Origin of the sequence: Cutibacterium granulosum (assembly GCF_900186975.1) — a bacterium.
GTDB classification, from domain to species: domain Bacteria; phylum Actinomycetota; class Actinomycetes; order Propionibacteriales; family Propionibacteriaceae; genus Cutibacterium; species Cutibacterium granulosum.
In genome coordinates this window covers 1,786,479-1,901,821 of sequence record NZ_LT906441.1, presented here as the reverse complement: position 1 = coordinate 1,901,821, position 115,343 = coordinate 1,786,479, and the positions used below count along the sequence as shown (strand labels likewise).

Sequence of the window (115,343 nt, the reverse complement as noted above, 5' to 3'; positions counted from 1 at the left end):
GGTCATCCCCGTGTGCGGGAGATGGGGGCGAGCCGGGGGAATGCTCCCTGCATCAAGGTCATCCCCGTGTGCGGGCGAGGGGAGTGAGATCAGTGGCCTAACATGTGCACGGCTGGCATACTTGCCAGCGGTTGTGCAGGCCGTTGCGCGACCTTGTCCATCCTGAAGGAGAGTGTCAATGGCGGAGTTCATCTACACCATGCACAATGTGCGCAAGGCGGTGGGCGACAAGGTCATTCTCGACAATGTCACCCTGTCGTTCTTCCCCGGCGCCAAGATCGGCGTCGTGGGCCCCAATGGTGCGGGTAAGTCCACCATGCTCAAGCTCATGGCCGGCCTCGACAAGCCAAACAATGGTGACGCGGCACTGGCCAAGGGTGCCACGGTGGGCATCCTGTTGCAGGAGCCCCCGCTCACCGAGGACACCACGGTGCGCGAGAACGTCGAGGAGGCAGTGAGCGACGTCAAGCAGAAGCTTGATCGCTTCAACGCAGTCTCGGCTGCCATGGCCGATCCGGACGCCGACTTCGATGCGCTCATGGCTGAGATGGGCGAACTGCAGACTGAACTCGACAACACGAATGCCTGGGATCTGGACACTCGTCTCGAGCAGGCGATGGATGCCCTGCAGTGCCCGCCCGGTGACACTCCGGTCAACGTGCTCTCCGGTGGAGAGCGGCGTCGCGTGGCCCTGTGCAAGCTCCTGTTGGAGCAGCCGGACCTGCTGCTGCTCGACGAGCCCACCAACCACCTTGATGCCGAGTCGGTGAACTGGCTCGAGGGGCACCTCAAGACCTATCCGGGTGCCGTGCTCGCCGTCACCCACGATCGCTACTTCCTCGACAATGTCGCGGAGTGGATCTGCGAGGTCGACCGCGGTCAACTGCACCCCTATGAGGGCAACTACTCCACGTACCTGGACACCAAACGTCAGCGACTGCAGATCGAGGGCAAGAAGGACGCCAAACGCGCTAGGATCCTCGAGAAGGAGCTGGAGTGGGTACGTTCCTCGCCCAAGGCACGGCAGGCCAAGAACAAGGCTCGCTTGGCTCGTTACGAGGAGCTGGCTGCCGAGGCCGAGCGCAACCGCAAGATCGACACCGCCGAGATCAACATTCCACCGGGTCCGCGTCTGGGCAATGTCGTGCTGGAGGCCGACAAGCTGTGCAAGGGATTCGGTGACCGAGTCCTCATCAAGGATCTCTCGTTCACCTTGCCGCGCGCTGGGATCGTTGGTGTCATTGGCCCCAACGGCGTCGGCAAGACGACCTTGTTCAAGACGATCGTCGGTCTGGAGGAGCTCGACTCGGGCAGCCTCAAGGTGGGCGAGACCGTCCAGTTCTCCTACGTCGACCAGAATCGTGCCGGCATCGACCCCGGCAAGAATCTGTGGGAGGTCGTCTCGGACGGTCTGGACTACATCAAGGTCGGCAACTTCGAGGAGCCGTCGCGCGCCTACGTGGCCAGTTTCGGGTTCAGGGGCCCCGATCAGCAGAAGCTCGCCAAGGTACTCTCCGGTGGTGAGCGCAACCGGCTGAACCTGGCCCTGACCCTCAAGCAGGGCGGCAACGTCCTCCTGCTTGACGAGCCCACCAACGACCTCGACGTCGAGACCCTGTCCAGCCTCGAGGACGCCCTGCTCGATTTCCCCGGCTGCGCCGTGGCCATCAGCCACGATCGTTGGTTCCTCGACCGCGTCGCCACCCACATCCTCGCCTGGGAGGGTGAGGACGAGGACGGGACCCCGCGCTGGTTCTGGTTCGAGGGCAACTTCGCCGACTACGAGGCCAACAAGATCGAACGCCTCGGACCGGAGGCAGCCCGTCCACATGCCTCGCGACACCGTCGTCTCATGCGTGACTGAGGATTCCACGCCTGGACGCGTGGTGCGCTCGAGGGCGGGGCGGCGAGCTCCTCGACCTGGGCACCATGCCAGCTTGGACGCGTGGCCCGTTCGGGACGGATGGTGCTTCCCGGGGTGGGACGACATGTCGGCCCACCCCGGACTCGTCCCTTCCCGGATCGGCTGGTGTGATCTCTCCTCGGTGTGACCCATCGGATCGTAGGGCGGACGCCGCCCCGTCCCGGTCTCCTGCCACAGCGGAATCTCGCACTGACCACGATGCGCAATTTGTGTGCCGAAGACGTCGATCCAGCTCAGCGGGATTCTCGGACTGATCCACCGCTGGGACACGTCGGAAAAGGGCCCCGTCCCCCGTGGTGCCCCGACCTGCGTGGAGCCCAGTCCCGCATGGAACCATCAGATCCTTGCACCGGGCATGGAGGATGTCGTGGGTGGAGTCCCCGTCCCGCGTGGAACCGTCACTGTGGCAGGTGTGAGGCCAACAGCTCCGCCAGGGTGAGGGCACGTCGCCCGGCCAGCTCCGAGGTCTGACGTCGGCACGAGAAACCGTCGGCCAGGATGATCGCCTCGGGGCCAGCCTCCTCGATCGCTGGTAGCAGGTCGTGTTTCGCCACGGCCACCGAGAACTCGTAATGGCCCTTCTCGACACCGAAGTTGCCGGCGTAGCCGCAGCATCCACCGACGACTCGCAGCTCGGCACCGGCAGCTCGCAGCAGCTCGGCGTCCGGGCCGAAGCCCAGCACCGAGGCGTGATGACAGTGTGGCTGGGCCACGACGACATGTCCGGCCAACGACGGCGGTGTCCACCGGGCGGCCTGCAACATCTCCGCCAAGGTGTGAACATTGCGTGCGACCGCCTCGGTGCGAGGATCGTCACCCACCAGGTCCAGGGCGTCCGAACGCCACACCGCAGTGCACGACGGCTCCACACCAACCACCGGGATCCCGGCCTCGGCCAGCGGACCCAGCACGTCCAGCGCCGCGCGCAACCGGCGCCGAGCCGTGTCCAGCTGGCCGGTCGTGATCCACGTCAACCCGCAGCACGCCTCGTCGGTGAGCACCTCGGGGGCATAGCCGGCGTTCGCCAGCACCGCCACCATCGCTGCGAGGTCGCACCCCTCCAGACGATCGGAGAACGAATCCACCCAGATGACGACTCGTCCGTGCGGGGCCTGTCGTCCGTGCGGGGCCTGGGAGACGTCCCGTCCGGAACGGACCGCCTGGGCAGAGCTCGTGCGATGCTCAGGGGGCATCTCGCGGCGTACCGAGCGTCGGAACCGGGGGAGTGGCCGTCGCTGGTCCACCCCGGCCACCCACCGCGCCAGGCGAGTGATCGGCGGCACTGAGAGCACGGCATTGGCCGTGCGTGCCAGTCCGGGGATGGCATCCATCATGCGTTCCCACCGTGGCAGCTGCCCCATCGTCCAGTGCGAACGAGGACGCAGGCGGTGCCGATACTTCTCGTACAACACCCGCGAGCGGTACCTGGCCATGTCTGTCCCGGTGGGGCAGTCGCGGGAACATCCCTTGCACGCCATGCACAGATCCAGGGCCTCGGCCACCTCAGGTGAGTTCCACCCGTGCACCAAGGTGCCGTTGACCATCTCCTGGAGCACCTTTGCCCGGCCACGGGTGGAGTCCTTCTCCAGGCCGGACGCCTGGTGGGACGGGCACATCACCCCGCCAGCCCCGGAATTGTCGGCGATGCACTTGCCCACGCCGGTGCACTGGTGCACGGCTGCGGCGAAGTCGGGATGGCTCAGGGTCAGCGGTGAGGTGCGGGCCTGGTGCACCCGGATGTTCTCCTCCACGGGATGCGGATCCACCAGCACACCCGGATTCATGATGTTGTGCGGGTCGAAGATGTGCTTGATACCGGCGAACAGGTCCAATGCCTCGGGGGAGTACATCGTCGGCAGCAGGGCGGAGCGGGCCCGCCCGTCACCATGCTCACCAGACATCGAACCGCCGTGACTGGCCACCAGCTCGGCTGCTGCCGTGACGAACTGCTTGTAGCGTGCCGGGCCGTCCGGCTCGTCCAACGGGTAGTCGATGCGACAGTGCACGCACCCTTCACCAAAGTGGCCGTAGGGCAGTCCGTGCAGGTCGTACTCGGCGAGCAGGCGGTCGAAGTCGCGCAGATAGGCTCCGAGCCTCTCCGGTGGGACGGCGGCATCCTCCCAGCCGGCCCAAGCCGGTTTCTCCAGTGAGACGCCTGCCAATCCGGCTCCGTCGGCCCGGATCCGCCACAGTGCGGCAGCCTCGCGTTCGTCGGTGACCACCCGCCCGTCAAGCGCGTTCGATGCCGAGACCAGGGCGTTGGCGTCCCGGCGAGCCTGGGCATTCGAGTCAGCCCGCAGTTCCACGAAGATCCAACCGTCCCCGCGGGGCAGATCGGGGACGGGCTTGCCGGATCGGGCGACGACCTCGACGATCCGGCGACCGAATCCCTCACAGGCCACCGGGCGGAACGGCAGCAGGGTGGTGATGGCGTCGGCAGCCTCGGCCATCGAGGCGTATCCCAGGGCCACCGTGATGCTGCACGGACGCTCCGCCACCAGGGACACGCATGCCTCGGTGACGATACCCAGGGTCCCCTCGGTGCCTGCAATGAACTTGGCCATGTCGCGGTGGTTCTCCGGCAGCAGGTGTTCCATGGAGTAGCCGGACAGTTGCCTGGAGAAGGAACCGAACTGGGTGCGAATCGTGCCCAGATTCCTCTCGACGAGGGCGCTGACGCGTTCACTGGCCCAGTCACTCGACGCTGCGGCGGCCAGATGCTCGACCTCACCGCCGGCGATGACCAGACGGGCACTCTCGATCGTGTCCGCGGTACGACCGTATGCCAGGGCACGCGGTCCACAGGCGTTGTTGCCGATCATGCCACCGATCGTGCACCTGCTCGAGGTGGAGGGATCCGGCCCGTAACGCAGGCCAAGCGGTCGCAGCACTCGTTGCAGCTGTTCCTGGACCACTCCGGGCTGCATCCGGACACATCTGTGCTCGACGTCGACGTCGGTGATCTCGTCCATTCCCGACAGGTCGACGATGATCCCCGGGCCCACGGCGTTGCCGGCGCAACTGGTACCTGCTCCGCGTGAGGTGATTGGCAGACCCACCGCTGAAGCAGTTTGGCACAGGGCACGCACCTGAGCCTCGTCATGCGGATGCACCACCGCTGCAGGTACGACGCGGTAGATCGACGCATCCGAGGAGTACAGGGCACGTGCCAGACGTGAGTCGTCAACCTGGATGTCGGGATCTAGGTGGCGCAACTCTGCGCGAAAATCAGCCAACTGTTCGGTGTGGGATGCGGTTGCTGTCATGACGGAAGTCTGGCACGACGGTGGCAGGGGGCGTCCGTCCGACCGTCATGAGACCGTTGCCTCAGGTCGGCATGGCTGTGGTGTACGGTACCTTGTTCTGGACACGTCACGGCCGAGGTCGACGATGGAATTCCCGTCCGGCCTGGGCGTCGAACAGGTCACGACACGATTTCAGACACGTCGGCACGTTGCACGCCGTGACGTCGACCCCAGCCCTCGGCTGGGTCTCACCCAGCTGTCAGATCTCGGCTGTGAGGATGGCCTGCATGACCCGCCCGACGGCATTGAGGTCCTCGGGATCGACGATGTCGATGAGGATTCTGCGCATGGCGCGGATGTGATGAGGTGTTGCCTGTTCCACCACGGCCTGGCCGCGCTCGGTGATGCTCGCCGCGACACCACGGCGATCGTGTGGATCGGCGGTGCGGCTCACCAGACCGTCGACCTCCATGCGCGAGATCGTCTGGACGAGGCAGGATCGGTCCTGCCGCACCAGATCTGCCAGGGTGGTCATGCTCAATCGTCCCTCGGGAGCCGTGGAAAGATTCGCGAGGATCTCGTACTGGGTGAAGTCCAGCCCGTCGAGGCGTAGCTGCTCGTTGAGGTAGGAGGCCAGGCGGTGGGTGCCGGCCAGCCAGCTGCGCCAGATGAGTTCTTCCTCGGCACTCAGCGCCGGTACCGTGTCGGTCGTCCCCTGCCCGGGTGAGGACATGCTCTGTGCCGAGTCGGTCTCGGCCGCCTCGGCGCCGAGATTTCCCCGTGACTCAGGTGTCGATTGCATACCACCCAGCGTATTGGATGTGGATTGCGCAGGGTATATCCTTCGGTGAACTTTGGAGGAAAATTATTCTCACATCGGCAGAACCGAGTCGTGTTCTGTAGGTATTCTGCAAGCAGGATTGGAGCCGTTGTCGGAAGTCTCCAGCCGTGGATGCCCTATCGTGAAGGCTCGTTGGCATCCCACGTCCGGGAAGGATATCGCAGGGTATGAGTCTGCAAGAGGAGCTGTCCGCTGCTGCTGCCCAGAATTTCGGGGCCATCCTGGATCGCCAGGCCGACGCGCACCCCGATCACGTGGCATTCCTCACTCCGGTCGGGGGGTCCGATGAGCCCAACGAGTGGGTTCCGCTGACCTTTGCCCAGTTTCGCCGGCAGGCCCATGACGTCGCCGCCGGCCTGCTGAGCCTGGGGCTGGGACGCCAGGACCGAGCAGCGATCATGTCGGGGACTCGCATTGAGTGGATCCTGGCCGACATGGGCATTTCATGTGCCGGTGGTGCCACGACGACGATCTACCCCAATTCCGGGCCGCAGGAGGCCTGCTACATCCTCGCCGACTCCGAGTCCAGCGTGCTCTTCGTCGACTCCTCGGCCAACCTTGCCAAGGCGTTGGGCAATGATGACGTCGACGAGCACCTGCGTCACATCGTCATCTTCGATGATGATCGCCAGTTGAACCACGTCGACGACGACCGCGTCATCACCATGGATGAGCTTGTCGCCATGGGGCGGCGTGCCCTGGCCCAGGACCCGGATCTGGTACGTCGCACCATCGACGCGATCCAGCCCAGTGACCTAGCCACGATCATGTACACCTCCGGGACCACCGGGACCCCCAAGGGAGTGGAGATCGAACATCGCTCCTGGACGTACATGGGCGCCGCATGGAAGCACGGCGACTTCCTGCACCTGGGAGACACCCACCTGCTGTGGCTGCCGCTCTCCCATGCCTTTGGGAAGTGCCTGTTGGCCATCTGCTTCGAGATCGGGATCTGCCAGGCGGTCGAACCGAGGATTTCGCGTCTTTCCCGCAGCCTCAAAGAGGTCAAACCATTTGTTCTGTGCGGTGTTCCGAGAATCTTCGAGAAGATCCGCTCGGGCGTCATGACGCAGTTCCCGGCTGGACGATTGAAATCCATGATTTCCCGTTGGGCCTTCGCCGTGGGAAAGGAAACCACTGCCTATCGGTTGGGCAGGAGAAGAATGCCACCCCATCTTGCGATCAAGCACCGCATTGCGGATCGGCTCGTCTTCTCCCGGTTGCGAGCCGGGCTGGGCGATGTCAAGTTCATGATCTCCGGTGGCGCCAAGCTGTCTCCCCAGGTGCAGGAATGGTTCTACTCGGCTGGAATCCCCATCGTCGAGGGATACGGTGCCACCGAGATGTGCGCCGTGGCGTTCTTCACCCCTCCCGAGAACGTACAGTTCGGCACGGCCGGCCCGGTCTGCCCCGGCAATGAGACGAGAATCGCCGAGGACGGCGAACTGCTCGTCAGAGGGCCCATCGTCGCACGCGGCTACCACCACCTGCCGGAACTCACCGCCGAGGCATTCGAGAATGGCTGGTTCCACACGGGTGACATCGGCGAGTTCGACGAGCAGAACAATCTGTACATCACCGACCGCAAGAAGGACCTCATCAAGACCTCTGGGGGAAAGTATGTTGCCCCCCAGAAGGTGGAGGCTTCGCTGGCGGCGAACATCCCATTGCTCTCCCAGGCTGTCGTCCTGGGAGAGGGGCACAAGTACATCGTCGCCCTGCTGGCCCTGGAGGAGAGGGCGGTTCTGCGGTGGGGACGTCGGCACGGAAAGTCCCGGGCCACCTATGCCGACCTCATTCGTGACCCGGAGCTCATCGCCGCCATGCAGGCTGGCGTCGATCGTGCCAATACCCGCCTGGAGCGCTGGGAGACCGTCAAGAGGTTCGCCATCCTCGACTACGACATGTCCAACAACAAGGATCTGGTGACGACGAGCCTCAAGGTGCGCCGTTCCGTCGTCGCCCAGCAGTTCCGTGACCTGTACGAGTCGCTCTACGAGACCGACGAGACCACTGCCTGAGCACACGCGTATCCTCAACCTCGCCAGCAGAACCGACGAGAAGGAGTCAAGGTGTCGTCAACTGGGCCGGTGAGAGTCGAGATTCCGCTGCGATGGTCCGACATGGATGCCCAGGGACACGTCAACAATGTGCGTATCTGGGAGCTGGTGCAGGAGGCCCGCAACCAGGCATTCATCCCCACCGAGGCTGCCCCGATGCTCGACAGTGGCATGGTGGTGGCCAGTCAGCGCGTCGAATTCGTGCAGTCCTTCGTCGTCGACGAGGAGCCGCTGCTGGTGGACGTGTGGTGCTCGACGGTGGGTGCGGCTCGAATCATCATGGAGTATGCGGCCCATCATCGCGGCACCAAGGTGGCGCGGGCCCTCACCGAGTTGTGCCCGTTCGACTTCGTTGCCGGCCGGTTGCGTCGCATGTACTCCCAGGAGAAGTCGGCGATGCTGGCCATGTCGGCCCCGGCCACGTCATGGCCGGCCCTGCCCGTGGTCGACGTGGCCGGGCGGACCGATGCGAATGACGTCGTCACCGTGCCGATTCGCTGGTCGGACGTCGACCGGTACGGGCACGTCAACAATGTGTCCCTGGCGGGGTACCTGCAGGAGGCGCGCATCCTGGCCACCACGGCGTGGTCACCGGCGATGAGGCGTGCAGGGGAGAATCTGTGGGTGGTGGCCCGGCAGGACGTTCGCTACGTCCGCCAGCTGCATCCCAGCACACAGCAGTGTCGAGTGCACACCGGGCTTGTCAGGTTGGGAACCTCCTCGATCACCCTGGCTGCCTCGGTGGAGGCACACGGTGACACCATCCTCAACTCGGCGGCAGTGCTGGTGTGCGTTGATCGTGCCACCGGCCGGGCAACCCCCATCGCGGAGGAGACGAGGCAGGTACTGGCGGCACACCTCGTCGCCCGGCCCTGAGCCCCCAGTCCGTCAGGACCCGGTGGACCCGCCGTCACGACCCGATGGACTCGCCGTCACGACCCGGTGGCCCGGCAGTTCTGGGAGTCTCAGGTACGCCCCCTGAACCCTCCAGAGGCACTGCACGGCCTGGATCGGCACGGCACCGTCCAGAAGCAGCACTGTGTCGTCCAGGATTCGCACCGTGCGGGACCAGCATGTGCGTCGCCCGTGGCGGATGCGCAAGGCAAGGGACCTCAGAGTCGCACCCAGGCGGCAGCGTCGCGGGGCAGCAGGCCGTCGGTCAGGGGGATCGACGAGATGATGATCGTGTCGGTGTCCAACGGTACTGGGGCGGTACCGAAATTCACGACGCACCGCAGCCCGGCCCCACCTCGTGAGTCCGCACCACGCTGGGACCCCGACGCGGGCTCCGGGAGCGTTGGCTCGCGTCGGAACGCGATGACGTGCCCGGCGACCCCGGCCAGGGCAGGCCAACTCGTCTCGTCCTCCCAGACCATTCGGCCTGCTCCCAGGGCCGGGTTCTCCCGTCGCTCGGCGAGGACGGCACGGTAGAGGCTCAGGGTTGAGTTCGCGTCCTGGTCCTGGGCCGCCACGGTGAGCTCGGCCCAGTGATCTGGCATTGGCAACCAGGTGCCGGAGGTCGTGGACCACCCATAGGGGGCCTGCCGATCGCCCCAGGGGATCGGCACCCGGCAGCCGTCCCGGCCGCGATCGACATGCCCGGAACGCTGCCAGGTGGGGTCCTCGATACGGTCGGTGGGTACCTGCACCTCGTCAAGGCCAAGTTCCTCGCCCTGGTACACGTAGGCGCCGCCGGGCAGGGCCATCTCCAGCAGCAGGGCTGCCCGTGCTCGACGCCGTCCCAGATCGACGTCGGAGGGCATCGCCTTGGTGGCGATGTCGTCGAAATCCTCCGGATGTCGGAAGTCGATTCCGGTGACGGGTTTGCCATATCTGGTGGCAGGGCGAATGACGTCGTGGTTGCCGATGACCCAGGTGGCCGTGCTCGCATCGACGTGATCGCCCCCGCGAGGCCGAGCCACGTCGTCCATGCTGCCGAGCCCGGCAGCCTGCTCGTCGTTGCTGGAACCGGTGCGGGCGTGAGCCGCCAGACAACCGTCGATGACCCACCGCAGGGAGTCTGCGTCCCAGGCGGACTGCAGGAACTCGAAGTCGAAGCTCATCTGGAACCGGTCCGGGGCGAGGAACTGCACGAGCCGGTCATGGGGCAGGTACGCCTCGGCGACGAAGACTCGCTCCCCGCCGGGGGTGTCGGCGTATTCCCGGGCGATGGCACGCCAACGACGCTGGACCTCTGCCAGACCAGGCTGGTCCCACATTGGATTGTCGATCGACTTGTCGAGGGTGCCACGACCGGTTCTCGGATCGATCGGCACGTCCGGCAGGCTCATGTCCTTGACGAGGGCGTCCGCCACGTCGACACGGAATCCGTCCACCCCACGATCGAACCAGAACCGCAGGATCCGGTCGAACTCGGCACGTACCTCCTCGTTGTCCCAGTTCCAGTCCGGCTGGCCGGGATCGAAGAAGTGCAGGTACCACTGGCCGGGTCTCCCGTCCGGCTCGACGACGCGCTGCCAGGCCGCACCGCCGAAGACCGACGGCCAGTTGTTGGGTGGCAGCTCACCGTGTGCACCGGTGCCGTCACGGAAGACGAACCGGTCGCGCATGGGGTGGCCCGGCCCACCGGACACGGCCTCGCGGAACCACGGGTGCTGTGACGAGCAGTGGTTGGGCACCAGGTCGATGAGCACCCGCAGTCCCTTGGCGTGCGCAGTGCTGATGAGGGTGTCGGCATCGTCCAGGGTGCCGAAGTCGGGGTGGATGTCGCAGTAGTCCGCGACATCGTAGCCACCGTCGACCATGGGGGAGGGGTACCACGGGCTGATCCAGATGGCATCTGCTCCGAGGCTCACGACGTGGTCCAGATGACTGGTGATGCCGCGCAGATCACCGGTGCCGTCACCATCGGCGTCGAAGAAACTACGCGGGTAGATCTGGTAGACGACGGCCGAACGCCACCACGGCTCGGCGTCGGTGCCCGTGGGGCCAGGACGTTCTCCTGGCTCGGGGGTGATGCCGATCTGGCTGGCACGCGACGAGGTCGGGGTGGACATGTGACTCCTCATGGGTTCGATGGTGGATGCTGCGAGCTGGTCGGTGGTGCTGTGCAGTTGGCCAGCACGGAGCAGCCGGACCGGCCAGGCGTCAGCCGCGTGCGCCGCTGGCGTTCTGGCAGTGCAGGGCACGCTCTGCCATGTCGGCCCGTTCCAGCAGCACGCGCAGCACCGTGCTGTTCAGCTCGGCATCACGCATCCATGAGTACAGCCCGTCCAGCCAGGCCCGGTCGGCCAGCGTCGCCGGGAAGAGGAAGGTCAGCGCATTCTGCACCTGGGCGTGACCGGCGTTGGCCCACTGCCCCTGCCCGGTGCTGATCTGCTCACACAGTTGCAGGTACTTGGCGGCGTAGGGCTCCAGCAGGTCCTCTTGGCCAGGTTGGATGAAGCTGCGAGTGATGTGCCGGTAGGTCTCGTTGGGCACCGTCGGGTCCTCGGTGGCGAGGTGCCACGCGGCGGCCTTGAGGTCGGCGTCCGCAGCGGCCGAACGAGCCGAGGCGGCCTCCTCGGCTCCCGCACTGGTGCCATCACGCTGCTGCTCGGCAGCGATGAGGGCCTCGTCGGCCGCACCGAGGCGGGCCAGCGCGATGAGGACACGCCAGCGCACACCTTGGTCCACGGTGAGCCCTTCGGGCACCTCCTCGTCAGCCAGCCAGCCCTGCAACACCTCGACAGCCTCGGGACCGGCAGCGTCGATGAGACCATTGGCCAGCGCCACCTGACGGTCTGATCCGGGCTCGGCACCCTTGAGCTGTGCGGCGAGGCTCGACACCAGGGCCATGCGGGTGTCCTTGCGCACCGACGCGGCGGCAAACCGCTCGGTGGCCATGGTCGCCTGGGCGGCGAGGGCCTGCATCGCAGTGAGGTCGGTCTCCGAACCCAGGCCAGTGGTCACGAGACGTACGTAGTCCTGGGCCGTCATCTCACCGTCCCGGCACATGTCCCATGCCGAGGCCCAGCACAGGGCGCGGGCCAGCGGGTCGGTGATGGCGTCGATGTGTGCCTCCAAGGTTGCCAGGGAGACGTCGTCCAGCCGCACCTTGGCATAGGTGAGGTCACCGTCGTTGAGCAGGACGAGGTCGCCACGGTGGTGGCCGACCAGGGCCGCGATGGGGGTGCGCTCGCCGTGGACGTCCACTTCCAGACCGTCGGTACGCACCAGGGCACCATCGCGCAGGGAGTAGATGCCGATCCCCATTCGGTGGGTGCGCAGCACGGGGAACCGTTCGGAGGCACTCTGCACCACGTCGAACCGAGTGAAATTGCCCTGGGCGTCGACGTCGAAGTCAGCCTGCATGACGTTCACGCCCGGGGTCTTGAGCCAGGTGTCGGTGAAGTCGGAGAGGTCTCGTCCGGAGGCGTCGTGCAGCTTGGTGAGCAGGTCGGCGAGCTCGGTGTTGCCGAATTCGTGTGCGACGAAGTACTCGTGCACCCCGGCAAGGAAGTTCTCCTGGCCGACGAAGGCCACCAGCTGCTTGAGGGTCGATGCGCCCTTGGCATAGGTGATGCCGTCGAAGTTCTGCTCCACGGCGTCCAGATCGACCATGTCGGCTGCGATCGGGTGCGTGGTGGGCAGCTGATCCTGGGTGTAGCCCCACGTCTTGCGCTGGTTGGCGAACGACACCCACGGGTCCTCCCCACCGTCCTGGGCGCTGATGACGGCGCGGCAGTGGTAGGAGCACCACTCGGCGAAGGACTCGTTGAGCCACAGGTCGTCCCACCACTTCATGGTGACGAGGTCGCCGAACCACATGTGTGCCAGCTCGTGCAGGATCGTCACGTCGCGGTTGAGGTGGGCTGCCGACGTCACCCGGGAACGGAACAGGTACTCGTCGCGGTGGGTGACGCACCCAGCGTTCTCCATGGCACCGGCATTGAACTCGGGCACGAACGACTGGTCGTACTTCTCGAAGGGGTAGGCATAGTCGAACTCGGACTCGTAGACGTCGAACCCGCGCTGGGTGATGTGACGAATGCGATCGGCGTCCAGATGCTCCTTGAGCGACTGACGGCACAGGATGTCGGCCCCCAGCTCACCCTTGGTGGAGGTGATGGTGCCGTGGTCGACGTGGTACTCACCGGCGACCAGGGCGGTGAGGTAGGTGGCGATCGGCACGGTGGGGGCGAAGCTCCACCTGCTCATGCCGTCGTACGGGCCATCCTCGGGTTCGGGGGTGGGGGAGTTCGACACGACGACCCAGTGACTCGGCGCGATGACCTGTAGTGCGAAAGTTGCCTTCTGGTCCGGCTGCTCGAAGGTGGCGAACATGCGACGGGCGTCGGCGGTCTCGAACTGACTGTAGAGGTACACCCGCTCGTCGGCGGGGTCGACGAAGCGGTGCAGCCCCTCGCCGGTGTGGGAGTAGCGGCACAGCGCGATGATCGTCAGGCAGTGCTCGCCGGCCTCGACGCTGATGGGGTAGCGGTTGCCCTGGTGCGCGGCCGGGTCCAGTGGTACCCCGTCCAGGACGACGGCGTACACCCCGTCCGCGACGAGGTCGACATGGGTCTGGCCCCCGGTGCTGGAGAATGAGATCGTGGAGGACGACACGAAGGTGCCGGTCGGATCGGCCAAGGCCTCTCCTCGAGGGTCCCGGCCAGACAGATCCACGACGACGCGGTAGCTGTGTGCAGTGACGATCGTTGAGCGGCGATGCGCCTCGTCGCGGGTGATGTTGAGCGAGTTCATCGTGCCTTCCTGTCATCCATGAGCCGGAGCACATGGGCATCCGGTGTTGAGTCTCAATACTGCTCACTGTATCGGGGCGCGGTGGCGCACCATGTGTCGGATGGGGCGATTGGTCACGAACAGCAGACGATTCAGCAACTGCCGAACGTACGAAGTGTGGATGTCAGGGTGGCGCCTGACGACCACCTTGACGAAGTGCACCGGACGGTCGGGGAACGACTGATGATTCTGCGCGGCTGTCTGGCTCTCGCCGGGCTGACCATGTCCCCCGCTGCAGTGCGCAAGAATGGAGGCATGACTGATCCCACCGAGCATGTGGACACCGAGCTGGCGGACGAAAGAGCTGCCGACGAGGGAGTTGCGGACGCGATGACGAAGGCCACCGGGTCTGGGAGCACTGGACCTGACGGCACCGAGCCGGACGCCGCTGGCCTGGAGCACACCGACGAACAGGCCGATCTGCGCCACCGCTGGGGGCAACTCGTCCGCCAGATCCTCGACGCCCAGGACGCCTACTACGGTTCCGACGCTCCGACGATCTCCGACGCCGCCTACGACGAGCTCATGGCCAGCCTCAAGTCATTGGAGGATGACCATCCCGAGCTGCGAGTGCCCGACTCGCCCACTCAGCGGGTCGGGGCACCTCAGCGGGTCACCGAGTTCGCCCCGGTGCAGCACCTGGAGCGGTTGCTCAGTCTGGACAACGTCTTCAATCGCGACGAGATGGCGACCTGGCTGTCTCGCACCACCGAAGCTGCCGACGCACCGGTGCGACTTCTCTGCGAACTCAAGATCGATGGGCTCGCCGTCGATCTGGTGTACCGACGAGGACGTCTGGTGAGCGGTGCCACTCGTGGCGACGGCCGGGTCGGGGAGGACGTCACCGCCAATGTACGAGCCATCAAGGCCATCCCCACGCGACTTCGCGGTGTGGATGTGCCCGATCTGCTCGAGGTGCGCGGCGAGGTGTTCTTCCCCGTGGCCGACTTCGAGAGTCTCAACGCCGCCCTGGTGGAGCAGGGGCGCAACCCGTTCGCCAATCCACGCAATGCTGCTGCCGGGTCGCTGCGTCAGAAGGATTCCTCGGTCACCGCAACCCGTCCACTGTCGATGATCGTGCACGGCCTGGGGGCCGTGGAGGGACTCGACGTCACGAGTCAGGCGCAGATGTACGAGAAACTCTCTGCCTGGGGGCTGCCCGTCTCGCCGTACTACCAGCTCGTCGACACTCCTGACGAGGTCTTCGACTTCATCGCACACTGGGGCGAACACCGACACGACGCGAGTCACCAGATCGACGGGGTCGTCGTGAAGATCGACGAGGTGGCCACCCAGAAACGGCTGGGAGCCACCTCACGGGCACCGCGCTGGGCCATCGCCTACAAGTACCCACCCGAGGAGGTCAACACCAGGCTGCTCGACATCCAGGTGAACGTGGGGCGCACCGGCCGGGTGACGCCCTTCGGGGTGATGGAACCCGTGACGGTCGCCGGATCCACCGTGGAGATGGCCACCCTGCACAACGGCTTCGAGGTCAAACGCAAGGGGGTGCTCATCGGTGACACCGTCGTACTGCGCAAGGCCGGCGACGTCATCCCCGAGATCCTGGGCCCAGTCGTCGAACTGCGTGACGGCACCGAGCGAGAGTTCGTCATGCCGACCCATTGCCCAGCCTGCGGCACCGAGCTGCGCTACGAGAAGGACGGCGACAAGGATTTGCGCTGCCCCAATGCGCGCAGCTGCCCCTCACAGTTGCGCGAACGAGTGTTCGCCCTGGGATCCCGACAGGCCTTGGACGTCGAGTCGCTCGGGTGGGAGGCGGCGATCGCCCTCACCAACCCCGAGGAGTCCCGGCCCGCCCCCGATGGCCACGGTGCAGGAGACCCAGCCCGGGGCAGCTGCAGTTCAGCTGGTGACGAGACGGTTGGCGCCGCCAATGATGGTGCCGGGGCGAGCGGGGACAGCACCGATGGTGCCGACTCGGCCGACCGCACCGGCGAGCTGCCCGCCCCGCAGACCCCGCTGCTCGCCAGTGAGGCAGGTCTGTTCGACCTCACCGTCGACGACCTCATGGACGTCAAGGTCTGGCGGCAGCGCAAGACCAAGGCCGGTCCCGGTCCTTGGCAGCTCGAACCGTTCTTCGCCACCCGGGCCACGGCCACCAGGCCGGCCGCCCCCAATGCCACCGCCCGCAAGCTCGTCGCGGAACTGGACAAGGCCAAGTCCCAGCCGCTGTGGCGGGTGCTGGTGGCCCTGTCGATCCGGCACATGGGCCCCACCGCAGCCCGCAGCGTTGCCGCACGATTCGGCTCCATCGACGCCCTGGCACGGGCCAGCGTCGACGAACTCTCCGAGGTGGACGGGGTGGGCCCGGTGCTGGCGGCCTCCATCGTCGCCTGGTTCGAGGTGGACTGGCACCGCGAGATCATCGAGCGGTGGCGTGCAGCCGGGGTGCGCATGGCCGACGACACCGACGACACCGCGCCACAGACCTTGGAGGGTCTCACGGTCGTCGTCACCGGGTCGTTGGAGGGATTCACCCGTGACGAGGCCAAGGAGGCGATCGTCAGTCGCGGTGGCAAGGCAGCCGGATCGGTCTCACGCAAGACCGACTACGTCGTCGTCGGGGAGAATGCCGGTTCCAAGGAGACCAAGGCCCGCGAACTCGGCAGGCCGATCCTTGACGAGTCCGGGTTCCGACACCTGCTCGAACACGGTCCCCGGGCAGTGCCGACGATCGCCTGAGACTGGCTCGGCACGACAATTCCCACCCGCTCCAGCCCCGCACGGCGTCCAGCGTTTCGGGGGGCGACCCAGCCGTTCCGAGGGCGACTCACCTGGTGCTGGGGCGGGTCATTGCCCACCACGCCTCACGTGCCGTGGGACCCAGGCGTGTGGCACCCCCGGGGAATGGGGTCAGAATCCGGTGATGTTGTACGCCTGATCGAAGGTGTCGAAGAACCGGTCAAGCTCCAGGAGCTGCTCCGGGGTGCAGTTCACGCGTCCGGCCGCGGCCAGGGAATGGGCGTGCGCCAGGCCGAAGTACATCGATCCCAGTGCCCGGATGCCGAAGCTCGCCACGTCGTCGCGGTCGTCGATCCGAGTGACGACGGCCTGCGCACCGGGCTCGGAGACCTCGACCTGCCAGGTGCCGTCGCACCAGCCCAGCGGATCCTCGATGCGGAACTGCACGGTGCCGGCGTGATCCCAGCCACGCACCTCCAGGGCACGCTGCACATCGAGCACGCGCAGCCAGGTGAAGTTCTTCATGCCGGTGATCCGCATCTGGTAGGGATCCTTGATCGCCCACTGCAGCGGGGTCGAGCGGCCGACGATCGGTGCCTCGACCTTCGTCACCAGATCCACCGAGGTGAGGAACTTCCACAGCGCCAACTCGGCATCCGGGTTGACGGTGACGAAGTCGTGCACCTTGAGCAGCTTGCCGAAGTCCTCGGTCACCTCGTAGGAGACGACGCCGTCCGGCCGGCCGGAGTCGTCACGGTGCACGGCCGAACGCATTCGCGGATTCGGTGTGGAGAGGTGGTCGGCGGTGCAGCGACCTGCCGCGTAGTTCAGCTGCAGACGCTGTCGGCCGTGGGAACCACGGTGGCTGGCGTGGAAGTCGGCGAACACCGCCTCACGCACGTCGTCGATCGCTCCGGGATGGACGATCTCGATGGTTCCGGCCGGCTCGTGAGGCAGGGAGAAGTTGCGTCCCTTCGTCACCTCGACGCTCATCGCCTGGGTGGCGATGCCGAACCCGTAGCGTCCGTAGATGCTTCCCTCGGTGGCGGTGAGGGCGGCAAAGGTCTTGCCGGCCTGGCGTGCCTGGTCGAGTTCGTACGTCATGAGGGAGCGCAGCAGCCCGCGTCTGCGATGAGTGGCACGCACCGTGACGTCGGTGATGAACTCTGCCGATTCCAGGTGTCCGTGGCCGGTGTTGACGGTCTGGTCGTAGCCGGTGAGGGTCGCAATCGGTAGCCCGGGAAGTTCCCCGCTGGGTTCCACCTCGCGGACCTCGCGCAGCCGTGCCCCAGTCGAATCCTTGGCATACTGGGCATACCCATCCTCGTCGGGCGCGGCGTAGTGAAATCCCATGGAGATGGCGCGCAGGTGGTTCCGGCACTGCTCGGTGGGCTCACCATTGGCGTCGACGAGGGCGAATCGATACTGCTCGGGAAGCTGGTGGAAGTGACCTGTTTCAGCAGTTGTCATGATCACAAAAGTAGTCTCTCGGCGTCACCCCCACACATGAATTGAGGTGAATTGCCTGCTGGAGGACGCATTCCACCGGGGCACGAGTCCCGATCCTCCCGCCCCACGCCAGCAGCGTCCGGACCAGAAATGGCCGTCCCGCGCCGCCGCGGATGTGGTGCAGGTGACAGTATGGCATCATGGTTTTCCATCCCACACGAGTCCACATCGGCACCGATCACGCTGCGTACGAGCTCAAGGAGTACCTCGTCACCCGTCTGCAGGACGCTGGGTACGAGGTTGCCGACCACGGAGCCCACGAGTACGACTCCCAGGACGACTACCCACGGTTCTGCATCCCTGCTGCCCAGGCCGTCGTCGATGACGCCGGATCACTGGGGCTGGTACTCGGCGGGTCGGGCAATGGTGAGCAGATCGCCGCGAACAAGGTCACGGGAATTCGTGCCGCGCTGGCCTACAACACCGAGATCGCCCGGCTGGCCCGCGAGCACAACGACGCCAATGTGTTGAGCCTCGGGGGACGCATGCAGTCCCACGAGGAGGCCTGGCAGATGGTCGAGGTGTTCCTCACCACCGAGTTCACCGGTGAGGAGCGTCACCAGCGTCGGATCGATGAGTTGACGACCTGGGAGCAGACGGGTCGGCTGTGACCGCACTTCCCTCGGCACGGCGGCGCAGGTCTGCCAGGATGTGGTCCCACTCCTTGCCCTTGGCCGGCATGGCCGATCCTGACGTCCTCTCGCGCCGGGACCAGGGTTTGAGCTCTCGGCTGCGCAGCGCCCGCAGACCGTTGACCACTGGGCCGTGGCGTCGCCGGCCGGGGGAGGTGGGGTTCTCACGTCGTGCCGCGCGGGAATCCCCGGCATGGTTGGGGGCTGCTGTGCCGCGCCCGTGCTTCTGACGAGGACTTCCAGGTCGGGAGTGTCCCTCCTGCTGCTGTCGGACCGTGTCGGGATTCGTCTTCTGGCCTTGGGGACGGGAGGTCTTGCCGCGGTTCTTCTTGCTCACCGTGCCATTTCACCACGACGGGGGCGGCAGTCAGTTTCCGACCACGTCTTTTTCCCATGGGTCATACTGGAACCTCAGCTCAACCATCGGGGAGGGTCTCGTGCCGGAGGGTCACGTCATTCATCGTCTTGCCGGTGCGCTCAACGACGCCTTTGCCGGTCGGCCCGTCCAGGTGAGCTCCCCACAGGGCAGGTTCGCTGCCGAGGCAGCCGTGCTGGACGGTGAGGTCCTGCGCGCAGCGCACGCCTGGGGAAAGCATCTCGTCATCGACATCGACCGTCCGGCAGAACACCTCATCCACATCCATCTGGGGCTCATCGGCAAGTTCTCCCTGGCCCCGCACGCCCCGGTACGAGGTCAGGTGCGACTGCGCATCGGTGATGGTGCCACGGATGCAGATCTGCGTGGCCCCCAGACCTGTGAACTGCTCGACGAAGCAGCCTGGCGCCGGGTGCGGGAACGTCTGGGTGCCGACCCCATCCGAGACGACGCGGACTGGAAGGTCCCGTGGCGTCGGGTACGAGCCAGTGGTAGGTCCATCGCCGAACTGCTCATGGACCAGTCGATCACCGCAGGGGTGGGCAACATCTACCGCGCCGAGGTGCTCTTTCGGCATCGAATCGACCCTGCCACGCCTGGCCGTGATCTCAGAGCAGCCACGTTTCACGCCATCTGGGACGATCTCGTCGTGCTCATGCGCGCCGGGGTGGCCAGCGGACGTATCGACACGGTGCGCCCCGAGCACACCCCGCAGGCCATGGGACGCCCTGCACGGGTCGACCGACACGGCGGGGAGGTCTACGTGTACCGACGAGTTGGGCAACGCTGCCTGGTCTGTGACACCCCGATCGAGCAACGTACCGTGGCCGGACGCCACCTGTTCTGGTGCCCGCGCTGCCAGCGCAGACATCACTGAACCCCGGGGAGGAGCCGATGAGTCAGTCCGAGAGTCCGCAGCTTCCGCCCTGGGATGAACGCACCAGTCGGGTCGTCGCACCAGGATGGGAACTGGTGAGCGACGAGACCGAGTTCGCAGAACGGGTGTGTCGCTGGCACCATCCAGCCGGCGCGAGCCTCGTCTCACGTGTCGGCGTGGATCCCGGCCTCACCCTGCGCGTCGTGCTCAAGGCCGATGGACCCGGCCCAGTACGGGTTCCCGGTCCCCGGTGGTGCTTCGACGTCGATGAACCCGTGCAGGTGTGGCCAGCCGGATCACGTGGCTGTGTCGTTGCTCGCGTGGGCAGTGAACTCCTCGTGTGGACCGAGCAGGCCGGCCGGGCGGGCCTGGCCAATGGAGGAGTGTCGCTGTGGGGCCCAACGGTGCAGGTGAGCCCCGATCGCCCGCTGCTCGCATCCTGGCGCGGTGAGGTGGTGCCGGACGTGGCACGGGTGCGAGCCATGCTGCCCGGCTGGTTGCCTGCGAGCCTGGTCGTCGAGATGGGCAGTGTCATCGATCTCTGCGACCCGGATTCGGCGATCCTGCTGGACGGTGACGAGATGGCCTCGGAGCAGGTCACCGTTCCGTTGGGCATGCACCGGCTCGAAATGCGTCGTGCCAGCGGCGACGTCCTGCTCGACGTGGGGTCGGCCCCGAGCCTGGCCGCCAGGGTGACGGCCCGGGCCCACGAGCTCCTCACATCTGCTGATCCGCGTCGTGCCAGCGGCGGCGCGGCGTGGCTTCTCACCTGGGCCAGCCTGCAGGGACTCGTCGATCATGACGGCCTGTTGCTCGCACGCGAGATCGTGGAGAACGTGCTGGCGAGACGAGATGACCACAGCGGCACTGCCAGCCTTCGGGGCGATCATGTCCTGGCCACCTGCGCAGGATGCCAGGCCTCCTGGTCCCTCGCTGACGACGAGCTGTGGGACACGGCAGAACGTGCCTGTCAACACCTTGATCGGGGTTCGCCGGGGGCACTCATGTCCCAGGCGCTGATGGCCAGTGTCAGGGCGGCGACCGGCCGCCCCGGTCCGGACGATGCGATGGACACCGCCGCCTCGGTGAGTGGCCCGGGTCGAGATCCGGCACATCTGGCCGAACCGATCAGCGACCGTCCCCGGCGCTCGGGTGCCGGCGATGCCGAGAACTGCGACCCACGGATCCCACGCGATCCGTCCACCGACCATGTGGACACTCCTGACTGGGCGGCCGTGCTGGCAGCGGCGGAACGTGACCTGTGGCTCACGCCACCTGCCACCGTCGGCCCACGTGCCAACCATGCCGCATGGTTGTTGGGGGAGGTCGTACCGGCCGTCAACCCGGGGCCGCTGATGGCCAGGGATGGTCAGGTGCCCCTCGAGGTGACGGCCTGGGCGCTGGCGGTGACCTCGGTGTGGCCCGGCCTGCATCAACCCTTCGGTGAACCGATCGGCGTCATGCGGGATCGAGCGAGACGTCGCCTACTGGCTGCCGAACATCTCGACGACGCCGTCCTGGCCCTGCTCACGTGGTGAACCGGATCGATCCTCCTGCCCGGTGATCCAGATGGAGGAGATCGGTTCTCCCAGCCAGTCCTCGGTGTGGAATTACCGGTATTTGCTGGCAAAGTATGCATCGTGCCATTCACTCGTCACAGCAGACCCCATGCGGCTTCCCTGGTGCCCAGACTCATGGGTGTCGGGGCTGCACTGTTGATCCTCGCGTTGCTCTTCCGCCGAACCTGGTGGCTTGACGGGCTCGTTCGGGCATTCACGATTCTCGTGTTCCCCATCGAAGGATCGGGCTGGTTGACGGCTGTTCTGCTCGTCATCTTCTCGTTCTCCCTCAAGCAACGCAGGAGAATCGCCTGGTGGGTGTGCGTGGTGGGTTTCTTGGTGCGCTGGCTCATCACCTGGGGTTACGTCGCTGCCCTCGTCATCGAGGTGACCTCCGGACGGCCCACGGACTACGTGTCCGACTACTGTCTCGCCGAGTACCTGTTCAATGTGGTGAGCATTGGCGCCATACTCTGCCTGCTCATCGCCGACCGACGTGATTTCGTGGCCCGGGTGGCCAGGCGAAACTTCAACCGGGCGGTACTCGTCGCCCTCGTCGGTGTCCTCGTCTCGCTCGCAGCCGGGTGGGCCATGAGCTCGGCAGCAGGTGTCACCGACAGTCCCGCGTCCCGGCTGCTCACCCTGCTCGAACATCTCACCAACATTCCCGGCATTGTCCCAGTGGACGCGACGATGCCCGGATGGCTGTTCCGCATCGTGAGCTTCCTCATGGCCGTGGCAGTGGTTGCGGCGCTCATCGTCCTCATGCGGTCCCAGCACGACATCAGATTCATCGACATCGACGAGGAACTGGAGCTGCGTCGTCTGCTGGCACAGAACCCGGCAGACTCGCTGGGGTACTTCTCGTTGCGGCGTGACAAGGCGGCCATCTTCTCCGAGAATCACCGGGCAGCGATCTGCTACCGTGCCGAGCTGGGCGTGGCCTTGGCCTCCGGGGACCCCATCGGACCGCGAGAACAGTGGTCTGGGGCAATTTCGGCCTTCATGGACATGGCTCATTCCAACGGATGGACGCCTGCCGTGCTGGGTACCTCCGAACAGGGCACCCTTGCATGGCAGCGGGCGGGCCTGCGGGCAGTGCGCATCGGCGACGAGGCCATCTTGTCGCCACAGAGTTTCACCCTGGAAGCTCCGGAGATGAAATCGGTGCGCACCAGCGTCAACCGGTTGCGCCGAGCTGGCTACACGACTCGGGTGCGACGTCATGACGAGATCGACCCGCAGGAACTCGCCCACCTCATCGCCCTGGCCGACCTGTGGCGTCGCAACGGCGATGAACGTGGATTCTCCATGGCCCTGTCCCGACTGGGGGACCCGTTGGACGGACGTTCGGTGATGGTCGAGGCGTTGTACCCGGTGGACGGCCCGATGGCAGGACGCACTGCAGCGCTGCTCTCCTTCGTGCCCTGGGGCCCCGACGGGCTCAGTCTCGACGTCATGCGACGTGATCTGCAGAAGGCCGACAATGGCGTCACCGAACTCATGGTCGCCGGTCTCATGGCTGCTGGGCGTGAGATGGGCATTCACCGAGTCTCACTCAACTTCGCCGTGCTGCGCGAGATGATCGAACAGGGTGACCAGGTCGGCGCCCTCATGGTGCATCGTCTCAATCGCCGGCTGGTCGGTACGGCGTCACGGTGGTTCCAGATCGAACAGCTCTACCACTCCAACGTCAAGTACCTGCCCAGTTGGCAGCCTCGGTACCTCGTCTTCCCGGTGACGGCAGATCTGGCACAGGTGGGGCTGGCCATGGGCATTGCCGAGGGACAACTCGACATTCCGCGCTGGCTCTACCGGGGTGTCTCGCCCGAACAACCCATCCACCGTGCCGAGGAACATCCCGAGATTGCTGCCTTCCTGAGCTCCCGAGCCGAGGCGCCATCACTGCCGCAGCGTCGGCTGCCCGAGCAGATGCGGGTACGGATGGCGACTCGCCAGCACATGCTTGATGCCGGCGTCCAGCCCTATCCTCCCGACTGCACCCCCGACCATGCCCCGGGCGATGTGGTGCATGCGGCGATGGGTGAGCAGATGAGCCTCAGTGGCCGAGTCGTGGCGACGCGCGACCACGGAGGAGTGGTCTTCTGCGACATGGCCGACTGGTCGGGGCAGTGTCAGGTGTTGCTTGAGGAAAGGGCCCTGGGCGCTCGATCCATGCGACGACTGCGCAACCAGCTCTCCTTGGGAGACCATCTCGTCGTCTCCGGGACGATCGGCAGGTCACGCAATGGCACGACGAGCCTGTTGGCCGAGCACTGGCAGGTCTCGGCCAAGTCGCTGCGTCCACTGCCCAACCGGCGTGACGGTCTCACGGACCCCGAGTCCAAGGTACGACGCCGCTACCTCGACCTCATCGTCAACCCGAGCTCTCGCGATCAGCTCGTGGCACGGTCCCGGGCGATTCGGGCAGTACGGGAGACCTTGCTCTCCCATGACTTCCTCGAGGTCGAGACCCCGATTCTGCAAACCATTCACGGCGGGGCGAATGCCCGGCCGTTCCGCACCCACATCAATGCCTACGACACCGATCTGTACCTGCGTATTGCCCCGGAGCTGTACCTCAAGCGACTCATGGTCGGCGGTGTGGGCAGGGTGTTCGAGATCGGACGCAATTTCCGCAACGAAGGGGCCGACGCCACCCACAACCCGGAGTTCACCATGCTCGAGGCATACCAGGCATATGGTGATTATGTCCAGATGCGTGAACTCACTGCCCAGATGATTCGTCGTGCTGCCACCGCAGCACTGGGCACGACGATGGTCCGCGGGGTTGATCGGCAGGCAAAGCGTCACGAGTTCGACCTGGCCGCACCGTGGCGAGTCGTCACCGTCAACGAGGCACTGTCGCAGGCGCTGGGTGAGGAGGTGAGTGCCGACACGTCCCGGGAGCAACTCGTCGCCCACGCCAAGAAGCTCGGCATTCCCGTCAAGCCGTCCGCCTCCCGCGGTGACGTCGTACTGGAGCTGCACGAGCACCTCAGCGAACGCACCACCGTCGAGCCGACGTTCTACTGTGACTTTCCCACCGAGGTCTCTCCGCTGACTCGTCAGCACCGTGACGATCCACGGCTTGCCGAGAAGTGGGACCTCATCGTCCTGGGCTCGGAGGTGGCCACGGCCTACACCGAGCTCGTCGACCCGGTGATCCAGCGGGAACGATTCACTGCCCAGTCGTTGCGAGCCGCTGGTGGTGATCCCGAGGCGATGGAACTCGACGAGGACTTCCTGGAGGCACTGGAATATGCGATGCCCCCGTCGGGGGGCATGGGCATGGGACTGGACCGGCTCGTCATGATGCTCACCGGGGCATCCATCCGTGAGACGATTGCCTTCCCGCTGGTCAGGCCTCGCAGGGTGTGAGAGACCACGTTCGGGACGGACCCGGCTGGACTGTCCGGAAACCATGAGCTGTGGGCTGTCTGGGAGCTTGGGCTCTTGGCAATTCGCGCTACGGCGTCCAATCCAGTAAGCTGGGCAGGTCAACGGGGCGTAGCGTAGTGGCTAGCGCGCCTGCTTTGGGAGCAGGAGACCGCAGGTTCGAGTCCTGTCGCCCCGACCACCTTGTCAGGGCTGTTTCGGTGGGTGTTGCACCTAGTGGGGCGGCTCTTTTCATGCCCGCATGATGTGGAATGGGTCGGAGTCAAGCGTCCCCTGGTGGGAGATTGCGAGCGTACGACGTACGCCTGTGACTAGGGGTGATGCATCTGCTCCTGTATGCGACCGTACGAGAACCGTACGAAACGCTCAATGCGAGTGAGCGAATTGCTACGGTGGGTAGCATTCTGCCTCGGAGTGCGAGGTGATCATTCTGTCAGCAAGAAAGAAGCCCCCGGCAGGCGGTTGACGACCCGTCATGTGGTGCGGGGACACTGGACACACCAATCCTACGGCCCCAAGCGCAGCCGCCGCCTGCAGTGGGTCGGCCCGTTCATTCGCGGCCCCGAGGGAGCATCATTCGTTGGCACCGGCACCGTCACCGTGTGGCGGAGATAGCAAAAAAGCCGCCCCCGGCCACGCAATGTGGTCGAGGGCGGCTTGTGTGACTGTTCCTCAGACGGTGATGTCGGCGAGGCGGGCGACACATTCGCCAAGGATGGCCCCACCTGCCCCGGAGACATAGTCGAGGTCGTCAGGCGTCAGGTTGGGCCAGGTAAGGAATGCGGGTATATCGTCAGTCATGGGTTCTCCTGTCATGTGGGGGCGTTTGGATTGGTCAGGGATGTTGGCCATGTCATGCTCTCGTCCATCTCAAGAAATACTCGCGACATCTTGACGTGGCCAGTATCCCATATGCGGACATAAATGCCATTGGCCCAATGAATTCTTGCGGTTGAAAAATCAATGAGAACGCCATTGGCATTGTTAATGTTCATGCTCTTCCATATCCACCCGTACCCTATAGCGCTTTTAATGTCCAGATTTTCGCCCCTATCGGGTTTGGATTTAATGTCGATACCAATATCCAGCATGATGAGGTTATTATGTCGCACGACACCATTTCTCATGCCGGGAATCGGGTCTACTGTAAAACCGAAGTTGCGGAGGAGTGCTAGCAGGGTGTCCTGGAAGCTGATAAACGGGGTCATGCCGTATGTGACGCGCCAGCTTTTCGGTGTCCGCTGCCACTGCCACGCCCCAACCTCCGCGCCGTCAGTTGAGGCCCACAGCGCACCGACAGGGGCTGATTGCACCCACGCCCGGCCCGAAGCGTCCAGTGTCGAGATGATGTCGGGACGGCCCGGGCCTGTCCCGGTGAGAGTGGATGGCTGCCCCGTCGCGCCGATGGGTCCGGGAGGGCCAGGTGGGCCCTGGAAAGTTTCCTGTGGGATACCGGTGACCTCGTTGCCGCTGCGTATGAGCACGTCGCCGTCGTGGACGGTAGCCGGGACAAGGATGGTGACTGTTGGTGTGGTGGGTGAGGGTGGCTGCCACCCGGCGGCGGTCCACAGGTCCAGCGGATGATCCACTGTGTGATCCGTGGTGACCGTGATCTGATACGGGGTCCAGCCCAGATCGGCGGCAAACGACACCTGCCACGTCCCCGTCCAGAGCCACAGGCCCCGCTGGCCGTTGAGCGATAGGTATCCGTCCGCGTCCAGATCGGCAGTGATTGTCTCGTGCTGCGACCGCACCGACGGCTCAGGGGTGCCCCCTTGATGATGCGCCCCGTCTCCAGCGGACGGAAAATCACCGCCCGGTTGAGGGAGACGGGAGGGCCATCGGGGTAGGGGTCATCGGCTGCCGTGGAGTCCGCGACAGCCCGAATGGCCCGAGCAATCACATATCCGTATGCATACTCGGCGGGGAGCTTCGGTTCGGGCATAATCACACCTCTGCATGGCGTGCGACAGAGACAGAGCCGGACTTGCTGTCCGTCGGGGCGGTGTCGTCGGTGGGCTCAATCATGCCGGGGTCATCGGCGGGGACGTCCAGGGCGGGCTCGGCGGGAGGTTCGATGAGTCCTGCATCCTCACTCGCGATGGCCGGGGCGTCAGGGTGATTGCCAGCCACGAAGCCCGGCGATCCCAGTGACGTGGCGACCGACAGAATAGCCGCTACTGCTGCCGTGATGAGAGCCGACAGCCACGGGAGACCGCGAACGCTATCTACCGTGTATACAACACCAACGCCGACACCGAGCGTGGCGATGAACGTTTGAATAAAAGTCTTGAGGGCGCGCTCAAAACACCCGCGCCAGAAATGCTTGCCCATTCACTTCACCTTCTTCTCAAGGTCGTAAATACGGTTCTCGATAGCCTGGATGCGGTTGCGGCATTCCAGCACGTAATACCAGACGGACCACAGGGCATCCTTAGTGGACCACTTCTTGCCGGTGACGGGGTTCTTCACCCACGACAGATTGTCGATCTTCTTCTTGATGTTCCCGTTTTGCGTCTGGACGACGCCAATGTCGTAGTGAAGCTGGTCGTTGCTGGCCTTGATGAGCTTGGTCAGGGTGTTTACGTCTGACATGCTGAGTTCTCCCTCTGGTGTGGTGGTTTTTCCTTGGACGGCGGCAATAAATTCATTCCACGGGAAATAGGGGCCGGGGTCGTCGTGGTCGGATTGGTGGAACGCCTCGCTCACCTCGTTGTGGCCGCAGATTCCGCGCTCACCTGCCCGCACCTGCGCGACGGAGAGGCGGCGGATGGGGATGTGGTGTCGGTGGCAGATGTCGCGGGCGAGAATCGCGGCGCGCTCCACGGCGGGCCATACCTGCGGGCTGAGCCATTGCTCGCGGGTGTATGCGTGAGAAGCCTTCTCAAATGAAGCGCGCGAGCCTCCGGCGGCGCAGATTTCAATGCCGATGGAGTGGGCGTTTGGTGGCGCGTGATAGCCGATCGTTGCCTCGGACAGGCACTGCACCGTGGTAGAGATGTCGCATACGTAGTGCGCCGAGGCTGACCTCGACGTGGACGCGAAATATTCCGCTGTGGATACTGCTCGTCCTGCCCGCGATGCCGACGGGAAGCCGACATCGGGGCAGGTGGCGTGGATGACCAGCCGGGTGATCGGCGTGTTGGAAGTGCCGCCACGGTGGGCGGCCTGGATGAATGTCATGGCGTCCTCTCAGGGGGTCGGTGTGGCTGTCGGTGTGGCTGTCGGGGTAGGGGAGGGGTCTGGGGTAGCGCATACGGTGGCCCCAGTGACGGTCGAGGTGGTGCCGTCGGTGAGGGTGGCGACGAGGTGTCCGTCATGGCAGGCGAGAGAGGCGAGGCCGCGACCGTCCTTGCCGTCGGCTCCATCCTTGCCGTCATGTCCGGGTGCTCCCGCTAGTCCAGCTGGCCCAGCCTGCCCATCGCTTCCAGGCGCTCCGGGGGCACCATCCTTGCCTGGCTGGCCGTTGTCTCCGTTAGCCCCGTCGTCTCCGGGGTCGCCCTTCGAGCCAGGTGCACCCGTGGCGTCCTTGCCGGGCTGGCCATCTCTGCCAGGGAACCCCGGTGCCCCTGTCGCGTCGCGGCCAGGCCTACCGCCTCGGCCCTGCCGCCCGTCCTGGCCCGGCGACCCTGGCCTCCCGGCTGGCCCTATAGGTCCCGCCGGTCCGGGGGCTCCGACGGTTGGCGCGGGGGCGTCACGGACCCGAGATTCGACGCGGCTGGCCTCATCACACAGACCCGCCTGCCGTAGCGACCGGCCCTCATCGATGCTGGTCGCGCACGCAGCTTTGACGCGCCCGGCCAGCGTTTTCGCGGCGTCGGCGTTGCTGGCGGCCTGCGATCCGGCGGCGTCACGCTGGCCCTGGATGTGCCCAGCCCAGCCCGTCAGCGCGGCCACCACGATCACGAGGAGCGCCAGCATGACGGCCTGCCACACGTTGAGACGCTCCGATGATTGACGTTGGCGGCGCTCCGTTTCGAGCTCATTCGTCGGCGGCATTGGTCATCCAATCTGGCAGGTTAGGCAGGGATATCGGCGCCACTGCGCCGGGTAGGGATGCGTTGTAGCGGCGTGCCGCGCGGCGGGCCTCGTAGGCCCATTCCTCGAGCGCGTCGATCTGGGCGGCCTGGTGGCGCTGGATTTTGCGGGACCTGTGCGTCAGAGCTGGCAGTGCTGTGAGTAGGGCTGCCAGGACTGTCGCGATCCCGGTGACGATCGTGGAGGCCAGCCCTCCCATGGCGGCCTCCTTAGGTTAGGTCGTGCTCGCTCCATGCGGCGGCGGTCAGCAGGGCCAGCGGGGTACACACGAGCAGGCCGAGGATGGGGGCGACGAGCGAGGAGGGCGGTCGCGTGTCGACCGACCATGCCAGGTCGAGGGCCGACCACACCGCCCACGCGGCGGCGCTGAGGCTGGCTCCGGCGATGCCCCACAGATGCGACGGGCGGACAGCCGCGATGGCGAGGATGACGGCTGCGGCCCCGTGGACGCTCACCCACCACCAGTCGTCGACCAGGGCGACTGGCTGCGACAGCCCGTGGCTTCCGGCCACTGGTCGCCTGCGATGAGCTCCCGGAGATCGTCGACGGTGCCATCCCAGCAGCCGATCGTGGCCGTCCAGCCATGGGGGGTGGGGGTGAGCATGCATCGGTAGGGGTGGAGTCCGTCGATGATGAACCCGTCCCAGCGGGCCCCGCGAAGGTTGGCTCCGTGCAGGTTGGCCCCGTGCAGGCTGGCCCCGCGCCCATGCTCCTGCGCGACAGCGATGATGGACTCTACTTTGACGGTGGTCATGCGTGACTCCTCGGCTCGACCCCAGTGCCATGACAGCGGGGGCAGGGATGATGGGTGGTGGATGTGTCGCCGTCGATGGTGAGGTTGGTGCTCATCGGTGGTCCTCCTCCCACCACACGGCTGCGGTAGCGACGAGGACGGCGAGGATGAGCAGGCCGCCGAGCGACGCGGCGTTGATGCAGAAGGCCTCGAAGGGCGTGTAGGTGATCATCGTTCTGCTTTCGGTTCGACGTGGTGGGTGTACTTCCAGGCGGCGATGTCGCCCGGTTACAGGTGGTATCTGGCCTGTCCTTTGGGGCCGTAGGTGACGGTGTGGCCGATGCGGCGCGTGGCGCACATCTGGCGGACGGTTTTTCGTGCAGGCCCAGCTCCTCGGCGGCCTGCCTGGGTGTCATCGGGGTGCCGGTCATGATGCCGCCTCCCCTCGGTTGCGCCATGCGTCGACGGCCTCACCCAGGCGGGCGAGGAGCTTGACGTCAGTGGCGAACTCATTGACCTTGTCCCAGGGGTGGCCGTAGATGACGACCTGCTGGGTTTTGGCGTCGATGGTCATTGGTGATTCCTTTCGGGAACAATGGGATGTGTGACGGATGCAGGTGTGGTGGCAGCGGCAGTCAGTGCCGCATGTGCTGCGGTGTCGCTTGTCGGCGGCGGCGTGGCCTGGTGGCGTGCCAACGTCTCACGGGCCGCCAAACAGGAGGCGGAACGAATCCGCGACGAGGCACAACGGTCACTGGAGGCAGCCGAGGCGCAGGCGTGGGCGGCACGCGAGCAGGCAGCACAGGTTCGCGCCATAGCCGAGCGGCTGTCACGGCCAGAACTGGAGGTGCACCTGGTCTCGCGCGGCAACGGATCGGACACGTGGACCCTGGTGAACACGACCGGTTCCCCGGTGGTTGTCGCAGACATCGCCAACTCCGACGCGTGGTTCCGTGTCTCGATAGACGGTGAGACGCTGCCGGTCACGATTGACCCCTCTGGGGCGTGGCGGGTCGTGCTGCATCGGGGTCTTGGTCGAGCCGGGGCTGGCCATCTGGAGTTGCGTCTGTCGGATGGTCGGCCTCTTCGTGTTCCGCTCGTCGATCGTCGCGAACAACTTTGACGATCGCGGCGATGGCCAGCCCGGCACCAACCCTGGACACCAGGGCGCACACGACGGCGATAACGGTGAAGACTGTGCTCATGCGGCTGCCTCCTGGTCGTCAATGAGTTGGAGACCGAGCTTGCGGCAGATGAACTGGATGCCAGATGGCTGCACTCGAGTGGTGTAGCTGGTGCCTTTGGTCCCGTCGGAGCGCTCGAAGTCGTAAGGGCGGACGGAGAAGTGGTGCATGTAACGCTGGTAAGGGGTGTTGCGCATGGCCCCTTTGGCGATGAGGACGCCCGAGTTCCGAAGCCGGTCGAACAATTTGTTCTGGCTGAGCCCGACCATCTTGGTGACGTTGCCTATCGAGTAGGTGCCGTCGGCATCGAGGAAGCGGTCGTACATGTCAGCCTTGGGCTCGAGCTCATGGACGAGGGATTCCATGGCAATACGGGCTGACTTTTCGCGTTTGACGGCCTGGGCCAGCTCGATGATGACGTCCGGGTCGGAGATGATCTCCTCGGCCTTCTCAGGTGTCAGGTAGCCGCCGTGTTTGCGGATCGAGGGGAGGACTTCGCTGGTGATCCAGCGGCGGAACGCTGCGGCCTCGGGTTTGTCGGATCGGATGACGACCTCGTACATGCCAGCCTCGTAGACGATAGTCATCCGTTGGCGACCGCCTGCCGTCTCAAGGGTGTGCGTCTGACGCATACCCTCGTCGAGTCGTGCGGCAAGGCGGCCCGAAGCGGCGATGTCGAGCACCTTGCACAGATCGGCAAGGACGAACCACGGCTCTCCATCGATGGTGACGACGCGCACTGGCTGGTCTTGATAGGTGAATGGGATAATGCTGGGCATCACTCGACCTCCCCGGTGGAGGTACGTGCTGTCACACAACGATGGGAATCACCATGCGCAATAGTATTGGCATCGGCGGCGAGCTGGCCTACACCGCTGCCTCGGCGGCTGAGGTACTCAAGGTTGAGGAGGCACTGACGAGATTCGACCGTCTCCATGCCCCACTGATTCGAATGATCTTCACTGACGGGGTTGTCAGAAGCGTGCGACTTGATGAGGCGGATCAAGTCGCCCTTTGGCGGGAGGCTGTAGACGAGGACACCATCGTCGCTGTCCGCAAGGAACTCGACGATCTCGGCGAGGGTGGCGTTCTCGACGTCGCAATGGGCCAAGAGGGCGACATCGTCCGTTCTTGGACTGTTGATGGTGAGTGACACTGCAGTCTCTTCTCTCTGGTTCTCAGCCGCCCCTGCTGCCTCGGGGGCGGCTTTCTTTTTGTCTGGCGTGGTGGTCATGCTGCAACATCTCGCGAGACGATAGACGACGTTGGAACAAAGAGAGCCTCCTTCGGGCGCCCCAGGGCCTTCGCGATCTTGTTCGCCAGTTCTGGTCGGCACGTCTTCCTTGCCCCCGGCCTCAGGTGTCCGATGGTGGAGTGCGAGCAGCCGACCTTGAAGGCCAGTTCTCTGACTGACAGCTCGCGGTACGCCATCCAGAACTTGAGCTGCTCGGCGCTGATGAGCCTCACCTCGAACCTCCTCTCCAGTTGTCTCATTGGGGTGCTCCTGACTGTAGACGATCACCGAACATTGTGCAAGATGATAGACGATATAGACGTAACTGTCTACTCTGACGAAACGCTGTAGACGCCTAAACGGGTGGGCTAGAGAGTTCCTTATGTGTATTTTGTAGACAGATCGTCTACATGTCGGCTAGACGATCCTCGAACATCGCTGGACAGTAGGTAGACGTGAGCACACCGAACGGATGGGACGAAGCTCTAGTGGCGGCTGGATTCACCGACCGGCGCTCCGGCAAGGGTCCCTCGTGGACTGCACTTGCCGAAGCGATAGATAGGCATCCGTCGACGCTCACGGCCATGAAGGACGGCTCCAGAAGGACAGACCAAGCCACCATCGATGCGGTAGCCAAGGCTCTCCATCTGGATCCACGCCTTATCGCCGAATGGGCTGGACGCAGGCGGGCGGAAACAGAACCATACCGTCCTCCTCCTGAGGCGAACCTATTGGACAAGGACGAGCGAGACGCGATCGATCGCGTGATCGCGTTGCTTGCTCGCCCGAAGATGCAAGGAAGTAGCAGTGATGACCAGCCGTCTGAGGATCAGAAGAGCCCGCTAGAAGTGGCAGGGCGTGGCGAGATGACGCTTGCCGCCCGTCGTACTCGACAGCCCAAGGGCATTCGGCTCGTTGAGCAGGATCAGGCAGGCGAGGAAAACCAGGACCCCGGAGGCTGGGACGAGGCATGAACAAGGAGAGCCGTGACGACGTACACTCGACCCATGGGAAAGGCGACGATCACACTGGGGTCGATCAGGAACGGCTTCGCGACGTTCCGGCTGTTCCGTCCGGGCAGGGCCGACCAGTTGATGATCGAGTCGATTCAGCGGCAGGCGCAGGCGTTGAAGCATCTCAGCAGCCTCTTCCCGACATCGACGCCCTGGCAGGGACCGGGGAGGTCCAGAACGTCGTCGCGGGACTGATCACCACCAGATCAGGGCCGCTGCCGGACCCGCAGACACTGGAGAGCTACGACCGGGTGCTACCCGGCGCGGCAGAGCGCATCATGGCCGGATACGAGGCGTCCACCGTCGACGTGTCACGCCGCGAGGACCGCATCGTCGACGCCGCCATCGAACGCGACTCCGATGGTCAAAGTTTCGCCCTGCTCCTGTCGCTGGTCTGCATCGTCCTTGCCGCCATATTCGGGTTCATGGGGAAGACCGCCATGGCAGGAATCATGCTCGGGCCACCGGTGGTCATGCTCATCGGGTCGTTCATTCCTGAGCGGCGCCACACCCAGCACAAAGACCAAGGGACAAAACCATGACCACACAAGGTCACCAGGACCCCGGAGGTTGGGACGAGGCATGAACATGCGGGTGTACGTCGACGATTCCGGTGACGGCGGATTCAAGTTCGACAAGGGTTCATCCAGGCATCTCGTGATGGCTGCCTGCGTGTTCTACGACACCGAGCAGATAGAGCTGCTTGATACGTGCATGCAGCAGGCTCGCGATGACTGGTACGCCGAACAGTGCAAGCACGCCAAACCAGGCCGCATCCCCAAGCGGGTTGGTGAGTTCAAGCACTCCAAGTCGAGCAAGGCCTTCAGGGAGAGATTCTTCAGGTACATCGACCCGGTGGACTATGCGATCAGAGCAATCATCATTGACAAGCCGCAGATCTACAGTCGACACCTGCGCCAGAGCCCATCGGCACTGAAAGCCTTCGCCATACGCATGCTGCTGACGAAGAACTACGATCAGATCAAGGACGCGAAGGTGTTCATCGACGGACAGGACACCAACGCGTTCGGTGTCTCTGACTCGGCGTACCTGATGCGCATGGTCAACCGCGAATCCCCGGGAACGATCTCCAAGGTCTCTCTGGTCGACTCGCGGAGATCAGTCGGCATTCAGCTCGCTGACATGGTTGCCGGGGCCATCCGCTCGGCCGAGGACAACCCCGATAGCAAGAACATGTGCGCAAACCGTGACAGGCTGCGGCCCAAGACGTACCAGCCGAGAGGGACGTACTGGAAGTTCAAGTAGACATGGTACGACCCTCGGCCCTATCCGCCCGTTGCGGACGGAGCGCCACCTCTGGTAACTCTTCGGACCGAGGGTCTCGGCTCTTCCAGTATGAGTCATTGCGCGCACACACGCAACACCCAGACGAATCCGTGCTGTACTTGGGGAGGCAGCGCCAATGGTGGCGTGACAGGAGCAAGGACATCATCATGAGCACACCCAACGAGCCTGAGCAGAGCAACGACAAGAAGCCGAGCATGTGGGCGCGGGCGCGGGCGCGGGAGCGCTCCCGCGCCGAGTCGGCAGCCACCAGGGCAAGGATGGAGGAACTCAGGACCACCTACGACACCGAAACAGCATCGGTCGCCGACATCCGCCTCTCGAACGGTGTCGTCAGGCACCGCCTGAAGTTCTACCCGCTGGACAAGCTGGTCATCGAGTACGCCGACAGCCCGGACAAGGTCCGCATGACAGCAACCCGGATCGCAGCTGGCACGTTGCTCGCAGGGCCTGTCGGGACAGCCGTCGGTGCCATGTCGAAGAAGCACAAGAAGGTCGGGTACGTCACCCTCATGAACACCGACACTGGCGACGTCGAGATTCTCGAGATGGAGAAGGGCGACACGGACAAGGCCAGGAAGTTCGTCATGAAGGTGCAACTCGTCCAGGAGCGCGGGAATCAGAGGGCCGCCGCAAAGGACTGAGCCCCTGACAAGCCTGTTCGGCAATCACACCGCTGTCATTTCCCGGTGATGGTCGGTCGGCCCGGTCATGATGTGGGCCATGAGCGACGATCATCCGTGGCGGCGGCTGCGCGACCTGACGGACTGGACACTGCTGTGGGAGCGACTACCCGAGGCCACTGCCGCCCTCATCGACTGGTCGGCGTGCACCATCACCGTCGACATCAACCTGTCGCAGGCGGGTAGGCGCTGCGCCATCGCCCACGAGCTGGAGCACGTCGCCCGGGGGCCGTCTGCTGATCCGCGGGAGGAGACGCTGGTGGAGCAGGCTGCCGCGTGCCGCCTGGTCGGCATCGATGAGCTGGCCGATGCCGTCCGCTGGACTGGCGATGCCGCCGAGATGGCCGATGAGCTGTGGGTGGACGCCGACATGCTGGCAGCGCGGCTGGCCGGTTTGACACCAGCTCAGCGGAGGGTGCTGGATGCTGTGGCCGATGACGTGAGGGGAGGGGGAGGAAAAGAATGTGGTTACCGGGACTAGGCATGGAGCGTTTAGGTGGGCTATGCATGACTCATGGTCAAGCCGATGAAGTACCGCGACGTCGCCAAACTCCTGTCCAAAGCCGGCTTCACCAAATCCCGGGTCAGGGGCGACCACGAGCGGTGGGACAACGGCCCACACCACATCACCATCACCCACAGCCGCGAAGTGTCAGCAGGAGTCGTCCGGCAGGTATCAAGGAGGCCACCAAATGAGCAAGACCATGACAGTGAAAGCCATCCGCTGGCGCGGCGGATGGGAACTCCACATCGACGACCACCACTGCACCCAGTCCAAGACACTCGACCAAGCCGAGAGGCAGATCCGCGACTACCTCTACCTCGACGATCCGGACACCAATTACGACGACTGGACCATTACTGTCATCCCCCAAATCGACAGTTACGCGGAGGCCGTGGACGCACGCCGTCGCACCACCGAGGCTGCCGCCGCCCAGAAAGAGGCCGCCGCAGCCTCCAGGGCAGCCGTGCGCCATCTGCGCGCCGAGGGATTGACCATGGCCGAGTGCGCCACCGTGCTCGGTGTCACACGCGGGCGAGTGGCTCAGCTCGCCCATGGATGATGGCTGTCATTGATCTGTGGCGTCACAGGGACGGCACACCGACCAAGCGTGACGGGCGTGGCCTGCGCTGGCGGGTCGTGGTGGCGGGGTGGCCGTCGACGGCCTGCCGCACCCGCGCCGAGGCCGACTACATCAACGCGGCTCGCATCGCGCAGGGGCGGCCCAGGCCGTCGGACGGGCGGACGGTCGGTGAGCGTGTGGACGTGTGGCTGGCCGGGAAGGCCGGCCTGTCGCCCAAGGGGCGGGAGGCGGCGCGTGTGGCCGCGTCGTGGGTCAAGGGAGAATGGGCTGGCATGCCTGCCGACGAGGTTGACCCCGCGCAGGTGCAGGTGTGGCTGGCAGGTTTGCGCACCGACCACGGCCCGGCTTCACCCTCGCTCAAGCACAAGATCCTGCAATGCCTGCGCGGATCAATCGGCGACGTGGCCGATCTGTCCGGGGTGCGGGTGCCCAGTGAGCGTCCACGCGAGCCGCGCTTCCTGTCAGCCGAGGATCTGGTCCGTCTGGCCGACGAGTGCCACGGCTGGGAGGCGATGGTGATGCTGCTGGGCACCACCGGTATCAGGGTGGGGGAGTGCTGCGCCCTCGACGTCGCCGACGTCAGCCCGGCCACCCGATGACTGCGGGTGTGCCACGCCAAATCCGGGCGCGGCAGGGATGTGCCAGTCCCGGCCTCGGTGTTGGCGATGCTGGACCTGGGCAGGCCGGCCGATCAGCCGCTGTTCGTCACGCGGCTGGGGACAAGGGTGCACAAGGACTCATGGAGGTCGCGGCATTTCACCCCGGCTACCGTCCGGGCTGGCATGGCGGGGCTGCACGTCCATGATCTGCGGCACACGGCGGCGTCGCTGGCGATAGCGTCGGGGGCGGACGTCAAGGCGGTGCAGAGGATGCTCGGCCATGCGTCGGCGGCGATGACGCTGGACGTGTACGCCGCGCTGTGGGACAAGGGTCTGGACGATGTGGCGGCGAGGATGGATTCGCAGCTGGCGGGCGCCGGTTCCGAGCAGGCTTTTACCGATTCCTTACCGTCGTCGCCGGGCTAGGTGGTGCCGCCTGCTTTGGGAGCAGGAGACCGCAGGTTCGAGCCCTGTCGCCCCGACCATGTGCACATCAGGTGCCACCGTCCCACGCACGATGCGAGCAGTACCAGGACATCCAATCAGCAGTGGGACGCTGGCCTCTTGTCCGCTTGTCACTTCTGGTGTCGATGACGAGGATGGTTCCATGACCCACGATGCACGCCCCACCACGTCGCGACTCGGCCTCGCCCTGCCCGAGACACCCTTGGCCGAACCAGGAAAACAGCGGCCGGTCGTCGTCAAGTCGCCAGCACGTCGGATGCCGCGCAAGCACTGGATCGACCTCACCGACGACCAACGGGTCCAAGCCGTCAAGGACCTTGGCCTGCCGGCCTTCCGTGCCAAGCAGATCAACTCCCACGTCTTCGAACGATGGGAGATCGACCCCACCGAGTGGACGGACCTTCCCAAGGACGCTCGGGCCCGGATCGCCGAGGCCTGGTTCCCCACCATGATCACCCAGGTCTCCCAGCAGAGCGCCGATCGCGGTACGACCGTCAAGACCTTGTGGCGTCTCATCGGTGGGGCGCTGGTCGAATCGGTGCTCATGCACTACCCGGCCACTCGGCACTCTGCGGCACGCACCACGCTGTGCATCTCCTCCCAGGCCGGGTGCGGCATGGCCTGCCCGTTCTGTGCGACGGGCCAGGGCGGTATCCAGCGCAACATGCTGGCCTCCGAGATCGTCACCCAGGTGCTTGCAGCCAACCGTCTCATCGCGGCCGGGGGAGTGCGGGGTGCACGTGAGCGGGTGCACAACATCGTCTTCATGGGCATGGGCGAACCGATGGCCAACTACAAATCGGTGCTGCACGCAGTGCGAACCCTCACCACCCCCACCCCAGGAGGTGTCGGGATGAGCGCCCGGGCCCTGACGATCTCGACGGTCGGACTGGTGCCGCGCATTCGGGCGCTCACCGAGGAAGGCCTGCCGGTCACCCTCGCCGTGTCGCTGCACGCCCCCGACGACGAACTTCGTGACGAGCTCATTCCCGCCAACAAGCGCTGGAAGGTCGACGACCTGCTCGATGCGGCGTTCCAGTATGCCGAGACCACGAAACGACGAGTGTCGATCGAGTATGCACTGATGCGTGACATCAACGACCAGGCCGATCGCGCTGCCGTGCTGGCCAGACAGCTGCGGCGTCGGGGCGACTGGAACTGGGCGCACGTCAATCTCATCCCCCTCAACCCGACGCCCGGGTCGCGGTGGACGGCTTCGCGTCAGGAGGACCAGGACGCCTTCGTCGCCACCCTGGAACGGTGGAAGATTCCAGTGACGGTGCGCGACACCCGTGGCTCCGACATCGACGGGGCGTGTGGCCAGCTGGCAGCCAAGGGGCGCGTCGACGAACTCGGGGTGTGAGTGACTCGCGTGGCGGCCTTGGCCCGGAAAACCCGCAGAAGGTGTTCTGTCGCTCCTGGCATGGCTGTGCTCCGTGCGATCCCGGGCGACCGGTGCACGTGACTGGCGGTTCCCGACTCCTGCACGATGCGGCCGTCACACGGGGCATGTTCACACGGGGCGTACCAGGGACCACAACGTCTGGTCACCCAGCGGCTCTGAGTCCCATGTGGCGCACGGCTCGTCACCCAGTACCAGACGCAGGGTGTGCGGGCTGGAGACCACGGCAAGATCGATGACGAGTCCCGCTGCAGTCCATCCCCCGCAGCAGGCCACGTCCAGCAGACCCTCGGCGCCACCGGTCGACGACTGGGGCGGCAGCGCGCAGCGGGTGTGTTCCCAACGCTGGTGTCCCACCCGCACCCGCAGGGTTCTGTCGTCGGGAAACGTCCAGGTGAGGTTCCACCCGTTCTGTCCGGGGGCCACGACAAGATGACCACCCTCCAGCATGGTCTGCACCGAGCGGACTGGGTCGAAATCCCCGTCGATGGTGGGGATCGTGCGTGTCACCTCTGTGACGTCGTCGTCCGCCAGGGTGTGATCCGCATCGTCTGGTTCGGGGTCGCTGTGTGCCGTCCTGTCCAGGGCTGGGACGAGGCGTTGCCACATCGTGCTCAACACGGTCTGGATCGCTCCCGGGCCTGCTGCCGGACAGTTGTTCGTCGAGACGATGACGGCGTCCTGCTCGGGGAGCACCAGGACGTACTGGCCGAAGGCCCCGTCCAGTCGGTAGCCATGCTGTGAGGTCCACACCTGCCAGCCATAGCCCAGTGCCCAGTCCGGGCCAGCGTTGCCGTCCGTCCTCACCTGGGTGCGTCGGTGCATGTCGATCCACTCAGCCGGGAGCAGCCGCGCGCCGTGGTGAATGCCGTCGTCAAGCAGCAGTTGCCCCACCTTGAGCAGGTCCGAGGCGTCGATGTGGAGACCGCTGTAGCCCAGCACTTGGCCGTCCAGATCACGCTGCCAGGAGTATTCGGTGATCTCCAGGGGAGCGAGGACGTGCTGGTCCACCAGGTCGACGACGGTGCGTCCGGTGTGTCGGGCGACGAGGCGTCCCAGGATCCAACTTGCCAGATTGTTGTAGGCGAAGTCGGTGCCTGGACGGCTGAGCGGCTCGGTGGCCAGGAAGTCCGCCACCGACGACTCCGCGGGTGGGTGGTTGCGTGCCAGTAGTTGCTCGGTCTGTTCCGGGCTGTGCCCGGAAGACATGGTGAGCAGGTCGCGTACCCGGATCTGGCTGGCCACCTTCCCCAGCTGTTCGGGCAGGATCTCCGGCCACAGGTCGACCAGACGGTCGAGATATTCGAAATGCCCCTCGTCGACCGCGATGCCCACGGCCATGGAGGTGAACGTCTTGGACACCGAGTACACCAGTGACGGCTGGTGCTTCTGCCACGGGGCGTTCCGGCATGCTGCGAGCAGACGTCCGTGCTGGCAGACCAGGAGCCGGTGGGGACGGCATCCCGCTGCTGCCAGTTCGTCGAAAACCTCGGTCGTCACCTCAACCACTTCTGCACTGCTCATGACCACCACGGTAGTGCGCTCACACTGACACGCGGACGAGGTCGGACCACCGGGGTTGAGTGGTTGGAAGCGATGCTCGAGTGCTGCTGGCCAGTGACCCGGGCACGGATCTGGCCGCAGAGCGCAAGACGTGGCTGGTCATGCCCGGCACGACACGGCCCGATCGGTGGGGCAGCCCGGTTGGTCGGGCAGTGCGAGTCGGTGGGGAGGGCGGAAGCGGGCTGGCGATCTCACAGGGCCACAGTGTGTGCCCCGGTGTCATCCCGACCCGAAATGCGGACGTCCAGCGGTTGTTTTGCCTACGGTGGAAAAATGGTGGTATAGATCATCAATTCTCAGGAGGCCCGATGGATTCCCAGCTGGAGAACGTTTACCAGAACGTTTTACGACGCAACCCCGGAGAGGCTGAGTTCCACCAGGCCGTCTTCGAGGTCTTCGAGTCGCTTGGCCCTGTGCTTCGCAAGAACCCGCAGTACGTCGAGGGGGCAGTGCTCTCACGCATCTGTGAACCGGAACGGCAGATCATCTTCCGAGTCCCTTGGGTGGACGATTCGGGTCGGGTTCGTATCAATCGCGGTTTCCGCGTGGAGTACTCCTCGGTGCTCGGCCCGTACAAGGGTGGTCTGAGGTTCCGGGAGTCGGTGAACCTAGGAATCATCAAGTTCCTCGGATTCGAGCAGATCTTCAAGAACTCCCTCACCGGACTTCCCATCGGCGGCGCGAAGGGCGGTTCGGACTTCGATCCGCACCAGGCCTCCGAGGGTGAGATCATGAGGTTCTGCCAGTCGTTCATGACCGAGCTGTACCGTCACGTCGGCGAGTGCACCGACGTTCCCGCCGGCGACATCGGTGTGGGCATGCGTGAGATCGGCTACCTGTTCGGTCAGTACAAGCGCATCACCAATCGCCACGAGTCCGGTGTGCTCACCGGCAAGGGCCTCACCTGGGGCGGTTCCCTGGTGCGTACCGAGGCCACCGGCTACGGCGTGGTGTTCTTCACCCAGAGAATGTTGCAGCAGGCTGGCAAGGATCTTGACGGCATGCGGGTCACCGTCTCCGGATCGGGAAATGTCGCCATCCATGCTGTGGAGAAGGCGCAGGCCCTCGGCGCCACCGTCGTGGCCTGCTCGGACTCCAGCGGTTATGTCATTGACGAGAAGGGTGTTGACGTCGCCCTGCTCAAGCAGGTCAAGGAAGTGGAGCGGGCACGCATCAGCGAGTACGCGGCACGTCGCGATGGCGCCACCTTCCACACCTCTGGATCCATCTGGGACGTGCCGGTGGACATCGCCCTGCCCTGTGCCACCCAGAACGAGCTCGACGGGGATGCAGCTGCGACCCTCATCCGCAATGGTGTGATCGCCGTCGCCGAGGGGGCGAACATGCCGTCCACCCCCGAGGCGGCGCGAGCCTTCCAGAAGGCCTCGGTGCTGTTCGCACCGGGCAAGGCGGCCAATGCCGGTGGTGTGGCGACCTCGGCCCTGGAGATGCAGCAGAACGCCGCTCGGGACTCGTGGAGCTTCGAGGACACCGAGGCTCGACTGCAGCAGATCATGGACGACATCCACGACAACTGCATCCAGACGGCTGATCTCTACGGGCATCCGGGGGACTACGTCGTGGGTGCCAACATCGCCGGTTTCATCAAGGTGGCGGACGCCGTCATCGCCCAGGGCATCGTCTGATCGACGAGGGGCGAGGAGCGCCGTATGGGCTACTTCCCGCCCGGCTGGTGTTGGTCTGGTGACGATTCATGGAAAACTGGATGGGTGAAGAAGGTCATCATCCTGGGGCCAACCGGATCGATCGGCACCCAGACACTCGACGTCATCAGTTCGCGTACCGATCAGTTCCGGGTGGTTGGTCTGGCAGCCGGTGGCTCCCAGTTGGAGTTGCTGGCCCGGCAGACGGTGGACTTTCACGTCCCCGTCGTCGCCCTGCCACGTGAGGAACTGGCTGAGGAGTTCCGTGCCGCGTTGCACCGTCATGCCAACAGCTGCGGTGTCAGACTCCATGAGGTGGAGGTGCTGGCCGGCCCGGGGGCGTCCGCCGAACTTGCCGGCCGTCCGGCCGACACCGTCTGCAATGCCATCACCGGCGCTGCCGGCCTACTCGCGACGATGGCCACCCTCGAGGCAGGGACCACCCTGGCCCTGGCCAACAAGGAGTCCTTGGTCATCGGCGGACGGCTCGTCACCCAGGCGGCCGCACCGGGACAGATGGTTGCCGTCGACTCCGAGCACTCGGCCTTCGCCCAGTGCCTGCGTGGTGGACGGCGCAGCGAGGTGCGTCGTCTCATCCTCACTGCCTCTGGCGGACCGTTCCGTGGGCGTACCCGTGCCGAGTTGGCCCACGTCACCGCTGCCGATGCCCTCAAGCACCCCACCTGGAACATGGGACGGGTCATCACCATCAACTCCGCAACCTTGGTGAACAAGGGGCTGGAGTTGCTCGAGGCCGCCCTGCTCTACGACGTCGACCTCGACGACATCACCGTGGTGGTCCATCCGCAGTCGGTGGTGCACTCCATGGTCGAGTTCTGCGACGGAGCGACGATTGCCCAGGCCTCCCCGCCGGACATGCGGCTGCCCATCGCCCTGGGACTCACCTGGCCGAATCGTCTCCCAGACGCCGCCGCCGGCTGCGACTGGTCCCAGGCCGCCTCATGGACCTTTGAACCACTGGATTCCGAGACCTTCGGCGCGGTGGAGCTGGCCCGACGGGCCGGCAAGGCCGCCGGGACGGCACCAGCCGTCTTCAATGCCGCCAACGAGTCCTGCGTCGACGCCTTCTGCCGTGGCGAGATCGGGTTCACCGACATCACCGACATCATCACCGAGGCGGTCGACGAGCACCTTGCCCAGGGCCACGTCGACGATGCCCATGTGAGTCTCGACGACGTCCTGGCTGCCGACACGTGGGGTCGCGAACGTGCCGCAGAACTCTGCGTGCAGCACAGGACCCACTCGTGAACGTCCTCGTCTCGATCCTGGGCGGAGTCGTCTTCTTCGGTCTCATCATCGTCTCAGTGCTGCTGCACGAGGCGGGCCACTTCATCCCGGCGAAACTGTTCGGGATGAAGGCCACCGAGTTCTTCGCCGGTTTCGGGCCGACCATCTGGTCGACGCGGCGGGGTGAGACCACCTACGGTTTCAAGTGGCTGCCGTTCGGGGGCTACACTAGGATCATCGGCATGTACCCGGTCGACGTCACCCATCGGCGCAGCACGTGGTTGACGAGGGTTGCCGACCAGGCCCGGCAGGCCGAGAGCGAGGAGATCACCCCGCAGGACCGCGGACGTCTGTTCTGTGACAAACCGGTGTGGCAGCGCCTGGTCGTCATGAGCGGGGGAATCCTCACCAATCTACTGCTGGCGTTCCTGTTGTTCTGGGGTGTGTTCGGCATCGCCGGACGTCCCGCTCAGACGACGAATGTGGCGGCAGTCAACGAGTGCGTGCTGAGCACCAGCGACCCGTCGCGGTCGTGCACCGCGAATGATCCCGAGACGCCGGCCCACCGGATGGGTCTGCAGCCAGGTGACGAGGTCGTCTCGTTCAACGGTGTCGAGGTGACGTCGTGGGAACAGCTCTCCGATCTCATCCGGGCCAACACCGACCAGCCGGCCACCCTCGTCATCGTCCGGGACGGCCAGCGACGTACCCTGCCCACCGTCAACACCGTCACCAACACCGTGCGCGACCGTTTGGACCCGACCCGCACCGTCGAGGCCGGGTTCATGGGATTCATGCCGCAGGCCGTCGTCGTGCACTCCGGGCCGGGCGACACCGTCTCCGAGATGTGGCAGATGTCCAAGCAGTCCCTGCTCGCGCTGGTACGTCTGCCGGTACTCACGTGGAACGTCGCCTCCGACGTCGTCACCGGGAAGGCACGGGATGTCAACAGCCCGATGAGCATCGTCGGGGCCTCCGTGGTGGCAGGTGACGTTGCTGCCAACGACCAGCTCACGACGGGGGACAAGGTGGCGTTCGGGGCGAGCCTGCTGGGTGGTCTCAACCTCTTCCTGTTCTGGCTCAACGTCATCCCGCTGCCCCCGATGGACGGTGGACACATTGCCGGGGCGATCTACGAGTGGATCAAGCGCGGTGTCTTCCGGGTGCTGGGCAGGCCCGATCCCGGTCCAGCCGACACCGCCATGATGCTTCCGGTGGCGTGGGTGATCGGCGGAGCACTGTTGGTCATGGGCATCATCCTCATCATTGCCGACCTCGTCAGCCCGGTACGGCTGTTCTGAGGTGGCGTCGTTCGTCCGGTCGTGCTCCGGAACGCGTGCGGTTGCGGATCCACTGCGTGACGTTTCGGGGTCCTTCGGGTGTATGACAGGTGAAAGGCCGGTAATCATTGGATGGACTGGCATGTGAAGGGGCAAAGTGTGCTGTGGCCGCGCCTCTGCGGCTGAAAAGCTCTACCCCTGGAGTACCCGATGATGAACACCTCTGGCCGTATGCGCCGGGTGCTGACCGGTATCGCCGCGGTGACGACCTCGGCCCTCGCATGTGCCGGTCTGCTCGTGCCAAGTGCCAATGCCGGCCCAGCTCCCCACCCACTCATCAATGAGGTCTACGGTGGCGGTGGCAACAGTGGAGCCACCCTCACCCACGACTTCGTCGAGCTCGTCAATCCCACCTCCGAGACGATCTCGCTGGACGGGTACGTCGTGGAGTACTACGGAGCCACCGGCAATCGCGGAAACAGGTGCACGTTGAGCGGGTCGGTCGGTCCCGGCGGTCACTTCCTCGTCCAGCAGGCCAAGGGAGCCGGTGGTACCCAGGCACTGCCCACCCCGGATGCCACCTGCGGTGCCAACATGAGTGGCACCAAGGGATCGGTGCAGCTGGTCGGCCCGGACGGCACGGTCGTCGACCTCGTCGGCTACGGTGCCGCCGCCAAGGCCGAGGGAAAACCGACCAAGGCACTGTCGAACACCACCTCGGCCCAGCGGGGTGGCCTCGAGGACACCGACGACAACTCCGCGGACTTCGTCATCGGCACTCCCAGCCCGATGAACTCCGCCAGCACACCGGCTCCCAGCACGCCAGGCACTCCTGACCAGACGGCCAGCCCCACTCCGAGCGGTTCTGCGACCCCCACTGCCTCCGAGACCCCGACTGGCCAGACGAGCATCGCCGACATCCAGGGCACCACCGACACCAGCCCGATGGTCGGCAAGGTCGTGACCACCACGGGCGTCGTCACCGCCGTCTACCCCAAGGGCGGGTTCAATGGCCTCTACATCCAGACTCCCGGCTCTGGTGGTGTGGCCAAGACCCCGACCGATGCCTCCGACGGCATCTTCGTCCACTCCGCCAAGGCCGCCAGCGCCTACACCGCAGGTCAGTGCGTCGTCGTCTCCGGTGAGGTCTCGGAGTTCAACGGTCTCACCGAGATCAATGGGACGAGCGTCACCGAGACCAAGGGCTGTGCCGACGTCAAGCCGGTGAAACTCGCAACCCTGCCGCGCACCGATGCGCAGCGTGAGGCGTATGAGTCCATGCTCGTGGAACCACAGGGCACCTACACCATCTCTAACAATTACCAGCTCAACCAGTTCGGCACCGTTGGCCTCGCCTTCGGCACCGAGCCGCTGTACCAAGGTACCGAGGTGGCCCGTCCCGGTGAGGATGCCAAGAAGGTCGAGGACGAGAACCGTGCCCGATCCATCAATCTGGACGACGGTGCGAGCTGGAACTATCAGACCAACGACGAGGCCAAGAACTCCCCGCTGCCGTACCTGTCCCAGGACACACCGATGCGTACCGGCTCCCACGTGGGCTTCACCAGACCGGTGATCATGGACTACCGGTTCGGGTGGAACTTCCAGCCCACTGGCATGGTCTCGGGCGCCCAGTCGCCCCACAGTCCGATCACCACCACCAACGATCGTCCGGCCAAGGCCCCGAGTTTCGACTCCGATCTCAAGCTCGCCAGCTTCAACGTGCTCAACTACTTCACCGACCTGGGCAAGGACGAGGACGGCTGCAAGGCCTACACGGATCGCACCGGCACGCCGGTCACCGCCAATTTCTGCACGGTGCGTGGCGCCTACACCCGAGAGGCATTCCACGACCAGCAGGCCAAGATCGTCACGGCCATCAACGGTTTGGACGCCGACGTCGTCGCGCTCATGGAGGTGGAGAACTCCGCGTCCATCACCTACCTGCCCGGTCAGCCTCGTGACAAGGCCCTGGCCCATCTGGTGGACGAACTCAACAAGGCTGCTGGTTCCCAGGTCTGGGGATACGTCGCCTCGCCGACCGTCGTGCCGCCCCATGAGGACGTCATCCGTACCGCGTTCATCTACCGACTCGACTCGGTGCGCCCGGAGGGACCATCGCTCATCCTCATGGATGATGCCTACGCCAATGCCCGTCAGCCACTGGCCCAGAAGTTCGTGGCCAAGGACGTCAGGGGCTCCTTCGTCGCCGTCGCCAATCACTTCAAGTCGAAGGGTTCCGGGGAGGACGACGGCACCGGTCAGGGCAAGTCGAACCCCTCACGTACTGTCCAGGCCCAGGCACTGATCGACTGGAGCGCCAAGGAGTTCGCCGGCGAGCCGGTGTTCCTGCTCGGTGACTTCAACGCCTACGGCATGGAGGATCCGGTCATGAAGATCAAGGACGCCGGCTACACCGAGGTCGTCGAGCAGCTCGCTCCTGGCGCGTCGACCTTCCAGTACGGTGGACGGCTGGGTTCCCTGGACCACATCTTCGCCAACGCGGCGGCCATGAGGATGGTCAGTGGTGCCGGGGTGTGGGACATCAATGCCGACGAGTCCATCGCCATGCAGTACTCCCGTCGCAACTACAATGTGACGGATTTCCACACGAGCGGACCATGGGCTGCCTCCGACCACGATCCCGCCCTGGTGGGGATCACGTTCCCGGGCGCGTCGACCCCGCAGCCCAGTGAAACCTCGTCCGTCGAGCCGAGCGCGTCGGTGTCGACACCGCCCAGTGGTGAGCCGTCTGTTTCGCCCACTGCGTCGCCTGCCACGCCGAGTGGCGCTGTGAGTGACGAGCCCAGTGCTGCTGCGAGTGTGACGCCTGGTACCCCGGCTCCGTCGCTGACTCCGGTTCCGTCACTGCCTGGTGGGACGCCCGGCACTCCGAGCGCCACACCGGCGGGGGCTTCGGCATCCGCACATGGAACCGGTACTGACGACGTGTCGGGGGATGCCGCTCAGGCTGCCGTCGTACCTGGAGGGTCTGCCGATCTACCGGCCCTGCCGGCCACCGGCATCTGATGGCGTCATCATCTGATCACGCCATCGGCTGATTCGTCGCGGAGCCGCTCCTGCCACTCGTGGTGGGGGCGGCTCTGGTGCTCCAGACGTGTTGCGCCTGCGGGTTACCATGAGTTCGGCATCTGATACCACCACGGCTGCACGCCACGGCGACAGACCATCACGGGGCCCACGCTTCGGCTCCCAACGCCTGGGTCTGCACCACTGCCGTGGAGAAGGTACTAGGCTCGCCATGTTGGATCGCACCCGCTTGCGAGGAGAACGTCATGACCGTCAATCTGGGCATGCCCACGCCCCCCATCCCGACCTTGGCACCGCGTCGCAAGACCCGCCAGATCAAAGTCGGTGACGTGCTGGTCGGTGGTGACGCTCCCATCAGTGTGCAGTCCATGACGACGACCAAGACGCACGATGTCGGGGCCACCCTGCAGCAGATCGCTGCCCTCACCGCCGCTGGTTGCGACATCGTACGGGTGGCCTGCCCGACCGACAAGGACGCAGCAGCCCTGCCTGCCATCGTGGCGAAGTCACCGATCCCGGTCATCGCAGACATTCACTTCCAGCCCAAGTACGTCTTTGCCGCCATCGAAGCCGGTTGCGGGGCAGTGCGCGTCAACCCCGGCAACATTCGCAAGTTCGACGACCAGGTCGAGACAATCTGCCAGTCGGCCCACGAGCACGGCACCAGCCTGCGCATCGGTGTCAACGCCGGCTCCCTGGACCCGCGACTGCTCGCCAAGCACGGCTCGGCCACTGCCGAGGCCATGGTCGAGTCCGCCCTGTGGGAGGCGAGCCTCTTCGAGCAGGTTGGATTCCACGACTTCAAGATTTCGGTGAAGCACCATGATCCGGTCGTCATGATCAAGGCGTACGAGCTGCTCTCCCAGGAGTGCGACTACCCCCTGCACCTGGGTGTCACCGAGGCCGGCCCGGCGTTCCAGGGCACGATCAAGTCGGCAGTCGCCTTCGGGCACCTGCTCGCCGAGGGTATCGGCGACACCATCCGGGTCTCGCTGTCCGACGACCCTGTCGAGGAGGTCAAGGTCGGCGTCAAGATCCTCGAGTCGCTCAACCTGCGTCCCCGCGGCCTGGAGATCGTCTCGTGCCCGATGTGCGGTCGCTGCCAGGTTGACGTCCTCAAGCTCGCCAACGACGTCACCGACGCATTGGCCGATGTCGACGCTCCATTGCGCGTGGCCGTCATGGGATGCGTCGTCAATGGCATCGGGGAGGGTCGCGAGGCCGATCTGGGGGTGGCAGCCGGAAATGGCAAGGGCAAGATCTTCCAGCACGGCGAGGTCATCACCACCGTGTCTGAGGACCAGATCGTTGACACGTTGGTCTCCGAGGCCCATCGCATGGCGGCAGAGCTCGACGAGGGCGGCGCCCCCGAGGTGACGGTTTCCTGAGGTGAGGACTCGAGTCCGTCCACTTGACGACGACGACCTCCCCGACGCCCTGGCACTGCTTGGTGCCCGCCCGGTGGAGAACCTCTTCCTCCTGGATCGAATCCAGCAAGGCGGGCTGAAACGATCGCGGCTGGGCTGCCCGGTGTACGGGGCATTTCGTCATGGCGACCTCGTCGGCCTGGTGCACGTCGGGTCCAACCTGGTTCCGGTTGCCGACGACGAGGAGGTACTCGCCGCCCTGGCAGCCCGGGTGGGGCCGTGGCGCACGTCAACGTCGATCATGGGTACCCAACGAGCCGTGCTGCCGTTCCACGAGCACCTCACCCATCTGTCGGAACGAGCATGGGGACACCCCCGTGCCAAACGCACGGACCAGCCCCTGCTCGTCATCGACTCCCCACCGGCGATCACGCCGGATCCGCGAGTTCGGGTCGTGGGATTCGAGGACTTCGAGTCGTACTTCCGTGCTGCCGTCGACATGTACACCGAGGAGGTTGGCGTCAGCCCGCTGGATCCGTCCAACGGATATCGGCGTCACATGCTCGCCATGATGCAGCGGGGGGACACCTTCGGCATTCTCGACGAGCACCGCACCGTGCGATGGAAGTCCGACGTTGCCCTGTCCTGGGGTGGGGCCTGTCAGATCCAGGGGGTGTGGCTCGATCCCACCTTGCGTGGCCAACGTCTGTCCGCCCCCGCCATGGCTGGTGTGGTTCAGCTCGCCAGGCTTCGCCACCACACCGTCACGTTGTACGTCAACGACTTCAATGTCGCTGCGCGGGGCACCTATGATGCGGTTGGTTTTCGTCGGATCGGCACGATGACGACCATCCTGTACTGAAGCGTTCTCGGCTGAGCGTCCCGCGCCGAGGGCTGCGCACCGGATGACCGGTTCGGAGGCGATAGGATCACCCCGGTTGGTGACAGTCACGCCGAAGGGCGGCGGAGGGCCGAGCACCACCGGAAAGGCAGACATGTTGACGCGCATGAGCGAGTTCTTCGTCCGAACGCTGCGGGAGGACCCGGCCGATGCCGAGGTGCCCAGCCACCGTTGGCTGGTACGGGCGGGATACATCCGTAGGACGGCACCGGGCATCTACACCTGGCTGCCGTTGGGGCTGCGGGTGCTGCGCCGGATCGAGGCCATCGCTCGTGAGGAAATGGCGGCCATCGGCTCCCAGGAGGTGCACTTCCCGGCGCTGCTGCCATCGGAGCCCTACAAGCAGACCAATCGGTGGGTCGAGTACGGCGACAACCTGTTCCGCCTCAAGGACCGCAAGGGGGCCGACCTGCTGCTCGGGCCCACCCACGAGGAAATGTTCACCCTGCTCGTCAAGGACATGTACTCCTCGTACAAGGACCTCCCACTGTCGATCTACCAGATCCAGAACAAGTACCGCGACGAGGCGCGACCACGTGCCGGAATCCTGCGTGGCCGCGAATTCGTCATGAAGGACTCCTACTCCTTCGACATCGACGACGAGGGTCTTGCCGCCTCCTACGAGAAGCATCGTGCGGCCTACATCAGGATCTTCGACCGGTTGGGATTCGACTATGCCATCGTGCGAGCCATGTCCGGTCCGATGGGTGGGTCACGCTCCGAGGAGTTCCTGGCAGTTGCCGAGAACGGTGAGGACACCTTCGTGCGCTCTCCGGGTGGGTACGCCGCCAATGTCGAGGCCGTGCGCGTCGCTGCCCCTGAGCCGCTCGACTTCTCGGACGTTCCGCAGGCGCAGGTGCGTGAGACCCCAGATGTGCCGAGCATCGATGCTCTGGTCCAGCTGTCCAACGAGCGCTATCCGCGTGAGGACCGAGCCTGGCAGGGCGACGACACCTTGAAGAACATCCTCTTCAAGGTCATCGAGCCCGACGGCACGACCCACCCGCTGGCCATCGGTCTGCCCGGGGACCGTGAGATCGACGAGAAGCGTCTCGAGGCAGCCCTGGAACCAGCTGAGGCCGTCCCGTTCACCGACGAGGACTTTGCCGCCCATCCACACCTGGTCAAGGGCTACATCGGTCCGCGGGCACTGGGGGAGACGAGTGAGTCGAAGGTGAGGTACCTCGTCGATCCGCGGGTGGTCACCGGTACGGTGTGGATCAGCGGTGCCGACGAGGCCGGACGACACGTCTACGATCTTGTTGCCGGGCGTGACTTCACCCCCGATGGCGTCATCGACGTCGCCGAGGTGCGCGAGGGTGATCCGGCTCCGGATGGCTCGGGGCCGCTCACCCTGGCCCGTGGCATCGAGATGGGCCACATCTTCATGCTCGGCCGCAAATATGCCGAATCGCTGGGGCTCAAGGTGCTTGATCAGAACGGCAAGCTCGTGACCGTGACGATGGGCTCCTATGGTGTGGGAATCTCGCGTGCCGTGGCCGCCGTGGCCGAGTACACCTGTGACGACAAGGGCCTGGCCTGGCCGCGCAGCGTCGCCCCGTTCGACGTGCACGTGCTGGCCACCGGCAAGGGTGACGACATCCGCACCGAGGCCACCCGGATCGCCACCGAGCTCTCGGAGGCCGGCCTGGAGGTGCTGTTCGACGATCGCAAGGCATCCCCGGGAGTCAAGTTCGCCGATGCGGAGATCCTCGGCATGCCGACCAGCGTCGTCGTCGGGCGTGGCCTCAAGGACGGGTTGGTCGAGATTCGTGATCGCAGGAGCTCCGAGCGTCGTGACGTGGCCGTGGCCGACGTCGTCGCCCAGGTTCTCGACGAGGTTCGGGGTTGACGCAATTCGTGGTCGGCGATGGATTCACCGACGGGGTGTTCCGGCCCCCTCGGAATTGTTTGCCAGAACGTAACCTGAACTTCAATTTCTCGATGACTCGGTGACGCCTCGGGGTCGGTCCATCTGCCTAGTATGCAGAAAAGACCGACCCCGTTCGTCAAGCTGGGTCGCGATGCCGATGGTGCCTCTCATGGGCACCGTGACGTGTCGAGTCGCTTGACGGATGCGGTTTTCCGCGTATGGAAGGACAGTCAGAGCCTTGACGAACATGCCCGAGAATCGTCCCGACACCCACCTGACCAACACCACCATCGGCCGACGTGGTTTCCTCGGCGGTGCCACCCTGGTTTCTGCTGCAGCTCTCCTGGGCACCGATGTGGTCCCCGGTCATGCCGCAGAGCGTACTCACAGCATTGCCGGCACCACCCTCGAGCAGGTTGGCCTGCCTGCGAGCAATGACGGCTACCAGCGCATTGTCGCCCACAAGGGTTTCCCGCTGCGCGTGCGTGAGGACATGATCTCGGCCAAGGGCGGACGCGACGATCGTCGTACCGCACTGGCCAGCTTCGTGCAGGTCACCGACCTGCACGTCACCGACGTCCAGTCGCCGATGCGAGTGGAGTTCATGCATCCCCTTGCCGGACCGGCATTCCGCCCCCAGGAGCCCCTCGGCCCGTTGGGCACCGCCTCCCTGGTGCGTCGCATCAACTCCCTGCCCGGTGGACCGTTCACCGGTCGCAAGTTCGACATGGTCGTGAGCACCGGTGACAACACCGACAACCACGAGACCATTGAGCTCGAGTGGTACCTCACCATTCTCTCCGGCGGCACCCTGACCGCCAACAGTGGCTCCAAGGAGCGCTGGGAGTCCGTCCAGACCTCCGGCGACAAGCTGTACTACAACCCCGAGTCCAGCATCAACGACATGTACAAGAAGGCCGGCTACCCCAAGGTGGACCGCTACTTCGAGCGCATCATGAAGCCGTTCAGCTCCCCGGGCCTCCAGATTCCGTGGTACGCCGTCTTCGGCAACCACGACGACTCGGTCCAAGGCACCCTGCCCTCCGACTGGAGCCTGTTGGAGGCCATGTACACCGGTGACCAGAAGCTCATGGGCTTCGCCGACGAGCGCGACAAGCAAGCCTTCCTCACGGCCACCAAGGGTGGTCAGAAGGTTGACCTCACCAACCGTGCCGTCTCGCTCACCCAGCACGTCACCCCGGATGCCAAGCGCCGCCCCTTCACCCCGGCGCAGTTCATCAAGGCGCACCTCGACAACGCCCCCGCCGGATCCCCAGCCCCCGGTCACGGCTTCACCCAGAACGACCTCGACGCCGTGCGCGGCTACTACACCTTCCAGATCGCTTCGGGCGTCACCGGCATTTCGATGGACTCCACGAACCGGGCTGGCTACACCAACGGTTCGCTCGACGACGTGCAGTGGAAGTGGCTCAAGCAGGTGCTGCGGGCTGGCAGCTCCACCTACTACGACGACTTCGGTGTGCGCCGTCACCACCAGGTCTCCGACCAGATGTTCATCCTGTTCAGCCACCACACCTCGTGGACGATGAACAACCTCATCCCGCCGATGGATGGCACCGGCAAGCGGCACGGTGGCAATCAGCTCGTCAACCTGCTGGGGCACTACCCGAACGTCCTGGCCTGGGTCAACGGTCACACCCACAACAACAACATCGTTGCGCACCGCAACTTCAGCGATGCGCGTCGTTGCTGGTGGGAGATCAACACCGCTTCCCACGTCGACTTCCCGCAGATGGGACGCATCCTCGAGGTCACCGACAACCACGACGGCACGATCAGTCTGTTCGCCACCCTGATCGAGTCCGATGCCCCCTACCAGGTGGACTACGACACCACCACCCCTGAGGGTCTGGCCAGCCTCTACCGTGAGTTCGCTGCCAACGACCGTCATCTGGGCGTCATCGACCACCACGGCAACCGTCGTATGGGCAAGAGCACGGATCAGAACACCGAGCTTCTGCTGGCACACCCTTGGGCCTGATCTCCTGCTCCATTTCCCGGCATTCACCCAAGTACTCGGTCAGTCACGGGGGATGCCTGACCGACCCAGAGCGCCCGTCCAAGGACATCTTGGACGGGCGCTCTGGGTCGTCATCCGAGGATTGAGGATTGTCGCGCACAACCTTTCCGGCTGGACGGATCGGACGCCGCGCCGTGCCCACCACGGCACGGGCCGATCCCCACCGGAGTCCTGTACGGCAGGATGCCCGACGTCAGGTCCATCACGGCATGGGAGCCGATCACCTTCCGGTGGGGGATCGGACTGCCGCTGCACCGTGGCCAGTTGCGGTTCGGTGGTCGTGAGTGGTTGCCTGTGAGGTGGTGTCAGGTTCCGCGACGCTGGGCTCCAGAGTGCCGGGTTCTCAAAAAGCCAGGTCCAGGAGCGTCAGCCGAATGCATGGCGCCGACGTCATGTCTGGGGAGAGGAATTCATGGTCTCGACCGCTGTCCTGATCGGGTTGATCGCAGCTGCCTTTGGAGCGGGGTGGGTCAATGCCGTGGTTGGTGGTGGTGGATTGATCATGCTGCCCTCGCTGCTGGTGAGTCTGCCCCGGGAGGTTCCAGTGGCAAGCGTCGTCGGTACCAACAAGACAGCTCAAGTGGTGGGAAACATCACTGCCGGGGCATCGTACCTTCGCAGGCAACGCCCGACTTGGCGAATCTTCCTGTGGGCGGCGTTCACCGCGTTGCTGGGCGCGCTGGCCGGGGTGCGCGTGCTTCGTCTCATGTCTCGCGACGTCTACACCCCCATTCTCCTGGTGGTACTCGTCGTCATCGGTGTCTTCACCTGGCGGCGCCCCACGATGGGGGTCAAGGTCAACGAGGCCGACCAGGGCGGGCACCCATTGCTCATGGCGATCATCGGATTCTTTCTGGGGTTCTACGATGCTGCGATCGGTCCAGGGGTGGGGACGTTCTGGGTGCTCGCCTTCGTTGCCGTGGGCGGTTACAGCTTCCTGCGCGCCTCGGGTATGGCCAAGATGTGCAATTCGGTGACGAACCTCGTGACGATCGTCACGCTGGCACTTCATGGGGCCGTGTTGTGGCACGTGGTCTGGCCACTCGTCATTGCCAATGTCACCGGCGGACTCGTGGGAGCCAGAACCGCGCAGAAACATGGTGACAGCTTCGTGCGCAAGGCATTCCTCGTCGTCATTGCCGTGCTGGGGGTCAAGCTGCTCGTCGAGATGATCTGGGGCGGGTGAATTCACGCTGAGCGCCAGCCGCTGATCCGCGGTCGGTGTTCACTGATGCCAGTCACTCACTTCATGATCGCGCAGGAGGCGTGCCGGCGACGGCCTACGAGGGGCCTGCCCGTACGGTATGTCAGCCAGTACGGCACGTCGGGGCTCACACCCAGCCGGGCCAGGTCGGGGTCGCCGCACCCAGCTCACCCAGATGGGTGAGCTCGTCCGCCATGAGTTTCACGGCATCGGCGCGCTTCCGACTCTGCGTCGCAGCGGTGACGCGTCCAGCCGCCGAGATGACGTTCTCCTGGAGCTGTGCCCACATGGCTCGCGTCGCAGCGGGGTTGGCCGGTCGTCCGGGCATGGAGTAGGCCGGGTTGAACGGTGTGGGCGTGGCCGATGCGTCGCGCACCTGCTCATGGATGCTCGTGCGCAAGGTGCGCAGCTGCTCGCGGCGTTGCGAGCCCCACTCGTGCAGGGTGGCATCGGTGGTCTGGCCGAGTCCCCACTCCAGCCCGCCCAGCATCGCGTTGATGTGACTGAGCAGCACCTGCTGGGCATCGACCACGGGTTCCTCGTCGATCTGTACCAGCCAGATGTCGTCGAGACGAGCCGCCGGAGCCGTTGAGGAGTTGCCGGCGAAGACGCTCAGCGATGCCCACAGCAGTGCCAGGGAGGGATCATCTGCACTGACGGCGTGGGTGCGATACCACGCGGCCGTCTCCCGGCGTGTCCTGCGCAGCGAGTCAAGGGTGGGCGACTCGTCCGGGGTGGGGGAGGAACTGGCTTTCGCAGGGGTGCTCGAAGCCTTGGTCGCGGCCTGGGCATCGAATGGGTCGTCGGCGCCCAGCACGGCTGCGTGGCGGCGATGGGCTGCTGCCAGGGCGTTGAGTTTGGCACGGTTGGCGGCGTCCGCACCAGCCACGGCGGTGGCAAGGTCTGCGAGCTGGTTCTCCTTGTGTGCCCCGGCAGACAGGTCGTTGCGCACCTGGGGAGTGAGCTGTCTGCCCCCCGGTGCTTCCTTCTCACCGCGATGTTTTCTCGCTTTCGGATCGGGTGCACACCCCGCCAGTGCGAGTGCTGACATTCCCAGGGCCGTCCCGATGACCTGACGGCGTGACCACAATCCCATGACTGGCATTTTATCGCCGTTGGGCCACGGCCCGGCACTGGTGGAGTGCGCGTCATGAGTGTTCTCACGAAGTTCGTTAAGATGGCGTGGACAATCATGACGACAACAGGACAGGCTTGAGGCTATGAGCAGTGACAGGGTGAGGGCCGTGGTGGCCCCGATTCTCGATCAGTTGGGGTTGGAGCTGGACCGCATCGATGTCGTTCCTGCGGGTCGACGCCGTGTCGTCAAGGTGACTGTCGATGGAGACGGCAAGGACGGTCACGGCCCCGATCTGGACGAGATCGCCAAGGCCACCAATGCGATCTCCCATGGCCTGGACGACGCCGATGCGATGGGGGAGTCCCCCTACACCCTCGAGGTGACGAGCCGTGGGGTGTCGACCCCACTCACCGAACCCAGGCATTTCCGCCGCAATGTCACCCGGTTGGTCAAACTGACCCTCGCGGGCGAACCAACCGAACAGCTGCTCGGTCGCATCCTCAGTGCCGACGACGAGAAGATTGTCGTGCAGGTCGAGGCTGCCAATTCCAAACCCCACAAACGCGTGTACGACGAGCGCATGATCGACCTGACGCAGATTCAGCATGCTGTGGTTCAGGTCGAACTCAATCGCCCCACCGACACTCAGGAGAACTGAACATGGACATCGATCTGGCCGCACTGCGAATGATTGAACGTGAGAAGGAGATCTCGCTCGACTTCCTCGTCAAGACCCTTGAGGACGCGCTGCTCAACGCCTACGGCAAGACCGAGCATCCCGTCAAGGACGCTCGAGTCGACATCGACCGCAAGTCGGGCAATGTCGCCGTCATGGCCCCGGAGAAGGACGACGAGGGCGAGGTCGTTGGATGGTACGACGCCACCCCGGACGATTTCGGCCGGGTTGCTGCCTCCACGGCTCGCCAGGTGATCTTCCAGCGGCTGCGTGAGGCCGAGGACGAGCACAAGTACGGTCGGTTCTCCGCCGTGGAGGGCGACATCGTCACCGGTGTGGTCCAGCAGTCCTACCGTGACACCCGCACCGTCCGAGTGGATCTGGGAGGGCTCGAGGCCATCATGCCGCCCGATGAGCAGGTGCCGGGCGAGGACTACCGCCACGGGCGTCGGCTGCGAGTCTTCGTCGTGGCGGTGCGCAAGGAGATGCGTGGTCCCCAGGTGGTCGTCTCGCGTACCCACCCGGATCTGGTGCGTCGGCTCTTCACCATGGAGGTGCCCGAGATCGAACAGGGTGTGGTGGAGATCAAGGCCGTCGCCCGTGAGGCGGGACACCGCACCAAGATCGCCGTCGTGTCCCACAACGAGAATGTCTCGGCCAAGGGCGCGTGCATCGGCCCGATGGGCCAGCGAGTACGCGCCGTCATGCACGAACTGGGCGAGGAGAAGATCGACATCATCGACTGGTCGGAGGATCCGGCCCGATTCGTCGGGGAGGCTCTGAGCCCGGCCAAGGTCAAGCAGGTGACGATCGTCGATCCCAAGGTACGCGCTGCTCGTGTCGTGGTGCCGGACTACCAGCTCTCTCTTGCCATTGGCCGTGAGGGGCAGAACGCACGACTGGCAGCTCGCCTCACCGGGTGGCGGATCGACATTCGTCCAGACACCCCGGTCGCCCCGGGCACCCCGGTCGATGGAGCACAGCCGGGAATGCGACGTCCAGCTCAGGGCTGAATCACGGCCAGGTGCGAGCAGAGCCAGTCAGGGGATGCAGGGTGACTGAACCAGTACGCACGTGCGTCGGGTGTCGTCAACAGGACGCCCCCGGCGCCATGGTGCGCTGCGTGCTGGACGGATCCCTCGTGATACCCGACGTCTCGCGCACGACTCCGGGACGTGGGGCCTGGCTGCATCCCCGGCAGACGTGCCTGACTGCTGCACGACGTGGGGGATTCGCTCGATCGTTCCGCCGCGCCGTCCACGTGAGTGACGATCTTGCCGCGGTGATCGAGTCCTGCTGAATTGAGCTGGCAGGGGCCGATTGACTACACTGGGCCGTACATGTCTGTCGGAGAGTCCGGCAGCCTCACCGAACGTGCCCGGATCATCTGCTGGGCTTGAGAGAAAGTGGGCACACGCTCATGACCACTCGATGAGTTCGCGACAATGAGTATCCACGTCAAGCAGTTGGCCTGAGTCCTGACCGGACCAGGCCCGAAGGAGAGTAGTGGCCAAGGTCCGCGTTTATGAGCTCGCCAAGGAGCTCGGACTGACAAGCAAGCAGCTTCTGGGGAAGCTGAACGACATGGGAGAGTACGTCAAGTCTGCGTCCTCCACCTTGGAGACTCCGGTGGTGCGCCGGGTCTCCGACTACGTGACCAAGAATTCCGACGCCCCGGCGGCGAAAACACCCAAGCCCGGCAAACCGGCCCCCAAACCCGGTGCGTCGGTCAAGAAGGATGCCAAGCCGAGCCGTCCCCATTCCGACAAGGGCGGTGCGAAGTCCGCAACCGGGAAACAGGATGCTGGCAAGTCCGGTGCTGCCAAACCAGTTCCGCACCCGACTCCACGCAGTGTGCGTCCCGGGGCACGTACTGCCCCTTCGACGGCATCGTCGGCGGCGGCCCGGACGTCTGCGACACCACGTCCCGGCCTCATGAAGGCCAAGCCCACCACGTCGCAGGACAAACCTGCTGCTGAGCCCAGGCCCAGTGCAAGGCCGGGGCCCAAGCCGACTCCGAAACCCGGTAAGGCATCGCAGACCGGCAAGGCCTCCCGCGGCGAGAACACGAAGTCCGATGGCAGGAGGCCCACGTCGGAGGGTGCTGGAAGGCCAACTCTGTCGTCGGTCAAGCCCGGGCCACGTCCGGTTCCCGGTCCGCGGCCATCATCGGCAGGACGCTCCGGGCCCAAGCCCGGTCCTCGTCCCTCCAACGGACGCCCCGGCCCCGGTGGACACGCCAAGGGCGGTCGGCGCTCCGGTGCTCCCCGCCCGGGCAACAATCCGTTCGCCTCCAGCCAGGGAATGGGTCAGCAGCGTCATCGTTCCGACGGTGGTCAAGGTCGTTCCGGATCCGGCCGCGGTGGATCGCGGTCGGGCGGCGATCGGATGCCACGCCCGGGCGGCGGCTCTGGCATGCCGCGCCCCAACCCGGCCATGATGCCCAAGCATCAGTCCAAACAGCTCGGCCAGAATGCCCCGAGCCGTGGCGGTGGTCGCGGTCGTGGTCGTGGTGGCTCTCGCCCAGGTGGCTTCGGCGGCGGTTTCGGTGGCCGTCCCATGGGTGGCCGCGGTGGTCGTCGTGGTACCCAGGGCGCCTTCGGACGCGGCAATTCGCGTCGCGGTCGCAAGTCTCGCAAGCAGCGCAGGCAGGAGTTCGACGAGATCAAGGCACCGCTGGTTGGCGGTGTGCGTATCCGCAAGGGTGATGGCCAGACGGTGCGCCTGCGTCGTGGTGCCTCGCTGTCCGACCTTGCCGAGAAGATCAACACCGATGCCGCACAGCTGGTGCAGGTGCTGTTCAACCTCGGCGAGATGGTGACGGCCACTCAGTCGGTGCCCGATGAGACCCTTGAGGTCCTGGGCGCCGAGCTCGACTACAACATCGTCGTCGTCTCCCCGGAGGACGAGGATCGTGAGCTGCTCGAGTCCTTCGACCTCGAGTTCGGTGAGAACATCGGCAGCGAGGAGGACCTTGCAGCACGTCCGCCGGTCGTCACCGTCATGGGCCACGTCGACCACGGCAAGACCAAGCTGCTCGATGCCTTCCGCGACACCCATGTGGTGGAGCGTGAGGCTGGCGGTATCACCCAGACCATTGGTGCCTACCAGGTGGACACCGAGGTGGACGGTCAGACCCGTGCCATCACCTTCATCGACACCCCTGGTCACGAGGCGTTCACGGCCATGCGTGCCCGCGGTGCCAAGTCCACCGACATCGCGGTGCTGGTGGTCGCGGCCGATGACGGCGTCATGCCCCAGACGATCGAGGCACTCAACCATGCCAAGGCGGCCGATGTGCCGATCGTGGTGGCCGTCAACAAGATCGACAAGCCCGAGGCCGATCCGAACCGGGTGCGTGGTCAGCTCACCGAGTACGGTCTGGTGCCTGAGGAGTACGGCGGCGAGACCATGTTCGTCGACGTCTCCGCCAAGCAGGGCACCGGTCTCGACGAGTTGTTGGAGGCCATCGTCCTCACGGCCGATGCTGCTCTCGATCTGCGTGCCAATCCGGACATGCCGGCCCAGGGCGTGGCCATCGAGGCTCACCTGGACAAGGGCCGTGGCCCGGTGGCGACGGCACTCATCCAGCGCGGAACCTTGCGGATCGGTGACTCGATCGTGGCCGGTTCGTCCTATGGACGTGTGCGTGCCCTCATCGACGACCAGGGCAGCAACGTGGACGAGGCCGCTCCCTCCACCCCGGTGCAGGTGCTCGGTCTCACCTCGGTGCCCGGTGCCGGCGACAACTTCCTCGTCGTCGACGACGACCGGATGGCTCGTCAGATCGCCGAGAAACGTGCTGGCCGAATGCGTGCCGCCCAGCAGGCCCGTATGTCGCGCCCGAAGACCTTGGACGACCTGTTCAACCAGCTCAAGAAGGGCGAGACCGAGGAACTGTTGCTCATCCTCAAGGGTGACGGTGCCGGTTCCGTCGAGGCGCTGGAGGACGCACTGGTCAAGATCGACGTCGGCGACGAGGTCAGCCTGCGTGTCATCGACCGCGGTGTGGGTGCCATCACCGAGACGAACGTCTCCTTGGCATCGGCCTCCAACGCCGTCATCATCGGCTTCAACGTGCGCCCGACGGCCCATGCCCAGCGCATGGCCGATGAGGAGAACGTCGACATCCGGTACTACTCGGTCATCTACGACGCGATCAACGAGATCGAGGCGGCCCTCAAGGGCATGCTCAAGCCGATCTACGAGGAGAAGGCGATGGGTACGGCCGAGATTCGCCAGATCTTCAAGTCGTCGAAGGTCGGGACGATCGCCGGTTGTATGGTCTCCGACGGTGTCATCAAGCGCCACGCCAAGGCACGTCTGGTGCGCGACGGCACGGTGGTCAAGGAGACGGAGATCAACACCTTGCAGCGTGAGAAGGATGCCGTCACGGAGGTCCGCGAGGGGTACGAGTGTGGTGCCACACTGACGAACTTCTCCGACCTGCACGTGGGTGACGAGATCCAGTGCTACGAGATGGTCGAGATCGCTCGCGACTGAGTCCAGTGATCATGACGGGGCCGTCCGATCCGAGGATTGGGCGGCCTCTCGCCACATCACCATGCCTTCACCGTCCATGCACCATGGCGGTTCCTCGACTGTCTTGGCATTTCCACGACTACCAAGAAGGGACGCCCGCCGGGAAACCTGCGTGGTGTATGGAGCCTGAGCACCATGGGACTGGGAGCCTCGACATCGCGGCGAGCTGCTCCTGATATGAGGGTCGGTGTGGTGGTCGATCGCGCTGAATGATCGGGACATGCCGCGGGTGTGGCAAGATGGACAAGCCGTTCACCCCCCCCGTTGCGGTCAATGAGGAGAGATCATGAACACACCGAATCCACGTGTCGCCAAGTTGGCCGATCAGATCCGGGTTGTGGTTGCCGCGACCCTGGAGCGCCGCGTCAAGGATCCCCGGCTCGGCTTCGTGACGATCACCGATGTGCGTCTGACCGGGGATTCCCGTGACGCCACCCTGTTCTGGACTGCCATGGGCAGCGACAAGGAGATCGCCGACACGGCTGTCGCCCTGGAATCGGCCAAGGGAATGCTGCGCTCCACCGTCGGCAAGCGGCTCGGCCTGCGCTATGCCCCCACCCTGACCTTCGTGCGTGACGCCACCCCGGAGACCGTCAAGTCCATCGAGGACGCTCTGGCCCGGGCTGCTGCCTCTGATGCCGAGATCGCACGCCGCTCAGCGGGGGCCACGCCTGCCGGCGAGACCGATCCCTACCGTCACCGTGACGAGGAGGAGTGACGCGCCAGCTGCCGACATGACGTCGGTGGCCCCGGGGCAATCAGCCCGAGATCACCGCGTGACTTGAGACAGGCCAGCTTGTTGAAGCCCCTCCCGAACCGGGATACTGGCTTCGATGAATACTCTCCAGTCTGGCATCCTCGTCGTCGACAAACCTGCCGGTGTCACCTCCCACCAGGTGGTGGGGCGAGTGCGTCGCCTCATGGGCACCCGCAAGGTCGGACATGCCGGAACCCTGGACCCGATGGCCACCGGGGTTCTGGTCATCGGGGTCAATCGCGCCACCCGAATCCTTGGCCATCTGTCCCTGCGCGACAAGGACTACACCGCCACGATGAGGCTGGGGGAGAGCACCGTCACCGACGACGCCGAGGGGGATGTCACCGGCACCACCGACGCATCCGGGATCGACGACGCGGCGATCCTCGCTGCGATGGCACGCCAGACCGGTGAGATCCAGCAGGTTCCGACCGCCGTCAGCGCAATCAAGATCAACGGTCAACGTGCCTACGCCAAGGTGCGAGCCGGGGAGGACGTCGTCCTGCAACCCCGCGCGGTGACCGTCTCCCGCTTCGATGCCACCGAGACACGACGCCATGACGAGATGATCGACGTCGACGTCGAGGTCACCTGTTCCTCCGGCACCTATGTGCGGGCCCTGGCCCGTGACGTGGGCGCCGATCTGGGAGTCGGAGGTCACCTCACGGCGCTGCGGCGCACCCGGATCGGACCTTTCGACCTCTCTGCGGCGTGTCCCGACATCTTTGCCGATGATGCCGACGCCCCGGCCCCAATGACGATGGCCGAGGCTGCCAGGCTGAGTTTCCCGGTCGTCGAGGTCACCGATGACCAGGAGGCTGCCATCCGAGTCGGACGGCGTGTGGACATGATCGTCCCCGCCGACGTCACTGCGATGATCGCCGGAACCGGAGAGATGCTGGCTCTCTACCGACCAGATGGCGAGAGAAGGGGGCAGAGCCGCGCGATCTGCGTGCTGGTCTGACCGCACGCACGCAAGTGCGTTTGGGGCCGTCAGGATGCAATCCGGCTGCCATCGGCAGGTGAGGCGTCCCACACGGCTTTGTACCATTCGGCACCTGTGCAGCTGACGCAGAGCAATTTCTGAGTATTCGCCGAAATTGATTCAGATCGGCGACAATTCCTTCTGGTTGCAGGTGCAAATACATCATGATACCTTCAAAAGGTACTTTGCTCTGGGCTTGGCGTGATTTTTTGCGGCCCACCGCCCGTGACGCGAAGTCGTGGTGTCCTCGTGATCCGCATGAGTTGCTTCCAACTGCCCCTCCTTGACCCCATAGCCCATGTGAAAGGTTGCCGTACGACGTGGATTTGGTTCGAGCTTCCCATCTGTACAAGGTTTTCGGTAAACACGAACGAGAAGTGATCGAAAGACTCAAGGCAGGGGAGTCTCGGGAAGATCTGGCCCCTCTTGGCACGGCGGCTGTCATCGACGTCAGCTTCGAGGTCGCCAAGGCAGAGACCTTCGTCGTCATGGGCCTGTCAGGTTCCGGGAAGTCCACCCTCATCCGGATGATCAATGGGCTGTGGGCCCCCTCCGAGGGCACCGTCGAGGTCGCCGGCAAGGTCGTCTCCGACATGAATGACGCCCAGTTGCGCGAGTTGCGCCGGGACCATGTGTCCATGGTCTTCCAGCACTTCGCACTGCTTCCTCACCTCACCGTGCGTGAGAATGCGGCCTACGGTCTGAAGCTGCAGGGCAAGCTCAAGTCGAAGGACCGACTCGAGAAGGCCAATGAATGGCTGCACACCGTGGGCCTCAAGGGATGGGGTGACAAGTACCCCCATCAGCTGTCCGGCGGTATGCAACAGCGAGTCGGTCTGGCCCGTGCCCTCGCCGCGGAGACCGACATCCTGCTCATGGACGAGGCCTTCTCGGCCCTTGACCCGCTCATCCGCCGCGAGATGCAGGACCAGCTCCTCGAGCTGCAGAGCACCCTCAACAAGACGATCATCTTCATCACCCACGACCTCAACGAGGCCATGTACCTGGGCGATCACATCGCGGTCATGCGCAACGGTCGAATCGCCCAGATCGGCACCTCCGACGAGATCCTCACCCAGCCGGCCGACGACTACGTTGCGGATTTCGTCCAGGACGTCGACCGTAGCCGAGTGCTCACGGCATCGGCGGTCATGCGCCCCACCGAGGCTGTCGTCTCCGGGTCGGCGGACCCCCGACGTGTCCAGCGCATCATGGATCAACACGACTGGGTGGGCGTCTTCGTCGTCGACGAGCACCGTCGTCTGCTCGGCATGGTCGGTGACCAGGAAGTCACCGAGGTGGCCCGTCGTGGGGATCGCAGCATTGCGGCGGCCGTCGAGACCGGCGGCATCCTCACCGTGCGCACGGACACCCCGCTGTCGGAGTTGTTCGCCCCGTCGAAGGACGCACGAGTGCCCTTGGCCGTCGTCGACGAGGACTTCCACCTCATGGGAGTCATTTCCCGAATCGCCCTGCTCGACTCCATGTCAAGGTCCCAGGACAACGCGTCCGACGGATCGGTGAGGTCCTTGGAGGACACCGGGAAGTTGCCCGTCATCAAGGACGCCGGAGACCCCGTCGGTCTCTCGCCAGTTGACCAGACGACGACCGCTGCCACCCCGACCATCGAGAAGGAGGCCTGATCGAGATGAGCTTCAATTTCGCCAACCCCCGTATTCCGTTGGGAAGCTGGATCGAAACCTTCTTCGACTGGTTCCAGCACGCCTTCGACTGGCTCATCACCTTCACCAATGTCGTCATCGGTGGCATGTACGACGGGCTCAACCTCGTCCTGTCCAAGCCGCTGTACCTGGTCATGATGGTGATCCTCGCCGCCATCGGCTGGGCCTGCGCCAACTGGAAGGTGGGCCTTTTCGCGCTCATCGGCTTCTACCTGGTCCGGGCCATGGATCAGTGGAACAACACCATGCACACCCTGTCCCTGGTCGTGGTGGCCGTGATCCTGGCCCTCATCCTGGCGATTCCGCTGGGGATCTGGGCTGCCAAGTCGAAACGGTTCTCGGCCATCATCAAGCCGATTCTCGACTTCATGCAGACGATGCCCTCGCTGGCGTACCTGGTCCCGGTCATCGTCCTCTTCGGCATCGGCCAGGTTCCCGGTGCCATTGCGACGATCATCTTCGCCCTGCCGCCTGGCGTGCGATTCACCGAGTTGGGCATCCGCGGCGTCGACACCGAGACGGTGGAGGCCGGCGCAGCCTTCGGTGCCAGTCCGCATCACATCCTGTGGCGCATCCAGATGCCGTTGGCCATGCCGACGGTGATGGCCGGCGTCAACCAGGTCATCATGCTGGCCCTGTCCATGGTCGTGCTGTCGGGCATGGTCGGCGCCGGTGGTCTCGGTGGTGATGTCGTCGCGGCCCTGTCCCAGGTCGACATCGGTCTGGGCATGGAGGCTGGACTGGCAGTGGTGATCGTGGCCGTCTACCTGGACCGCATCACCAACGGACTGGCCAATCGCACCTCGCTCGCCCGGGCGCAGCGTGCCAACTGATGACAAACAGCTGAACGCAGGAGGACGACCGAGTCCCATGCAGAACACGAACACGAGGTAACAATGATGAGCACAGGTATGATTCGACGCAAGGTCATCGCCGTGACCTCCATCCTGGCGATGGGGGCCCTGGCCCTGTCCGGTTGCGATGCCTCCAACAGTGGAAACGGAGAGTCCGGCAGCTCTGACACGAGTCCCAACAACGTCAACACGAAGTGGGCCGACTGCACCCCGGGCGAGGGGTCGAAGGACACGACGTCCATGAAGGCCGATGGCAAGAAGAACATCACGATTGGCGCCTTCAACGGCTGGGATGAGTCCTTCGCCACCGCCGGGATCATGAAGAACGTCCTGGAGAAGGACGGTTACAAGGTGACGATCAAGGGCTTCGACGCCGGCCCAGGCTATGCTGGACTTGTCGCCGGGGACATCGACCTCATCACCGACGGTTGGCTTCCCCTGACCCACGCCGACTACGTCAAGCGCTACGGCGACAAGATGGAGAACCTTGGCTGTTGGTACGACAACGCCAAACTCACCATCGCCGTCAACAAGGACTCCAAGGCGAAGACCATCGGCGACCTGAAGTCGATGGGCGACGACTATGGCAACACCCTCTATGGCATTGAGGCGGGTGCTGGACTGACCAAGGTGACCCAGCAGTCTGCAATTCCGAAGTACGGTTTGAAGAACCTCAACTTCAAGATCTCGTCGACACCGGCGATGTTGTCCCAGCTGAAGAAGGCCACTGCCGCCAACCGTGACATCGCGGTGACGCTGTGGCGTCCGCACTGGGCCTACGGCGCCTTCCCGGTCCGCGACCTCGAGGACCCCAAGAACGCCATGGGTGACGCCGAGGTGATCTACAGCTTCGCTCGTCCGGGCTTCGAGAAGGACTTCCCGAAGGCCGCTCAGCTGATGCGCAACATGGCTTTCGACGACAAGACGCTTTCCGATCTTGAGGACACCATGTTCTCCGCGGACAAGTACGGTGGCAAGAACCAGGAGAAGGCCGTGGCGGAGTGGACCTCGCACAACGAGGCGTGGGTCGACAAGCTCAAGTCCGGTGAACTCACCGAGAAATGATCGACAGGACGGGCCGCCCCAAGGTGGGCGGCCCGGTTCGCGTCCGACGCGGTGAGGTGCCTGCCAATTTCACGGGGGACGACGTTCAGTGATGATCGTCGAATTCGGGTCATGGGCGGTTGTCACCATAGAATGACGGGCGTGTCTGTTCCCGAAGAATCGCCAACCGTCGTCATCGGAAACTTTGATGGTGTGCACCGTGGCCACCAGGCCCTCGTCCAGCAAGCCAAGAAGCTTGATCCGGACGGTCATGTCGTCGTCGTCACCTTCTGGCCCCATCCACTGACCGTCCTGGCCCCTGACCAGGCCCCAGCCCTGCTGTGCCCGTTGGAACGACGCATTGACTGGCTGACGGAGGCCGGTGCCAGCGAGGTGCGCGTGGTCAATTTCACCCCGGAGATCGCGAAGTGGTCCCCGGCGGACTTCGTCGAGCGGATGATCACCCCTCTGCAGCCCGAGCACGTCCTGGTGGGCCAGAACTTCCGCTTCGGGCGTCACGCCGTGGGCACCCCGCAGGCCCTATCCGAGATTGGCCATGGCCGCTTCGAGGTTCATGCCATGGATCTCGTCGCCATGTCCGGTGTCACGGTGTCGTCGACCCGGGTTCGCGAGATGGTGGCAGCCGGTGATGTCGCTGAGGCCGCCAAGCTGCTCGGGCGCTCCTTCGAGGTCGGCGGTGTCGTCGTCATGGGGGACCAGCGCGGACGCGAACTGGGATTTCCGACGGCCAACCTCGTCCTGCCGGAAGGACGTGCCGTTCCTGCCGACGGGGTGTACGCCGGATGGTTGGAACCCAGTAGTGGTCCGGACGCCGGTCGCCGACTTCCCGCTGCGATATCGGTGGGGACCAACCCGACCTTCGACGGTCTCGAGCGCCGAGTCGAGACCTACGTCATCGATCGCGATGATCTCGAACTCTACGGGGTCGACGTCACGGTCACCTTTGCCGAGCACCTGCGTGGGCAGGTCAAGTTCGACGGCGTCGAGCCGCTGATCGCGCAGATGACCGACGACGTCGACGCGGCCCGCAAGATCCTGGCCTGAGGCGGGCATCACGCCGGCAGCCAATGGACCGGTACGGGGTGCGAACGCCGCGCGGCTACCCAGTAGGCCATGTTGCCGCTGGCCACGTGCCGAACGGCCATTCATTCGCGGTTCGTTTCCGATCCGTGGTGCGGCCCAGGTGATCTGGCCGGAACCTTCGTCGGACCGGATACACCAGGCTGGGCACACTCTCTGCATGAGGCGCTTGGCTGCTGCTCGGCACACGCGAATTCGCGCTTGGTGAGCAAGAGCTGATACTCTTATTCAGTTGCCGTCAGAACGGCCGCGGTCTCACAAGAGTTCCCTGCACACCGAGCATCGGGAACGCCGCGCAACGGATGGAAAGGGAGTATCAGACATGGATGCTGCCACGAAGAAGCACATCATCGAGGAATACGCGACTCACCCCGGCGACACTGGTTCCCCGGACGTCCAGATCGCGCTGCTGACGCGCCGCATCGCCGAGCTCACCGAGCACCTCAAGTCGCACAAGCAGGACCACCACTCCCGTCGTGGCCTCATGCTCATGGTCGGCCAGCGTCGCCGCCTGCTCAACTACGTCGCCAAGAACGATATCGAGCACTACCGTGAACTCATCGCCCGTCTGGGCCTGCGCCGCTGAGCTAACATGCATCCTGCTTCGGCCCTGCCGGTCGAGCCGGGATCGGATTCTTTGCTCGCAGGGGCCGCTCCTTCATGGAGCGGCCCCTGCGGCGTTTCTCGGGGGAACTGCGGCTTTTCTCGGGGAAGTACTGGAATGTATTGCCCCCGAGGAACACGAAGAAGACATGGGGAACGAGAAAAACGGTGAATCCCTCGGCGAGAATCAAGGCCCCGAGAATCCCGATGCCCGGGTGGGGTCCTTGCTGCCTCGCAGAGCATTGCTGCGCGCCCCGTAGCCGTTTCGCTATTCACGCTCGGTACCGTAGGCTTGAATCACAACTGGTGTGCACATGCACACTGCTCATTGACCGCTCACCCGCCGGACGCACGTCTCGGTCCTCGGTAGTGGTCACCGGGCTCAGGCCCCGATGACTTCGATCGAAGACCGGCGCGAGTGCCGGGCGGTGCACAAGGCGCCGCAGGGTGGCGGTTTCATCCCACCTGAAAGGAACACCCCATGGAGGGACCCGGTCTCGAGTTCTCCGAGGCAATCATCGACAACGGTGCTTTCGGCAAGCACGTCGTCCGTTTCGAAGCCGGTCTGCTCGCTCAGCAGGCCGATGGTTCGGCTGCCGTCTACCTGGACGGCGACACCATGTTGCTGTCCACGACGACGGCTGCCAAGACCCCACGCGACTCCATCGACTTCTTCCCGCTGACGGTTGACGTCGAGGAGCGCATGTACGCCGCCGGGCGCATTCCCGGCTCGTTCTTCCGCCGTGAGGGACGCCCATCGGAGAACGCCATCCTGGCCTGCCGTCTCATCGACCGGCCGATTCGCCCGTCGTTCGTCAAGGGGCTGCGCAACGAGGTGCAGGTCGTCGTCACCGTCCTGGCCCTCAACCCCGAGGTCTACTACGACGTCGTCGCCATCAATGCCGCGTCGATGTCCACCCAGATCGCCGGTCTGCCGTTCTCCGGCCCGATCGGTGGCGTGCGCATGGCCCTCATCGGCGACCAGTGGGTCTGCTTCCCCAACGTCGAGCAGCGCAAGGAGTCCACCTTCGACATGGTGGTCGCCGGGCGTGTGCTGGCCGACGGTGACGTCGCCATCATGATGGTCGAGGCCGAGTCCACCCCCGCCACCTGGGATCTGGTGCGCGGTGGACGTACCGCCCCCACCGAGGAGGTCGTCGCCACCGGCCTGGAGGCCGCCAAGCCGTTCATCAAGGTGCTCTGCGATGCCCAGCTGGCCCTGGCAGCCAAGCTGCCCAAGGAGACCTACGACTTCCCGATCTTCAAGGACTACGAGGACGACGTCTACGCTGCCGTCGAGAAGCTCGGTGCCGACGAGCTGGCCCGCATCGAGCAGATCGCTGCCAAGCTGGAGCGCCAGGACGCCGAGTCCGCCCTCAAGGCTCGCATCAAGGCCGAGCTGGCCGAGAAGTTCCCCGAGCGTGAGAACGAGATCTCCGGTGCCTTCAAGGCCCTCATGAAGAAGATCGTGCGCAAGCGCGTCCTTGACGAAGGGGTGCGCATCGACGGTCGCGGCCCCCGTGACATCCGTACCCTGTCCGCCGACGCCGGAATCATCCCCCGGGTGCACGGATCGGCCCTGTTCCAGCGTGGTGAGACCCAGATTCTGGGCGTCAGCACGCTCAACATGCTCGACATGGAGCAGAAGCTCGACACCCTCTCGCCGCAGACCACCCGGCGCTACATGCACAACTACAACATGCCGCCGTACTCCACTGGTGAGACGGGCCGCGTCGGCTCCCCGAAGCGTCGCGAGGTGGGTCACGGGAACCTCGCCGAGCGTGCCCTCATCCCGGTGCTGCCCACTCGTGAGGAGTTCCCCTACGCAATCCGTCAGGTCTCGGAGGCCATCGGTTCCAATGGCTCCACCTCGATGGGTTCGGTGTGTGCCTCCACCCTGGCCCTGCTCAACGCCGGTGTGCCGCTGCGTGCCTCGGTGGCCGGTATCGCCATGGGACTCATGAGCGAGACCGACGAGAACGGCGAGACCAAGTACCTGGCCCTCACCGACATCCTCGGCGCCGAGGACGCCCTGGGTGACATGGACTTCAAGGTGGCCGGCACCAGCGAGTTCGTCACCGCCCTGCAGCTGGACACCAAGCTCGACGGCATCCCTGCCGACGTGCTGGCCGGGGCGCTGCGCCAGGCCAAGGAGGCTCGTACCACGATCCTCGGTGTGATGAACGAGGTCATTGACGTGCCCGACGAGATGGCCCCGACCGCCCCGCGTATCATCACCGTGCACATCCCGGTCGCCAAGATCGGCGAGGTCATTGGCCCCAAGGGCAAGATGATCAACCAGATCCAGGAGGACACCGGCGCCAACATCTCCATCGAGGACGACGGCACGATCTTCATCGGGGCCGACAACGGTGATGCCGCCGAGGCAGCCCGTTCGACGATCAATGCCATCGCCAACCCGCAGATGCCCGAGGTGGGGGAGCGCTACCTGGGCACGGTCGTCAAGACGACGAGCTTCGGCGCCTTCATCTCGTTGCTGCCCGGCAAGGACGGTCTGCTGCACATCTCGAAGATGCGCGAGCTCAACGATGGCAAGCGTGTCGAGGCCGTCGATGACGTCGTCTCGGTGGGGCAGAAGCTGCAGGTCGAGATCGCCGAGATCGACGATCGTGGCAAGCTCTCCCTCGTCGTCGCCTCCGATGACGACGAGGATGACGAGGACTGACGTCTGAGCCGATTGTTCAGCCGGAGTCTGTTGCCCCTCAGAGCACGGATGCGCTCCGGGTGCCGGATGTGATGGATCCAGTGATCTGCCGCATTCGACCATGACTCATGGCGGGCCAGATCGGAGTGGCTGTGGTTGGGGCCTGCGCAGTGGCGCAGGCCCCTTCGCCATCCCTGGCCCCCGTGTGTGGGGACCTGCGGCCGTGTGGGGGACCGGCGACACGGGATGCCTTCGCTCGAGTGCCCCGCGGCAGTTCCGCTCGAGAGCCTCGGTGCGGTTTCCGGGCCCCGCTGCCATGGGTGCCAGAGGCTGGTGGTGGGGCAGGAACGAGGAAGGTGCATCGAAAGTGTCTCACCAGCTGGGTAGTCTTGGTACCGATCGTCGTTCATGAGGAAGGTTGCCAGATGATCAAGGTTGGAGTGTTCGGATCTGCTGGACGGATGGGTTCGCAGGTCGTGCAGGCCGTGACGGATGCCGACGACATGGAGTTCGTCGGCGGAGTCGACGACGGGGACTCGCGTGACGCCCTGACCGGAGCCGACGTCATCGTCGACTTCACCAGGCCCGATGCCGTCATGGACAATCTTGCCTGGGCCATCGACCACGACATCAACGTCGTCGTCGGCACCACCGGGTTCACCGAGGAACGCTACGGGCAGTTGCGCGCCCACCTGGCCGAGCACCCACACACCGGTGCGGTCGTCGCACCGAACTTTGGCATCGGCGCTGTTCTCATGATGCACTTCGCCAAACAGGCGGCACGGTTCTACGAGTCCGCCGAGATCGTCGAGCTGCATCATCCCAACAAGGTGGACGCCCCCTCCGGCACCGCCCGCACCACCGCCGCCCAGATTGCCCAGGCCCGGGCCGATGCCGGATTGGGCCCGGTTCCCGACGCCACCGCACAGCAGGAGCCCGGAGCTCGCGGAGCCGACATCGACGGCATCCATGTGCACGGGGTGCGGCTGCGCGGCCTGGTGGCCCATCAGGAGGTGCTCTTCGGATCGGAGGGTGAGACCCTCACCATCCGCCATGACTCGTTGGATCGCGCCTCGTTCATGCCCGGTGTCCTGGTGGCGGTGCGCGCCGTGCAGGATCGTCCCGGCCTGACCATCGGTATCGAGGACCTTCTCCATCTTGACTGATCACAGCCGGTCCAGCAGTTTCGGTGGCGACGATCCCACGTGGTCACTGGGGGGTGCTGAGGACGATGTCACGGCCACCACGCAGCAGGCCAGCTCGTGGGACCCGACCGCGCCCACCCAGCCCCTGGGCTGGGACCGCGACATACCGGTGAGCCAGCCATGGGGCAGTGGTGATGACCGTTCCAACGCCAGCGGCCACCAGCGCGACGGTGGGTACCAGTTCGGTGAGGAGTACTGGGACGACACCCCCACCATGATCCTTGGTCAGGAGCCCACCATGCCCGATTTCAGCCCTGCAGCCCATGAGGCCGCACCGCAGATGAATGCCCGCACATCAGCGCCCCAGGCCCCGGTCACGCCACGAAAGCGCCGCCGACGCTGGTTGCCCAGGTTCATCGCCATCCTTGTCGTGATCGTCGTGGTGGCTGGTTTCGTCATCGGTGACGCCACGGCACGTGCCAGAACCGAACAGCGCATCAACCAGGAGGTTGCCACCCAGGCCAACATCGACCCCTCCCAGGTGAGTACGAGTATCGGCGGATGGCCATTCCTGGCGGTCATGGTGACCAATACGCTCACGTCCCTTGACATCACCGTGCCACAGGCCACTGTGACCGAGGGAGACAAAACCCTCTCCCTCAGCAACCTCTCAGCTCATGCGCGTGACCTGCGCAATGTCCGGGACAACGACAATGCCACCGCTGGACACGTCGAGATGTCTGGTCGGATCGGCTACGACGAGCTGTCCCGACTTGCCCAGTCCGATGTGGGATTCGCCGAGCAGGGCCGTGTGGAACTGCACCGTGAGATGAATGTGCTGGGGGTGGACGTTCCGGTCGTCGTCAGCGCCCAGCCCGGTATCGACACGCAGCGGCAGGTGGTGGTCTTCACCGATGCCCACGCGAAGGTGGCGAACCTGTCGATTCCCGAGAGCCTGCTGGACTCCGTGTTGGACTCGATGACCCAGAGCGCTCCGTTGCCCGAGCTGAATGGCGTCGATTACACCGACCTGCATGCCGACGAGGACGGCCTCACCATCGAGATGTCCGGTGACAATGTGCGGTTGGCCGATCTCAGGATTCGCTGAGCGTCGGCAACTCCACGCATAGCCAGTTCTGATCGACGGAATCGAGGCATCGTGAAAGACAGAAATGACGTAGGGTTGAATCATGAGCACGATGGCGATGAGTTTCAGGAAGGCGATGTTTCGCGGGGCGCATCTGGTCACCCGCGCAGACCCCGCCGCGCTGAGTCGTCAACGAGAGCCGCAAGAGGTCAGCGCCTACCAGATCACTCAGATGGCTTGGGAGCAGGCGGGCAAACACCTGTACCGAGCGATGGACGAGATGCCGTCCCAGAGCTCCACGACGCCACCCTCGTCCGAGCACTGAGCTTCCAGGGTCCGCTTCCGCCACCTGAAATCCTGGCTGGCTACAACGATCTTGATGAAAGCTATGCTGACCGCATCTTCCACATGGCGGAGCAGTCCCATGAGGCCGAGGTCGAAGCCGCCAGAGCGCGCACGGAGTACCAGAGAGAGAATACGCGACTGGTGAGGTTGGGGACGCAGGTTGGCATCTGGACCCACGCTGCCGTCACCGTCACCTGTCTGGGGCTGGTCATTTTCGCAGTGGTGACGGGACGTTGGGCCGTTGCCGGTGTGAGTGCGGTCCTTCCGCTCGCTGAAGCTGCCGTCCGCCTCATCCAGGCTGTGCACGACGGTGACGACAACTAGGAGCTGCCGTCGAACGGCACACCCAACCGTGTTGGTCACACGGATCCCTCGTACCACCTGCAGCCGTGCGGCGAGAGCGGCATCGTGGGGAACGCAATACTTGACGTGGCGCGACTTGGCGGGGCGCGAAAGGTGAGAAACTTCACCAAACGTGTCGTAGCATGATCGTGGGTCGTGCTGGCCATCTCATCGCCGCTGCTACACCGGAGGACTTACATGAACGTTGCCGAACAACTCGTCAACCAGCTGCTGGATGCGGGAGTGCGCCGTATCTACGGCATCGTCGGGGACTCGCTCAATCCCGTCGTCGACGCCGTACGCAAGACCGGTGGATCCGCCAAGGGCGGTATCGACTGGGTGCACGTGCGCCACGAGGAGGCAGCCGCCTTCGCCGCTGCCGCCGAGGCCCAGCTCACTGGCGAGCTTGCCGTGTGCGCCGGTTCCTGCGGCCCGGGCAACCTCCACCTCATCAATGGTCTGTACGACGCCCAGCGCTCCCAGGCTCCGGTGCTGGCCATCGCCTCGCACATTCCCAGCGTCCAGATCGGTGCGAACTACTTCCAGGAGACCCACCCGGATCGCCTCTTCCTGGAGTGCTCGAACTACTGCGAGCTCATCTCCACCGCCGACCAGGCGCCGCGTGTCGTCAACAGTGCCATCCGGCACGCCATGGCCAACAAGTCCGTCTCGGTGGTCACCCTGCCCGGTGACATCACCGATCAGAAGGCCACCGCACCGACCCCGCTCTACGTGCCGTTTCGTCGTCCCGTCCTCACCCCCAATCCAGAGGACGTCGAGCAGCTGACCAAGCTCCTCAACGACGCCAGGAAGATTGCCATCTTCGCCGGCGCCGGTGTCGAGGGCGCCCACGACGAGGTCCTGGCGCTGGCCGACAAGCTCAAGGCCCCGATCGGTCACTCGCTGCGTGGCAAGGACTTCATCCAGTACGACAACCCGTTCGACGTGGGCATGACCGGTCTGCTCGGCTACGGTGCCGCCGCCGAGGGCATGAACGATGCCGACGTGCTCATCCTGCTGGGCACCGACTTCCCGTACAACCAGTTCCTGCCCGATACCCTCACCGTCCAGGTGGAGAACAACCCGGAGAAGCTCGGACGTCGCACCGACGTCTCCTTCCCGGTCTGCTCCGACGTCAAGGCCCTCATCGAGGCCATCCTGCCTCGACTCAAGGAGCATGACGACAAGTTCCTCAAGCAGACGGTCAAGCGCCACGCCAAGATCATGAAGGCCCCGATCGGCTCCTACACGCGCAACGTCGAGAAGATGAAGCCGATCCACCCCGAGTACGTCGCCCACATCCTCAACGAGGTGGCCGACAAGGATGCGATCTTCACCGCCGACACCGGTATGTGCAATGTGTGGACCGCTCGATACATCGATCCGCTGGGTACCCGCCGTCTCATCGGCTCGTTCCTGCACGGGTCGATGGCCAACGCCTTGCCGATGGCCCTGGGTGCCCAGGCCTCGCACCCGGGTCGTCAGGTGATCTCGGTCTCCGGCGATGGCGGGCTGTCCATGCTGCTCGGCGAGCTCGTCACTGCCCGTATGCTCAACCTGCCGGTCAAGGTCATCGTCTTCAACAACTCGACCCTCGGCATGGTCAAGCTGGAGATGCTCGTCAACGGCCTGCCAGACTTCGGCACCGACGTCCACGACGTCAACTACGCCGGAATCGCGGAGGCCGCCGGATTCCACTCCCAGCGAGTCGATGATCCCAAGCAGGTGCGTCAGGCCCTCACCGACGCCCTCGAGTTCGACGGACCGGCGCTGGTGGAGGTGCTCACCGACCCCAATGCCCTGTCGCTGCCCCCGGAGATCAAGGGTGAGCAGATGATCGGTTTCGCCACCGCCATGAGCAAGGTCGTCCTCAACCGTGGTGCTGGCGAGGCCGTGTCGATGGCCACCTCGAACATGCGCAACATTCCGCGGTTCTGATCTGCCGGCAGTTCTGGCTGCCCAGTCGGCTGTGCGAGGGGCGTCCCGTCATGGGATGCCCCTCGTGTCATGTCAGGCACGGTCACATGGGGAACGCAGAGACTACTGTGTGGCGGCGCGGCCCTGATGCCCCGCGGTCCGGAATCCCCGCGCCGTGAGAGGTCTGCAGCGAGCAGGTCCGAGCTGGCAGCGGTGCGTTCCGCCGGTGGCGATTCTCAGTCCGTACCGATCCCGGTGTGCAGCCGGACCTCCTTGATGCGTATCCGATCATCCTCGGTGCCGGTCTCGCGGTGCGCGCCGTCGGCACCCCAGCCAGCTTCGGTGAGGAATCGGCGGGTGGCGTCGTCGCCAGCGCGTACCCACCACGTCGCCCGGGTGAAGCGGTCGGCTCGCAGGGTGTCGACGACGGCGTTGAGCAGCCTGGACCCATGCCCCTGACCACGGTGCCGGGGGTCGACGGCGAACTCTGCGACCAGCGCGTCGGTGTGCTCGGCGTCGGCATCCTCACTTGGACCGATTGCCGCGAAACCGCGCACCACTGCCGCGCCGTCCTCGTCGGGTTCCACGGCCACCAACACCCGGAAATCGGCCATCGGTGGGCGCATGATCGCCTCCGACCACGCGGTCGCGGCGTCGGTGCCGCTCACCTCGTTCGTCAGGACGGCCAGGTCGGGGTCGTCGGTCCAGGCGCGCTGCTGGATCTCGGCGATCGCCGTCGCCTCGGTGGGCAGGGCCAGTCGCACCGAGGCGGTGTGTGCCGGGTTGGCAGGGCAGGTGTGGGAGTCAGCCATGTCACCAGCCTACGAGGTCTTCTGACGCATGGGGGCTTGGCCAGGGCGATGATGCGAATGGACGGTCCAGGCCGCTTCGCCAGCGGGGTTGCCCCTGCGGTGGGGACGGATGAGGTGACGCGGGAGAGTTCCCGAGAGTTCTGGGCAACAGGTGGGCCGTGCGGCTTGTGCTGACCACCCAGCCGCATCGTTGCCGCTATGCTGATTTCGTGCAGTTTCAAGGACTCAAGACCCCACCCGCCCTCAAGCCCAATGTGCTACGCATCATCCCGTTGGGAGGGCTGGGCGACGTTGGCCGCAACATGTCCTGCTACGAGATCAACGGGGAACTGCTGCTCATCGACTGTGGCGTCCTGTTCCCCGAGGACGACCATCCCGGCGTCGATCTGCTCCTGCCGCACTTGGACTACCTCGACGACGACAAACTGTCGCGGGTCACGGCTCTGTTGCTGACCCACGGCCACGAGGACCACATCGGTGCGGTGCCGTTCCTGCTCAAGCGTCGTCCGGACATCCCGGTCTACGGATCCAAGCTCACCCTTGCCTTGGTGGAGGCCAAGCTCAAGGAGCACCGCATCCGCAACTACGACCTGCGTGTGGTGCGTGAGGGCGACACCGCCGAGATCGGCGAGGAGTTCGACGTCGAGTTCGTCGCCGTCAACCACTCCATCCCCGACGCGCTGGCCGTCTACGTCAAGACCGACGCCGGGTCGATCCTCAACACCGGCGACTTCAAGATGGACCAGCTGCCTATCGACGGGCGGATCACCGACCTGCGGGCCTTTGCCCGGCTCGGTGAGGAGGGTGTCGACGTCTTCATGGTCGACTCCACCAACGCCGAGGTGCCCGGATTCGTGCGTTCCGAGCGCGACCTCGCCCCGGCCATCGAGCAGACCTTCGACCAGGCCACCCAGAAACTCATCGTCGCCACCTTCGCCTCGCACGTCCACCGCGTCCAGCAGGCGGTCGACGCCGCCGTGCGGCACGGTCGCAAGATCTGCTACGTCGGGCGTTCCATGGTGCGCAACATGGCGATCGCCCGCGACCTGGGCTACCTCAAGGTGCCCGACGACTCACTCATCGAATTGCGTGATCTCGACAAGTATCCCGACGACAAGGTCGCCATCATCTGCACCGGTTCCCAGGGCGAGTCGCTGTCGGCCCTGGCCCGCATCGCCCACGGTGAGCACCGGGACATCTCGGTGGGGGAGGGTGACGTCGTGCTCATGGCGAGCTCGCTCATCCCCGGCAACGAGAACGCCGTCACCCGCGTCATCAACGGCCTCATGAGTCACGGTGCCACGGTGGTGCACAAGGGCAATGCGCTGGTTCACGTCTCCGGGCACGCCGCCCAGGGCGAGCTGCTCTACGCCTACAATGTTGTGCGACCGCGCGCCGTCATGCCTATTCACGGCGAGTACCGGCATCTCACGGCGAACTCCCGTATCGCGGTGTCCACCGGTGTGCAGCCCGAGGATGCCATCGTCGTCACCGATGGGGGTGTCGTCGACCTGGACGACGGCCGGGCCAGCGTCGTTGGCAAGGTGGACGCCTCCTACATCCTCGTCGAGGGGACTGGGGTGAGCGAACTCACCCCCGACGCCTTGGCCGATCGCAAGATCCTCGGTGAGGAGGGGTTCATCTCGGTGTCGGCCGCCATCAACCCCACGAGCGCGAGCATCGTGTCGGGGCCGGACATCAAGGCCAAGGGATTCGCCGAGGACGATCGTGGCTACGACGAGATCCGCGACCGGCTCGTGAGCGAGCTGGAGTCGGCGATGCGCGGCGGTATGAGCGACCAGCACAAGCTCCAGCAGGTCGCCCGACGCACCATCGGGCGCTGGGTGGCGCAGACCTACCGACGTCGCCCCATGATCGTGCCGGCCATCATCGTCGTGTGAGGGTGATTCCGGCTCTGGGGGGCGTGCGGGCGCTCCCAGGTTGTGCGCGTGACGATGGACATCGTCCGATCGCTGCCGGAGCTGCCCATCTCATCGGATTTGGGTTCTGGTCGCTCGACCATATAGGCTTGTCCAGTTCCCAAGGGAAACCCTTGAGGTCCCCAGGAACCCTCGAACCCATCGATTGTGTGGGCGTCCGCGTGACGCCGACCCCGAACAAGGAGATCTCCCAGTGGCTGCTGTCTGTGACGTCTGCGGCAAGCGCCCCGGTTTCGGACACAACGTCCCCTGGTCGAAGAAGAAGACCAACCGGCGGTGGAACCCGAACATCCAGCGCGTGCGCGTTGTGGTTGAAGGCACTCACAAGCGGATGAACGTCTGCACCTCGTGCCTCAAGTCCGGCACTGTCGGACGCTGACCTTTTCCGGTACCGATCAACACTGGTCGGTACCTCAGTCGATGAGCCCGTCCCTGTGGACGGGCTCTCGTCGTGTTTGCGGTGCTATAGACGCGTGGCCAGGTGAGCTGACCGCGGGTCAGGTGAGCCACGTGCCCGATTCGTCCGGGCGCCCCGTCTCTGCACCCGATGACCCGCACCCCAGCTCCCCACCTGCCCCGACAGTCCCGGGAGTGCGGCCGCCCCACAGCTTGGCCGTCTCACAGCCGTGTGCCGCTCAAATCATTGTCCGGTAACCTCGAAGCCGTGGCTGATGTCTCGTGGTTGACCCGTACCCAGAAGGAACTGCACCGGCCCCTGCGCTCGGTGGTGGGCAACCGAGCCGCCAAGGCCTTCGACGCCCTGGGTGTGCACGACGTCGGCGACCTGCTCGGCCACCTGCCACGCCGATACCTCACCGGCACCCAGAACACCGATCTCTCCGACCTCGTCGTGGGCACCGAGGTGGCGCTCATCGCCGACGTTTCCCGGGTCGAGATCCACGACATCGCCGTCGGGGCCGGATCCAATGCCCGGCAACGCCTGGAGGTCACCCTCACCGACGGCAGGGCCACCCTACCCGTGACGTTCTTCGGTCGTAAATGGCTGGTGGCCTACTGGAGCAAGCAGTTCACCGTCTCCAGCCACGGCATCTTCGTGGGCAAGGTGACCTCGTTTCGTGACAAACCCCAGCTCACCCACCCCGATTTCGTCATGTTCGACGAGACCGGTCAGGTGGTGGGGCGCGCCGACAAGAAGACCATGGCCAGCCAGGTGATGCGCAACGGACTGGTGGGTCTGTACCCTGCCAGCTCCAAACTGCCCACCTGGACCATCGCCGAGACCATCGACCTCGTGCTCACCGAGGTCGGCCAGCTGGACGACACCCTGCCCGACTGGCTTGTCGCGGAGGCCGATCTGGCACCGCTCGCGCAGGCCTACGAATGGGTGCATCGTCCCTCGGCGGTCTCCGATGCCGCCAAGGGTGCCGAACGTCTGCTGTGGGAGGAGGCCATCGCCACCCAGGTGACGATGGCACACCGTCGTCAGGTGGCGGCAACCCGCAGGGCGCCAGCCTGCCCGCATCGTGACGACGGCATCGCTGCTGCCTTCGACGCCCGGCTGCCATTCACCCTCACCGAGGGCCAGGAACAGGTTGGCGAGACCATCAGCGCCGATCTCGCAGCAGACGCCCCCATGCAGCGGCTCCTGCAGGGCGAGGTCGGCTCCGGCAAGACCCTCGTGGCGCTGCGTGCCATGCTGCAGGTGGTCGATGCCGGACACCAGGCGGTGTTGCTCGCCCCCACCGAGGTGCTGGCCCGACAGCACTGGCAGACGATCACGTCCATGCTCGGTGACCTGGGCGGTGGACAGGTGCTCGGTGCACCGGAGAACGCGACCGACGTCGTGCTGCTCACCGGGTCGATGCGCACGGCCAGTGCCCGGCAGGCCCGTGCCCGGATCGCCGACGGGCAGGCCGGAATCGTCATCGGCACCCATGCACTGCTCTCCGGCACGGTGCAGTTCGCCGACATCGGCCTGGTGGTCGTCGACGAGCAGCACCGGTTCGGCGTGGCCCAGCGCGGCCTGCTCACCGCACGCGACGACGCCCGCCCCCACGAGTTGGTGCTCACCGCCACCCCGATTCCACGTACCGTCGCCATGACGGTCTTCGGCGATCTCGAGGTCTCCACTCTTGCGCAGCTGCCCAGCGGCCGGGCCGAGGTGCAGACCACCGTCGTCGACCTGCCGATCCACCAGGCATGGCTGGACCGGGCCTGGCAGCGGGTGCGCGAGGAGGTGGATGCCGGCCATCAGGTCTTCATCGTGTGCCCATGCATCGGCGCCGACGATGCCGAGATGGGGGCCGATACGCAGGTGGGGATCGGTCCGGGGATGTCGCGGGATGCCGGGGGCAGGGCTGGCTCCGGGGGCCCGGGGGGAGTCAGGCCGGCTGCCTCGGTGGAGGAGCTCGGCCCTCGCCTGGCTCGCGGCCCGCTCAACGGGCTGCGCATCGAGGCACTGCACTCCCGGCTCGACGCCGAGAAGAAGGAGGCGATCATGGCACGGTTCGCCGAAGGCGAGTCGCAGGTGCTGATCGCCACCACCGTCATCGAGGTGGGGGTGGACGTGCCCAACGCCACGATGATGGTCATCATGGATGCCGACCGGTTCGGCGTCTCCCAGCTGCACCAGCTGCGCGGGCGCATCGGGCGTGGCCAGCACCCCGGACTGTGCCTGCTGGTGACCTCGGCCGCCCCGGACACCCCGGCACGCACCCGGCTGGACGCGGTGGCCAGCACCCGGGACGGATTCCGGCTCGCCGAACTCGACCTGGCCCAACGACACGAGGGCAATGTGCTGGGAGCCAATCAGTCCGGGCGTTCGGTGCTGAGCATGCTGCGGGTGCTCGATCATGCCGACGTCATCACTGCGGCCAAGGACCTGGCCATCCGATGGGTGAGTCAGGATCCCGATGATCCACGTCTGGCAGACATGGTGCGCTCGACCGAGGAGATGGCCACCGGCGACCTCATGGAGCAGGGCTAGTCAGGAAGGACTGGTCAGGAAGACAGCCAGCCCGACACTTGCAGGTGACGGCATCTCGGGCAGCATGGGATTTCCGCAGAAGGCACGGTTCTGCAGTACGAACACGCCTGCGCAGCATGCACTCCAACCGCGCCTGTCGCTCCAACCGGCCGCCTCGAGGACGACGCAATGGTGCGCAGGATCTCCCCAAGTGGGGTCCCAGGGCGGTACGAGAGCCGATAGAGGGGCCCTCCAGGGCGAAGTCGATGGGGAACACACCTTTGTTTGACCACCCATGCTGGTGACCAGCCGCCCCACCTGCACGGTGCCCAGGTGACTCCAGCAGGGGTCTTCCTCGGATGGTGATGGGGCTGTCAAGACCCATGTGCCCCCTGTGCCCGTTGCCCATGCGCTCCCTGTGCCCGATGCAACACCGCTCGCGACAGGTATGAGAGGACAACGCGTGTGGCAATTCTGTTTCAGACCGTGGCATCTGCATCTGCCCGTGGCAGCAGGGGCCATTGGTGACACGATGTCCATGGAGCCGTGTGTAGCCGCGGCACGTGCCGGGCGCTGGCAGCTCGTCGAACCTTCCCAGGCGGGGTCGATATGCTGGAACCGTGAGCAGAATCATCGCTGGCCGTCACGGAGGACGCCGCATCAAGACGCCGCCCACCCAGCTGACCCGTCCGACCACCGACCGCGTGCGGGAGGCCGTGTTCTCCGCCATCGCCTCGTGGAACGGCACCGCCGACGAGCCGGTGAGCGATGCCCTGGCAGGGATCGCCTTCGCAGACCTTTTCGCCGGCTCGGGGGCGATGGGGCTGGAGGCTGCCAGCCGGGGGGCCGGGCCAGTGGTGTGCGTGGAGAAAACGCCCGCGACGAGCGCCATCATCGGTGCCAATGCCAAGGCGTTGTCTGCCACGGTGCAGGTGGTCACCGCCGACGTCTCTGCCTGGATCTCCCGGTCTGTCGGTGCCGCTGGAAATGACGTCACCGGGCATGGCGAACCGGGACGCGACACCCCGGGACACGACGACACCGGGCGCTACGACGTGATGTGGTTCGACCCTCCCTACGACCTGTCCAGTACCAAGATGGACGAGCTCATCGCCCGAGCCACCGGCCTGCTCGTCGACTCCGGGCTCCTCGTCGTCGAACGCTCCGCTCGCACCGCAGCACCGACCTTTCCCGAGGGAATGGAGCACTGGTCGTCGTCCTACGGACAGACCGTCGTCCACTACGCCCAACGGGCTGATCCCAGTCAATGAGTTCTTCGGCAGCCCGCCCACCGGCCTGCAACCACGTCAACCCACCGCACCAACTCACACCAGGAGGAACGCCCATGAAGGCCGTCTTTTCCGGGTCCTTCGACCCGATCACCCGGGGCCATGTCGACATCGTCACCCGAGCCAGGAACCTTGTCGACGAGGTCATCGTGGGGGTGGCCGTCAACACCGCCAAGAACGGGATCTTCTCCATGGATGAGCGGGTCTCCCTCGTCCGGGACGCCGTCAAGGACATACCGCAGGTCTCGGTGCATCTCGTCGACGGGCTGCTCGTGGACTTCTGCCGCGCACATGGTGCCGACGTCATCGTCCGTGGCCTGCGATTCGGCGGCGACTTCGACTACGAGCTGCAGATGGCCCACCTCAACAAGGAGATGAGCGGCATAGAGACGATCCTGCTCCCGGCCGGACGAGAATTCGGCACGATCAGCTCGTCGATGATTCGTTCAGCAGCCTCCTACGGGGGAGACGTCAGCGCATTCGTCACTCCGACGGTCACCGAGGCCCTGCGCCGGAAGTTCGGTTCCGGCGTGTTGGGGGGCGAGCCCGGTCGTGACGAGTGACGTGACCCACGGCGACATATGGCCCGGTGGGTCCGAGGGGATTTGTCTGAGACGTCAGAGAGAGTAAACTGGTGCGCCGGTCATGACCTCGTCGTGTTCCACTGGTCGAAGGGAATCTTGCGATGAACACCAACCATCGCCGTCCTGACGGTGACAATGCCCTGCTGATGGATGTCAGCGGACTGCGCCGTCAAGCTGGTCAGATGATTGCGGTGCATCGTCCGTTCCCCGCTCCAGCGGAGCTCGGTGTGGACATGATTCGTGTTCCCGAGGGCTCGTCGATCGACGTCGATCTCCGTATGGAGTCGGTGGTCGAGGGGATCCTCGTGACGGGAACTGCATCGACCACGCTGGTGGGGGAGTGCTCACGCTGCCTGGACCGGATCGAGGATCCTCGGACCTTCGACCTTCAGGAGCTGTACTTCTACCCCGATCGCGAGGCCGAGGAGGACTCCTTGTGGGTGCAGGACGATGACACCATCGATCTCGACCCAGTTCTTCGGGAGGCCATCGTGTTGAACCTGCCGCTCAACCCGTTGTGCGACCCGGACTGCTTGGGGCTGTGCCCCGAGTGCGGAGCCCACCTCAATGATGATCCCGATCACGACCACGGGGACCAGATCGACCCCCGATGGGCCGAACTGGCGAAGTTCGACCCCATGGAGTCCTGAGCCCGAAAACGCCGTCAAGACACATACCCCAAGGAGAAGATCGTGGCTGTCCCGAAGCGGAAGATGTCCCGTTCCAACACCCGGCACCGTCGTTCGCAGTGGAAGGCTGTCGCCCCGACCCTCGTCATGTGCGCCAACCCTGCCTGCCGTGCCAAGCACCTGCCGCACACCGCCTGCCCGGAGTGTGGCCAGTACGGTTCCCGCAGCAACATGCGTCAGGTGACCCAGGCCTGATGGCCAGGCCAGCAGCTGGGCCGGGGGCCCGCACCCCCGACGACAGCTGGGCATTCCTGGCGTTGCTCAAGGAGTTGGAGGTCGAGATCGACCCCCAACTCCTTGATCTCGCCCTTACACACCGCTCCTACGCCTTCGAACATGGCGGACTGCCCACCAACGAGCGACTGGAATTCCTCGGCGACGCCGTCCTGGAAATTGGGACGACCGACTACCTCTATCGAGCCTTCCCCGAGCTGAGCGAGGGCCATCTGGCCAAGTTGCGCGCAGCCGTCGTCAGCACGGTGTCGCTGGGACAGGTGGCACGACGTCTCGGCATCGGCCCGTACGTCAGGCTCGGCAAGGGCGAGGAGCTCACCGGTGGGCACGACAAGACGTCGATCCTGGCCGACACCACCGAGGCGCTCCTGGGCGCCGTGGAACTGTCCGCGGGGCTTCCCAGTGCCCTGCGGCTCGTCCACCACCTCTTCGATCCGCTCATCGACGAGGCCCAGCGCACCGGTGCCGGTACGGACTGGAAGACCGTTCTGCAGGAGCTGTGCGCCGCCCATGACTGGGAGGGTCCGCAGTACCACGTCGTCGGATCGGGGCCGGATCACGATCGACGGTACGAGGCCCACGCCGTTGTCGCCGATGTGGCGCACACCGGTTTCACCGGCCACAACAAGAAGGAGGCCGAGCAGGGAGCTGCTCGCCTGGCCGTCACCGAGTTGACGAGTGCCGGAACTTCCTGAGGTCGAGACGGTCCGACGCGGCCTGCGCGAACACGTCCTGGATCGCCGAATCCGTTGCGTGGAGGTCAACCATCCCCGCCTGGTGCGACGCCAGGTCGGGGGTGCTGCTGCATTCGTCCACGGATGCCGGAATCGCACCATTGTCGATGTGCGCCGCCGCGGCAAGTACCTGTGGTTCGCCCTGGATGACGACGCCGCACTGGTGGCACACCTGGGGATGAGCGGGCAGTTCCGCGTCGACGCCGGGCCCCACGCCGTCCGCACCGAACCTCTGCAGGCTGGCAGTGGGCACCAATCGGCTGGTTCTGGGCGGCAACCGACTGACGACGGGCACCGTCACACCCGCGCCACCTTCCTCTTGGAAGCGACTGCCCACCAGATCGAGGCTGCCCGTCCCGGTGGGGCAGAGGTCCTCAGGTTCGTCGACCAACGCACCTTCGGGGCCATGTGGGTGAGCCCCGGTGGTGCTGCGCTGCCCACCGAGATCGCACACATCGGACGAGACCTCTTCGACCCAGAGATCGACCTCGACGCTGCCGCCCAGCGAATGTGTCGGCGACGCAGTACCGTGAAACGCGCCATGCTCGACCAGAGTCTCGTCTCCGGGATCGGCAACATCTATGCCGATGAGTCCCTGTGGCGTGCCCGGCTGCATCCGCTGACCCCCACCAATGCCATGAGCCAGCGGCAGGCCGTCGAGCTGTGGCAGGTTGCTCGCGGGGTGATGGTCGAGGCCCTGGAGCAGGGTGGTACCTCGTTCGACAAGCTCTACGTCAACGTCAATGGCAGCTCGGGATACTTCGGGCGCTCCCTCGACGTCTACGGACGAGAAGGTGAGCCCTGCCACCGCTGTGGAACGCCCATCGTTCGCGAGTCGTTCATGAACCGGTCCAGCCACCGGTGTCCGAGGTGCCAACGGTTGCGCTGACGGCACATGCCGCGCTTCGGTGCATGTCCATCATTGTCGTGTGAACGTGGACACGCCCATCGAGGAGCAGATCCAGGCATGGGTTGCCGAAGCCGAGGCTGACTGTGACGTTGCGGAGCTCAAGCGACGTGGTCGAGGCCATTCCAGGGCGTGGGGCCGAGCCTGTGGACGTGGTCACGCCCTGACGGCAGACGAGCTTGCTGCTCTTGATGTCATTGCAGATCGGGGGCAGGTGACACGTGCGGAGGCGATCCGGCAGGTTTTGGCTGCCTATGCCGCATGAGGATTCATCCGAGTGCGCTCAAGCACGGACTTGACCCCGACGATGTCGTCCACGCGGCTTTCTGGGCGCAGTGGACTGAACCGCTCGGGGATGATGACTGGCCGCATCGCGAGCTTCGCCTTGGGTTCGACATGAGCGTGATGTGCCTTGTTTTGCCCATCGCCGTAGGATTACGGCCGTGATGTCCACCCACAAGCAGCGAGATTGGTCGAAGACCCTGCGCGAACTCATCAAGTTCGGGTTCGTCGGAGGATCCGGGTTCGTCGTCAACATCCTGGTCGCGATCGTCCTCAACAAGATGCACGGTGGCACCGCACATGCCCAGGACGTGCTGTTCAACCTGTTCGGGACGAGGTGGAACTTCCGGTTCACCTCGTTGGTGTGGATCGTGGCCTTCCTGGTGGCCAACGTCTTCAACTTCCAGCTCAACCGCTCCTGGACGTTCAAACGGGATGTGCGTCGCGGCTGGTGGGCCGAGTTCGGTCCGTTCTTCCTCGTCGGTTCGGTGGCCGCCGTCGCCGGTCTGTTCATCAAGGTGGCGTTGACGAATCCCACCTCACCCGTCTATCTCCCCGAGGGTTTCTTCCACGAGTCAGCCGGTCTGCACTCCCGGGAGTACTGGTCGCAGATCATCACGATCGTCGTCACGATGCCAATCAACTTCGTCGTCAACAAACTGTGGACCTTCCGGGCCGTCAAGAGCCATGAGGGGCAGACGCTGGCCTACATCGAGGCCGATGGCACGGCTGCGGGGCACCCCACCGAGGCTGCTGAATCGGCTGGCGATCCGACGGCAACCACCAGCGGTTCCACGACTGCCGCTGAATACTCCCGGTGACACGGCGACACGCTCACGTCAGGCTCGCTGATGGCTGTTCCCACGCCTGTGCCTGAGGTGTCATGGATCATCTGAATCCATGGTAGACCCCAGCGTCACTCGAGGGACGTCTTGCCCCGACCCGATAGGATGGCATCGTGAATTCTGCTGTTGTCATCGGAACCATCCTTGTCATTCTTGTCATCCTCGGGGTGATCGCCCTGGGGGTCGCGATCGTCAATCGCAAACAGGTCAAGAGTGGGCAGCGTCCACAGATCGGTGAGGGCGAGCCCACCTCCACCGATGAGGCTGCACATGCAGGTGCAGCGGACCAGGCTGAAGGAGCACCTGCCCAGGAACCGACCGGTGCCCCGGCTGCCGAGGAACCGGCCGACCGTGCCGAGGCCCAGCCCACCGTGGAGACGCCGGAGGCCTCCACCTCACGTCTGGCACGGCTGCGTCGCCGTCTGGCCAACAGCAACAATGCCCTGGCTCGCGGTCTCGCCGAGCTGCTCAGCTCCGACCACATCGACGAGGACACCTGGGACGACTTCGAGACCACCCTCATCACCTCCGACCTCGGCGTCGGGCCGAGTACCGAACTCGTGGAGAAGCTGCGCTCCGAACTCGCCATCGACGGTGTCGCCGATCCGCAGCGCGCCCGCACGGTGCTGCACGACGAACTCGTCACACTCGTCAACCCGGACATGGACCGTGAGCTGAAGCTGGACCACGAGGAGGGCAAGCCGGCAGTCATCCTCATGGTCGGAGTCAATGGCACGGGCAAGACGACCACCTGCGGAAAAATTGCCCGCATGCTCGTCGCCGACGGCAAATCGGTCGTCCTCGGTGCCGCCGACACCTTCCGCGCAGCTGCCGGTGAGCAGCTGGAGACCTGGGGGGAGCGCGTCGGAGTGCGCACCGTGCGCAAGGACGCCGGGACCGACCCCGCCTCGGTGGCCTATGAAGCCGTCCAGACCGGTATCGACGACGGTGCGGACGTCGTCATCGTCGACACCGCTGGTCGACTGCACAACAAGGCGGGGCTCATGGATGAGCTGGGCAAGGTCAAGCGCGTCATCGAGAAGCTTGCCAGCGTGTCCGAGGTGCTCCTCGTCCTTGACGCCACCACTGGTCAGAACGGCCTCACCCAGGCCCGCGTCTTCGCCGAGGTCGTCGACGTCACCGGTGTCGTCCTGTCCAAGCTGGACGGTTCGGCCAAGGGAGGCATCGTCGTGCAGGTGCAGCAGGAGCTCGGCGTGCCCGTCAAGCTCATCGGGCTGGGTGAGGGGCCCGACGATCTCGCACCCTTCGAAGCCGCGGGCTTCGTCGATGGACTCATGGGGCAGTGAGATGGGCACGCTGTACGGTGTGTGCCCCATGTCGATGTGAACCGGTGCCGACATAAGCCTGTGCCGATGTAAGCAGCGTCGATATAGGATCGCCCAACGTGATCGACATACTCAGCCCGGGCCTTGAGCTCACCGTGGCCATTCTCGCAGTTGCCACGCCACTGATCATTGGCATTGTCGTGGCACTGCGTAGCTGGGGTCGATCGGTTCCACGACGGATCGGACGAGGTGCGGCTGCTCTCGTCGTCGTCCTTCTGTGTCAGGCACTCGGGCTCGTCGCCGTATTCCTGCACGTCAACAACACCTATGCGTTCTACGCGAGCTGGGACGAGTTGTTCGGGAGGACTGCCACCGTCTCGACTCAAGACCTCGTCACGGTGACGAGTCCATCGGCCAGTGTCGTTCCGGTGTCACCACACAATCCAAATCCGGGTGGTCTCCTCACCGGTGTCGACGTGGCGGGGACAGACCCTGCGTACTCGCATGTGCCGGTCTGGTTGCCGCCACAGTACTTCGAGAAGTCCGAGGCACACACCCAGTTCCCGGTCCTCTACTGGATCGGAGGCGTCAATGACACCGGTGACCACGCTCTGCAATCGATCCCGCTCATCGACCCGGCACTCTCGTTGGTCAAGAGCGGTGAGGTCACCCCATTCATCGTCGTCGTTCTGCCGGGCAAGATTCGTTCTGGGCAGGATACCGAATGCATGGACATTGCGGGGACCAACCATCAGACATGGGTCATGAAGACGGTCCGGGAACAGGTGGAGAGACACTATCGCGTCGGGAGCACACGGGAATCGCGATTTGTGGCTGGATGGAGTACTGGCGGCTACTGCGCTGCCAACCTCACCTCCAAGTACCCGCTCGACTTCAATGCGGGTTTCGCCTTGGCAGGGTACTATCATCCAACCTTCGAGGGGCCAGCACTTTCCAAGGTGACGCCTCAGTTGATTGCTGACAACTCGCCCTTGGCGAGGGTCAAGGCGGGGAATGTGGACTCCAGGGTGCGTTTCCTCTCGGTCATGTCAAAACGCGATCGGTCAACATGGGGCGACGTGGACAATCCGCTGATGTTGAACGGTCAGGTGTGGTCCGACGGACAGGATTTCTGGAATCATGCCCACGCACTCAAGCAGTATGAGTTCATCGTCCTCGACCAAGGAGGGCATGGTACTGGGACCTATGTTCCGTACCTTCGCCAATGCCTGAGATGGCTTGGCCAGTTCGGCCTGTGAAGCCTGTGCCGTGGTTCCCCGCCTCTCATGACAAGGTGAGGCGGTAGCCTAGGAGGAGCGCTCCCTGCGCACCTCGTCTCGTGACCCTTACCGAAGGACTATCCGTGTTCGACACTCTGCAGGACCGTCTCGCAGCCACTTTCAAGGGGCTGCGTGGAAAAGGTCGTCTCACTGACGCTGACATCGATGCCACGACTCGGCAGATCCGTATCGCGCTGCTCGAGGCCGACGTCAACCTCAGTGTTGTCAAGGAATTCGTCGCAGCCGTCAAGGAACGCTGTCGTGGTGAGGAGCTGTCCAAGGCGCTCAACCCCACCCAGCAGATCATCAAGATCGTCAACGAGGAACTCGTCGACATCCTGGGTGGCGAGACGCGTACCGTCCGGTTCGCGAAGAATCCGCCAACAGTCATCATGCTTGCTGGTCTGCAGGGCGCCGGCAAGACGACCCTGGCCGGCAAGCTCGCCGCATGGTTCAAGGCGGAGGGGCACTCCCCGATGCTTGCCGCCTGCGACCTCCAGCGTCCCAATGCCGTCACCCAGTTGCAGGTGGTCGGGGAGCGGGCCGGGGTGCAGGTCTTCGCCCCCGAACCCGGCAATGGCGTCGGCAACCCGATCCAGGTGGCCCAGGACGCCATCGCCGAGGCACAGCGCAAGCTCTATGACGTCGTCATCATCGACACCGCTGGCCGCCTGGGCGTTGACGAGGAACTCATGGCCCAGGCTGCCGACATCAAGGCAGTGACCCACCCCGACGAGACGCTCTTCGTCGTCGACGCCATGATCGGTCAGGATGCCGTCAACACCGCCGTGGCCTTCCAGCAGGGAGTCGGCTTCGACGGGGTCGTCCTCACCAAACTCGACGGTGACGCCCGCGGCGGCGCGGCGCTGTCCATCGCCCGGGTCGTCGGCAAGCCGATCATGTTCGCCTCCTCCGGTGAGGGACTCAAGGACTTCGACGTCTTCCACCCCGACCGGATGGCCTCGCGCATCCTCGACATGGGCGACATGCTCACCCTCATCGAACAGGCGGAGAAGGCCTTCGACGCCAGGCAGTCCGAGGAGGCTGCCGCCAAGATCATGGCGGGCAAGGGGGAGTTCGGTCTGGACGACTTCCTCGGCATGATGCGTCAGATGCGACGTATGGGTCCCATGTCCAAGATCATGGGCATGCTGCCGGGCATGGGTCAGATGAAGGACCAGATCGAGTCGATCGACGAACGCGACATCGACCGCATCGAGGCGATCATCCTCAGTATGACTCCGGCCGAGCGAGCCGACGTGGGCATTCTCAACGGATCGCGGCGAGCCCGTATCGCCAAGGGTTCCGGAGTCGAGGTGAAGGACGTCAACAGCCTCGTCAACCGGTTCGTCGACGCTCGCAAGATGATGGGTCAGATGACTCAGATGATGGGCCCCGGGGCCGGACGCGTCATGGGATCGGTTGCCAAGCGCGGCAAGAAGTCCAAGAAGAAGAACCGCAGGGGGTCCGGAAACCCGGCCAAGCGTGCCGCCCAGGAACGTGCCGCTGCCCAGGGGCGTGCCAACAAGAAGCAGAAGCCTCAGGGCAGTGCCTTCGGTCTGGGCAACTCCAAGTCTTCCCAGGCAGATCTGCAGCAGGCCATGTCCGAGTTCCAGATGCCCTCGGGTATGGAGAAGATGCTCAAGCAGGCCAACAAGGGTCGGCGATGAGCGAGCAATGATGGCTGAGCAGAGGATGCCCGAGCAGGTGCTGCCGCATTTCCACGGTCACGACCATCCCCACCCGCGCCTTCCCGCCGGTCAACGGCTCGCCCCGGCGCAGGACCTGCACATCCGCGGCGTCGTGCTTCCGGCTGGAGAGGTTCGCGATCTCTGGATCCATGATGGTCAGTGCGTCGAGGGGCCATTGCCGCATGCCCGGACCCTGGCGTCCGAGTGCTGGGTGATCCCTGGTCTCGTTGACGCCCACAATCACATCGGCCTGGATGGCCACGGAGCCGTCGACCGGGAGACTGCCGAGGAGCAGGCCCGGGTGGAGTCACGGGTGGGTACCCTGCTCATCCGCGACGCCGGGTCTCCCAGCGACACGCACTGGATCGACGCCCGCGACGACCTGCCTCGGATGATTCGAGCGGGACGTCACATCGCCCGACCCAAGCGCTACATCCGCAACTATGCCGCCGAGGTCGATCCGGACGATCTCGTCGCCGAGGTGGAGCGACAGGCCGTGGCCGGGGACGGTTGGGTGAAGCTCGTCGGTGACTGGATCGACAGGTCGATCGGTGATCTTGCACCACTGTGGCCAACCGACGTCGCACGTGCCGCCATCACCCGAGCCCATGAACTCGGTGCCAAGGTGACGGCACACTGTTTCAGCGAGGAGGCTCCCGCCCAGCTCGTCGCAGCCGGAATCGACTGCATCGAGCATGGCACCGGTCTCACCGACGAGACGATCGAGCTCATGGCGAGCAGGCAGGTGGCCCTGGTGCCGACGCTCGTCAACATCCAGACTTTCCCGAACATTGCTGCCCGGGCCGAGGCCAAGTACCCGGTGTACGCCGCGCACATGCGTTCGCTGCACCAACGCCATGTGGACACGGTGGGCAAGGCCGTTGATGCCGGGGTTCCGGTCTATGCGGGCACCGACGCCGGAGGCACGATAGCCCACGGCCAGATCTCCACCGAGATCCGTCTGTTGTCGCAGCTGCGAGATCCCCTCTTCGGCCTGGGGGCAGCGTCCTGGCGAGCTCGCAGCTGGCTCACAGGCGACCAGACGGCTGCCGGTTTGGGGGTTGGTGCCGCAGCCGATCTGCTCGTCCTCGACGCCGATCCACGTCGCGACGTCACGGCTATCGCCCATCCCACGTTCGTCGTCCTGCGTGGTCGGGTGCTCCGCGACAGGTGATGAGCATGTCAGAGGTTTGGTAGGAGCCACAGTGCGAGTGCGGCAAGGCTTGCAGTGTGTGACTGTACTGTGGCAGGACTGGCTGGTGGCTCGGTTGGCCTCCGACCCCCGAATGTGGCAGAATATCGAGAGCTTCTGCCCGGCCGGTGCCCTCTCAATGCCGTTCGGGTGGTCCATTCTCGGAGCTGACTGGTGACCCCACATCATGATGGTCCGACCCCGTACGTCCCGGGACCTCCCGGGTGAGATCAACAGGAGATTCCACACACGTGGCTACCAAGATTCGTCTGAAGCGTTTCGGCAAGATTCGTACCCCCCACTACCGCGTCGTCGTCATGGACTCGCGTACCAAGCGCGACGGCCGCGCGATCGAGGAGATCGGCCAGTACCACCCCAAGAGCGATCCTTCGGAGATCACCGTCGACTCCGAGCGCGTCCAGTACTGGCTCGGCGTGGGTGCCCAGCCCACCGAGGCCGTCATCGCCCTGCTCAAGCGCACCGGTGACTGGCAGAAGTTCACCGGCGACACCACCGCCGCCGGAATCGACCCACAGCCGACCCGTCAGGACAAGGACGAGCTCTTCGCCGCTGCCTTGGCCGAGGAGGATGACGCTCCTCGGGAGGCCATCACCAAGAAGGCGGATGAGACCAAGGACGATGAGGCCAAGGCCGACGAGGCCGAGTCCTCCTCCGACGAGGCCTGATCATGCTCGCTGACGCACTGGAGCACTTGGTCAGCGGCATCGTCGCCAATCCTGACGATGTCCGCGTGCGCGACAAGGACCTGCGCCGAGGCCGGATGCTCGAGGTTCGCGTGAACCCCTCCGACATCGGCAAGGTCATCGGTCGTCAGGGCCGTACCGCATCTGCACTGCGCACGGTGATCTCGGCGCTGTCCGGCGGTGAGCAGGTCCGCGTCGATTTCGTTGACGTTGACCGGCGCGGCGCACGTCGCCGCTGAGAGCAGAAGCATTGATGTGACCGTGGTCCCGAGGGGCCACGGTCATTGCTCTGTGTGGGGCCGCACGGGTTGCACACAGGACGTATGAGCGTGGGCACGCAGGGGACGTACGAGCGCGGACAGGAGAAGCATGGATCACCAAGAAGTCCTCATCGGCACGGTGGGCCGAGCCAATGGGCTCAGGGGAGACGTTGTCGTCAGGGTTCGCACCGACGAGCCAGAGATGCGCTTCGCGGTCGGGGCACATGTTCGCCTCGCCGACCGGGATCTCACGGTGTCCCGATCCCGATGGTTCAAGGGATCACTCGTCGTCGGATTCGCCGAGGTGACCGACCGCACGGCGGCAGAACGGTTGCGTGGTGCCGAGCTGTTCGTCGACGTCGATCCCGACGAGTCGCCCGACGACCCGGACGAGTACTACGACCGTCAGCTCCGGGGGCTGTGTGCCCTCGACCCGGCCGGCGGCCGGCTGGGGCAGGTCACCGACGTGCTCCACCTACCGGCCCAGGATCTCCTCGTCATCGAGGCAAATGGTGGGGAACACCTCGTGCCATTCGTCGGCGACCTCGTCCCCGAGGTGGATCTCGACCAGGGCACACTCACGATTGCCGAACCCGGTGGTCTGCTGGACGATCAGGCTGAGGAGGCGCGATGAGACTGGACTACCTGACGATCTTCCCGGAGTTCTTCGACGTGCTGGGCATCTCCCTGCTCGGCAAGGCCGTCGACAATGGGATTGTCGACATCCATGCCCATGATCTGCGCACCTGGACCCATGACCGGCACCGCACGGTGGACGACACTCCCTGTGGCGGTGGGGCGGGCATGGTCATGAAACCCGATCCGTGGGGGGAGGCATTCGACGACCTGCTCGGAGCCGACCCAGACCCCAGCGTGCACGTCGTCATACCCACCCCCTCGGGCACGCCGTTTCGGCAGGATGACGCCGCGCAGCTGTCCCATGCCGATCGCATCGTCTTCTGCTGTGGACGCTACGAGGGCATCGACCATCGCGTCATCGACTATGCCAGCGAGCACTGGAGCGTTCATGAGCTCAGCCTGGGCGACTACGTCCTCAACGGGGGAGAGGTGGCTGCGCTTGCCATGACCGAGGCAATCGTTCGTCTGGTTCCCGGCGTCCTCGGCAATCCGGAGTCACTGAGTGAGGAGTCCTACTCGCAGGACCAGGAAGGTCTGCTGGAGTACCCGGTGTACACCCGTCCAGCCTCCTGGCGTGGCTGGGACGTCCCCGAGGTGCTCATGAGTGGTCACCACGGCCATATCGCGCAGTGGCGCCGGGAACAGTCGCGAGAACTCACCCGACGTCGACGTCCGGACCTCCTCACTGACGAGTGACACGTCCGCACCCGTGCCGGAACCGGGAACCCGTGAGATCGACTGCCCAGGATCATGGCCATGACCGGGTGGCTCGGTGATGCTGCGAAAAACCGACGTCAAAAGTGGACTTCACCATGAAAAGCTGACATAATATATCGCTGTTGTCCGTCCCGGCTCCTGCCACAGGGGGATCGTTCGGGTTCGGAGAATGTCACTGTCTTCAGACCACCAGGTGACCTGTGGCACCGGCGAGGAAAAATCATGAGCAACGTTCTGGACGAGATTGCGCGCAGCGCCATGCGTGACGACATCCCCGAGTTCCGTGCCGGAGACTCGGTCAAGGTGCACGTCAAGGTCGTCGAGGGCAACCGGTCGCGTATTCAGGTGTTCGCAGGAACCGTCATTGCCCGTGACGGCGGCGGGGTCCAGGAGACCTTCACCGTCCGCAAGTCCAGCTTCGGTACCGGCGTCGAGCGCACCTTCCCGCTGCACTCGCCCATCATCGACAAGATCGAGGTGGACCGTCACGGTGCCGTGCGTCGCGCCAAGCTCTACTACCTGCGTGGCCTGCACGGCAAGGCCGCCAAGATCAAGGAGCGCGGCTCCAACCGTTGAGGCTGAGCCCTCAGACGTTTCCACGATGTGGAGAAAGCGGCAGATCATCGATCACGGTGACCTGTCGCTTTTGTCATGGACCGTGATCCGGTGCCGTCGACGCTTCGGCAAGTTTTGAGGAATCAGTCTTTCTCGTGACGGGCTAAGCTGTTTCCCGTCCCCGGTCCGCAGTGGATCATGGACGATGTCGAGCAGGATGGATCAGTGAGCAGAAAAACACATGGCGAGACCAGTACCTCAACCGGCGGCGTCGGTACTCGACTCCTCAAGGGGATTCGGGAAATAGTTCTCATCCTCCTTCTGGCACTGGTCATCTCTGCGGTCATCCGAGCCTTCGTGGGTCAGCTCTTCGTCATTCCCTCGGGCTCCATGGAGCAGACCATCGAGCCCGGTGATCGTGTCGCCGCCATCAAACCAGCTGACTTCAAGCGGGGCGACATCGTCGTCTTCAAGGATTCTGGTCACTGGTTGGGAGCCAACCCTCCCAAGCGTTCCGCTGCTGGACAGTTTGGCGAATTCGTCGGCGTGCTGCCCAACACGAGCTCGAACTACCTCATCAAGAGGGTCATCGGGATGCCTGGTGACACCGTGTCCTGTTGCGGTCCCAAGGGGCGAATGAGCGTCAATGGCAAGCCGCTGGACGAGAACTCCTACCTGTATCGCACCAATGGCGTGCCAGTGGAACCCTCGCAGATGAGATTCGAGGTACGGGTACCCCGGGACCGTATCTTCGTCATGGGGGACCATCGCGACGCCTCGGGAGACTCACGATGTCATCTCAGTGATCCGGCTCCCGGCGCCTACCGTGGGGCCAGCGCATTCATTCCCATCGATGACGTGGTGGGGCCGGCAAAATTCACCGTCTCCCCCCTGTCGCGCATGACGCACTTCTCCACTCCGGAAACCTTCGACGGGATCGCGGACCGGTCGGCCTCGGCTCCCGAAAAGGCCGACATCACCCTGCATGATGCCGGGTGCTCCTGAGCCCTGACCGATGAGTGACTCCTCGAACCGTGCTCCTGGGGTGACTCTGGAACCGGCTGCTCGCAGCTGGCGAGTCGGTACTGGGATACGAGGGCACGAGCGTCTGCTCACTCGCGCCGGTCTGGGGCCAGTGGCTGGCTGCGACGAGGCCGGTCGTGGTGCCTGTGCTGGTCCTCTGGTGGCAGCTGCCGTGATCCTTGACGACTCTGCACAGCGTCGCATTCCCGGACTCGCGGATTCCAAGAAACTCACCGCAAAGGTCCGTGATCGGCTCTTCGATGAGATCACCGACCAGGCGAGAGCCGTGTCCTGGGCAGTGGTCACCGCAGCCGAGTGCGATCGACTGGGGATGCAGGAGGCCGACATCCAGGGGCTGAGACGAGCCAGCTATCGTCTTGCAGTTCGGCCTGGCTACGTCATCAGTGACGGTTTTGCCGTCGACGGGTTGGACTGCGGCAATGTCGGCATGTGGAAGGCAGACGCCGTGTGTGCCTGCGTCTGCGCGGCCTCGATCGTCGCCAAGGTGGTGCGCGATCGCATGATGATCGATCTGGATGTGCGTCTTCCCGGGTATGACTTCGCCGTGCACAAGGGGTATGCGACGAAGCTGCACCAGCAGAGACTGGAAGCCCTCGGGCCATGCCCAGAGCATCGATTGACCTACGCCAATGTGCGTCGAGCGGCTAGAGTTCTTACATCATGAGCACCGAGGATCTTGAAGAGTACGAGAACCGGGCGGAGTTGTCGCTCTATCGCGAGTACAAGGACGTCGTCGGTATCTTCACCTATGCCGTGGAGACCGAACGACGTTTCTACCTGTGCAATGCCGTCGATCTGAAGGTACGCACCGAAGGCAGTGACGTCTACTACGAGGTGTCCATGGCCGACGCCTGGGTGTGGGACATGTATCGACCGGCGCGATTCGTCAAGACGGCGAAGGTGCTCACCTTCCGCGACGTGTCCATCGAGGAGATCGCACATTCCGAGTTGGAGGTTCCGGAGGCCTGAGCTCTCCAACTGCCGTGTGACCGCGAGATTACGAGGAATGCCAATTCCTGTGGACAACTCAGCGAGGCACGGGTCTTGCGAAAATGAGGTTGTGGACAACTGCCGGTTGACGGTCTGCCCCGCATCAGATGGGCGTGGAGGTGGTCCACATGCCAGTCAGACCAGTCGATCAGGACGTGCCTACGACGATTCGCGGCGCCGCGCTACGAGCCAGGAAGGGACATCGACATCACATCGCCGCGTGGGGTGAGGATGTCGCTGCGCGCTACGTGACGTCCTTGGGATGGCGAATGGTCGCCCGAAACTGGGTGACGGACATCGGTGAGGCAGACATCATCGCTCTCGATGACGAGGGCTGGGCGGTGCTCGTGGAGGTGCGTACCCGTACCGGCACCGATTTCGGCACGCCCCTGGAATCCATCACCCCGGCGAAACTTCACAAGCTCACTCAGCTGGCCCTGGTCTGGCGACGTCAGCATCCGGAGCACCACCACATTCGAGTCGACGTCATCGGCGTGCTGAGGCGTGACTCGGCCGAGCCGCAGATCACTCATGTGCGAGGGGTGGGCCAATGACCTTGGCAAGTGCACGGTCAGTTGCCCTCATCGGTGTGGCGGGCACGATGGTGGAGGTGGAGGCCGCCACCGCAAGTGGTCTTCCCCGCACCATTCTGGTGGGACTGCCCGACACCTCGCTGTACGAGGCTCGTGATCGGTGTCGAGCTGCCGTGGCCTCAGCTGGCCTGTCGTGGCCCGCGCAGGCCCTGACCATCAATCTCACCCCAGCCTGTCTGCCCAAGGCAGGTACCCACTTCGACCTTGCCATCGCGGCAGCAGCCCTGGCCGCAGACGAAGTCATCCCCACGGCCATGCTCTCCTCGACGGTGCTGCTGGGTGAGCTGGGACTGGATGGACGGGTCCGGCCAGTGCGGGGTGTACTGCCAGCGTTGCTGGCAGCTCGGGAGGCGGGCTTTCACCGCGCCGTCGTCCCGCGTGGACAGGCGGCCGAGGCCAGGCTCGTCGAGGGGATGGCCGTGACATCGGTGGGGCACCTCAGTGAGCTCATCGATGTGTTGCACGGGCGTGCGCCACGTGAGGAGGACGCTGACGAGCCGCTCACGCAGCCCTCCACCGCAGGCCCCTCGAGTGCTGGGCGAGGGGATTTCTCCGAGGTCATCGGACAGCTGGAGGCACGTCATGCCATGGAGGTGGCAGCAGCAGGTCGACATCACATCGTGCTGCGTGGGGCGCCGGGGTGTGGCAAGTCCATGTTGGCGGCGCGACTACCGACGATCCTTCCCCCACTGGATGAGAAGGAGGCACTGGAGGTCACCGCGGTGCACTCCCTCATGGGCAATGGGACGGTCCAAGAGCTCATGACGACACCCCCGTTGTCCGAGCCACACCACAGCGTGTCGATGGCAGCGATGGTCGGGGGAGGAGCTCGTGTGGCACGTCCCGGAGCAGTGTCGTTGGCCCATCGTGGGGTGCTCTTCCTTGACGAGGCACCGGAGTTTCCACCGCGAGTGCTTGACGCGCTGCGCGGTCCGCTGGAGAACGGGTACGTGACGATCTGTCGCTCCCAGGCCCAGACCACCTATCCGGCACGGTTTCAGCTCGTCATGGCACTCAATCCCTGCCCATGTGGCCTGGCAGATGACCGAGATGGCGGGTGTCGATGCACACCGCAGATGGTGCTCCGATACGCCAGCCGCATTTCCGGGCCGATCCTGGACCGGGTCGACATCCACCAACATATGCGTCCACTCACCAAGATGCATCTCGTCGGTGCCACGAGTCTGCCGCAGGGCGAGTCGAGCAGGACTGTGGGAGAACGCGTCCAGGAGGCCCGCCACCGTGCTGCCCGGCGCTGGGCAGGTACTCCGTGGCGCGTCAACGCAGAAGTTCCCGGCTCACAGCTTCGGAAAAGACTTCCCTCACCGGCGGCCGTTCAGGTCATCGAGGATGCCCTGGCACGCAGACAACTCACCGCACGCGGAGTCGACAAGGTACTGCGTATTGCATGGACCGAGGCCGACCTGGCTGGGTGCGATGACGTGACGGCCACGCACATTCGACAGGCCATGGCACTGCGGCAGGGGGATTGATCATGACGTGGGACGACGAACGACGTGCCCGAGCCGGCCTGTGTGCCGTGTGTCCTCCAGGAGATCCCTGGTTGCGGCGTGCACTGCACGACAGGAGCGCAGTCGAGCTCTGGGACGTCATCTCACACAGCAGTGAGGAGGATGCTCGTACCAGACGAGCTCACAAGTTGAGCGTGGACAGGCTCATGGACACCACCGAGGAACTGGGTTTTGAATTCCTCATCCCCACCGATGAGCAGTGGCCGGTGAGCCTGGGCGATCTCGACTTTGTCGACGAGCACCTGGGCGGGCCACCAGTGGGGCTGTGGACCCGCGGACATGCCGACCTCGCCAACCGTGTCGCGACTTGTGTGGCCATTGTCGGATCCCGGGCTGCGACGAGCTATGGGCAGGACGTTGCCTCGGAACTGGCCTTTGACCTCGCCCGGCGCAGTGACATTCCCGATCACACGTCGTGGACGATCATCTCTGGGGGAGCCTTCGGTGTCGACGTGGCGGCGCATCGCGGGGCACTGGCGGCGCGGGGTTGCACTGTGAGCGTTCAGGCAGGTGGTCTTGACCAGCTCTACCCGCGAGGAAACACTGCAGTTCTGGAGCAGGTCGCCTGCGATGGGGTGTTGGTCTCAGAAGTGCCGCCGGGTGCCCATCCCACCAAACCTGGATTCCTGGCGCGCAACCGTCTCATCGCAGCAATGTCGTCCGGAGTGGTCATTGTCGAAGCCGGGATTCGATCAGGGGCACTGAACACGACGATGTGGGCCAATGCGCTCATGCGACCTGTGATGGCCATTCCGGGGCCAGTGACGTCATCCATGTCCGCAGGTACCCATCGGCTCATTCGAGACAACCAGGCTGTTCTGGTACGTGATGCCGACGACGTCAGCGCCCAGATTGGCCCACTGCAGCCTGAGCTGCCACCAGTGCGCTCGCCGCAGCGGCAGATTGACACCTTGCGCTCGGATCTGTTGGCAGTTCACGAGGCGCTCCCGGCCTCCGGGGGATCCTGGGTTGATGAGATCGCACTCGATGCCGGAGTGGCGGTGAGTGAGTGTCTGGCGTTGTTGGCGGAGCTGGCTGAGCTGGGGATGGCGCAGCGGGGATCAGATGGCACCTGGTCGGTGGTACCACCATGGCAGCGGGGTGCGTGCGGCATGTGACTGATTTCCGAGTGGCCGCCCACCCATGCAATTCATGGTGACGCATGCAGACGTCACGCAGTTCTGATTCCTGGACGTGGTTCCAAGACTTCAATGACACCAAGCATGTGTCAGTCATGCACTGATACTCACCGCAGATGGATCAGGGCGAGGAGTGGATGGGCGATGCCATCGGTAGACGGAAAAGGCCCGATCTGGACGGATCCAGATCGGGCCGACACGCCTGTTTCAGTGAGACGGCTCACTTGTTCTTGTCGGCAACCTCGGAAATCTTGTCGTTGAGGTTCGAGGTGGCTTCCTTGACGTCATCCTTGAGCCCCTCGACAACCTGACCGAGCTTGCCCTTGGCCTTGTCGCTCGAGCCCTCGTTCTTGAGGTCCTGGCTGTCGGTGGCCTCCCCGATCTTTTCCTTGGCTGTTCCCTTGAGCTCGTCACCCTTGCTCTGAATCTTGTCGTCAAGTGCCATGTCAAGTCCTTTCGTGAACTGTTGTGGGAATGACGCTCGAGGTTCCCGAGCATCTGGATCCACTCATTGTGGATGGCTCCACAAGGCCGGTGTGTACCAGCACTGAACACAACGCTACGTCGTTGTGCATTATTCCTGAGCTGAATCCAAGAATTCGGTGGCGTGTGCCCACAGCAATGTCGAGGCAGGGTACTGCGTGACCAAGGCGTGAGCACTCCGCAGCGAGGGGCGTCTGGCGACCAGCACGGAACGACCATCCATGTGAGATGTCACGCCGAGATGGCGTAGGTTTGTGCCATGAATGCACGCACCCCATTCATTGCCGGTCTCGTGACCGTTCCACTGGCCGTTTCTGCCATCATGGCAGCTGCGCATCCCACCACGGCTGCCGCAGAAGATACCTCGGCCGTCCCCACCGCAACTTCCCAGAAGCACAACGAGTACGTCAACAGTCTCGCTGAGGCCAAGAACACGGTGGCGAACACGAAGCAACGGGGATCGTCCACTCGCGACGAGACCGCAGCAGCCCTGAAGGCCACGGTGGCCAATGACGTTGCTGGCGTGGTAGCAGCCCAGACCAGTCTTGACGCCGCTCATGCGTCGCTGGCCGCTGTCAGGAAACGTGCGGTCAGCACCGAGAAGCAGGCCATGAAGGCCGGGGACAAGTTGACTGAGGCACGCAAGGCCTTCGAGGCAGCCAAGCAGAACTCTCGCATGACGAAGTCCGACCACGACGCCGCCCGGTCAGCGTACGAAAACGCCAGGAAGGCTGCCGACGCGGCCGACGCGGCACTGGACAGGGCCAACACGAAGGTCGCTGACACTGACAAGGCGAACTCCATTGCCCGGGATGAGCTTGCCAAGGCGCAGAAGGCCGAGGTGCATGCCCAGGGCGTCTGTCAGGCCGCTCAGAGTGCTGTCGACCAAGCGACGGCTGAGTTGGATCAGGCAAGGGCTGCTCTGGCCGCAGCCGAGCAAGGCGTGGATTCACCCACGGATCTCCAAGCCAGGGTTGACGCTGCCCTGCGTGTCTGGAACGAGGCTGAGCGCACATTGGAGGATGCCAGAAAGAACAGGCTTCAGGCCGAGGAGGTCGTCTCCGCCGCGGAGAAGAAGGCCGAGGGAGCCACTCAGGCTCACGACGCCGCGGTTTCCGCAGACTCCGATCTCGCTGCACGTCGTGCCCAGGCCCGGGCTACGCTGGATGCTGCCCGGCACCATCTTGCCGAGACCAGGAAGGCCGACGCTGACGCCCAGCAGCGCGTGGCCGAGGCCAGTGCTGTTGTGCAGGAGGCCAGTCAGGAGCGCGCAGATGCCGTTGGAATGGTTGGTGCCACGTCCTCGGCTGTGGAGAAGGCGGAAGCAGACAAGGTTGCTGCTGATGAGCGTCTGGCCCATTGGAGCAACGTCATGATCGACGATCTCATTGCAGCGGGATCCTTCGGCGAGGACCCCACCATCGATGCCCTTGTCAAGAAATTTGTCCAGGCTCGTGCCACTGCGGAGTATGCCAAGGCGGCTCTGGAGAAGGTAGCTGCGACCGAGGCGGAGGACTCTGCTGCGTACGCCGCCGCCTTGGCCAGGTACCGGACAGCTGTGGCTGATCTGGACAAGGCCGAGAAAGCCCTCGCCACCCATCTTTCCACCAACACTGGTCGAGAACGAGAAACTCTTTCCGCCACCACCAGCCGAGGAACGGATCAGAGCGCAAGGACCGCCTTCGAGTTTCCACCTGCCACAGCTGGTACCACGACGCTCACCGACGTGTCGCACCACAGGGTGGCTGAGCAGCCGGGTGGACGAGTGGACAATCCGGTACACATCGGACTGCCACCCACCGGTGTCGACTCCGATCCGGTGAGCAGTCTGGGCTACATCGCAGCATCCCTGACCCTCGCCATGGGGATCACGATTCCGCGTCGCAAACGCTGAGCAGCAGGTTCTGCTTCTTCTACTTGAGTGTTCCCGGCCGCTCGGACAGCTGAAGGACGTTCATTGACTGGCATCCTCACACCCCAGTCTTGTCCCCGCAGGTTCCTGAGGGGTGTCCAGACGGTCGTCAGATCAGGTATGGATGGAAGCATTTGATCGGGGCGTGGCAGGTGAGCAGATGGGATACGGGTGCCGCCTCGTGCTCCGAGAAGTCTGTGCTGACGGATGTGAGGAGCGGGAGCACACGGAGAAACAACAAGGCCGGTGACCAAGATTCTCACCTGGCCACCGGTCTGCGCCACTGTGTCCGGAAGAGGACTTGAACCTCCACAGCCTAAAAGCGGCCACTAGCACCTCAAGCTAGCGCGTCTACCAATTCCGCCACCCGGACGTGTGTCCTGCTGAATCACGTGTGAACCACTCGGACAAGACAAGGATAGTAGTGGAAGATCCAGCAGCAATGCAAATCAACGTTCGACCTCCCAGAATCTGGGCGGGTCGTGGCATGGCGATCGCCGGTGGCATCATTGGGTCATGGTAGACATCTCTTCACCAAGTGTCGTGTCCAACACCCCCGACGCCGAGGTCATCGACATCTGCCAGCGTCTGGTGCGTATCGATTCATCCAACTATGGGGCCAATGGAGCTCGTGGTGAGACCGAGGTTGTCGACGTCGTGGCTGAACTGCTTGCCGAGATCGGTGTCACGTCCACCCGGTACAGCGCCGTGGAGGGGCGTCCGTGCCTGGTGGCCGACTGGGTCCCCGAAGGTACGGACACCTCCCGTCCATTCCTGTTGTTGCATGGCCACTCCGATGTCGTCCCCGTTGCCGCCGAGGACTGGACGGTGGATCCGTTCAGCGGCGAGATTCGCGATGGATTCCTGTGGGGCCGTGGCACGTTGGACATGAAGGACTTCCTTGCGATGATCCTCTCAGCCATTCGGGCCAGACACCGCCGTGGCGAGGTGCCGTCGCGTCCAGTTCGATTCATCCTTTTCGCCGACGAGGAAGGTTCGGGTGATCTGGGCTCCACCTGGATGGGGCAGAACCATCCTGAGGTGTTCGACGGAGTCACCGAGGCCATCAGTGAGGTCGGTGGATTCTCCCTGCCCACCCCGTCGGGCAAACGCGCCTATGTCGTGCAGTCTGCCGAGAAGGGGCTGTGGTGGTTCCGCATGAAGACCACTGGCCTGGCCGGACATGGGTCGATGCACAATCCGAACAATGCCGTCACTCGGCTCGCTGCAGCCGTCAATCGGATCGCAAGTCATCAGTGGCCAGATCTACGCCATCCCGTGCAGGAGGAGTTCCTCGCCAGGGCTGCCGAGCTGTGGAACCTCACCATCGACCGTGACAACGTGGAGAGGTCGCTTGCCCCACTGGGGCCGTTGGCGCTCATGGCTGGGTCCGGGTGCACCAACATGGTCACCCCCACCGTGCTCGACGCCGGGTACAAGGCCAATGTCATTCCCAGTCGTGCCACTGCCGAGTTGGATGCCCGATTCATCCCCGGTCACGAGGACGAGATGATCGCCACCATCAAGGAACTTGCCGGCGAGGGGATCGAGTTCGAGACGATCAGTACCAAACCCTCGGTGGAGGCGCCGTGGCGCGGGCCTGCCGTGGATGCCATCACGAGGGCCCTGCAGGCCGAGGACGATGGTGCCGTCGTACTGCCCTTCCTCAATCCTGCCGGCACCGATGGCAAGGGCTTTGGCGAACTGCCCAATGGTCGTCACATCGACTGCTACGGATGCACCCCGCTGCGTCTGCCCGAGGGCTTTGAGTTCCTGTCGCTGTTCCACGGTGTCGACGAGCGCGTCCCACTCGACGCACTGCAGTTCGGTGCCCGTGTCGTCGATCGAATTCTGGGGGAGTCCTGAGATGACGGAGAACATCTGCACCATCACCATTGACGGCAAGACCGTTGAGCTCCCGGTGGTCGAGGGGACGACGGGGGATCGGGCCATCGACATCTCGCGGCTGCGCGAACTCACCGGTGTGACGACCCTGGACCCGTCCCTGGCGAACACGGCGTCGTGTCGGTCGGCAATTTCGTGGATCGACGGCGAGAACGGGCGTCTGCTCTACCGAGGCATTCCGATCGAGACCTTGGCCGAGAACAAGGTGTCGTTCGTGGAGACGGCGATGCTGCTCATCACCGGTCGGCTGCCGACCCCGGCGGAGCGCAATGACTTTTCCGAGCTGTTGGCGCGCAACTCGGCACTGCATCGCAACATGGATCTGCACTTCAACGCCTTCCCGCCCAACAGCCATCCGATGGCGATCATGTCGGCGATGATCAATGCGATGAGCACCCATGATCGTCCGAAGATCACCGACGAGGACTCCGCCATCCGCAACTCGGCCAAGCTCATGTCGCGGGTGCGTACCATCGCTGCTGCGTCGTACAAGGCCTCGGTGGGTGAGCCAGCCATCTATCCGCGGATGGACCTCAAGTACGTGGAGAACTTCATGCACATGATGTTCTCCCTGCCGTACCAGCTCTACGAGCCCGATCCCGTTGCGGCACGTGCCCTCAACCTGTTCTTCGTCCTGCATGCCGACCATGGCCAGAACTGCTCGACGACAGCGGTGCGAACCGTTGGTTCCTCTGGTGCCAATCTGTTCGCCTCGGCCTCGGCAGGAGTGTGCGCCCTGTGGGGTGATCGGCATGGCGGGGCCAACGTCAACGCAGTTCGTCAGTTGCAGACCATCAAGGAGTCCGGCCTCACCCCGGCGCAGTACGTGGCGCGAGCCAAGGATGGCAAGGTGCGCATTGCCGGTTTCGGGCATCGGGTGTACCGCAACTGGGACCCGCGGGCCCGGGTGCTGCGCAAGGTGGTTGGGCCGCTGCTGGAGCGGATGGATCGTCAGGACCCATTGCTCGACATCGCCCAGGAGCTGGAGGAGGCCGTTCTGGCCGACGACTACTTCATCGAGCGTCGTCTGTACCCCAACGTCGATTTCTACTCCGGGATCGTGCTGCGAGCCCTGGGAATCCCGCTGAACATGTTCACCGTGATGTTCGCCATCGGACGGGTTCCCGGTTGGATCGCGCACTGGCTCGAGCAGTTCAACGACCCGAGCATCCGCATCTGCCGACCTCGGCAGGTCTACGACGGGCCGGCATCGATGACATGGGTGCCTCGTGAGGAGCGGTCGTAACCACTGATTGGCACAGGGGTGGCTGGAAGGTGCGGGGATCCTCCGTTGGTGTGGAGGGTTGCCGTGCGGGCACCCGCATTGCGTGGGTACTTGCCCGTCTTGTCGGTGTCGATCGAGGAAACCTCACACCCGGTGAGCGGAGACGTTCCAAGACACCCCACGAATTCTCAGCCCACGTACTCGGTCAGCCTTGGCCGGCGTCCTGGCCCTGGGGTTTGCGTCGAGCCAGGTTGGGCCCACCGGTGATGTCGTCGAGGGCCGTGGTGATCTCGTCGGGCAGGCTCATGTCCGCTGTCGCGAGCAGTTCTGCGAGCTGCTTGCGGTGGCGCGGTCCCACCAGGGCACTTGCCACTGTCGGTGCATCTCGCACCCAGCACAGTGCCACCTGGGCTGGCGTCATGCCCAATCCTTCCCCGGCCTTGGCCACGGCGTCGACGACGGCTCGAGGCTTTTGCGCCAGATATGGCTCGACGAACCACGAAAGTTCCTGCGATGCCGCCCGGGAGTCACGCGGCGTGTCGGTGCGGTAGCGTCCGGCCAGCACGCCTCGTCCCAGGGCCGACCAGGCGAGGATCCCCATGTGGTGGAAGGCTGCTGCCGGGATGACCTCGATCTCGGCGCGACGTGCCAACAGGGAGTACTCCACCTGGTTGCTGACGATGGGGATGCGTGATCCCATGGCCTTCTGCCAGGTGGCCGCAGTGGCCGACTGCCACCCCACGAAGTTCGACACCCCGACGTAGCGAGCCTTGCCGGAGGTCACTGCATGGTCCAGCACCTCGCAGGTTTCCTCGATCGGTGCGGATCCCCAGGCGTGCACCTGCCACAGGTCGACGTGATCGGTCCGCAGGCGTCGCAATGAGCCCTCCAGGTCCTTGAGCAGGGCGGTCCGGGAGGTGTCGATGATCCGGGTGCCGTCCTCGACGCGGAATCCGGCCTTGGTGGAGATGACGAGATCGTCACGAGTCAGGTCGGTGTGCATGAGCTTTCCCAGCAGCTCCTCGGCCTCACCGGAGCCATAGGTGGGCGCGGTGTCGACGAGCGTGCCACCGGCTTCGACGAAGTCATGTACCATGGCCCGGGCCTGCGCGGTCGGGGTGGTGCTTGCCCACGTCAACGTCCCCAACCCCAGCCGTGACACCTGCAGGCCGCTGGCTCCGACTGTTCTCGACGCCATCTGTGTCCTTCCCATGAGAGTCTCGACACAAACCATAATGGCAAGAGTCGGCGAAGGCTGGGCAACGTGCGTCGGTGACACCATCATCAGGCACTACAGTGAGCTGCATGACGCGTATCACCCATCGACTCCATCACCCCGATCGCGTCGTCGCCGGCAGTGTGGGGGAGCCCGGACATCGTACCTTCCACATTCAGGTGCGTCAGTCCAATGAACTGTTCACCATGCTCTGCCACAAGGAACAGCTGCAGACCCTCGCCGACAGCCTCGATCGGCTGCTCAACGATCTGCATCGACTTTCGGAGGGACGACTACCCATCCCGCCCCAGGCGGATGAGGCTGATGACCAGCGCCCCCTCGAGCTGCCGATGGAGACCGAGTTCGAACTGGGCACCGTTGCCCTGCTGTGGGAGGAGACCCGCAATCTGGTGGGGCTGGACTTCTTCGCAGTCACCGATGACGAGGTGATGGCTGCCGATCCGCAATTCCTGCTCGATCTCTCTCCCCAAGCCGCTCCCGACTCGGTGGAGATTCGAATGCCTCCCGCAATGGCTCGTCAATTCGCCGCTCGGTGCCGGCAGGTCATTGCCGCTGGACGTCCGATCTGTCCGTTCTGTGCCCAGCCCATGAACCCCGGTGGCCACCTCTGCCCTCGTGCCAACGGATATCGACGGCCGCTGTTCCTGTGACCATTCGTGTACCGTGTGTCCACCGATGGTGGTGGGGCTGGGATGAGTGTCGGTGCAGCCAGCACGGCTGTCCATCGGCACCCCAGGAGAAACCTGACAGGGTCTCACCGTTGTCAACAGGTGCTGCCCAGGGGAGCGGTAGTCGTAGGGGAGGGGAGTTTCATGGGTGAGGCGCTGACTCAGATCGTCAATGCCCAGCTGGACGTGGGTCTGGGCAAACCGGTGCTGTACCGAGAGGTCGTCGGCAACGTCTTCGGACTCGCCTCGGCCATCGGTGGTGCTCATCGGAAGGTGTGGGCGTGGCCGGTTGGCATCATGGGAAATCTCGTGCTGTTCACCGTGTTCCTGGGTGCGGTGTTCCACACCCCGCAGAATCTCGACATGTGGGGGCAGGCCGGTAGGCAGGTGTTCTTCCTCATCACCTCGGCCTATGGCTGGATCGTCTGGGCCGGCACCCGACGGGGCAACGTGACGTCCAAGGTTGGGGTCTTCCCACGTTGGGCCACCCGATCCGAGCGTGTCGTCGCTGGAGCAGCTGCACTCATCATGCTTGGCGTCTGCTACGTCGTCCTCAGGGCATTGGGATCGTGGGGGCCGCTTGCCGACTCGTGGATCCTCACCGGCTCCATCCTTGCCACCTTCGGGATGGCACGTGGCTGGAACGAGTTCTGGTTCGTGTGGATTGCCGTGGACGTCGTCGGTGTTCCGTTGCTGCTCGCGGCCCAGTACTATCCCAGTGCCATCATGTACATCTTCTACGGGCTGTTCTGCCTCTACGGTTTTCTGCTGTGGCGTCGAACCCAGAAGGAACAGTCCCGGAAAACTGATCTGGCTGCCAGATCCCACGTTCCCGGTGAGACCTCGGGGCCGCGACAGACGCACTGATCCGATTCCCCCATCCGAAAGTGTTCGGAGGGCTCTGGGCAACCGGGTCCGCTGGTTGAGCACGACGAGGAGACGATCACGGGGCAACTTACCCTTGAGCCGTGAGCAAATCGTTTGAGCAGCTTTTCGCAGAACTCACCACCAAGGCCCGCAATCGCCCCGAGGGCTCCGGTACCGTCGCCGAGCTGGACCATGGCGTGCATGCCATTGGCAAGAAGGTCGTCGAGGAGGCGGCTGAGGTGTGGATGGCCGCCGAGTACGAGGGCAAGGATCGTGCCGCCGAGGAGATCAGTCAGGAGATCTATCACCTGCAGGTGATGATGATCAGCCTCGGCCTCACCCCGGACGACGTGTATGAGTACCTGTGAGGTGTGATGATGTCGAGATCAGTCCCCAACCCTGATCTGTGCGCAAGCTCGGACCTGCTGCGCATAGCCCTGCCTAACAAGGGCGCCCTGTCGGACGCGTCGGCTCAGCTGTTGCGGGAAGCCGGCTACCGACAACGCACCGATCGCAAGGACCTCACCTTGCGAGACGAGGACAATGGCGTCGAGTTCTTCTATCTGCGCCCGCGTGACATCGCGGTCTACGTGGGGGAGGGCACCTTGGATCTGGGCATCACCGGACGAGACCTGCTGCACGACTCCGGTGCCCCGGCAGCAGAGGTTCGGGGCTTGGGCTTCGGACGTTCCCGGTTCCGCTTTGCCGGTCCGCAGACGGGACCACGCACTCCCGCCGAACTCGACGGGCGACGCATCGCGACCTCCTACCCCCGGTTGCTGCAGGAGTTCCTGACTGCCCACTCCATCGACGCCCGCATCGTCGAACTTGACGGCGCAGTGGAGTCATCGATCAGCTTGGGGGTGGCCGATGCCATTGCCGACGTCGTGGAGACCGGTACGACCCTGCGCAAGGCTGGGCTGAGTCTCTTCGGTGAGACGATCCTGGAGTCCGAGGCGATCGTCATCCAACGCCAGGACTTCACTGGTGGAACGATCTTCGAGCACTTCCTGCAACGCATCAATGGTGTCCAGGTGGCGCGGGAGTACGTCATGCTCGACTACGACGTGCCGGAGGACGCCCTGGACCGCGTCATCGAGTTGACGCCGGGGTTGGAGTCCCCGACGATCTCCCCGCTGAGCAGAACGGGGTGGTACGCCGTGCGCGCCATGGTGGGTCGCGGACTCGTGCAGTCGCTCATGGACGACCTGTGGGACGCCGGTGCCCGTGCGATCATCTCCACGGAGCTCTCGGCCTGCAGGTTGTGAACGGTTCAGATCCCGCGATCCTTGAGGATCTTCTCGAGTTCCTCGTCCTCGGGCGACATCCCGGATCTGCGGGACGCAGCGGGCGCGGTCCGTGGGGCCTTGTCAGTTCTTGCCTGAGAGGCCTGAGAGGCCCGAGAGGTAGGTGCAGCGGGCTTCCCAGCCGCCCCGGCAGCCCTGCGCTCCCGATGCTCGGCACGACGCTGTCGGGCTTCCTCCCTCGTCAGTGGGGTCATGAATCCTGCCCCGATCCATGTGAGCAGGCCGATGGCAGCGACGATCACACCCGTCCAGATCGTCGTCGTCATCTGGGTGTGTGCGAACCAGCTCACCACGAGGGTGAGCGCGCGTACCAGCAGTCGCATCAGACCTGTGACGAGCAGGCCGATGGGAACGAGCGCCAGGCCCAGTCCACGGAGCACGGGCCGCCAGGAGCGTCGGGCGAGCCACCCGAAGACGGCCCAGAGCACGGGGAGCACGGTGGTGATGATCGTGACGAGGATGACGATGCTGGTTTCGTCCATGGCGTCAACCTAACCACATGCGAGATGACGGTGGTCCATATTCGCTCAGGACGAGCGAGTACGGGGACGATGGGGAGGGTTGTGGTGTCGCAGACCTGTCACGTGTGCGCAGCGGTGGGCGCACAACGGTAGGATCGGGTGGGCGTCCGACGTGGTCATTGCGGATCGTCGTGGTGGCACCGTCATTGCGGATCATCGCGAGGCACGGGGAACGCTGTCACGATCTTGTGGCAGGGATTTTGTGTCAGGTCCCAGCTGTTCTATACTCTCCGCGTGACCAACCGCGAGGTGGTCTGTGGAAGTGGAGGCCTGATCTCCCACCCGAGCGGAGCTCGTGACTGCGAGCAGCTCAGAGTTTCTGCCGGGTTCGTGGCCCGTCGTCAAGACGTGCTGGCTGCTGTGTGTTGACATGCGTCGCCGCAAGCAGTTCTGTGTCAGGCTCCTGCATCTGCAGGAGCCTTTTTGGTCTGTCCTGACTCGGTCGGTCCTTGGCATTGTGCACATGAGCACAGTCCGGGCCAGCTGTCGCGGTTGTCACGGTCGACGAGAATACGAGTCCTTGGAGGAAGCATCAGCACTGAACCCCGCATCAACGAGCGGATCCGAGTTCCCGAGGTACGCCTGGTTGGGCCGAATGGCGAACAGGTCGGTATCGTCCGGGTGGAACAGGCCATGCAGTTGGCCCGTGAACATGGACTTGACCTGGTGGAGGTGGCCCCGCAGGCCCGTCCTCCTGTCGTCAAACTCATGGACTACGGCAAGTTCAAGTACGAAGCTGCCCAGAAGGCCCGTGAGGCTCGTCGCAATCAGTCGAATGCCATCATCAAGGAGATGAAGCTTCGGCCCAAGATTGACGATCATGACTACGAGACCAAGAAGGGCCATGTCGTGCGCTTCCTCAAGGGCGGCGACAAGGTCAAGATCACGATCATGTTCCGTGGGCGTGAGCAGTCTCGGCCGGAGCTCGGCGTCAATCTCCTCAAGCGCCTTGCCGACGACGTGGCCGAGTACGCCACCGTCGAGTCGCCTCCCAAGCAGGAGGGGCGCAACATGCTCATGATCCTGGCCCCGACCCGCAAGAAGACCGAGGCGCGTGCCGACCAGCGTGCCGAGCGTGATCGCAAGGCTGCCGAACGTGCCGCCGCGGCCGAAGCGGACAAGGCCTACGAGGCCCGCCAGCGGGCCGCAGCCGCTGGGCAGGCAAAGAAGAAGAAGGGTCCCGCCGACAACATGGACCCTGACATCGACCTCTGATCCGTCGGGGATCAGATCCACTCCAGGCGGTCGCATGGCCGCATGACTATGAAATGGAGCCACCATGCCGAAGATGAAGAGCCACTCGGGTGCCAAGAAGCGTTTCAAGGTGACTGGTTCTGGCAAGATCGCCCACAACCGCGCTGGAAAGCGTCACCTCAACGAGCACAAGTCCTCGCGTCGCACTCGCCGTCTGACCGGCCAGTCCGTGCTGCCCAAGGGTGCGGCCAAGAAGGCCAGCAAGCTGCTGGTCAAGCACCCGGGCCGCTGAGACCACCTCAATCATCCGCGTCCGGGTCCCCGTGGTTCGGACCACAGAAACTTCGCCCGAGTCCGTCGGCTCGGACACATGAACAAGGAGAGCAACTATGGCACGCGTCAAGCGTTCTGTGAATGCCAAGAAGAAGCGTCGCACAGTCCTCGATCAGGCCTCGGGCTACCGCGGCCAGCGCTCGCGCTCGTACCGCAAGGCCAAGGAGCAGCTGCTGCACTCCGGCACCTATGCGCTGCGTGATCGCCGCGCCAAGAAGGGTGACTTCCGGTCGCTGTGGATCCAGCGCATCAATGCTGCAGCTCGCGCTGAGGGCATGACCTACAACCGGTTCATCAATGGTCTGAGGAATGCCGGTGTCGAGGTGGATCGCAAGATGCTTGCCGAGCTTGCCGTCAGTGACCAGGCTGCCTTCGCCCAGCTCGTGGCTGTCGCGAAGCAGAACCAGCCCGCGAACACTGCTGCGTGAGTGACATCACGGTGACCGACGGGTCGGGCGCCTTGCCTCCCATCTCCAAGGGGGCGCTGCGTTCGGCCCGTCGTCTGTTGTCCCGACGTGGTCGGGACGATGCCGGGCAGTTCCTCGCCGAGGGCGCCCAAGCAGTTCGGGAGGCCCTGCGTTGGCCGGGGCGGGTGAGTCTGCTGGCCACCTGCGATCCGGGTCGTGACGTCGATTTCGTCGCGATGGCTCGGCAGCGTGGTATTCGTAGTGTCCTTCTCGACGAGGCCCAGGTCGAGACTCTCTCGGAGACCGTGACGAGCCAGGGACTCTTCGCCGTGTGTCAGAGACTTGCCAGCGATGAGTTACCCGTTCTCGAGGATCCCAGACTCGTCGTCATCTGTGCCCAGGTGCGGGATCCGGGCAATGCGGGAACGGTGATTAGATGCGCTGACGCCTTCGCCGCCGACGCCGTCATCCTCACTCGCGGGTCGGTCGATCCGCACAATCCCAAGACGGTGCGTGCCTCGGTCGGCTCCTTCTTCCACCTACCGGTGTCGGTGGGTGTCGATTCGGTCAGCGCTGTGCGGTGGGCCCACGATCATGGCATGCAGGTGCTTGCCGCCGACGGCGGGGGAGACAGCCTTGACGAGCTGTCGCGCAGTGGTGCCCTGGCTCGACCAACAGCCTGGTTGATGGGCAATGAGGCATGGGGCCTCCCCGAGGCCGAGCGCAATCTGGCCGACGCGATTGTCGGTGTGCCGATGTGGGGCCGGGCGGAATCACTGAATCTGTCGACGGCAGCCGGCATCTGCCTGTATGCGACGGCAAGTGCCCAACGTGCTGGGGGATCCGACTGACTGCCCTGGCAATGTGCTGGGTACGACACACCTGCTGAATCGTGGTGTGCCTGCTGAACCGTGGCGTGGACGTGCAGACACACAGCTGAGTCGGTGCACGGTAAGCCCATGATGGGCGCCCAGCGATACGTCGATCAGCACTTTCACTAAACTTGCCAGTGACGCGGGGGTGCCCCCGTGCACATCTGGCCAACTTCAGGGAGGGAGGCCCATGAGCGGGCCCAACACCAATTACGACCCGGTGCAGGTGAGCGCCTTGGACGAGCAGAACGTCGCGCAACGCGTCGACGAGGCGCTCAGTGCCATTGAGCAGGCCACCAGCACCGCGCAGCTCAAGCAGGTTCGTCTGGACCATGCCGGGGATCGTTCACCGCTGGCCCTGGCCAACCGTGAGATCGGGGCGCTCCCTCCTGCCGCTCGCAAGGAAGCGGGCCAGCGCATCGGCAAGGCACGTGGCCGGGTCTCCCAGGCCCTCAAGGCCAAGCAGACGGAACTGGCCTCCGCCGAGCTCGAGGCTACCCTGGCCAGCGAGACGGTTGACGTCACCCTGCCGGTCACCACACATCCGCGGGGGGCCGTCCACCCACTCACCGCTCTCATGGACATGGCAGCCGATGTCTTCGTCTCCATGGGCTGGCAGGTGGCCGAGGGGCCGGAGGCGGAGTCGGAGTGGTTCAACTTCGACGCCCTCAACCTTGGTACCGATCATCCTGCCCGGGCCCTGCAGGACACCTTGTGGCTCGACCCGGTCTCCGACGGCAAGTGCATGCGTACCGCCACCAGCCCGGTGCAGATCCACACCCTGCTCTCCCAGGAACCCCCGGTACGCATCGTGAGTCCCGGCAAGGTGTTTCGTGCCGATGAGTACGACGCCACCCATCTGCCGGTTTTTCATCAGATCGAGGGACTCTGCGTCGATCGTGACGTCACCATGGCCCATCTCAAGGGCACCTTGGACGCCTTCGCACGGGCCATGTTCGGTGAGGTGCGTACCCGGTTCCGCCCGCACTACTTCCCGTTCACCGAACCCAGCGCCGAGGTCGATCTCGAGTGCTTCGTGTGCCACGGTGCTTCGGTGGACGATCCAGAGCATCCCTGCCGTACCTGCAAGTCCGAGGGCTGGATCGAGTGGGGTGGTTGTGGCATGGTCAACCCGCGGGTGCTCACTGCCTGCGGTGTCGACACAGCTGAGTTCACCGGGTTTGCGTTCGGAATGGGCATCGACCGCACCGTCATGTTCCGCAACAATGCCCCCGACATGCGTGGTTTCGTCGAGGGAGACGTCCGTTTCAGCCGTTCCCTGATGGGAGGAGCACGATGAGGGTACCTATGAACTGGCTGCGCGAGCTCATCGCGCTGCCCGAGGGCACGACCACTGCCGACGTGGCACGCACCCTCACCGAACACACGGCTGCCGTCGAGCGTATCGAGCGAGCCGGTGGCGAGGTGAGTGGCCCGGTCGTCGTGGGCCAGGTGCTGTCGATGGTCCCCGAATCGCACAAGAACGGCAAGACGATCAACTGGTGTCGCGTCGACGTCGGCCCGGCACTCAATGCCCAGGGTCATCCCAAGAACGTCGAGGACGGTGTCGAGGGTCGTGGCATCGTCTGCGGTGCACACAACTTCCACGTGGGTGACTTCGTCGTCGTCTCACTGCCCGGATCCGTCCTGCCGGGCGGTTTCGAGATCTCTGCCCGCCGCACCTATGGTCACATGTCCGACGGCATGATCTGTGCCGTCGACGAACTGGGAATTGGTGAGGACCACACCGGTATCCTCGTGCTGCCCAGCTCCGTCGACGGTCATGCACTGGTGCCCGGTGAGGATGCCAGGACGATTCTCGACATTCCCGAGGACGTCCTCGAGGTGGATGTCACCCCCGACATCGGCTACTGCATGTCCATGCGCGGGATTGCTCGCGAGGTTTCCGGGGTTCTCGG

At 64.7% G+C, this 115,343-nt stretch carries 105 protein-coding genes, 2 tRNA genes and 2 pseudogenes (1 of these 109 only partly in view); 85 read left to right on the top strand and 24 right to left on the bottom strand.

The window, feature by feature from the left end; translation table 11 throughout:
• Positions 1-178 precede the first annotated feature (178 nt).
• The gene (ettA, locus tag CKV91_RS08135; protein ID WP_065860512.1) at positions 179-1,864 is read left to right on the top strand and encodes an energy-dependent translational throttle protein EttA; all 1,686 of its coding nucleotides are present in this window, start codon (positions 179-181) and stop codon (positions 1,862-1,864) included.
• Positions 1,865-2,322: 458 nt separating this feature from the next.
• Here the strand turns inward: ettA and CKV91_RS08130 are convergent, their stop codons facing one another.
• Positions 2,323-5,190, bottom strand: coding sequence for an FAD-binding and (Fe-S)-binding domain-containing protein (locus CKV91_RS08130; protein ID WP_065860513.1), 2,868 nt, complete (start codon positions 5,188-5,190; stop codon positions 2,323-2,325).
• A gap of 238 nt (positions 5,191-5,428) precedes the next feature.
• On the bottom strand, positions 5,429-5,971 hold the full coding sequence (locus CKV91_RS08125; protein ID WP_021105619.1) for a MarR family winged helix-turn-helix transcriptional regulator: 543 nt from the start codon (positions 5,969-5,971) through the stop codon (positions 5,429-5,431).
• A gap of 206 nt (positions 5,972-6,177) precedes the next feature.
• On the opposite strand from CKV91_RS08125, the gene CKV91_RS08120 reads away from it, so the two are divergent.
• A complete protein-coding gene (locus CKV91_RS08120; protein WP_021105618.1) occupies positions 6,178-8,031 on the top strand; it encodes an AMP-dependent synthetase/ligase in 1,854 nt (617 codons plus the stop codon).
• A 102-nt stretch (positions 8,032-8,133) separates the two neighbouring features.
• A complete protein-coding gene (locus CKV91_RS08115; RefSeq protein WP_051254867.1) occupies positions 8,134-8,946 on the top strand; it encodes an acyl-CoA thioesterase in 813 nt (270 codons plus the stop codon).
• A 236-nt stretch (positions 8,947-9,182) separates the two neighbouring features.
• On the opposite strand, the gene CKV91_RS08110 is transcribed toward CKV91_RS08115, so the two are convergent.
• Together CKV91_RS08110 and pepN are read right to left on the bottom strand one after the other, a co-directional pair.
• Positions 9,183-11,099 (bottom strand): glycoside hydrolase family 13 protein, encoded by a 1,917-nt coding sequence (locus CKV91_RS08110; protein WP_231933736.1) that lies wholly within the window; start codon positions 11,097-11,099, stop codon positions 9,183-9,185.
• A 79-nt stretch (positions 11,100-11,178) separates the two neighbouring features.
• Positions 11,179-13,776 carry an aminopeptidase N gene (gene pepN / locus CKV91_RS08105; protein WP_065860514.1) on the bottom strand — a complete coding sequence of 866 codons (2,598 nt, stop codon included), beginning with the start codon at positions 13,774-13,776 and terminating at the stop codon, positions 11,179-11,181.
• 369 nt (positions 13,777-14,145) lie between these two features.
• Between pepN and ligA the strand changes: the two genes are divergently transcribed.
• Entirely contained in the window at positions 14,146-16,521 is a 2,376-nt protein-coding gene (gene ligA / locus CKV91_RS09850; protein WP_095141107.1) for an NAD-dependent DNA ligase LigA, read from the top strand.
• A gap of 171 nt (positions 16,522-16,692) precedes the next feature.
• Here the strand turns inward: ligA and CKV91_RS08095 are convergent, their stop codons facing one another.
• Positions 16,693-17,991 carry a GNAT family N-acetyltransferase gene (locus CKV91_RS08095; protein ID WP_065860605.1) on the bottom strand — a complete coding sequence of 433 codons (1,299 nt, stop codon included), beginning with the start codon at positions 17,989-17,991 and terminating at the stop codon, positions 16,693-16,695.
• 179 nt (positions 17,992-18,170) lie between these two features.
• On the opposite strand from CKV91_RS08095, the gene CKV91_RS08090 reads away from it, so the two are divergent.
• Complete coding sequence (locus CKV91_RS08090; protein ID WP_021104624.1) at positions 18,171-18,641, top strand: ribose-5-phosphate isomerase; 471 nt, start codon at positions 18,171-18,173, stop codon at positions 18,639-18,641.
• On the opposite strand, the gene CKV91_RS08085 is transcribed toward CKV91_RS08090, so the two are convergent.
• On the bottom strand, positions 18,571-18,999 hold the full coding sequence (locus tag CKV91_RS08085) for a hypothetical protein (protein WP_081659067.1): 429 nt from the start codon (positions 18,997-18,999) through the stop codon (positions 18,571-18,573). The genes CKV91_RS08090 and CKV91_RS08085 overlap by 71 nt on opposite strands.
• 100 nt (positions 19,000-19,099) lie before the next feature.
• Here CKV91_RS08085 and CKV91_RS08080 point away from each other — a divergent pair, with 100 nt between their 5' ends.
• From CKV91_RS08080 to CKV91_RS08065, 4 genes are all read left to right on the top strand, one after another.
• Positions 19,100-19,915, top strand: a complete 816-nt coding sequence (locus CKV91_RS08080) for an Fpg/Nei family DNA glycosylase (protein ID WP_065860515.1) — start codon at positions 19,100-19,102, stop codon at positions 19,913-19,915.
• 17 nt (positions 19,916-19,932) lie between these two features.
• Positions 19,933-21,453 (top strand): hypothetical protein, encoded by a 1,521-nt coding sequence (locus CKV91_RS08075; RefSeq protein ID WP_065860516.1) that lies wholly within the window; start codon positions 19,933-19,935, stop codon positions 21,451-21,453.
• 156 nt (positions 21,454-21,609) lie between these two features.
• Positions 21,610-24,855, top strand: a complete 3,246-nt coding sequence (gene lysX, locus CKV91_RS08070; RefSeq protein ID WP_065860517.1) for a bifunctional lysylphosphatidylglycerol synthetase/lysine--tRNA ligase LysX — start codon at positions 21,610-21,612, stop codon at positions 24,853-24,855.
• Between the two features lie 123 nt (positions 24,856-24,978).
• Positions 24,979-25,054 (top strand) — tRNA-Pro (locus CKV91_RS08065).
• A 491-nt stretch (positions 25,055-25,545) separates the two neighbouring features.
• Here CKV91_RS08065 and CKV91_RS09940 read toward each other — a convergent pair.
• The 8 genes and pseudogenes from CKV91_RS09940 to CKV91_RS09430 all read right to left on the bottom strand — a co-directional run bounded on the left by CKV91_RS09940 (position 25,546) and on the right by CKV91_RS09430 (position 30,218).
• Positions 25,546-25,674, bottom strand: a complete 129-nt coding sequence (locus tag CKV91_RS09940) for a hypothetical protein (RefSeq protein ID WP_267911572.1) — start codon at positions 25,672-25,674, stop codon at positions 25,546-25,548.
• Between the two features lie 11 nt (positions 25,675-25,685).
• A complete protein-coding gene (locus CKV91_RS08055; protein WP_157738770.1) occupies positions 25,686-26,525 on the bottom strand; it encodes a hypothetical protein in 840 nt (279 codons plus the stop codon).
• 295 nt (positions 26,526-26,820) lie between these two features.
• Positions 26,821-27,207, bottom strand: a complete 387-nt coding sequence (locus CKV91_RS08050; protein WP_021104631.1) for a holin — start codon at positions 27,205-27,207, stop codon at positions 26,821-26,823.
• Positions 27,208-28,115 (bottom strand): annotated as a pseudogene (locus tag CKV91_RS08045) (N-acetylmuramoyl-L-alanine amidase); the annotation flags it as partial. It lies immediately after the preceding gene.
• 740 nt (positions 28,116-28,855) lie between these two features.
• Positions 28,856-29,110 carry a hypothetical protein gene (locus CKV91_RS08035; RefSeq protein ID WP_065860520.1) on the bottom strand — a complete coding sequence of 85 codons (255 nt, stop codon included), beginning with the start codon at positions 29,108-29,110 and terminating at the stop codon, positions 28,856-28,858.
• A gap of 10 nt (positions 29,111-29,120) precedes the next feature.
• Positions 29,121-29,366, bottom strand: a complete 246-nt coding sequence (locus CKV91_RS08030) for a hypothetical protein (protein ID WP_021104635.1) — start codon at positions 29,364-29,366, stop codon at positions 29,121-29,123.
• Entirely contained in the window at positions 29,363-29,665 is a 303-nt protein-coding gene (locus CKV91_RS08025) for a pentapeptide repeat-containing protein (protein ID WP_065860521.1), read from the bottom strand. The genes CKV91_RS08030 and CKV91_RS08025 overlap by 4 nt, the downstream gene beginning before the upstream one ends.
• A 406-nt stretch (positions 29,666-30,071) precedes the next feature.
• Positions 30,072-30,218, bottom strand: coding sequence for a hypothetical protein (locus CKV91_RS09430; RefSeq protein ID WP_157738768.1), 147 nt, complete (start codon positions 30,216-30,218; stop codon positions 30,072-30,074).
• A gap of 30 nt (positions 30,219-30,248) precedes the next feature.
• Here CKV91_RS09430 and CKV91_RS08020 point away from each other — a divergent pair, with 30 nt between their 5' ends.
• Complete coding sequence (locus CKV91_RS08020; protein WP_157738766.1) at positions 30,249-30,767, top strand: hypothetical protein; 519 nt, start codon at positions 30,249-30,251, stop codon at positions 30,765-30,767.
• 78 nt (positions 30,768-30,845) lie between these two features.
• On the opposite strand, the gene CKV91_RS08015 is transcribed toward CKV91_RS08020, so the two are convergent.
• Genes CKV91_RS08015 through CKV91_RS08005 form a run of 3 tightly spaced genes read right to left on the bottom strand, consistent with a single transcriptional unit; the run spans position 30,846 to position 32,322 of the window.
• Positions 30,846-31,607, bottom strand: coding sequence for a phage antirepressor (locus tag CKV91_RS08015; RefSeq protein ID WP_021104639.1), 762 nt, complete (start codon positions 31,605-31,607; stop codon positions 30,846-30,848).
• Complete coding sequence (locus tag CKV91_RS09425) at positions 31,607-32,062, bottom strand: hypothetical protein (protein WP_157738764.1); 456 nt, start codon at positions 32,060-32,062, stop codon at positions 31,607-31,609. The genes CKV91_RS08015 and CKV91_RS09425 overlap by 1 nt, the downstream gene beginning before the upstream one ends.
• Positions 32,059-32,322 (bottom strand): helix-turn-helix transcriptional regulator, encoded by a 264-nt coding sequence (locus CKV91_RS08005; protein WP_065860523.1) that lies wholly within the window; start codon positions 32,320-32,322, stop codon positions 32,059-32,061. Before CKV91_RS08005 ends, CKV91_RS09425 begins: the two co-directional genes overlap by 4 nt.
• 195 nt (positions 32,323-32,517) lie before the next feature.
• On the opposite strand from CKV91_RS08005, the gene CKV91_RS08000 reads away from it, so the two are divergent.
• The 10 genes and pseudogenes from CKV91_RS08000 (at position 32,518) to rlmN (ending at position 38,575) form a co-directional block, all read left to right on the top strand.
• On the top strand, positions 32,518-33,036 hold the full coding sequence (locus CKV91_RS08000) for a hypothetical protein (RefSeq protein ID WP_157738762.1): 519 nt from the start codon (positions 32,518-32,520) through the stop codon (positions 33,034-33,036).
• Complete coding sequence (locus CKV91_RS07995) at positions 33,033-33,617, top strand: DUF2335 domain-containing protein (RefSeq protein ID WP_021104643.1); 585 nt, start codon at positions 33,033-33,035, stop codon at positions 33,615-33,617. The genes CKV91_RS08000 and CKV91_RS07995 overlap by 4 nt, the downstream gene beginning before the upstream one ends.
• Before the next feature lie 40 nt (positions 33,618-33,657).
• Entirely contained in the window at positions 33,658-34,341 is a 684-nt protein-coding gene (locus CKV91_RS07990) for a DUF3800 domain-containing protein (RefSeq protein ID WP_021104644.1), read from the top strand.
• Between the two features lie 188 nt (positions 34,342-34,529).
• Positions 34,530-35,024, top strand: coding sequence for a hypothetical protein (locus CKV91_RS07985; RefSeq protein ID WP_065860524.1), 495 nt, complete (start codon positions 34,530-34,532; stop codon positions 35,022-35,024).
• A 79-nt stretch (positions 35,025-35,103) separates the two neighbouring features.
• Positions 35,104-35,544 carry a hypothetical protein gene (locus tag CKV91_RS07980; protein ID WP_065860525.1) on the top strand — a complete coding sequence of 147 codons (441 nt, stop codon included), beginning with the start codon at positions 35,104-35,106 and terminating at the stop codon, positions 35,542-35,544.
• Between the two features lie 33 nt (positions 35,545-35,577).
• Positions 35,578-35,682: pseudogene (locus CKV91_RS10125) on the top strand (type II toxin-antitoxin system HicA family toxin); the annotation flags it as partial.
• Positions 35,683-35,755: 73 nt separating this feature from the next.
• On the top strand, positions 35,756-36,127 hold the full coding sequence (locus tag CKV91_RS10120) for a hypothetical protein (protein ID WP_065673755.1): 372 nt from the start codon (positions 35,756-35,758) through the stop codon (positions 36,125-36,127).
• Positions 36,124-36,747, top strand: a complete 624-nt coding sequence (locus CKV91_RS10115) for a site-specific integrase (protein WP_169712406.1) — start codon at positions 36,124-36,126, stop codon at positions 36,745-36,747. The genes CKV91_RS10120 and CKV91_RS10115 overlap by 4 nt, the downstream gene beginning before the upstream one ends.
• Before the next feature lie 66 nt (positions 36,748-36,813).
• A complete protein-coding gene (locus tag CKV91_RS07970; protein ID WP_081672559.1) occupies positions 36,814-37,173 on the top strand; it encodes a tyrosine-type recombinase/integrase in 360 nt (119 codons plus the stop codon).
• 181 nt (positions 37,174-37,354) lie between these two features.
• On the top strand, positions 37,355-38,575 hold the full coding sequence (gene rlmN, locus CKV91_RS07960; RefSeq protein ID WP_065860527.1) for a dual-specificity RNA methyltransferase RlmN: 1,221 nt from the start codon (positions 37,355-37,357) through the stop codon (positions 38,573-38,575).
• A 150-nt stretch (positions 38,576-38,725) separates the two neighbouring features.
• Here rlmN and CKV91_RS07955 read toward each other — a convergent pair whose 3' ends face one another.
• On the bottom strand, positions 38,726-40,138 hold the full coding sequence (locus tag CKV91_RS07955; RefSeq protein ID WP_095141015.1) for a serine hydrolase domain-containing protein: 1,413 nt from the start codon (positions 40,136-40,138) through the stop codon (positions 38,726-38,728).
• Between the two features lie 347 nt (positions 40,139-40,485).
• On the opposite strand from CKV91_RS07955, the gene gdhA reads away from it, so the two are divergent.
• The 9 genes from gdhA (at position 40,486) to CKV91_RS07910 (ending at position 54,788) form a co-directional block, all read left to right on the top strand.
• Positions 40,486-41,823 (top strand): NADP-specific glutamate dehydrogenase, encoded by a 1,338-nt coding sequence (gdhA, locus tag CKV91_RS07950; protein WP_065860528.1) that lies wholly within the window; start codon positions 40,486-40,488, stop codon positions 41,821-41,823.
• Positions 41,824-41,907: 84 nt separating this feature from the next.
• A complete protein-coding gene (gene dxr / locus CKV91_RS07945; RefSeq protein WP_065860529.1) occupies positions 41,908-43,110 on the top strand; it encodes a 1-deoxy-D-xylulose-5-phosphate reductoisomerase in 1,203 nt (400 codons plus the stop codon).
• Complete coding sequence (locus CKV91_RS07940) at positions 43,107-44,390, top strand: M50 family metallopeptidase (RefSeq protein WP_065860530.1); 1,284 nt, start codon at positions 43,107-43,109, stop codon at positions 44,388-44,390. The genes dxr and CKV91_RS07940 overlap by 4 nt, the downstream gene beginning before the upstream one ends.
• A 189-nt stretch (positions 44,391-44,579) precedes the next feature.
• Positions 44,580-47,399, top strand: coding sequence for an ExeM/NucH family extracellular endonuclease (locus CKV91_RS07935; protein ID WP_065860531.1), 2,820 nt, complete (start codon positions 44,580-44,582; stop codon positions 47,397-47,399).
• Between the two features lie 266 nt (positions 47,400-47,665).
• Complete coding sequence (gene ispG, locus CKV91_RS07930) at positions 47,666-48,808, top strand: flavodoxin-dependent (E)-4-hydroxy-3-methylbut-2-enyl-diphosphate synthase (protein WP_065860532.1); 1,143 nt, start codon at positions 47,666-47,668, stop codon at positions 48,806-48,808.
• A gap of 1 nt (position 48,809) precedes the next feature.
• Complete coding sequence (locus CKV91_RS07925) at positions 48,810-49,649, top strand: GNAT family N-acetyltransferase (RefSeq protein WP_065860533.1); 840 nt, start codon at positions 48,810-48,812, stop codon at positions 49,647-49,649.
• Between the two features lie 145 nt (positions 49,650-49,794).
• A complete protein-coding gene (locus tag CKV91_RS07920; protein ID WP_036902678.1) occupies positions 49,795-51,540 on the top strand; it encodes a proline--tRNA ligase in 1,746 nt (581 codons plus the stop codon).
• Between the two features lie 268 nt (positions 51,541-51,808).
• Positions 51,809-53,563: a TIGR03767 family metallophosphoesterase gene (locus CKV91_RS07915; protein WP_065860534.1), complete on the top strand. Its 1,755-nt coding sequence runs from the start codon at positions 51,809-51,811 to the stop codon at positions 53,561-53,563.
• A gap of 451 nt (positions 53,564-54,014) precedes the next feature.
• Complete coding sequence (locus CKV91_RS07910; RefSeq protein WP_021104659.1) at positions 54,015-54,788, top strand: sulfite exporter TauE/SafE family protein; 774 nt, start codon at positions 54,015-54,017, stop codon at positions 54,786-54,788.
• 145 nt (positions 54,789-54,933) lie between these two features.
• Here the strand turns inward: CKV91_RS07910 and CKV91_RS07905 are convergent, their stop codons facing one another.
• A complete protein-coding gene (locus tag CKV91_RS07905) occupies positions 54,934-55,902 on the bottom strand; it encodes a DUF4439 domain-containing protein (RefSeq protein WP_021105600.1) in 969 nt (322 codons plus the stop codon).
• Between the two features lie 124 nt (positions 55,903-56,026).
• Between CKV91_RS07905 and rimP the strand changes: the two genes are divergently transcribed.
• The 17 genes from rimP to CKV91_RS07825 all read left to right on the top strand — a co-directional run bounded on the left by rimP (position 56,027) and on the right by CKV91_RS07825 (position 75,650).
• Entirely contained in the window at positions 56,027-56,542 is a 516-nt protein-coding gene (rimP, locus tag CKV91_RS07900; protein ID WP_021105599.1) for a ribosome maturation factor RimP, read from the top strand.
• A 2-nt stretch (positions 56,543-56,544) separates the two neighbouring features.
• Positions 56,545-57,573: a transcription termination factor NusA gene (gene nusA / locus CKV91_RS07895; protein ID WP_065860535.1), complete on the top strand. Its 1,029-nt coding sequence runs from the start codon at positions 56,545-56,547 to the stop codon at positions 57,571-57,573.
• A 41-nt stretch (positions 57,574-57,614) separates the two neighbouring features.
• Positions 57,615-57,860 carry a YlxR family protein gene (locus CKV91_RS07890; RefSeq protein ID WP_231933733.1) on the top strand — a complete coding sequence of 82 codons (246 nt, stop codon included), beginning with the start codon at positions 57,615-57,617 and terminating at the stop codon, positions 57,858-57,860.
• 206 nt (positions 57,861-58,066) lie between these two features.
• Positions 58,067-61,063: a translation initiation factor IF-2 gene (infB, locus tag CKV91_RS07885; protein WP_021104664.1), complete on the top strand. Its 2,997-nt coding sequence runs from the start codon at positions 58,067-58,069 to the stop codon at positions 61,061-61,063.
• A 325-nt stretch (positions 61,064-61,388) separates the two neighbouring features.
• Entirely contained in the window at positions 61,389-61,820 is a 432-nt protein-coding gene (gene rbfA / locus CKV91_RS07880; RefSeq protein ID WP_021105596.1) for a 30S ribosome-binding factor RbfA, read from the top strand.
• A gap of 115 nt (positions 61,821-61,935) precedes the next feature.
• Complete coding sequence (truB, locus tag CKV91_RS07875) at positions 61,936-62,823, top strand: tRNA pseudouridine(55) synthase TruB (protein WP_021105595.1); 888 nt, start codon at positions 61,936-61,938, stop codon at positions 62,821-62,823.
• Positions 62,824-63,152: 329 nt separating this feature from the next.
• Positions 63,153-64,487 carry a quaternary amine ABC transporter ATP-binding protein gene (locus CKV91_RS07870; RefSeq protein ID WP_036957408.1) on the top strand — a complete coding sequence of 445 codons (1,335 nt, stop codon included), beginning with the start codon at positions 63,153-63,155 and terminating at the stop codon, positions 64,485-64,487.
• A 5-nt stretch (positions 64,488-64,492) separates the two neighbouring features.
• On the top strand, positions 64,493-65,359 hold the full coding sequence (locus CKV91_RS07865; protein ID WP_021105593.1) for an ABC transporter permease: 867 nt from the start codon (positions 64,493-64,495) through the stop codon (positions 65,357-65,359).
• A 78-nt stretch (positions 65,360-65,437) separates the two neighbouring features.
• Positions 65,438-66,445 (top strand): glycine betaine ABC transporter substrate-binding protein, encoded by a 1,008-nt coding sequence (locus CKV91_RS07860; protein ID WP_021105592.1) that lies wholly within the window; start codon positions 65,438-65,440, stop codon positions 66,443-66,445.
• Between the two features lie 111 nt (positions 66,446-66,556).
• Positions 66,557-67,489 carry a bifunctional riboflavin kinase/FAD synthetase gene (locus CKV91_RS07855; RefSeq protein ID WP_231933731.1) on the top strand — a complete coding sequence of 311 codons (933 nt, stop codon included), beginning with the start codon at positions 66,557-66,559 and terminating at the stop codon, positions 67,487-67,489.
• 358 nt (positions 67,490-67,847) lie between these two features.
• Positions 67,848-68,111 (top strand): 30S ribosomal protein S15, encoded by a 264-nt coding sequence (gene rpsO / locus CKV91_RS07850; protein WP_021104670.1) that lies wholly within the window; start codon positions 67,848-67,850, stop codon positions 68,109-68,111.
• 498 nt (positions 68,112-68,609) lie between these two features.
• On the top strand, positions 68,610-70,814 hold the full coding sequence (locus CKV91_RS07845) for a polyribonucleotide nucleotidyltransferase (protein WP_021104671.1): 2,205 nt from the start codon (positions 68,610-68,612) through the stop codon (positions 70,812-70,814).
• 404 nt (positions 70,815-71,218) lie between these two features.
• Positions 71,219-71,959, top strand: coding sequence for a 4-hydroxy-tetrahydrodipicolinate reductase (dapB, locus tag CKV91_RS07840; RefSeq protein WP_065860536.1), 741 nt, complete (start codon positions 71,219-71,221; stop codon positions 71,957-71,959).
• On the top strand, positions 71,952-73,046 hold the full coding sequence (locus tag CKV91_RS07835; protein ID WP_065860537.1) for an LmeA family phospholipid-binding protein: 1,095 nt from the start codon (positions 71,952-71,954) through the stop codon (positions 73,044-73,046). The genes dapB and CKV91_RS07835 overlap by 8 nt, the downstream gene beginning before the upstream one ends.
• A gap of 82 nt (positions 73,047-73,128) precedes the next feature.
• Positions 73,129-73,350 (top strand): hypothetical protein, encoded by a 222-nt coding sequence (locus tag CKV91_RS09500; protein ID WP_021104674.1) that lies wholly within the window; start codon positions 73,129-73,131, stop codon positions 73,348-73,350.
• The gene (locus tag CKV91_RS07830) at positions 73,263-73,694 is read left to right on the top strand and encodes a DUF2335 domain-containing protein (RefSeq protein ID WP_157738800.1); all 432 of its coding nucleotides are present in this window, start codon (positions 73,263-73,265) and stop codon (positions 73,692-73,694) included. The genes CKV91_RS09500 and CKV91_RS07830 overlap by 88 nt, the downstream gene beginning before the upstream one ends.
• A 216-nt stretch (positions 73,695-73,910) precedes the next feature.
• A complete protein-coding gene (locus CKV91_RS07825) occupies positions 73,911-75,650 on the top strand; it encodes a pyruvate dehydrogenase (protein WP_021104676.1) in 1,740 nt (579 codons plus the stop codon).
• A gap of 215 nt (positions 75,651-75,865) precedes the next feature.
• On the opposite strand, the gene CKV91_RS07820 is transcribed toward CKV91_RS07825, so the two are convergent.
• The gene (locus tag CKV91_RS07820; RefSeq protein WP_021104677.1) at positions 75,866-76,441 is read right to left on the bottom strand and encodes a GNAT family N-acetyltransferase; all 576 of its coding nucleotides are present in this window, start codon (positions 76,439-76,441) and stop codon (positions 75,866-75,868) included.
• A gap of 209 nt (positions 76,442-76,650) precedes the next feature.
• On the opposite strand from CKV91_RS07820, the gene CKV91_RS07815 reads away from it, so the two are divergent.
• The 26 genes from CKV91_RS07815 (at position 76,651) to CKV91_RS07685 (ending at position 100,472) form a co-directional block, all read left to right on the top strand.
• Positions 76,651-78,342, top strand: a complete 1,692-nt coding sequence (locus CKV91_RS07815; protein ID WP_036978524.1) for a ribonuclease J — start codon at positions 76,651-76,653, stop codon at positions 78,340-78,342.
• A 232-nt stretch (positions 78,343-78,574) separates the two neighbouring features.
• Positions 78,575-78,760, top strand: coding sequence for a 50S ribosomal protein L28 (rpmB, locus tag CKV91_RS07810; RefSeq protein ID WP_021104679.1), 186 nt, complete (start codon positions 78,575-78,577; stop codon positions 78,758-78,760).
• Between the two features lie 285 nt (positions 78,761-79,045).
• Positions 79,046-81,328, top strand: coding sequence for an ATP-dependent DNA helicase RecG (locus CKV91_RS07805; RefSeq protein ID WP_231933729.1), 2,283 nt, complete (start codon positions 79,046-79,048; stop codon positions 81,326-81,328).
• 638 nt (positions 81,329-81,966) lie between these two features.
• Positions 81,967-82,578: an RsmD family RNA methyltransferase gene (locus CKV91_RS07800; protein WP_231933859.1), complete on the top strand. Its 612-nt coding sequence runs from the start codon at positions 81,967-81,969 to the stop codon at positions 82,576-82,578.
• Between the two features lie 74 nt (positions 82,579-82,652).
• Positions 82,653-83,159 (top strand): pantetheine-phosphate adenylyltransferase, encoded by a 507-nt coding sequence (gene coaD / locus CKV91_RS07795; protein WP_021104683.1) that lies wholly within the window; start codon positions 82,653-82,655, stop codon positions 83,157-83,159.
• A 122-nt stretch (positions 83,160-83,281) separates the two neighbouring features.
• A complete protein-coding gene (locus tag CKV91_RS07790) occupies positions 83,282-83,830 on the top strand; it encodes a YceD family protein (RefSeq protein WP_021104684.1) in 549 nt (182 codons plus the stop codon).
• A 42-nt stretch (positions 83,831-83,872) separates the two neighbouring features.
• Positions 83,873-84,064: a 50S ribosomal protein L32 gene (rpmF, locus tag CKV91_RS07785; RefSeq protein WP_021104685.1), complete on the top strand. Its 192-nt coding sequence runs from the start codon at positions 83,873-83,875 to the stop codon at positions 84,062-84,064.
• Positions 84,064-84,798 (top strand): ribonuclease III, encoded by a 735-nt coding sequence (gene rnc, locus CKV91_RS07780; protein ID WP_021106132.1) that lies wholly within the window; start codon positions 84,064-84,066, stop codon positions 84,796-84,798. Before rpmF ends, rnc begins: the two co-directional genes overlap by 1 nt.
• Entirely contained in the window at positions 84,782-85,726 is a 945-nt protein-coding gene (gene mutM / locus CKV91_RS07775) for a bifunctional DNA-formamidopyrimidine glycosylase/DNA-(apurinic or apyrimidinic site) lyase (protein ID WP_021104687.1), read from the top strand. Before rnc ends, mutM begins: the two co-directional genes overlap by 17 nt.
• Positions 85,727-85,766: 40 nt before the next feature.
• Positions 85,767-86,009: a ribbon-helix-helix protein, CopG family gene (locus CKV91_RS07770; RefSeq protein ID WP_021104688.1), complete on the top strand. Its 243-nt coding sequence runs from the start codon at positions 85,767-85,769 to the stop codon at positions 86,007-86,009.
• 181 nt (positions 86,010-86,190) lie between these two features.
• Entirely contained in the window at positions 86,191-86,847 is a 657-nt protein-coding gene (locus tag CKV91_RS07760) for a GtrA family protein (protein ID WP_021106131.1), read from the top strand.
• Between the two features lie 137 nt (positions 86,848-86,984).
• Positions 86,985-88,178, top strand: coding sequence for a signal recognition particle-docking protein FtsY (gene ftsY, locus CKV91_RS07755; protein WP_065860538.1), 1,194 nt, complete (start codon positions 86,985-86,987; stop codon positions 88,176-88,178).
• 98 nt (positions 88,179-88,276) lie between these two features.
• Positions 88,277-89,416, top strand: a complete 1,140-nt coding sequence (locus CKV91_RS07750; RefSeq protein WP_065860539.1) for an alpha/beta hydrolase — start codon at positions 88,277-88,279, stop codon at positions 89,414-89,416.
• Between the two features lie 104 nt (positions 89,417-89,520).
• Positions 89,521-91,107 (top strand): signal recognition particle protein, encoded by a 1,587-nt coding sequence (gene ffh / locus CKV91_RS07745; RefSeq protein WP_065860540.1) that lies wholly within the window; start codon positions 89,521-89,523, stop codon positions 91,105-91,107.
• A gap of 25 nt (positions 91,108-91,132) precedes the next feature.
• The gene (locus CKV91_RS07740; RefSeq protein WP_065860610.1) at positions 91,133-92,302 is read left to right on the top strand and encodes an amidohydrolase family protein; all 1,170 of its coding nucleotides are present in this window, start codon (positions 91,133-91,135) and stop codon (positions 92,300-92,302) included.
• Between the two features lie 269 nt (positions 92,303-92,571).
• Entirely contained in the window at positions 92,572-93,006 is a 435-nt protein-coding gene (rpsP, locus tag CKV91_RS07735; RefSeq protein WP_021104695.1) for a 30S ribosomal protein S16, read from the top strand.
• Positions 93,007-93,008: 2 nt separating this feature from the next.
• Entirely contained in the window at positions 93,009-93,263 is a 255-nt protein-coding gene (locus CKV91_RS07730; protein ID WP_021104696.1) for an RNA-binding protein, read from the top strand.
• A gap of 130 nt (positions 93,264-93,393) precedes the next feature.
• Positions 93,394-93,918: a ribosome maturation factor RimM gene (gene rimM, locus CKV91_RS07725; protein ID WP_021104697.1), complete on the top strand. Its 525-nt coding sequence runs from the start codon at positions 93,394-93,396 to the stop codon at positions 93,916-93,918.
• Positions 93,915-94,619, top strand: a complete 705-nt coding sequence (trmD, locus tag CKV91_RS07720; RefSeq protein ID WP_021104698.1) for a tRNA (guanosine(37)-N1)-methyltransferase TrmD — start codon at positions 93,915-93,917, stop codon at positions 94,617-94,619. Before rimM ends, trmD begins: the two co-directional genes overlap by 4 nt.
• 243 nt (positions 94,620-94,862) lie before the next feature.
• Positions 94,863-95,216 (top strand): 50S ribosomal protein L19, encoded by a 354-nt coding sequence (gene rplS / locus CKV91_RS07715; RefSeq protein ID WP_021104699.1) that lies wholly within the window; start codon positions 94,863-94,865, stop codon positions 95,214-95,216.
• Between the two features lie 204 nt (positions 95,217-95,420).
• The gene (gene lepB, locus CKV91_RS07710; protein ID WP_394370486.1) at positions 95,421-96,200 is read left to right on the top strand and encodes a signal peptidase I; all 780 of its coding nucleotides are present in this window, start codon (positions 95,421-95,423) and stop codon (positions 96,198-96,200) included.
• Between the two features lie 46 nt (positions 96,201-96,246).
• Entirely contained in the window at positions 96,247-96,903 is a 657-nt protein-coding gene (locus CKV91_RS07705; RefSeq protein ID WP_231933858.1) for a ribonuclease HII, read from the top strand.
• Positions 96,900-97,208, top strand: coding sequence for a DUF2469 domain-containing protein (locus CKV91_RS07700; RefSeq protein WP_021104702.1), 309 nt, complete (start codon positions 96,900-96,902; stop codon positions 97,206-97,208). Before CKV91_RS07705 ends, CKV91_RS07700 begins: the two co-directional genes overlap by 4 nt.
• Positions 97,209-97,357: 149 nt before the next feature.
• Positions 97,358-97,783 (top strand): YraN family protein, encoded by a 426-nt coding sequence (locus tag CKV91_RS07695; RefSeq protein WP_036957845.1) that lies wholly within the window; start codon positions 97,358-97,360, stop codon positions 97,781-97,783.
• Positions 97,780-99,315: a YifB family Mg chelatase-like AAA ATPase gene (locus CKV91_RS07690; protein ID WP_065860541.1), complete on the top strand. Its 1,536-nt coding sequence runs from the start codon at positions 97,780-97,782 to the stop codon at positions 99,313-99,315. The genes CKV91_RS07695 and CKV91_RS07690 overlap by 4 nt, the downstream gene beginning before the upstream one ends.
• 2 nt (positions 99,316-99,317) lie before the next feature.
• Positions 99,318-100,472: a DNA-processing protein DprA gene (locus CKV91_RS07685; RefSeq protein WP_021104706.1), complete on the top strand. Its 1,155-nt coding sequence runs from the start codon at positions 99,318-99,320 to the stop codon at positions 100,470-100,472.
• A gap of 241 nt (positions 100,473-100,713) precedes the next feature.
• On the opposite strand, the gene CKV91_RS07680 is transcribed toward CKV91_RS07685, so the two are convergent.
• Entirely contained in the window at positions 100,714-100,938 is a 225-nt protein-coding gene (locus CKV91_RS07680) for a CsbD family protein (protein WP_021104707.1), read from the bottom strand.
• A gap of 297 nt (positions 100,939-101,235) precedes the next feature.
• On the opposite strand from CKV91_RS07680, the gene CKV91_RS07675 reads away from it, so the two are divergent.
• Positions 101,236-102,870, top strand: coding sequence for a coiled-coil domain-containing protein (locus CKV91_RS07675; protein ID WP_021104708.1), 1,635 nt, complete (start codon positions 101,236-101,238; stop codon positions 102,868-102,870).
• Between the two features lie 304 nt (positions 102,871-103,174).
• Here the strand turns inward: CKV91_RS07675 and CKV91_RS07670 are convergent.
• Positions 103,175-103,261 (bottom strand) — tRNA-Leu (locus tag CKV91_RS07670).
• Positions 103,262-103,404: 143 nt separating this feature from the next.
• On the opposite strand from CKV91_RS07670, the gene CKV91_RS07665 reads away from it, so the two are divergent.
• Both CKV91_RS07665 and CKV91_RS07660 read left to right on the top strand, forming a co-directional pair.
• Positions 103,405-104,754 carry a M20/M25/M40 family metallo-hydrolase gene (locus tag CKV91_RS07665; protein ID WP_065860542.1) on the top strand — a complete coding sequence of 450 codons (1,350 nt, stop codon included), beginning with the start codon at positions 103,405-103,407 and terminating at the stop codon, positions 104,752-104,754.
• Between the two features lies 1 nt (position 104,755).
• Complete coding sequence (locus tag CKV91_RS07660; RefSeq protein WP_021104710.1) at positions 104,756-106,039, top strand: citrate synthase; 1,284 nt, start codon at positions 104,756-104,758, stop codon at positions 106,037-106,039.
• A gap of 184 nt (positions 106,040-106,223) precedes the next feature.
• Here CKV91_RS07660 and CKV91_RS07655 read toward each other — a convergent pair whose 3' ends face one another.
• On the bottom strand, positions 106,224-107,216 hold the full coding sequence (locus tag CKV91_RS07655; protein ID WP_021104711.1) for an aldo/keto reductase: 993 nt from the start codon (positions 107,214-107,216) through the stop codon (positions 106,224-106,226).
• 107 nt (positions 107,217-107,323) lie between these two features.
• Here CKV91_RS07655 and CKV91_RS07650 point away from each other — a divergent pair, with 107 nt between their 5' ends.
• From CKV91_RS07650 to hisG, 4 genes are all read left to right on the top strand, one after another.
• Complete coding sequence (locus CKV91_RS07650) at positions 107,324-107,905, top strand: DUF3090 family protein (protein WP_021104712.1); 582 nt, start codon at positions 107,324-107,326, stop codon at positions 107,903-107,905.
• 162 nt (positions 107,906-108,067) lie between these two features.
• Complete coding sequence (gene pnuC / locus CKV91_RS07645) at positions 108,068-108,790, top strand: nicotinamide riboside transporter PnuC (protein WP_021104713.1); 723 nt, start codon at positions 108,068-108,070, stop codon at positions 108,788-108,790.
• Positions 108,791-108,891: 101 nt separating this feature from the next.
• Positions 108,892-109,158, top strand: a complete 267-nt coding sequence (locus tag CKV91_RS07640; protein WP_021104714.1) for a phosphoribosyl-ATP diphosphatase — start codon at positions 108,892-108,894, stop codon at positions 109,156-109,158.
• Positions 109,159-109,167: 9 nt separating this feature from the next.
• The gene (gene hisG / locus CKV91_RS07635; RefSeq protein ID WP_021106117.1) at positions 109,168-110,058 is read left to right on the top strand and encodes an ATP phosphoribosyltransferase; all 891 of its coding nucleotides are present in this window, start codon (positions 109,168-109,170) and stop codon (positions 110,056-110,058) included.
• 5 nt (positions 110,059-110,063) lie between these two features.
• On the opposite strand, the gene CKV91_RS07630 is transcribed toward hisG, so the two are convergent.
• Complete coding sequence (locus CKV91_RS07630) at positions 110,064-110,579, bottom strand: hypothetical protein (RefSeq protein ID WP_065860543.1); 516 nt, start codon at positions 110,577-110,579, stop codon at positions 110,064-110,066.
• A 531-nt stretch (positions 110,580-111,110) separates the two neighbouring features.
• On the opposite strand from CKV91_RS07630, the gene infC reads away from it, so the two are divergent.
• The 6 genes from infC to pheT form a co-directional block, all read left to right on the top strand.
• The gene (infC, locus tag CKV91_RS07625; RefSeq protein WP_081659136.1) at positions 111,111-111,833 is read left to right on the top strand and encodes a translation initiation factor IF-3; all 723 of its coding nucleotides are present in this window, start codon (positions 111,111-111,113) and stop codon (positions 111,831-111,833) included.
• A gap of 64 nt (positions 111,834-111,897) precedes the next feature.
• The gene (gene rpmI, locus CKV91_RS07620; protein ID WP_021104718.1) at positions 111,898-112,104 is read left to right on the top strand and encodes a 50S ribosomal protein L35; all 207 of its coding nucleotides are present in this window, start codon (positions 111,898-111,900) and stop codon (positions 112,102-112,104) included.
• A 97-nt stretch (positions 112,105-112,201) separates the two neighbouring features.
• Positions 112,202-112,573 carry a 50S ribosomal protein L20 gene (gene rplT, locus CKV91_RS07615; protein WP_021104719.1) on the top strand — a complete coding sequence of 124 codons (372 nt, stop codon included), beginning with the start codon at positions 112,202-112,204 and terminating at the stop codon, positions 112,571-112,573.
• Positions 112,570-113,403 (top strand): TrmH family RNA methyltransferase, encoded by an 834-nt coding sequence (locus tag CKV91_RS07610; protein ID WP_021104720.1) that lies wholly within the window; start codon positions 112,570-112,572, stop codon positions 113,401-113,403. Before rplT ends, CKV91_RS07610 begins: the two co-directional genes overlap by 4 nt.
• A 211-nt stretch (positions 113,404-113,614) precedes the next feature.
• Complete coding sequence (pheS, locus tag CKV91_RS07605) at positions 113,615-114,724, top strand: phenylalanine--tRNA ligase subunit alpha (RefSeq protein WP_021104721.1); 1,110 nt, start codon at positions 113,615-113,617, stop codon at positions 114,722-114,724.
• Positions 114,721-115,343, top strand: partial view of a phenylalanine--tRNA ligase subunit beta gene (pheT, locus tag CKV91_RS07600; RefSeq protein WP_065860544.1) — the start only. It continues 1,930 nt past the right edge of the window; 623 of the gene's 2,553 nt are visible here — the first part of the coding sequence; the start codon lies at positions 114,721-114,723; its stop codon lies off the right edge, out of view. The genes pheS and pheT overlap by 4 nt, the downstream gene beginning before the upstream one ends.

Coding starts and splice junctions, on each gene's coding strand:
- CKV91_RS07740 (WP_065860610.1), top strand. CDS start 91,133: ATGCCCGAGCAGGTGCTGCCGCATTTCCACGGTCACGACCATCCCCAC.
- trmD (WP_021104698.1), top strand. CDS start 93,915: ATGAGACTGGACTACCTGACGATCTTCCCGGAGTTCTTCGACGTGCTG.
- pheS (WP_021104721.1), top strand. CDS start 113,615: ATGAGCGGGCCCAACACCAATTACGACCCGGTGCAGGTGAGCGCCTTG.
- rimP (WP_021105599.1), top strand. CDS start 56,027: ATGAGCAGTGACAGGGTGAGGGCCGTGGTGGCCCCGATTCTCGATCAG.
- CKV91_RS07660 (WP_021104710.1), top strand. CDS start 104,756: ATGACGGAGAACATCTGCACCATCACCATTGACGGCAAGACCGTTGAG.
- CKV91_RS07855 (WP_231933731.1), top strand. CDS start 66,557: ATGGGCGGTTGTCACCATAGAATGACGGGCGTGTCTGTTCCCGAAGAA.
- CKV91_RS07865 (WP_021105593.1), top strand. CDS start 64,493: ATGAGCTTCAATTTCGCCAACCCCCGTATTCCGTTGGGAAGCTGGATC.
- CKV91_RS07935 (WP_065860531.1), top strand. CDS start 44,580: ATGATGAACACCTCTGGCCGTATGCGCCGGGTGCTGACCGGTATCGCC.
- CKV91_RS07685 (WP_021104706.1), top strand. CDS start 99,318: ATGACGTGGGACGACGAACGACGTGCCCGAGCCGGCCTGTGTGCCGTG.
- CKV91_RS07985 (WP_065860524.1), top strand. CDS start 34,530: ATGAGCACACCCAACGAGCCTGAGCAGAGCAACGACAAGAAGCCGAGC.
- CKV91_RS08090 (WP_021104624.1), top strand. CDS start 18,171: ATGGTTTTCCATCCCACACGAGTCCACATCGGCACCGATCACGCTGCG.
- CKV91_RS07995 (WP_021104643.1), top strand. CDS start 33,033: ATGAACAAGGAGAGCCGTGACGACGTACACTCGACCCATGGGAAAGGC.
- CKV91_RS07760 (WP_021106131.1), top strand. CDS start 86,191: ATGTCCACCCACAAGCAGCGAGATTGGTCGAAGACCCTGCGCGAACTC.
- CKV91_RS07980 (WP_065860525.1), top strand. CDS start 35,104: ATGAGCGACGATCATCCGTGGCGGCGGCTGCGCGACCTGACGGACTGG.
- rpsO (WP_021104670.1), top strand. CDS start 67,848: ATGGATGCTGCCACGAAGAAGCACATCATCGAGGAATACGCGACTCAC.
- rlmN (WP_065860527.1), top strand. CDS start 37,355: ATGACCCACGATGCACGCCCCACCACGTCGCGACTCGGCCTCGCCCTG.
- rnc (WP_021106132.1), top strand. CDS start 84,064: ATGGCCAGGCCAGCAGCTGGGCCGGGGGCCCGCACCCCCGACGACAGC.
- CKV91_RS07955 (WP_095141015.1), bottom strand. CDS start 40,138: ATGAGCAGTGCAGAAGTGGTTGAGGTGACGACCGAGGTTTTCGACGAA.
- CKV91_RS09430 (WP_157738768.1), bottom strand. CDS start 30,218: ATGACCATCGACGCCAAAACCCAGCAGGTCGTCATCTACGGCCACCCC.
- CKV91_RS08115 (WP_051254867.1), top strand. CDS start 8,134: ATGGATGCCCAGGGACACGTCAACAATGTGCGTATCTGGGAGCTGGTG.
- gdhA (WP_065860528.1), top strand. CDS start 40,486: ATGGATTCCCAGCTGGAGAACGTTTACCAGAACGTTTTACGACGCAAC.
- nusA (WP_065860535.1), top strand. CDS start 56,545: ATGGACATCGATCTGGCCGCACTGCGAATGATTGAACGTGAGAAGGAG.
- CKV91_RS07680 (WP_021104707.1), bottom strand. CDS start 100,938: ATGGCACTTGACGACAAGATTCAGAGCAAGGGTGACGAGCTCAAGGGA.
- CKV91_RS08005 (WP_065860523.1), bottom strand. CDS start 32,322: ATGAGACAACTGGAGAGGAGGTTCGAGGTGAGGCTCATCAGCGCCGAG.
- CKV91_RS07730 (WP_021104696.1), top strand. CDS start 93,009: ATGCTCGCTGACGCACTGGAGCACTTGGTCAGCGGCATCGTCGCCAAT.
- CKV91_RS07910 (WP_021104659.1), top strand. CDS start 54,015: ATGGTCTCGACCGCTGTCCTGATCGGGTTGATCGCAGCTGCCTTTGGA.
- dapB (WP_065860536.1), top strand. CDS start 71,219: ATGATCAAGGTTGGAGTGTTCGGATCTGCTGGACGGATGGGTTCGCAG.
- CKV91_RS08075 (WP_065860516.1), top strand. CDS start 19,933: ATGAGTCAGTCCGAGAGTCCGCAGCTTCCGCCCTGGGATGAACGCACC.
- CKV91_RS07905 (WP_021105600.1), bottom strand. CDS start 55,902: ATGGGATTGTGGTCACGCCGTCAGGTCATCGGGACGGCCCTGGGAATG.
- pepN (WP_065860514.1), bottom strand. CDS start 13,776: ATGAACTCGCTCAACATCACCCGCGACGAGGCGCATCGCCGCTCAACG.
- rpmI (WP_021104718.1), top strand. CDS start 111,898: ATGCCGAAGATGAAGAGCCACTCGGGTGCCAAGAAGCGTTTCAAGGTG.
- CKV91_RS07630 (WP_065860543.1), bottom strand. CDS start 110,579: ATGGACGAAACCAGCATCGTCATCCTCGTCACGATCATCACCACCGTG.
- lysX (WP_065860517.1), top strand. CDS start 21,610: ATGGGTGTCGGGGCTGCACTGTTGATCCTCGCGTTGCTCTTCCGCCGA.
- CKV91_RS07990 (WP_021104644.1), top strand. CDS start 33,658: ATGAACATGCGGGTGTACGTCGACGATTCCGGTGACGGCGGATTCAAG.
- pnuC (WP_021104713.1), top strand. CDS start 108,068: ATGGGTGAGGCGCTGACTCAGATCGTCAATGCCCAGCTGGACGTGGGT.
- CKV91_RS10115 (WP_169712406.1), top strand. CDS start 36,124: ATGATGGCTGTCATTGATCTGTGGCGTCACAGGGACGGCACACCGACC.
- CKV91_RS08025 (WP_065860521.1), bottom strand. CDS start 29,665: ATGACCACCGTCAAAGTAGAGTCCATCATCGCTGTCGCGCAGGAGCAT.
- CKV91_RS09940 (WP_267911572.1), bottom strand. CDS start 25,674: ATGACTGACGATATACCCGCATTCCTTACCTGGCCCAACCTGACGCCT.
- truB (WP_021105595.1), top strand. CDS start 61,936: ATGAATACTCTCCAGTCTGGCATCCTCGTCGTCGACAAACCTGCCGGT.
- CKV91_RS07920 (WP_036902678.1), top strand. CDS start 49,795: ATGAGCGAGTTCTTCGTCCGAACGCTGCGGGAGGACCCGGCCGATGCC.
- CKV91_RS07695 (WP_036957845.1), top strand. CDS start 97,358: ATGCCAGTCAGACCAGTCGATCAGGACGTGCCTACGACGATTCGCGGC.
- CKV91_RS07650 (WP_021104712.1), top strand. CDS start 107,324: ATGACGCGTATCACCCATCGACTCCATCACCCCGATCGCGTCGTCGCC.
- CKV91_RS09425 (WP_157738764.1), bottom strand. CDS start 32,062: ATGACCACCACGCCAGACAAAAAGAAAGCCGCCCCCGAGGCAGCAGGG.
- CKV91_RS07665 (WP_065860542.1), top strand. CDS start 103,405: ATGGTAGACATCTCTTCACCAAGTGTCGTGTCCAACACCCCCGACGCC.
- CKV91_RS07700 (WP_021104702.1), top strand. CDS start 96,900: ATGAGCACCGAGGATCTTGAAGAGTACGAGAACCGGGCGGAGTTGTCG.
- rplT (WP_021104719.1), top strand. CDS start 112,202: ATGGCACGCGTCAAGCGTTCTGTGAATGCCAAGAAGAAGCGTCGCACA.
- CKV91_RS08125 (WP_021105619.1), bottom strand. CDS start 5,971: ATGCAATCGACACCTGAGTCACGGGGAAATCTCGGCGCCGAGGCGGCC.
- CKV91_RS07845 (WP_021104671.1), top strand. CDS start 68,610: ATGGAGGGACCCGGTCTCGAGTTCTCCGAGGCAATCATCGACAACGGT.
- CKV91_RS07825 (WP_021104676.1), top strand. CDS start 73,911: ATGAACGTTGCCGAACAACTCGTCAACCAGCTGCTGGATGCGGGAGTG.
- hisG (WP_021106117.1), top strand. CDS start 109,168: ATGTCGAGATCAGTCCCCAACCCTGATCTGTGCGCAAGCTCGGACCTG.
- rplS (WP_021104699.1), top strand. CDS start 94,863: ATGAGCAACGTTCTGGACGAGATTGCGCGCAGCGCCATGCGTGACGAC.
- CKV91_RS08130 (WP_065860513.1), bottom strand. CDS start 5,190: ATGACAGCAACCGCATCCCACACCGAACAGTTGGCTGATTTTCGCGCA.
- coaD (WP_021104683.1), top strand. CDS start 82,653: ATGAAGGCCGTCTTTTCCGGGTCCTTCGACCCGATCACCCGGGGCCAT.
- CKV91_RS08050 (WP_021104631.1), bottom strand. CDS start 27,207: ATGGGCAAGCATTTCTGGCGCGGGTGTTTTGAGCGCGCCCTCAAGACT.
- ettA (WP_065860512.1), top strand. CDS start 179: ATGGCGGAGTTCATCTACACCATGCACAATGTGCGCAAGGCGGTGGGC.
- CKV91_RS10120 (WP_065673755.1), top strand. CDS start 35,756: ATGAGCAAGACCATGACAGTGAAAGCCATCCGCTGGCGCGGCGGATGG.
- CKV91_RS07820 (WP_021104677.1), bottom strand. CDS start 76,441: ATGGCTGACTCCCACACCTGCCCTGCCAACCCGGCACACACCGCCTCG.
- CKV91_RS07655 (WP_021104711.1), bottom strand. CDS start 107,216: ATGGCGTCGAGAACAGTCGGAGCCAGCGGCCTGCAGGTGTCACGGCTG.
- CKV91_RS07915 (WP_065860534.1), top strand. CDS start 51,809: ATGCCCGAGAATCGTCCCGACACCCACCTGACCAACACCACCATCGGC.
- CKV91_RS07860 (WP_021105592.1), top strand. CDS start 65,438: ATGATTCGACGCAAGGTCATCGCCGTGACCTCCATCCTGGCGATGGGG.
- CKV91_RS08120 (WP_021105618.1), top strand. CDS start 6,178: ATGAGTCTGCAAGAGGAGCTGTCCGCTGCTGCTGCCCAGAATTTCGGG.
- rimM (WP_021104697.1), top strand. CDS start 93,394: ATGGATCACCAAGAAGTCCTCATCGGCACGGTGGGCCGAGCCAATGGG.
- CKV91_RS08035 (WP_065860520.1), bottom strand. CDS start 29,110: ATGGGAGGGCTGGCCTCCACGATCGTCACCGGGATCGCGACAGTCCTG.
- CKV91_RS07790 (WP_021104684.1), top strand. CDS start 83,282: ATGAACACCAACCATCGCCGTCCTGACGGTGACAATGCCCTGCTGATG.
- CKV91_RS08015 (WP_021104639.1), bottom strand. CDS start 31,607: ATGCCCAGCATTATCCCATTCACCTATCAAGACCAGCCAGTGCGCGTC.
- CKV91_RS07690 (WP_065860541.1), top strand. CDS start 97,780: ATGACCTTGGCAAGTGCACGGTCAGTTGCCCTCATCGGTGTGGCGGGC.
- CKV91_RS07970 (WP_081672559.1), top strand. CDS start 36,814: ATGCTGGACCTGGGCAGGCCGGCCGATCAGCCGCTGTTCGTCACGCGG.
- CKV91_RS08095 (WP_065860605.1), bottom strand. CDS start 17,991: ATGACAACTGCTGAAACAGGTCACTTCCACCAGCTTCCCGAGCAGTAT.
- ispG (WP_065860532.1), top strand. CDS start 47,666: ATGACCGTCAATCTGGGCATGCCCACGCCCCCCATCCCGACCTTGGCA.
- ligA (WP_095141107.1), top strand. CDS start 14,146: ATGACGAAGGCCACCGGGTCTGGGAGCACTGGACCTGACGGCACCGAG.
- rbfA (WP_021105596.1), top strand. CDS start 61,389: ATGAACACACCGAATCCACGTGTCGCCAAGTTGGCCGATCAGATCCGG.
- CKV91_RS09500 (WP_021104674.1), top strand. CDS start 73,129: ATGAGCACGATGGCGATGAGTTTCAGGAAGGCGATGTTTCGCGGGGCG.
- CKV91_RS08110 (WP_231933736.1), bottom strand. CDS start 11,099: ATGAGGAGTCACATGTCCACCCCGACCTCGTCGCGTGCCAGCCAGATC.
- CKV91_RS07675 (WP_021104708.1), top strand. CDS start 101,236: ATGAATGCACGCACCCCATTCATTGCCGGTCTCGTGACCGTTCCACTG.